Below are 98,140 nucleotides of genomic sequence, written 5' to 3' on the forward strand. Positions count from 1 at the left end.
GCTCGGCGGTGGATGAGTCGGTGGAAGCCGGCGTTGAATGCTTTTGCTATTGTTTTTGGTGATCGGTTGCCGCAGGTGGCTGGTCGCTAGATTTGTTGTGGGTTTACACCGTTAATCTGACAGACCCGGGCTGCAGGCACGACCGCACATTCTCACGCATGGTGTTTTGTGAGCATTGCGGTGGTTTGTACGGGGCGAAGACCTGGCACTCAACCAGCAAATATAAGCGGGTGGTGTGGAAATGCAATCGCCGCTACGAGGTAGACCACCCAGGCAAAACCCCGACCATCACGGATGAGATGTTGCAGGCAGCATGGGTTGAAGCGGTAACCGAGATGGTGAAGCGACGCAGCCTGATCGACTGGGAAGAACTCCACGCAGTGCTGGCCGACACTGCTGAGGTTGAAGCCGACATCCAAGTACTGCAGGGTGAGCTTGAGGTTGTCACTGAGCTGATGAACCGGGCGATTGAAGAAAACAAAACTGCAGCTCAAAACCAAGACGATTATTGGGTGCGTTTCAACCAGTTGGAAGAAAGCTACACCCACACCGCTGCCAAACTCAGTGAAGCGCAGGAGCTACTGGCTCGCAGGCAAGCCTGTGGGATTGAACTTGGTCGGATGCGCAAAGCCATCAAGGGGCTAAATCCTGACGCGCTCGAATGGGACGAAGCCTTGTTCCACCTCATTACCGAAAAGATTGTGATCACGACTCGCGGCCAGATCAAGGTTGACTTAAAGCTAGAATCCTAGGCTGGATTTCTCTCCTCAGCTAGAGCTGGATACCTCTACTCAAGAACCCCAAACTTTGGGAGGTTTAGTTTCTTGAGTACTTCTGTGAGTGCAGCATCAATCGCAACGAATGCAGAGCTAACGCGAACACTAAGCTGCTTATCTGTTGCACCGGCACGCATGATGATGCCGAAATCGCCAGTGAGTTTCAGGTCGCCTTCGCTGGTTTCCCAGATTACGAGTTTGGGCCAATATCTACCTTGGTGAACTTCAGATACATGCAGTTCAAGTTCTATACGGCGATCCTTAGGAATGGTGACGCCAAGGTCGCCACGAACCACGAAGATTCCGCTGTTTCCAGTAGTGAAGAAAACACGGTAGACGAAGCCATTAGCCATCAGTGCGATGTCGCCGTCATGGTCGAGATCAAAAACTATACCCTCTGAGTTTAGATATTCGATGACTCGTTCCTTGTTGACCGTCTGGACTACGCTTCCTTTTTGTTCGCGCACTGCTTGTAGCTTCACTGCCATCATTTCGGGTGAGCTTTGCTTGAGGGCAGCACTCAATGTGCCCGGCTGAGGCCGTTTGTTCACTACCTCTGTCAAGATTTGGTTGTGTTTTTCTAACTCTGCTTTTTCTTTTGCAAGTTTGTCTGCACGTTTACGCTCGCGTCCAACAAAAAAGGAAATAAGTACACCAATCACAAGTGAAAATGCGAGAATGCCAATCGCAATGAACCACTCAAATGCTGTCGAACCCATTGACTTCATTCGCTCCTCGTAAGCGCACCGAGAAGTTGCTGCATGAACATTCTCGTGCTGGTAACAGCAAACGCCATCTGGTCGGTGAGTTGAGCACGAGTAACACCCCTACCCAGATTAACCGCGAGTTCGGAGACGATACGGACCTCACCGTCATCGGTGATGTGGGAAATAATCTTCGGCGCAACCGTGTTTTGATGCCATGACTCGATGAACGAGCTGATTTCTTCACTGTTGTTCGCTGAAAAGTGCCGGACGGGGAAGCCGTAGATACACAGGATATGTTCGTGTTCGCCGCCGAGGATGAATTTGAAGTGGGTATCGTCAAGATAAGCTCTGACATCACCGCTGTCATCAACAAAGCAGGTAATGCCGTCAGATTGTAGTTGCTGCGCTATCAGCTCGCGGGTGATTGGCAGTAATTCTTGATCCAGATTAGAGTCTTCACTCAATGTGCAAACCTACAATCAAACAATCTTTCCAGTGGCAAAACCCAAATAGGGAGCTTCGTTGTAAGGTGAACCAACTATTACACGAAGAAGCACCCTGCGAGTAATTGTATTACTTACAGGGTGCTAATGGTGGAGGTAAGGGGATTCGAACCCCTGACCTTCTGCATGCCATGCAGACGCGCTACCAACTGCGCCATACCCCCGTGGAGCTAAGGGGATTCGAACCCCTGACCTTCTGCATGCCATGCAGACGCGCTACCAACTGCGCCATAGCCCCTTATTCATTTATTCCCCGCTCTCGCGGCGACTGTTCTATCTTATGGCACCCACATGGGCTGATGCAAATCGAGAACCCGCCAGCACCTATGAACTGCGTCACACAATATTCATGGACTGTTCAACCTCTGTCCACAAAAGGGCGCCCCACCCTACTCCCCTAACGCAGGGAAGGTGGGTGGAGCAGGCTCGCAGCGAAGCTGCTGGCTCGGATGGAGTGAGCGGGTGCGAGCGAGCGAGCACATAAGAGCGAACGGAATCCGCCGTAAGGCGGGGCGTGAGGGTCAGGCTTTCGCCTATTCCGCCCGCAGATTTATTTCCTCGCGCGCTCGGAATCTGCTGGGCTCCATCGAGCGCGAGCCTGCGCAACCCCTCTTACGCTAAGCTTCTAGTCTTCGCGCTGGTTCATCAGGTCCGCTTCGGGAGTGATGATCTCGAAGTCAGCTTCGGCGCCTTCGGTGTCGACGTCACCGGCTTCGCTGTCTAGGCCCAGGTCGATGCGGGGGGCGTCGCCCCAGAGGCGGTCGAGGGCGTAGAAGGCGCGGTCTTCTTCGTGCTGTACGTGCACTACGATGTCGCCGAAGTCCAGGAGTACCCAGCGGCCTTCTGCGCGGCCTTCGCGGCGCAGGGGCTTGAGGCCCAGTTCTTCACGGAGCTTATCTTCAACCTCGTCAACAATTGCGTTGACCAGGCGTTCGTTGTGGGCTGAGACGACCAGGAAGCCGTCGATCAAACCCATAATGTCAGAAGCGTCGACGGCCAGCAGGTTGGTTCCCTGCATGTCGTCGGCCGCGCGTGCGGCTACCTTCAACGCTTCAATAGACTCTGCAGCTGCAGTCATTTCGCCCTTTCCGAGCAAATCATTCCCCAAACCTTTTGGGGTCTCATTCAACTAAATCTTTAACTGAAGAAAAGGAACCACACGGTGGCCAGTACAAGCACGAGAAGCAGGAGGCCCACGACGGCTACGATTGCGCCGGTGGATCGCCCCTCTGATGTTTCTGGGTTGTAGGTTGCTGCTGCTTCTTGTTCCACTTCGGCAAGGTCGCCGGAGGGGGCTTCGTCCGTCTGTTTGACGGTGCCTGCGAAGTTGAAGCGCTGAGCGTCTTCTTCCTGGTCGGGGCCGGGGGCCGCCGCCGGGGTCTCAGGTGCAGACTCGGTGGTCTCTTCGTCCTCTTCTGCCTGCGGCTCGTAGGTGTACCCTTCGGGGGCCTCGGCAGTTTCTTCAGAACTATCAGAGTCTACCGCACCGGTGCTGTCACTGGCTAGGGTACTGGCGGCTGGGTCAGTCACATCGGCGCTGTCGATTTCGGTAAGGTCAAGGCCCTGGGCATCAACCGCGCGGACGGGGGCGGGCAGGTCCGGGGTATGCTGGCCGGCGGTGAAGAGTTCGGTGACGGGCCCGCCCTGGGTGTCTTCGGCTAGCTCCGCTTGGGCTTCTTCTTCGGGGTGGGTCGCCCTATATTCATCGTCCTTAGCCTGGGCGCGGGCGATGATAGCGGCAATTGCCTCAGGGTTTGTGGTGACGACGGGTTCCTCAGCCTCAGGCTCCTCTACCTGTAGCTCGCCAACGCTCACGAAGTCACTTTCACCGGTGATTTCGCCGGCGGCAGCGGCGAAGTCTACCTGCTCGGTAGCTTCAGCCTGCTCGGAGTAGTCGGCGCCGAGAACCTGCTGGTCAATGTGGGCCAGGGGGTCTTCAACCACGGTGGCGCGGGTGTTATCGAAATCTACGTCGAGCTTCTCGCCCTCGCCGGTGCTGATGCTGCCCATCTGCGACAGGTCAACCAGGGAGCGGGCGGCGTCCTGCTCTACCTCTACACCCTCGATGGCCCCCATAAACATGGGCACCTCGGGCAGCTCTTCATCCCCCCGCTGCAGGGCGCGCAGGTATTCAGCGACCTCTTCGTAGTAGCGGGTCAGACGGCGCGGACCCATGGGGCGGGTCGGGGGCGGGATTTCTAGCCCGTCCTCAGTTGTGTAGCTTTCGGTGAGGTAGGCGGGTGTCTCGTCGTTCTGGCCGTCCGCGGCCTGATCGGGTCGTGTGCTCACAGTGTTTCCTTGAGTGGGATGCCTGGTTCTTGTGGTTAATGCTACCAAGCCAGACAGGTGGTGAAGGTTCTTAGCTGAGGTGGTCTTTGGTTTTATTTCAGCCGGGGCAGGCCAGCTACATAGCCGCCGCCCGGGGTGCCAGTGTCGTCGCCGGTGTAGAGGCTGTATTTATTGATGTACTGCACTACCCCGTCGGGCACCAGGTACCAGACAGGCAGGTCGTTGCGGGCCCGGTCGCGGATATCGGTCGATGAGATGGCCATAGCCGGGATTTCGATGACGCGGACGCGCCCCTGCGCTTCTTCGGGCACGGTTAGTTCGTGGCCGGGGCGGGTGACCGCCACGAAGGTGGCGAGGTCCCACATCTTGTGGGCGTCTTTCCAGGTGGTAATTTGGCTCATGGCGTCGGCGCCGGTGATGAAGAAGAGCTCGTCGTTGGGGCGCTCGGCTCGCAGGTCGGTGAGGGTGTCGATGGTGAAGGTGGGGCCCTGGCGGTCAATATCGACCCGGCTCACGGTGAAGCGGGGGTTGGAAGCGGTGGCAATCACCGTCATCAGGTAGCGGTGCTCAGGGGCAGTGACCTGTTTGTTGGCCTTCTGCCAGGGGTTGCCGGTGGGCACGAAAATTACTTCGTCGAGGCTCAGCACGGCAGCGACTTCGCTAGCTGCAACCAGGTGCCCGTGGTGGATGGGGTCGAAGGTGCCACCCATGACCCCCACGCGGGTGGTGGCGGGGTCGGGTTCGGGGATACCGAGCTCACGTCGGATTTCATGGGCGGGACGAATCACGGGTCTCCTGCTCGCTTTTGTATGTACGGCTTCGGCGCGGGCCCGCTCCCCCGGTTACCGGGGTGGTGCGGGCACCGCGCCGAAGTGTGGTGGAGAAAAGTTTAGCGCTTGTGCTTGCTCTGGTAGTCGCGCAGGGCCTCGGTCTCTTCGTGGGAGAGGTGGTCTGCTGCGTGGTCGGGGCGTACAACGCCGCGGCCTGAGAATGAGATGGTGATCAGGAAGAGAATGCCGAAGACAATGAAGCCGATGATGGCGAACCAGTAGGTGGGCATACCGAGCAGTTCGAGCTGGTGGCTACCTTCTTCTGAGGCAAGTACGGTGGCGCCTGATGCAAGTACAGATGAAAACATGTGTGTGTACCTTTCGAGGCTGGGCGGTGTGTGGCCGCGCCAGTGCGGTCAAAGTATGGGTTTATTACCATGCTACCGGGTTTCGCGCTCTATGAGCGGGACTTTACCCGGTAGCAGGTGCGATTTTTCTGCTTTTAGTCGCGGCTGTGCCAGTCGCCGCGCACGATCCACTTGGTGGTGGTGAGCTGTTCTAGGCCCATGGGGCCGCGAGCGTGCAGTTTCTGGGTCGAGATACCAACCTCCGCACCCAGGCCGAACTGGCCGCCGTCCGTAAACCGGGTCGAGGCGTTCACGTACACTGCCGCGGAGTCAACGTCGCGAATAAACTTCTCGGCATTAGCGATATCGTTGGTCAGAATCGCCTCGGAGTGGCCGGTGGAGTATTCGCGAATATGGGCAATAGCGGCGCGCACATCGGGCACGGTCTTAACAGCCAAGTCCAGGGAGCCGTATTCGGTGGCCCAGTCCTCCTCGGTTGCCTCTACCGCATCTACGCCCTCGGGCAGGATGGCGCGGGTGGCGGCGTCCGCATGCAGGGTAACCCCGGCCTTGGCCAGAGCCGCAAGGACGCCCGGGGCAGCGTCCGCTCCCTCGGCAAGGAGGAGGGTTTCAACGGTGTTGCAGGTACCCGGCCGCTGGGTCTTGGCGTTCACCAGAATCTCGGCAGACTTTTGCGGGTCGGCGCTGGTATCGAGGAAGATATGGCAGTTACCCTCACCGGTCTCAATGACCGGCACCTTAGCGTTCTGCACCACTGACTGAATCAGGCTGTGCCCGCCACGAGGAATCAGCACATCGATGTGACCGCGAGCCAGCATCAGGGCGGCAGCGCCCTCACGGCCAAACTCGTCCACCGACTGCACCGAGTCAATGGGCAGGCCCGTAGCGTGCAGAGCATCGCGGATAATACGCACAATCACCTGGTTACTCTTGGCCGCTGCCGAGCCACCACGCAGCATCACCGCATTGCCGGCTTTAATGGCCAGACCAGCGATATCAACGGTCACATTGGGGCGGGCTTCGTAGATAGCACCCACCACACCCAGGGGCACCCGCACCTGCTGCATGCGCAGACCATTCGGCAGGGTTGAACCGCGCACCAGCTCCCCCACCGGGTCGGGCAGGGCAACCAGCTCGCGCAGAGCGTCCGCAAGTTCACCCACCCGGTGCTCGGTCAGGCGCAGACGATCCAGCATTGCCTCGCTCATACCGGCTGCCCGCTCCCGTTCAAGATCCTGGGCATTCTGCTCGATAATCACCGCCGAATGCTTTTCGAGTGAATCAGCAACAGCCAGCAAAGCCCGGTTCTTCCATCGGGTATCGGCCTTGGCCAGACGTCGGGAGGCGATACGGGCGTCCACCGCCATATCGGTGACCTGCCGCATCACATCGTCACTCACGTGTACCTGCTCGCCCATGAGCATCTCCTTATGTATAGGGGGTTGAACAACCTTGAAACTATCCTACCGGCGCACCCGCGCAAGGGCCCAGTATTACTGGGGCCGGTGATTACTACTGGGAGGGGCCCACCAGCGCAATATTATCGGCGTGCGCTACCGTACCGTCGTAGGTCTCCCCCATGGTGCGCTGAATCTGCTCGGTGTGCAGACCCACCATCTGGGCGGTCTCACCGGCAGTATAAGAACTCAGGGCATGAGCTAGCACCTCACCACCCTCATCAACAATCGCCACGGGGCTACCGCCCTCAAAGGAGCCCTGAACCCCCAGCACACCGGCTGCCAGCAGAGAACGACGACGGCGCAGGGCAGCAGCAGCGCCCGCATCCACGGTAATTGAGCCCTCTATATCGGCCAGGTGCTCCAGCCAGAGGGTCTGCACCGGGCGGCGCTCGCCGGTGGCGTAGAACCAGGTGCCGACGTCCTCACCGGCAAAGGCGGCGCGGGCGTGAGCCGCGCTGGTCACCAGGGCGGGAATTCCGGACGCCGCCGCCACCTGGGCAGCCTTCACCTTCGTCACCATGCCACCGGAGCCCACACCGGCAGACCCCACCGACCCGATCGACAGGCCCGCCAGGTCAGCTTCGTTGCGCACGCTGCTCACGCGCTCGCCGCCCTGATCGGGGTGGCGGGTGTAGAGGGCATCCACGTCCGAGAGCAGAAGCAGGGCGTCGGCTTTGACGGTGTGGGCCACAAGGGCTGCGATACGGTCGTTATCGCCGAAGCGGATTTCGCGGGTAGCTACCGCATCGTTCTCGTTGATAATGGGCATGACCCCCAGATCGAGCAGGCGCTCTAGCTGGCGGTGGGCGTTCTGGTAGCGGTCCCGGGCCATGAGGTCTTCGGCGGTCAGCAGTACCTGGGAAACGGTAACGCCGTAGCGGGTAAAAATATCGGTGTAGCGGCTCATCAGCAGGGACTGGCCGACGGACGCCGCCGCCTGCTGGGTTGCCAAATCTTTAGGACGGCGCGACAGACCCAGCGGAGCCAGGCCGGCAGCAATAGCGCCCGATGATACGAAAACCAGCTCGATAGAGGGATGCTCTTTTTTCTTCTTCGCCAGCACATCTGAGATGGTGGCGATTGCTAGCTCGTCTAAGGAGTTTTCAATGGAGGTCAGGGATGATGAACCAACCTTCACCACAATTCGCTTAGCCCGTGGCATGTCGGAGCGCTCGACGATGGGGCTGCGGCGGTGCTTGCCGCGTGACTCGGCGCTGGCCTGGAAGGCGTCCTTCAAATCCAATTGATTAGCTCCCTTAAAGTGTTAACTTTAGCTTCTATGAATATACAGCAGAGTCGCCCCGGGCACACTCCCCGGGGCGACTCCTGACACATAGTGAAATAAGAGCGGGCCGAAAAAACCGCCCTAGCCCTCTTACTCTTCTTCTGCCGCCCGCTTGGCAGCTCGCTTTTCAGCCTTAGCTGCCTTGACCTTGGCGGCGCGAGCCTCGTCGACAGACTCGGTCCAGATACCTGCCACGCGCTCAGCCTCAAGCTCAGCGCGAGCCTCAGCCTTGGCGTCCATACGCTCGTGGAACTCAGCCTTGCGCTGGGCACGGGTGGGGCGAATCAGCTCCTCCAGGCGGGCATCGGTACCGCGCGGGGACGAGAGCAGCTCGGCACCGCCGACCATGGTGGGCTCCCAGTCAAAGACCACAGCGTCGACTTCTTCACCGATCACCACGGCATCACCGGCAACAGCACCTGCCTTGAAGAGTTCATCTTCAACGCCCAGGCGGTTGAGGCGGTCAGCCAGGTAGCCCACGGCTTCGTCGTTGTTAAAGTCAGTCTGCTTAATCCAGCGCTCGGGCTTCTCACCGATCACACGGAAGAGGGGTTCCAGGTTGCGCTCTTCCTTGCGAATGATGAATTCCTGGCGCTTCTTGGAGCGGAAGCCCTTGGGCTTGACCACGGCGACATCCTCTGCCGGGGCGCTCTTGCTCTTCTTGCGGGCCTTGCGGTCTGCTTCAACGAGCTCAGCCATGGCGAAGGTCAGCTGCTTAAGGCCCTCGTGGGAGGCGGTTGAGATTTCAAAGACCCGGTAGCCGCGCTCTTCAAACATGGGGCGGACGAACTCAGCCAGCTCACGCGCTTCGGGCACGTCAATCTTGTTGAGCACGATAATCTGGGGGCGCTCATTGAGGGGCACGGTGACACCGGCGGTGGGGTCAACCTCGTAGTTTTCCAGTTCCCCACGAATCACGTCGAAGTCGCTGATGGGGTCGCGGTTGGGCTCTAGGGTTGCGCAGTCAATCACGTGTACCAGGGCACTGGAGCGCTCCACGTGGCGCAGGAAGCGGTGCCCCAGGCCCTTACCTTCGGAGGCACCTTCAATCAGGCCGGGAACATCGGCTACGGTGTAGCGGGTATCGCCCGCCTGTACCACACCCAGGTTGGGAATCAGGGTGGTGAAGGGGTAGTCAGCGATCTTGGGGCGGGCCGCAGAAATTGCTGCAATGAGGGAGGACTTACCGGCTGAGGGGTAGCCCACCAGGGCGATATCTGCGATGGACTTGAGTTCCAGCACGATATCGCGGGTTGAACCTGGAATACCGAGCAGGGCGAAGCCGGGGGCCTTGCGCTTGGTGGAGGCCAGGGCAGCGTTGCCTTTACCGCCGATGCCGCCTTCAGCTGCAATGAATTCGTCGCCGATGCGTACCAGGTCGGCCAGTACGTTGCCGTCGCGGTCTTTGACCACGGTGCCCTGGGGTACGGGCAGAATCAGGTCTTGGCCGTTGAAGCCGTGGGACATGTCGCCACGCCCGATGTCGCCGTTGGGGGCGCTCTGGTGGGGGCTGTGGTGGTATTCGAGCAGGGTGGTGGTCTGGGCGTCTACGCGCAGGATGACGTCGCCACCCTTGCCGCCGTTACCGCCGTTGGGGCCGCCGAGGGGCTTAAACTTCTCACGGCGAACCGAGACACAGCCGTGCCCACCGTGCCCACCGGTTACGTGTAGGACCACGCGATCTACAAATTCTGCCACGAGTGCAAGCTCCTTCAAAAAAGTTTGGTTTGGTTATCTAGTCTACAGGGTCGCCCCGGTGCCGGTCTGTGGCCGGACGCTCCTTGGGCGGCTTTGCGGAGGTGAGGTACGCAAAAGGGCGATTACGAGTTGCCCCGTAATCGCCCTTCTACTGAGGTGAGGTGTTTAGACCTTACTCAGCGGCTGCAAGGATGTTGACTACCTTGCGGCCCTTGCGGGTACCGAATTCGACCTTGCCTGCTGCCAGAGCGAACAGGGTGTCGTCGCCACCGCGGCCTACGTTGTTGCCGGGGTGGAAGTGGGTGCCGCGCTGACGAACGAGGATTTCGCCTGCGTTGACGGTCTCGCCGCCGTAGCGCTTAACACCGAGGTACTGGGGGTTTGAGTCACGGCCGTTACGGGTGGAGCTTGCGCCCTTCTTATGTGCCATTGATGCCTACCTTAGGTCAAAGAATGTTGGGATAAAACCAGTCTAAGCTGAACTTATGCGTTGATCGCGGTGATCTTAACGGTGGTCAGTTCGGCGCGGAAGCCCTGACGCTTCTTGTAACCGGTCTTGTTCTTGTACTTCTGAATAACGATCTTGGGACCGCGGAGGTCTTCGATCTTTTCTGCGGTGACCTTGGCTGAAGCCAGGGACTTTGCATCAACGGTGACCTTGTCGCCGTCAACCAGCATCAGCACGGGCAGCTCAATGGTGCTACCGGGCTCGCCAGCGACGCGGTCAAGGGTAACCAGGTCTCCAACTGAGACCTTTTCCTGGCGGCCGCCAGCGCGGACAATTGCGTATGCCACTTGGGAACTCACTTCTTCTTGACGTCATTTTAATGGTTCAAAACGAATCTTCCTGAAAGGAACTCGGGCTCAACAGCAAGGTGGTGACCCGGTTTGCTCAGTACGTACCGGGCGGTTTCAGGTTCTGTCGTTTTGAGATGGTGTGGCCTTATCCCTGATGGAATATGCCTAGCTGAGTCCACGCTAACGCTTGCTTGTGGAAACAGCACCGACTCACCAGTTTACGTGGTGAGTCGGTGCTGAGCAAGATATGTGGTGAACCCCTCAGGGTGTAGTAAGGGGTATGGGCGACGGTAAATCAGGCTCGCGCTCGCTGCCGACCCTCTCGCTGGTTCGCTTCGCTCACAAGCGATTCACGCCAGCCGCCGAGCCAGCAGCTTCGCTGCGAGCCTGATTTACCTTTCATTACCTTCTTACTTACCTGCCCGCTTGATATCTGCAGCTGAGACGCCGACGCCGAGCATGACGGGGGCGTCATCGCTGGATGCGACGGGCTTAGTAGCCTGGTCGATGCTAGCTACCACGGAGCTACCGGTTGCGGCCTTGACCTCTTCGGTGCGTACCTCGGTGGAGCCGACGCCTGAGCTGACGGCGCGGCGGGAGCGGCGCTTCTTGCGGGGCGCTTCGCTTGCGGCAGCTGAGGGTGCGGACGCCTCGGCCGGGGTTTCGCTGGGTGCTTCGACCTTCTTGCCGGGGGTGGCGACGCCGGTGACGGCTGGGTCTGCTGCGACCTCGATGGGGGCGACGTACTTGACGTCGGAGCTTGAGGCGCGGCGGGGCTTGCGGGTGCGGCCCTTGCCTGACTCGTCCTGGTTGCGGGTGCCGCGGCGGTCGGTGCGGTCTGCACGGCCGGTTCGGTCGTTACGGCCAGAGCGCTCACCTGAGTTTGTTGATTCTTCGCCGTCGCGGGGTTCGTAGTCGCGTCCGGCCTTCTGGGAGGCTCGGGCGCGGGCTTCGCCTGCGCGGATGGCGTCGAGTCGGGATGAGTTCTGGGTGAAGCGGGAATCAACTTCGGGGTCTACGTCCATAGACGCGTCGGAGTTGGCTGAGAAATCATCTGCTGAAATCTCTTCGCGCTTCTTACCGCCCCGGCGCTTGGACTGGCCACGACCCTTCGAGCGTTCCTCGGAAGACCCTTCGGCCTCCTTCTCAGCGTCGCCGTCGGCGTCAAAGACGGCAGCCAGGGATTCGAGGGTGAAGGAGCCCTGCTCCCCCATGCTCTCTTCGGTGTCGGCGTCCGCCCCGGTGGGCAGCTCAATAACCTCGTCGCCGATGGTGAGCACCTGCTCGCCGCGAGCGTCCTGACCCTGCTGGTTTTCCAGCTCAAGGCCGCCCTCGGCACGGCGGTTGCGCTTGCGGCGCTTGCGCTTGCGGGCTGACTTGGACTCGGTCTCGCCCTGTTCGTCCTCGTGGTGAGCGCTGGCGGCAACGATGTTGGCCAGGGCAGCCCTGCGAGCCTCGGTCTTCTGCTCGGTCTCTTCATCAACCTCGGTGAAGTCGCGGCGGTTCTGGGTCTTCTGGTTGCGGTAGCGCTTGCGGTCATCGCGTTCGGCGCGGTGGATGAAGTCGCTAGCACCACCGGAGCGGCCCTTGAGGGGCTGGTCGTGCACGAGAATGCCGCGGCCTGCGCAGGCTTCACAGGGTTCTGAGAAGACTTCGAGCAGGCCGGTGCCCATGCGCTTGCGGGTCATCTGAACCAGGCCCAGGGAGGTCACTTCGGCAACCTGGTGCTTGGTGCGGTCGCGGCCCAGGCACTCTACCAGGCGGCGGAGTACCAGGTCGCGGTTAGATTCGAGCACCATGTCGATGAAGTCGATGACCACGATGCCGCCGATGTCGCGCAGGCGCAGCTGGCGCACGATTTCTTCGGCTGCTTCGAGGTTGTTCTTGGTGACGGTTTCTTCGAGGTTGCCGCCGGAGCCGGTGAACTTGCCGGTGTTCACGTCCACCACGGTCATGGCTTCGGTGCGGTCGATGACCAAGGAGCCGCCGGAGGGCAGGTAGACCTTACGGTCCAGGGCCTTGGCCAGCTGCTCTTCGATGCGGTAGTGGTCGAAGAGGTCGTCGTCCTCTTCCCACTTCTTCAGGCGGTCCAGCAGGTCGGGGGCAACGTAGGTGACGTAGGCTTCGATGGAGTCCCAGGCGTCGGTGCCCTGCACCATCATGGAGGTGAAGTCTTCGTTGAAGACATCACGCACAGTCTTGATGGTCAGGTCGGGTTCCTGGTAGAGCAGTTCGGGGGCCAGCACCTTGCGGGATTCACTCTTGGCCTTGATTTCTTCCCACTGCACGCGCAGGCGGTTGATGTCGTTGCTCAGCTCTTCTTCGCTGGCACCTTCTGCGGCGGTGCGGACGATGACGCCGGCGTCCTCGGGCAGGCGGTCCTTGAGGATTTTCTTCAGGCGCTGACGCTCAACGTCGGGCAGCTTGCGGGAGATACCGGTCATGGAGCCGCCGGGCACGTAGACCAGGTAGCGGCCGGGCAGGGAGACCTGGCTGGTCAGGCGGGCACCCTTGTGGCCAACGGGATCCTTGGTGACCTGTACCAGGACCGAGTCGCCAGCCTTGAGGGCGTTTTCGATCTTGCGGGGGGCACCGTCTAGGCCGGTGACGTCCCAGTTAACTTCGCCAGCGTAGAGAACGGCGTTGCGGCCGCGGCCAATATCGACGAAGGCAGCTTCCATGGAGGGCAGGACATTCTGAACCTTACCCAGGTAGACGTTACCGATCAGGGAATCCTGCTGGGTCTTAGAGACAAAGTGCTCAGCCAGCACGCCGTCTTCAAGCACACCAATCTGAATACGGTCGTCCTTCTGGCGTACCAGCATCTGGCGGTCAACGGACTCGCGACGGGCCAGGAACTCAGCCTCGGTAATGATCTGGCGGCGGCGGCCGGTAGCGCGGGTTTCGCGGCGGCGGATGCGTTTGGCTTCCAGGCGGGTGGAGCCGCGGACGCCGGTGACCCGGTTGGTGCTGTGGGAGTCAGACAGGCGCGGGGCGCGTACCTTAACGATGGTGTCCTCGGGGTCGCCGTCGGTACCGCCCTCAAATTCTAGGTCAGCATCTCCCCTGCGGCGGCGACGGCGGCGGTGGGAGGTGATTTCGGGGTCAAGGTCAGCCAGGCGGCGCTCACGACGCTCAGCTTCTTCGGCCTCACGGCGGGCTTCCTTTTCGGCCCGCAGCTGCTCCATGATTTCGTCCATGTTGGGCGAGTAGAAGAGCAGATTGTTTGAGCTCACAGCGGCGTTGACCTGGGCTAGCTCTTCTTCCTTGAGCTCACGCAGGCTCTTCTGAGGAGCGGCAGGCTCTTCAGCGGTTTCGGCGGGGGCTTGGGCTTCTTCTGTTTCAGCTTCTGCAGACTCTGCCTCAGTTTCTGCTGCCTCTTCTGTGGCTTCTTCGGCAGGCTCGGTTTCTTCAGCCTGTACAACGGCCTTCGCTTCGGGGCCATTGGCCTGAGTCTCTTCCACCTCGATGCTTACTTCGGCAACCTGTTCAGCGGCTGCGGTAGCTTCTGCGGCCTGGGTTTCTTCAAGGTTTTCTACAACCTCGGACTGTTCGCTGCTCATCAGCGTTCACTCTCCTTGTGTTCGTATGCCCCTGCCGCACCAGTGGTCTTGCCTGTAGTCGGCGGTCCCTACCCTAAGGGGTGGTCCGCCGAAATCCTTGGCTACCCGGCTCAACCGTGAGCTCCTTGGCGTACTCGACAGGTCAAGGCTTCTGTGCTCCATGCCGAGGGGAACCGGGCCAGCGGCAACAACCCGAGGCAGCGCTAGGGCTGCACTTGCTGGGGCTTGACGGTAAGGACGCCTGCGGGTGGGCAGTGCGTCACCGGCCGTTTCGGGGTGCCTGCTGGGTAGTGCCACCGCGTGCGGGCGGCACACTACCACACCCATTCTCTCACACCCGGGCTCTTTTCACCCCATCTAGAACCGAACTCACCCCGCACCGGGCCGCCCTTCCCAAACCAGCTCGCCCCGGGCGTCCTTACCTGAGAACTTAGTAAAGAAAACCTGCCCCAACCCCGCAAAACCGGGCGGGCTTGGAGCCTGCCCCGTAGTATGGGGAAAGAAAGTTTTATACAGCCTAAGGATTCACTGTGTCTACCCCCGTGAACACCCCCGATACTGAGAGCGGTATCAGCCAGGCCCAGCTCGATCGCAAGCTCGGCTGGTTCACTCTCATTCCCGGCCTGCTGGCCTTCGGAGCCGCCGCCATGCTGGTTTACGAGCGCCTACAGATTTACATGGACGCCGCCCACCGGTCGGTTTGCGATATCAACGCCCTGCTCAACTGCGGCACCGTCATGCGTACCTGGCAGGCAGAAGCCTTTGGCTTCCCCAACCCCTTTATCGGTATCGCCGGTTACGCTATCGTGCTGGCTATCGCTACAGCCCTGATTGCCAGGGCGTCCTTCGCCCGCTGGTACTGGGTAGCCATGCAGGTGGGCCACACCCTGGCCATGGCCTTTGTGCTCTGGCTCTGGTACAACACCACCTTCGACATCAACGCCCTCTGCCTCTTCTGCATGATCGTGTGGATTATGCAGACCGCAATTTTCGTGAAGGTCACCACCCGCAATATTCACGCCGGGGTTATTCCAGCTTCTGAGAGCATCCGTCGGGCAGCCCCCAACTGGACCTGGTTCTCTATCATCCTGGTCTACATCTTGATCTTCGGCATTATCTTCATCCGCTTCTTCGATGTGATTATGGGGATGTTCTAACCCCCTCCCCCACAGCAAAAGGCCGGGGCCCTCAGTACGAGGGCCCCGGCCTTTTTTACTCTGCTGAGCGGCGGGTCTTTTTAGGCACCGAACCAGAGCGCGATTTCGCGGTCTGCTGACTCTGCTGAATCTGAACCGTGCACCAGGTTCTTCTGCACGCTCTCGCCCCAGTCACGGCCAAAGTCGCCGCGGATGGTGCCGGGGGCAGCGGTGGTGGGGTTAGAAGATCCCATGAGAGTACGGGCGCCCTCAAGCACGCCGTTGCCCTCAAGCACGAGAGCAACCACGGGGCCTGAGCCCATGTAAGAGACCAGGGGCTCATAGAAGGGCTTGCCCTCGTGTTCCGCATAGTGCTGCTCAAGCAGCTCACGGGAGGGAACCAGCATCTTCAGCTCAGCAATGCGGTAGCCCTTACGCTCAAAACGGGCCAGCACCTGGCCGGTGAGGTTACGCTCCACACCGTCGGGCTTGACCAGAATCAGGGTACGCTCGGTCATGACAATCTCCTTTGATAGGTCAGGGTGAGTTTTCACCCTTACCCTACCAGACACCCCGCTAGGCGGGGTTAGCCTTCTCCCATTCCTCCTGCTCTTTGGCGCGGACGGCGTTCTCGGCGTCCAGGCGGGCACCACGCGTCACCCCGTACCAGTAGGCCACAGCAAAAGCCGCTCCCACAAAGAACATGGAGGGCAGGGCAAAGCCCACCAGAATCAGAGCAACCTGCAAACCGTAGCCCAGGTGGTAGCCCCAGGGCTTCTTCAGGAAGGCCGGTGTGACCAGCAGGGCTGCTGCCAGAGCTAGACCCAGTACCCAAATGACCACCTTGACCCAGGTGGGGTCGTTGAAGTGGTGGCCAAAAATTGCCAGGGTTGCAAAGAAGGCAACCAGGGCTTCGAGCGAGAGCACCATCGAGGTAAACATGACCTTGATAGAGCGCTGCTTTTTCGGCTGGCCTGGGCGCCATTCGCGCTGGGCGCGCGTCATTCTCGCCATCATCTCTCCTTTACAGTCCGAGCAGGGTGCTAGCTTCGCCCACCACGGTGATAGAGCCGGTGACCAGTACCGCGGAGTTCAGGTTGGGCACATCGGCTGCAGCCGTCACCGCTGCGGACAGAGCATCGGGAATGTTCTCGTAGGTCTCGATGGCGTCTTCATCAAAACCAGCGTTGAGGGCCAATTCAGCTAGCTCTTCCGGGGCAGTGGCACGCGGAGAGTCTGACTTGGTCAGGTGCAGTACCGTGCGCCACTCTGCCCGATCAACGTACTCGTCAAAGAGCAGGTTCAGCATGGTCGCGGCGTCCTTTTCACCCAGGATACCCACCACCAGGTGCAGTTCTTCAAAGCTGAAGGACTCCTTAAAGGCCGCTGCCGAAGCAGTGACCCCATGGGGGTTGTGGGCGGCATCAAGCACCACGGGCGGCTCGGTGCGGGCTACCTCTAGGCGGCCCGGCGAGCGCACCTCGCCAAAGGCCAGCTTGATGAGGTCGAGGCTCAGTTCCTTCTCTCCCCCGCCCAAGAAGGCCTCAACCGCGGCCAGGGCCACGGCGGCGTTCTGGGCCTGGTGGGCACCGAAGAGGGGCAGGGCTATGTCTTCGTAGCGGCCAGCTAGCCCCTGGATGGTGAGCAGCTGCCCGCCCACACCGGCGGTGCGGTCGACAGCGCCGAACTCTACGCCTTCAAAGCGGTAGTCGGCGTTGTGGGCGCGAGCGGCTTCGAGCAGGACCTGGGCGGCGGACGGGTCCTGGGCAGCGGAGATGAGGAAGCCGCCGTCCTTAATAATCCCTGCCTTCTCACCGGCAATTTCGGCGAGGGTCTCCCCCAGCATGTCGGTGTGGTCCAGGCCAATGGGGGTAACCACCGATACGGTAGCGTCGGCGACGTTGGTGGCGTCCCAGGAGCCCCCAATACCCACCTCAAGTACCATCACGTCCACCGGCTCGTCGGCGAAAATCGCAAAAGCCAGGATAGTGAGGGCTTCAAAGTAGGTGATGCGGGGGGCACCGGCTGCCTCAAGCTCAGCGTCCACGATTTGCAGGTAGGGCTGAATCTCGCCCCAGATACGCACAAAGGTGGAATCTGCCACGGGCGCCCCGTCAATCGAGATCCGCTCGGTGACCTTGGAAATATGGGGGCTGGTGTAGCGGCCCACACGAATGTCGTGCGCCATGAGCAGGCGCTCAATCATGCGGGCGGTTGAGGTTTTGCCGTTGGTGCCGGTGATGTGGATGACCGGGGCTGCCTTGTTAGGTTCGCCCAGAATTTCCACGGCGCGGGTCATCGCGTCAAGGCGGGGGGCCATCTTGTGCTCGGGGGCACGAGCCAGCAGGTCAGCGTAGACCGAGGCTACGCCGAGGGCGTCGTCAGCGCGAGCACCCTCGGCAGCAATCTCGGCAAACACGGGGTCAAGCTCCATGTTGTCCTTGGTCATTTATGCCTTCTTCACGGTCGCTGAGAATTCAGCGCCCTCGAGGTAGGTCACGGCCACAGCCAGGGTCTCACCGGCCACCAGTTCCTCGTGCTTCTTGATAGCTTCGAGGTCAGCGGCGGGGGCGGTGATGGTCAGCTCGATGCGGTCTGAGACGTTGAGGCCGGCGTCCTTACGCTCGGACTGGATGGCGCGGACGGCGTCGCGGGCAGTACCCTCGGCGCGCAGCTCGTCGGTGAGGGTGGTGTCGAGTACCAGGAAGCCACCGCCGGGCAGAACCGAGACGGCGCGCTCTGCGGCGCCGTCGGTTTCTGCGACCACGGTTTCAAGCTCGTACTCGCCCGGCTCCAGAGCCATGTTGTCGGCACCAACCACAACGGTGCCGTCCTCGGTGACCTTCCAGTCCCCGCTCTTAGAAGCCTTGATGGCAACCTGCACCTGCTTGCCCAGACGGGGGCCAGCGGCACGGGCATTGACCTTGAGCTGCTGGGAGATGCCGAAGTCCGCAGGAGCCACCTCGGCAGCGTCCAGAAGCTCAACCGCCTTGATATTGAGCTCATCAGCGATGATCGATTCGAAGGTGCCGGCCAGGTCCTTGCCACCGGCAACCGCCACGGTCAGGGCAGCCAGGGGCTGGCGCACGCGCAGCTTGTGGGCCTTACGCAGGGCAGAACCGGCAGAAGCAACAGCGCGGGTGGTCTCCATCAGGGCCAGCAGCTCAGCCTCGTCCTTGAAATCTTCAGGTGAGGGCAGGTCGGTCAGGTGGACCGAACGCTCCCCGGTCAGACCGCGGTAGATTTCCTCGGTGGTCAGCGGCAGCAGGGGGGCCGCCATCTTCACGAAGGTCACCAGAGCGGTGTAGAGCACGTCGAAGGCCGCGGTGTCTTCATTGAAGAAGCGCTCGCGGGAGCGGCGCACATACCAGTTGGTCAGGGCATCGGTGTAGGTGCGCAGGGCCTCGCAGGCGGCAGATACATCGTAAGCGTCCATGGCCTCGGTAACCTCGGCAACCAGCTGACGGGTCTTACCCAGGATAAAGCGGTCCATCACATGCTCGGCCTCGGTGACCAGCTTGGCCTCGTAGCCTGCACCGCCGTTGGCAGCATTGGTGTAGAGAGCGAAGAAGTGGTAGACGTTCCACAGGGGCAGCATGACCTGGCGGACGCCCTCGCGGATGCCCTGCTCGGTCACGATCAGGTTGCCGCCGCGCAGAATCGGAGATGACATGAGGAACCAGCGCATGGCGTCCGAACCGTCGCGGTCCAAAACCTCGGAGACATCGGGGTAGTTGCGCAGGGACTTAGACATCTTCTGGCCGTCGGAGCCCAGTACGATGCCGTGGGCGATGACGTTCTCGAAGGCGGTGCGGTCGAAGAGGGCGGTGGCCAGAATGTGCATGGTGTAGAACCAGCCACGGGTCTGGCCGATGTACTCAACGATGAAGTCTGCCGGGTAGTGGGCCTCGAACCATTCCTTGTTTTCGAAGGGGTAGTGGAACTGGGCAAAGGGCATGGAACCGGAGTCGAACCAGACGTCCAGTACGTCCTCCACGCGGCGCATGGTGGACTTGCCGGTGGGGTCGTCCGGGTTGGGTCGGGTCAGCTCGTCGATGTAGGGGCGGTGCAGGTCGACTTCGCCGTCCTTGTTCAGGGGTAGGCGGCCGAAGTCGGCTTCCAGCTCTGCCAGGGAGCCGTAGACGTCGGTGCGGGGGTAGTTCGGGTCGTCAGAGACCCAGACCGGAATCGGGGAGCCCCAGAAGCGGTTACGCGAGATGGACCAGTCGCGGGCGTTCTCAACCCACTTGCCGAACTGGCCGTGCTTGACGTTCTCGGGGATCCAGTTGATGTCCTCGTTCAGCTCGCTCATGCGGCCCTTGAAGTCGGTCACACTCACGTACCAGGAGGTGATGGCGCGGTAGACCAGGGGGGTGCGGCAGCGCCAGCAGTGGGGGTAGGAGTGAACGTAGGACTTCTCGCGAATCAGCACACCGGCAGCCTTGAGGGTGTTGATGATGGTGCGGTTAGCCTCGAAAATCTGGACGCCGGCGATCTCAGCCAGGGGGGCACCGTCGGCCAGGGAAGAGTCGGCGAAGAGGTCCAGGAACTTGGCGCCCTCGTCGATAGACAGAATCACGGGGATACCGTAACCCTCACAGACCTTCTGGTCATCCTCACCGTAGGCGGGTGCCTGGTGGACCAGACCGGTACCGTCGGTGGTGGTCACGTAGTCGGCGACCAGAATCTGCCAGGCCTTCTCGGTGCCGAACTTTTCTGCGTCGGTGAAGTAGTCCCACAGGGGTGCGTAGCGCACGCCTTCGAGCTGGGTGCCGGTGTAGGTGGCAAGGACGGCCTCGCGGGCGGCGTCCGCGGGCTTGTCGGCATCCCCGTAGCCCAGGTCCTTGGCGTACTCGCCCAGCAGGTCGGCAGCCAGCAGGAAGCGGCGTCCTTCTAGCTCACCGGCACCGGGCACAACAACGTAGCTGATTTCGGGGCCAGCGGCCAGAGCCTGGTTGGTGGGCAGGGTCCAGGGGGTGGTAGTCCAGGCCAGGGCCTCAACACCGGCCAGTTCGGCGGCAACCTCGGGGTGCTTGGCCAGGGTGGCGTCATCGGTGACGCGGAAAGCCACGGTGACGGACGGGTCCTGACGCTCCTTGTAGACGTCATCGTCCATGCGCAGCTCGTGGTTCGAGAGCGGGGTTTCGTCCTTCCAGCAGTAGGGCAGCACGCGGAAGCCCTCGTAGGTCAGACCCTTATCGTGCAGCTGCTTGAAGGCCCAAATAACGGACTCCATGTACTCCACGTTCAGGGTCTTGTAGTCGTTCTCGAAGTCCACCCAGCGGGCCTGGCGTGTGACGTACTCTTCCCATTCCTTGGTGTACTTGAGCACCGAGGCGCGGGCAGCGTCGTTGAAGTTGTCGATGCCCATCTCGATGATCTGCTGCTTATCGGTCATGCCCAGCTGCTTCATGGCTTCAAGCTCTGCGGGCAGGCCGTGGGTGTCCCAGCCGAAACGACGCTCAACCTTGTGGCCGCGCTGGGTCTGGTAGCGGGCGACCAGGTCTTTGACGTAGCCGGTTAGGAGGTGGCCGTAGTGGGGCAGGCCGTTGGCGAAGGGAGGGCCGTCGTTGAAGACGAACTCGTTAGCGCCGTTCTCGCCGGCGTCGCGGTTATCGATGGATGCCTGGAAGGTTCCGTCATTCTTCCAGTAGTCCAGCACTGCTTCTTCGAGTGCGGGGAAAGAGGGGGAAGCGGCCACAAAACTGGCTCCGCTTGCGCTTGCCTTGGGGTAAACAGGCTTGTTGGTCATGGTTGCGCCCTTAGGTTCTTGTCTGCCTAGTACTTGGGGTGCAAGGACGCCTGCCCTCCCCCGTCCGCTCGACGGGTGAGGAACCTGCGCGGTACCACCTTGCTTACGTCAACCGGCCCGACCCCACCCCGAGCCGCACCGAAAAGTGCGGGCGGGTATGGGTCTGCGCCGGGGCAACCTACCGTCTCGTGAGATGAGGTAGGTTGCGCCCAGCGCAGGGTCGAACCGGTTATCAGTCGCTTCATGACAGCTGTTTCGGGCTTACCCGTCCGGGTCTACTGGGGCTATATCTATTCCGCGCACTCCCCTCGTCGCAACGAATTACGGGGGTGTGCAGGTATAGCCTGTTCTTCCGGATTGCTCGCCGGTGATAGCCGGGTCATTGCAACTGTTACCTATTTTAGGGGTAGGGGCGGTGGCTGTCTAACGGGTTTTTTGCTTTTCTGGCAGGCGCCCGCCGGGCCGGGGTGTGAATTACAGGCGTGTGAGCACAAGATGTAGTACAGGTGCGGACGCCCCGCCCCAAGATAGCGGATTACCGCCAGCTGGCAGGGTGAGCAGGGGAACCTAAATTACAATTCTTGCCCCCGCCCCTGTGCTCAACTTCAGGTCGCGCCTGCCGGCGGGCGGCGTCCGCTCACCTCTCCCTCTCCTATTCCGCGAGCGTCCACCAAACTCTCGAAGTGCTTATTCCCCCGGTGGACACTCCGAGAGTCTGGTGGACCCTAGAGACGGCGGGCACGGCTGAAAGCTCGCTCCATCTTGGTTTTGAGCTCGTGCGGACGCCGGGTGAGCTCGTCCCACGTTACTCGAACCACATCCCACCCCTGCCCCCGCAAGAGAGCCTCACGTTCGTTCTGCCGCCCAAAAACGTCCTCACGCTCACCAAACTGGGTGTATTTGATCTGCCCATCAAACTCAACGATGATCTTGAAATCTGGCCAGGCAAAATCTACCCTGAACTGCTGCCCATATACCCCAATCACGTGCTGCTCGACAGGCCGAGGCAAACCACACCTCATCAAGAAAAGCCGCAGCAAACTCTCCCCAGGCGACTCGCTGAGAGGGCTTACGATATCTGCAATTATGCGAGCCTGCACAGAGCCACGACCAGACAGCCCCCGTAAGGCCTGGGTCAGTTTTTGGTGCTCAATCTTCCGCAAAGAACTATCCGCAAGCACAAGTGCCTCTTCGAATTTCATCACCCTCATACAGTGAAGAACCGTATCGAGCGGTGCGGTTACGTCTACACCCAAACTTTTCCCGGTTTCGTACCGGTTGTTTCTATGCCGCACAACCCGCGGTGAAGGGGTGCCGTGCGCCTGACCCACTGTATGGATAGCAGTCGGTATATGGAGTAGCCACATACCGTGTACCGCTGCCGCTGAATGGTGGGATAACACCGAGGTTTTGAGTCTGCTTCTGCCATACCCAATGACACGGGCCAGATACTGCTGACTAGGGTAAAGCTGAGAGTGGAAACCACTTTCCATATAGCTTCCATAGCCAAGCCGCTGGTACTCGCCGCGAGCAACCGCGCGGGCAAGGGCGTCCTTGTTTATGCCTCGTGCGGATAGCTGCTGTGTGGTCTGCACAGCCAAAGCAATTTCTTCTGGAGATTTCATGGTCAGATTGTGCGCTGAGCCGGGCAAATTTCGCCAGAAAGGCGCCTCCTGTGGATAGCGCTTTGCGCACCAGTGCACGGCGAGCGCGTTTAAAACGGTGCAGCCGTGACGCAGTATGACGCAGCTGAGCTAAGTGTCCACAAGAGTCTTGCACCGCCCATTTGAGACCTAAGCGCTGCGAGAGTCTGGTGGACGCTCAAGATGAACACGCCTCTGATACGCCGCTAGACTTAGGTTCAAGCACTACCCAGGAGAACACCATGCCCCTCATTAATGTCTCGTATGCCTCTATTCAGTCTGATGAGAAGAAGGCCGAGCTGATTGCTGAACTCACCCGAACCTATGCCCGGGTGATGGGTGCCAAGGAAAGCTCGGTGTGGGTGATTCTTAACGAGGTACCGCGCACCGATTGGGGTGTGGGTGGCCAGCCTCTAGCAGCGCTTGACGCGGCAGCAGCTCACCAGCAGGACACCCGTGTAGAGATTCGCCAGGCACGGCAGGAAGACCTGCCCATCCTGGCCGCCATTGAGGCCGAGTGTTTCCCGGCGGCTGAAGCAGCGAGTGAGAGCGACCTGCGGGCCAGGTTTGAGGTTTTTGGGGAGCATTTCTGGGTACTTGAAGCTGACGGCGAAGTTGTTGCCTTTATCGACGGACTAGTGACCGACTCCCCCGTTATCTTCGATGACCTCTACGAGAGCCCCCAGGCCCACACCCGGCACGGGGCTTACCAGACGGTGTTTGGTATCAACACCCGCCCGGCCTACCGGGGCCGGGGGTACGCGTCCGCCCTGATAGAAAAGCTCATCGACCAAGCCCGAGAGCAGGGGCGAACAGGGGTGATTCTTACCTGCAAGAAGGAGCTGATTAGCTTCTATGAGAAACTCGGCTTTGAGCTTGACGGGGTTTCAGAATCAGCCCACGGCGGGGCGATCTGGCACGATATGACCCTGCACCTGGACTAGTCCCAGCCCAGCACCCCGGCGATGCGGTTGAGCAGGGCAAGCGCTCGCCGCGGGTTACCCCCGCCAGAAACAGCCACCAGTTCATCGCCCTGCCTGCGGTGGGCCAGCGACCAGACTGGGGATTCCTGCGATGCCCCGCCCACTAGGCACCAGATACCTCGCCCTTCGCAAAGCTCAGCGACCCGTGCATTGAGATCCGGCGAGTCCGTGAGCGCGTAGACCAGCCAGGCCCCGGCAAGATCTTCGGGAGCAAAAGGACGCCGGTGTGCAACAAGACCCCCTTCAGCCAGCAGGTTCTCCAGGTGGGAGTCAAAGGAAGGGGCCACCACCTCAACCTGAGCCCCAGCCTCAATGAGGGGGCCTACCTTCCGGGCAGCGACCTGCCCCGCCCCGACCACCAGAACCCGGCGTCCGCGCAAATCAAGGGCTACCGGCAGCCGCTGAATCACGCGGGGAGCTCCGCCCAAATATCACCGTCGCGCACCTCTACGGGGTAGACAGGCAGGCGGTAGTCAGCTCCAGAGAGGCAGTCGCCGCTGATGAGGGAATAGACCTCTTTATAGAGAGGGGATGTCACGGTGGGCTCGCCGCCCTTCTCTCCCAGAATGCCGCGGGCGATTACCAGGGCTCCGGAAGCAGGGTCCCTGTGGCTGGTGACGAAAATAGAATCGTCTGCGGCACGAAAGACCGCATACTGCTGCCCGTCAATCAGAGCCGCTTCGCCCCAGTTGGGCTCCAGGTCGTTCTTGGTGCAGATTCGGTGCCACTGTGCTGTCACGGTGCCCTCCATTTTCTTGCTGTACGTCGTGCGTTTGCGTGGGTTTATCTTGTTTACCCTGCCTTTAAGCTAATATTAGCATTATAAATACGCATTAAACCGGCTTGAACCCACACCAGGGAGGCTCCCATGTCCCACACCCCCGCTACCTCCAGCCAACGTTCCGTTCTGGTGATTGGAGGTGGGCCCGCAGCCTGGAGATTTGCCAAGGCCTTCCTCGACAAGGACTCCGGCGCCTCCCACCTTACCGTGCTCAACGCCGAGAAACACCTGCCCTATGACCGTGTAGCGCTAGAGAAGATTTTTCACGACACCACCCGCGACCTCACCCTCGGCGACCCCGAACTCTGGAACAACCCCCACGTCACCCTCGTCAATGGTGTGAGCGCAACCGCCATCGACCGCAAGAACCGCACGGTCAGCGCAACCGATGGCCAGACCTACCCCTACGATGAACTGATTCTTGCTACCGGTTCATCGGCGGTCAAGATTCCCATTCCTGGCTCCGACAGCGCCCACGTCTTCCGCACCATCGATGATGTGCAAACGGTGGTTGCGGAGGTTGCCCGTCTTACGGAAAAGCTAGGACGCCGCCCCCGCGCTATCGTGGTCGGTGGCGGCCTGCTGGGGCTCGAGGCCGCAGAGGGCCTGCGAGACGTTGGAGCTGACCCCACCATTCTCGATGTGGCTCCCTGGCTGCTATCGATTGAGGTAGACCAGGGTGGCGGTTTCGCGGTCAACGCCGCAATTCGCGAGGCAGGAATCGTGGTTGAAACCGGTGCTTTTATCTCAACCATTAACAAGGATTCCGCCGGTGAGGTTATCTCGGTATCGGTGGCAAACGGTATGGGTGATGAAGCCGATGTGCACCAGCTCGATGCTGACCTGGTCATGATGGCTGCCGGCATCCGCCCCAATGATCAGCTAGCCCGGGACGCCGGTTTGCAGGTGGGCGAGCGCGGCGGCCTCGTGGTCTCCCCCAGCTGTCAGTCGGAAGACCCCCACATTTGGGCTATTGGTGAAGTAGCCTGCGTGCTGGGTCGCACCTGGGGCCTGGTGGCTCCGGCGAATCAGATGGCTGAAGCTGTGGCAACTAATCTCACCGGTGGTCATGAAGAGGTAGAGAGCTTCGATATCGCCACCAAACTCAAGTTTTCGGGTCTGGAAGTAGCCGGTTTTGGTGACCGTCGCGGGGTGACCGAAAACTGCCTAGAGATCATGTTTGCTGACCCGGCTCGCGGCCTGTATCAGAAGATTGTGACAACCGCCAATGCGAAGACCCTGCTCGGTGGCGTCTTCGTGGGTGATACCGCCCCCTACGATTCGCTGAAGCCGCTGCTGGGCAGGGAGCTGCCCGCGGAGCCGTCCGCCTTTCTCACCGCTGCAGGAAGCGGGGATGGCGTGCCCGATACAGAACTGCCCGACGACGCAGTGCTGTGCTCCTGCAACAATATCTGCTTCGGTGCAGTGCGGGAAGCAGTAAAGGGCGGCGCGCACGATGTAGGTGCGGTCAAGGCTGAGACAACCGCCGGGACCCAGTGCGGCTCGTGCGTACCCATGATCCAAAAGACCCTAGAACAGACCATGAAGAAACTGGGGCTGACGGTCTCGAAAGCCCTGTGCGAGCACTTTGACCTCTCGCGTGCCGAGCTCTTCCAGGCTGTCTACGCTGTGGGCGACCTCGATGATTTCTACTCCGTGCTCAAGCGCTTTGGGCGGGGTACCGACGGCTGCGCCATCTGTAAGCCGACCGTGGCGTCCATCCTTGCATCAACCCGCAAGTCCTACGCCCTGGACGGCGGCCGCGGCGCCCTGCAGGACACCAACGACCGCAACCTGGCCAACATGCAGAAGGACGGCACCTACGGTGTGATTCCCCGTATCCCCGGTGGCGAAATTACCCCGCAGAAGCTGGCCGTTATTGCCCAGGTGGCAGCTGACTACGGGCTCTACACCAAGATTAACGGTGCCCAGCGTATCGGCATGTACGGGGCCCGTCTTGAGCAGCTGCCTGAGATTTGGCAGCGGCTGGTCGATGCGGGCTTTGAGTCGGGTCAGGCCTACGGTAAGTCCTTGCGCAATGTGAAGTCCTGTATTGGTTCTGCCTGGTGCAGGTTCGGTATGCGCGATTCGGTGGCTATGGCAATTGATACGGAAAACCGCTACAAGGGTTTGCGTTCTCCCCACAAGTTCAAGGTGGCAGTGTCTGGCTGTAACCGTGAGTGCGCAGAAGCCCAGGGCAAAGACGTGGGTCTTATTGCCACCACGAACGGCTGGAACCTCTACTTTGCCGGCAACGGCGGCGCTAACCCCGCCCACGGCCGCCTGTTTGCGCAGGATCTCGACCAGGAAACCGCCTACCGTTATATTGACCGTTACCTCATGTACTACATCCGCACTGCGGATAAGCTCCAGCGCACCGCCCGCTGGGCTGAGGACCTCGATGAAAAGTTTGGCGACGCTATCGAGCACCTGCGCGAAGTGATTATCGATGACAAGCTGGGCATCTGTGAGCAGCTCGATGCTGATATGCAATACCACATTGACCACTATGAGGACGAGTGGGCCGCGACCCTGCGCGATGAGAAGCGCCTGCGCCGCTTTAGGGCTTTTGTCAATGAACCTGAGGCTAATTCGGCGGGTGACCGCATGTACGTGCTGGAGCGTGACCAGATCCGCCCGGCCACCGAAGCGGAAATCGCTGCAGCCGAGGCCGATGGTGATCTTGAGGGTGAGGACGCCGGCGAGAAGGTTTTGATTGCCGGGGCCATTTTGCCGGTGCACGCCGGCTAGCTGCCGCCGTGTGACCTCGCGTGACAAGGTTGTGGTACTCCGGTTCATGCGAGGTCACGCAAGTGGGTGAAGCTGCCCGACCCGTGTGAGGATGAAGGGTAAAGAGTTTTCTAGGGAGAGGATACGGCGTGTTCGCTGATCTTGATGTCACCAGTGCTGCGGTGCTGCTCTGCGGAGCATCGGAGCGGGTGGGGCAGGTTGCGCCCAAGTATAAGGCGGCGGCTGAGGTCATGAGTGTCTCCTCTGCTGGCCTACTCCCCTCTGTTCTAGAAGATATCGCCCCGTCTGTGGTGGTCATCTGTGCCGAGCAGCCCGATGAGATTGGGAGCTGGCGGCAGGCGATTAAGGCGGCCCTGGGCAGCAGGGGTCTGCACACGGTTCTTCTTGTGGATAGCGAACCGGCGCCCCAGCAGGTCGGCAGGGTCTTTTTGATTGGGGCTGGCCCCGGCGATCCCGGCCTCATGACCCGCCATGCCCTTGAGGCACTGAGTCGGGCGGACGTCGTCCTGCTTGACCATCTTGCTCCCCACCAAGACCTGCCCCGCTGGGCGCCTAAGGCTGACATCATCGATGTGGGCAAGATTCCCGGCCAGCACCGGGTGCCGCAGCGGGAGATTGACCGGCTCATGGTAGAGCATGCCCTAGCCGGTCGAACCGTGGCCCGCCTCAAGGGCGGTGACCCCTATGTCTTCGGACGCGGTGCTGAGGAGCTCTATGTCTGCGAGCAGTCCGGTATACCGGTCACGGTGTATTCGGGGGTGACCTCATCGATCGCGCTGCCCGCCCTGGCCGGGGTGCCGATTACCCTGCGCGGTGTGTCCCACATGTTTACCGTGGTGTCTGGGCACGCGCCTCTAGGCAGCTCGGAGCTGGACCAGCTAGCGGGCCTGCTCAAGGACGGCGGCACGGTCTCCCTTCTCATGGGCGTCAAGTCCCTCCCCCATACCGTTGCCGGTCTGCGCGAGCGCGGGGTGCCGGCGTCCTTGCCTCTGATTGCGGTGCAGGACGGCTTCCGCCCCAACCAGCGCGAAGTTTACGCGACCTTGGGTGACTGCCTCGAAACCCTGGCCGATGTGAAGCCGCCTGCTGTGATTACCCTGGGCGAGGTGTGTGCGGTGGCCGGCCCCCGCCGCGAAGAGGTCATGGCAAGGGCTTTTGAGACCCACTAGGCAGCAGCTGCCACGGCGACTTTTCAAGCTGGGGCCGACGTCCTAGCACCAAATTCGACTCCGGGCCCGAGTCCTTATCGTGTCTTCTCTTCATTTCGACGCGTCCGCCGGTTTTCCATGCCTCAACCGTGGAAAACCGGCGGACGCGTCGAAGGTTTAGTGGGGTGCTAGAAATCCGGACGGACGCTCCCGGTGCGGTCCAGACAAGTTGTGCAGACCCCACAGCAGCTAACTTCTATGACGCGTTTATGTCCTTGTGGCGCCTGAAACGTTAGGCCTATCCCCCGCTAAAGGGCACAGTTATCCACAGATTCACCCCTGAGCCTGCGATAAAGGGCCTCAGCGGTGCAGTCTAGATGCATGAAAAGCCTGCACGATATTCACCCCCTAGTTCAGACAGCCCAAGATTTGGAGCTGCGCGGTTTTACCCGTCATGCTGTGCGTCAAAAAGTGTCCCGCGGCGAGATCGTCAGAATACGCCGCGGGGTCTACGTGCCCTCTCAAAGCTGGTCTTCACTCCTACCGAGTGAACGCTATGTGGCCCGGCTGGTTGCCCATTCAAAAAGTATGGGTGCTCGAACAGTTTTCTCGCACCAGAGCGCTGCGGCTCTCTATGGTTTTGCTCAACTGACTGTTCCTGACCGTATTCACGTTGCAGCGCCGAACTCTAGGGCTCATTCTTCACCGGGTGTCACCGTGCACGGGCTTACGAGTAAGCCCCAGGAGCTTGCGGGTATTCCCGTAACATCTGCCCTACAGACAGTGGTGGATTGTTGCCGGGTTCTCGACCTACGCCATGCTCTCGTACTGGCCGATAGTTCCTTAAGAGCTGGGGTTCTTTACCCCGATCTCTTGACGTGTTTACGCCAGGCTACGGGCCGCGGCAGTAGTCGCCTACAGAGGTTGGCTGATTTGGTCAATCCGCTTTCCGAATCTGCTGGTGAAAGTCTGGTGGTCTATTTCTTAGACGAGTTTGGCTTTCCGCCCTGCCAGCAGCAGGTATGGGTTGAGGGCGGCGGACGGCGCTACCGGCCTGATTTTATGTGGCCTGAGTGCATGATCATTTTAGAGTTTGACGGAAACATCAAATACGCGGGGTCAAACCGTGAACAGGTTTTTGGTCAGCAGAATGAGCGTGAAGCCTGGCTCCGCGGTAGAGGCTACAACGTGGTACGCACCAACTGGCACGAGGTTATCTACCGACCGCAGTTGTTGGCAGAGAAGCTGAAGCGGGCTTTTGCGTCCGCCGGGGTATACCTATAGCTTCGACGCGTCCGCCGGTTTTCCATGCCTCAACAGTGGAAAACCGGCGGACGCGTCGAAAAGCCAACCCTATACTAGCTGCTGCTCGTCCGCCTCCATCGCCCAGCGCGCAAAGGTCTGGGAGGCGTCCGCTCGCTCCGCAAGGTAGGTGCGGATTAGGCGTTTAAGGTAGTCTTCTAGCAGGTCAGCCTCTACCTTGAGACCGCGCACGGTGCGGCCGAGGGTGCCGGCGGCGTCGTTCTGGTAGTCGGCCAGCCCACCGCCGAGGTGAACCTGGAAGCCGGGTACTTGGCGTCCGTCCTCAGTGGTAATGATCTGCCCCTTGAGCCCAATATCGGCAGTTTGAATACGGGCGCAGGAGTTGGGGCAGCCGTTGATGTGCAGGGTCAGGCGCTGCGGGAGCTGGTCAGCAACATCAGCTAGGCGTTCTTCGAGGTTATCGATGACGCGCGCTGCGGTGGACTTGGTCGCCACAATCGCCAGCTTGCAGTATTCGATACCGGTACAGGCAATGGTGGAGCGGCGGAAGACGGACGGACGCGCGTAGAAGCCCAGCTTCTCGGCTTCGGTGATGAAGGGTTCAACATCATCTTTTTCGATGTCGAGCACGACCAGCTTCTGGTAGGGGGTGGTGCGCAGACGCGAAGAACCGTACTTTTCAACCAGGTTGGCCAGGTCAATGAGCTGGCTGCCGCTGATGCGCCCAACGGTGGGGGTCAGGCCGATGTAGAACTTACCGTCCTTCTGCGCGTGTACTCCCACGTGGTCGCCGGTGACGGCGGGGGTCTCGGGGGCGGGGCCGTCGGGCAGGGCATAGCCCAGGTATTCTTCTTCCAGTACCTGCCGGAATTTCTCTACCCCCCAGTCAGCAACCAGGAACTTGAGGCGGGCCTTGTTGCGCAGGCGGCGGTAGCCGTAGTCGCGGAAGATGGAGATGACGCCCTTCCAGACCTCCACGGCCTGGTCCTGGGTGACGAAGACCCCCAGGCGCTCTGCAAGCTTGGGGTTGGTGGAGAGTCCGCCACCGACCCACAGGTCATAGCCGACACCCAGTTCCGGGTGGGTAACGCCGACGAATGCTACGTCGTTGATTTCGTGGACGACGTCCTGGCTGGGGTGGCCGGTGAAGCAGGTCTTGAACTTACGCGGCAGGTTGGAGAAGGCCGGATCGCCGATGTACTTTTCTTTAATCTCTCGAATGACCGGGGTGGGGTCGATGAGTTCGTCAGCGGCAATTCCTGCCAGGGGTGAGCCCAGAATGACGCGGCTTACGTCGCCACAGGCCTCGGTGGTGTCGAGCCCCACCTCTGCCAGGCGGCGCCAGATTTCGGGTACGTCTTCTACCTGGACCCAGTGCAGCTGCACGTTCTGGCGGTCGGTCACATCGGCGGTGTCGCGGGCAAATTCTCGGGAGATTTCACCGATTACGCGGGTCTGCTCGGTGGTGAGCTGGCCGGAGTCGATACGCACGCGCAGCATGAAGTACTTGTCTTCGAGTTCTTCGGGGCTCAGGGTTGCGGTACGGCCGCCGTCAATGCCCTGCTTGCGCTGGGTGTAAAGACCCCACCAGCGGAAGCGGCCGTGTAGGTCGTCCGAGTCGATGGAGTCGAACCCTTCCTTGGAGTAGGTGTCGATAATCCGTTCGCGTACGTGCAGGCCATCATCTGCCAGCTTGAATTCTTCGTTGGCGTTGAGCGGGCTTTTGCCGTCGATTTTCCACTGGCCGTTGGGCTTCTTTGAGACGGGTTTACGGCGGGCCGGTGCGGCTGCCTGGTCGGGGCGGGCGGTGAGGGTCTTAGCCATAGGTTTAGTCTTTCGTGCGTGTGGTGCTGGTGGCGAGAGTGTGATGTGAAGATGCGACAGTTTCACTGTAGCCGGTGGGGCGGCTGAGGGTGAGGTTTCGGCTCCGCAGCACTCCTCGGGTGCTCAGGGCCAGCCCGGTCAGGGCTGCTCCCAGGGTGAGCGGCAGGCTGTAGGGGGCCAGGGCCGGTACGAGGCCGGTGAGGTAGGGCAGGTGGGTGACGACCAGGCAGGTGCCCACGAACCCGCCGAGGGCGGTGGGGTTGATGCGGGTGACCAGCCAGGCGGCAACGGGGGCGGCGAGGACGCCACCGGCCAGTAGGGCAAGGACGGCGAGCAGATGCTCGGTGAGGTCCTGCCACATTCCCAGGATAAAGCCCAGGCTGGCGGCTAGGGTGACCAGGAATTCGGCGGTGTTGACCGTGCCCACGATGCGGCGGGGCTCGGTTTTGCCGATGGTCATGAGGGTGGAGCTGGTGACCGGACCCCAGCCTCCCCCACCGGCGGCGTCCACGAATCCGCCGAAGAGCCCGAGGAAGCCGAGGGTGCGGGGGGTGGCGGGAGCGCCGGTGCCGCGGGCGGTGCGGCGGCCGGTGGAGAAGCGGAGTACCAGGTTGATGCCAATGAGGGTCAAGATAGTTGCCATGACCGGCTTAGCGGTAGCCAGGGAGAGGTTGGAGAGCAGGGTGGCTCCGGCAAAGGCCCCTACCGCACCCGGCAGGCCCAGTCGCAGCACGACCTTCCAGTCGATGTTGTTGAACCGCCAGTGGCTGATGCCCGAGGCGAGGGTGGTGCCGAGTTCTGCCACATGAACAACTGCCGAGGCACTGGCCGGGTTCATCGCGGCGAGGGTGAGGAGCAGGGTGGTTGAGGTGACTCCGAAGCCCATGCCGAGGCTGCCGTCAACGAGTTGTGCGAGCAGACCGCCCAGGGCGATGAGTAGTAGTTTGTTCATGGTGGTGTTCGTTCTGTGAGGGCTGCTAGCGGACGAGACCCGCGGCTAGGGTGTTGCCGTCTGCCTGGTTGATCAGTAGCAGGGAGCCCACCAGTCCGCGCCCGGTGTAGGGTTCGACGGGTAGGTCTTCTGCCAGTTGCAGGGTGACGGTGGCGATGTCGTTGAGTTCAACTGCTTCGCCGGGGTGTTCTTGGTTGGTGTCGATATCGAGAATGGAGTCGATGGAGGTGAGGCGGGCCCGCACCAGGGAGGTGCCGTAGCGCAGCTTGACCTTGGCACCCGGACGCAGCGGGGTATCGGCTAGACCTACCAGGGTGGCGGTCAGTTCCCGGCTGCCTGCGGGGCGGTCGGCACCTGCAATGAGGTCACCGCGGGAGAGGTCGATATCGTCTGCCAGGCGCACCACGATGGAGTCTCCTATGGTGGCAGTGGTTGCCGCCCCATCTGCGGTATCGATGTGGGTGACGGTGCTGGTTCGCCCCTGCCCCAGGTGCACGGTGTCGCCCACAGCCAGGTGACCGGCAGTGATACGCCCGGCGTAGCCCCGGTAGTCGGTACCCTGGGGGCGAATCACACACTGGATGGGCAGGCGCAGGCCAAGGTCTGACTCCTGCTCAGCAACGTCGACGGTTTCGAGGTAGCGCAACACGGTCGGGCCGGTGTACCAGGGGGTGTTGGCAGAAGGTTCCACCACGTTATCCCCCTTCAGGGCGCTAATAGGGATCACGGTTACCTCAGCGACGCCCTTGGCCTGCGCCAAAGCCGTGAACTCTTCGCGGATCTGCTCAAAGACGTCCTGGGAGTAATCCACCAGGTCAATCTTGTTGACCGCCAGCACCGCCTGGCGAATACCGAGCAGGGAGGCGACCGTCAGGTGGCGGCGGGTCTGGGTGACCACGCCGTGGCGGGCGTCCACCAGCAGCACGACGACCTGGGAGGTTGAAACACCGGTGACGGTATTGCGGGTGTACTGCACGTGCCCCGGGGTATCAGCCAGAATGAAGGTGCGCTCGGCGGTGGAGAAGTATCGGTAGGCCACATCGATGGTGATCCCCTGTTCGCGTTCAGCACGCAGGCCATCGACCAGCAGGGAGAGGTCAAGGCCCTCGTGGCCGCGCTCGCGGCTGGTGCGTTCTACGGCTGAGAGCTGGTCAGCGAGGACGCTCTTGGTGTCGTGAAGCAGGCGGCCCACGAAGGTTGATTTGCCGTCGTCGACGCTTCCGGCGGTGCACAGGCGCAGGGTCTGGCGGGTTGCGAGCTGGGCGGACGCCGGTGCCCCGCTTGCTGTCTCGATTTCGGTGGGGTGGGTGAGCAGGGTCATTTTAGAAATAACCTTCCTTCTTACGGTCTTCCATGGCGGATTCGCTCAGGCGGTCGTCCGCGCGGGTTGCGCCGCGTTCGGTCAGGGTGGAGGTGGAGATTTCGGTGATAATGTCCTGTACCGTGCTGGCTTCAGATAGGACGGCGCCGGTGCAACTCATATCGCCGACGGTACGGTAACGTACCCGGCGGGTTTCAAGGGGTTCGCCCTTGGTGGGGCCACCCCACTCCCCTGCGGTCAGCCACATGCCGTCGCGGTTGAAGACTTCGCGCTCGTGGGAGAAATAGATGGGGGGAAGCTCGATTGCGCGGGCTCCGATGTATTCCCAGATGTCGGCTTCGGTCCAGTTGGAGATGGGGAAAACGCGGATGTTCTCGCCGGGCAGGTGGCCGCCGTTGTAAAGGTTCCACAGCTCGGGGCGCTGGCGGCGGGGGTCCCAGCCGCCGAAGGCGTCGCGCACCGAGAAGATGCGCTCTTTGGCGCGGGCGCGTTCCTCATCGCGGCGAGCGCCACCGAGCACCGCGTCGTAGCCCTGTTCTTCGATGGTTTCGACCAGGGGGACGGTCTGCAGGGGGTTGCGGGTGCCGTCGGGGCGCTCCTGGAGTTCTCCCCGGTCGATCCAGTCCTGGACTTTGGCCACGCGCAGGCGGGCGCCGGTGCGCTCCACCAGGCGGTCGCGGAAGTCGATAACTTCAGGGAAGTTGTGGCCGGTATCTACGTGGAGCAGTTCAAAGGGCACGGGTGCTGGTGCGAAGGCGCGGCGGGCTAGTTCGTAGACGGCAACGGAGTCTTTACCGCCTGAGAAGAGTAGGGCGACCTTGTCGAATTGCCCGGCTACTTCGCGCAGGATGTGGATTGACTCGTTTTCTAGGTCTTTGAGGTGGGGTGAAAGGGTTTCTGTTGTTGTGGTGCTCATGTGTGTAGTCCGCATTCTGTCTTGGTGAACCCTGCCCAGCGTCCGCTGCGGGGGTCCTGGCCGGCTTCAACCTTGGCGGTGCAGGGGGCGCAGCCGATTGAGGGGTAGCCTGCCTTGGTCAGGGGGTGAACTATGAGGTTCTTTTCGTCGATGTACCGGTCGGTATCTTCGAGAGTCCAGGTGACCAGGGGTGATATTTTCAGCCGGCCGTTGGCGTCAAGGTCTAGGGCCGGGGTGGTAGCGCGCAGCGGTGAGTCGGCCCGGCGCAGGCCCGTGATCCAGCCGGTGTAGGGAGCCATGGACGCTGCCAGCGGCTCGACCTTGCGCATACGGCAGCAGGCGGCGGGGTCGCTGCCGTAGAGGTTGATGCCGTAGCGGGCGTCCTGCTGCCCCACGGTCAGCAGGGGCTCAGCCCTGACCAGGGTCTGCGGGTAGCGGTCCTCAACCTGCTGGGCAACGTCCAGGGTTTCAGGAAAGTGATAGCCGGTATCAAGGAAAAGGAAATCCGAGTCGGGGAGGTAGCGGCTTGCCAGCTCCGCCAGCACGGTGTTTTCCATCGAGAGGGTGACGACCAGACGGCCACTCACGTGCTCATGGGCCCAGGTCAGGATTTCTTCGGCGCTCGCATCGTAGAGCTCGGCCGCATACCGGTCAACGAGTTCTCGGTTAGCCTCTTGCTCAGCAGCAGAGAGCTGAGCCGGTTCAGCAGTGCCTTCCGGGCTAATCGCGGGGTCTTGCAGCGGTGCGGCCGGCGAGCCAACACCAAAGTTTTTAAAGCTCACGGGTGAGGGTGTCATGGCGCTCCTTTCACAACAGTTCTTCGGGTGAATTGTTTGAAAGTCTAGGCTTATGGGGGCAGGGTGGTCGAGTTATTTCATGGGTCAGGTCACGGGGAGACATCTTTACGTCACAGGTCTTCACCGGGGGTAATTTTTACGCAATCTAGTTTGCACGGGTCGCAGGTCGCGCACTAGGGTGCGCTATTAGGTCACGCCCCTCTGTCATCTAATGAAACGCGCGTTCCGCGGGGCAGCTGGAGCGTGCCACAATGGTGTTTATGCGTATTTTGTCTATTCAGTCCGCTGTTGCCTACGGCCACGTAGGTAATTCAGCCGCCGTCTTCCCCCTGCAGCGCCTTGGCCACGAGGTCATGCCCGTCAACACCGTCCTCTTTTCAAACCACACCGGCTACGGTGCCTGGCGCGGCCCGCTGATCTCGGGCGACGACGTCCGCGAAATCGTCACCGGCATTGAAGAGCGCGGCGGGCTGACCGACACCGCCCTGGTCATTTCTGGCTACCAGGGTGGCTCTTCCATCGGCGACGCCATCCTCGATGCCGTTGCCAAGGCCCGCGCAGCCAACCCGGGCGTCCTGTACTCCTGCGACCCCGTCCTGGGTAATGCCACCAGCGGCTGCTTTGTCTCCCCCGAGGTGCAGGAGCTGATTCGCGACCGCGTCATTCAGCACGCCGACATCATCACCCCCAACCAGTTTGAGCTGGGCTTTGTAACCGGTACCGACCCCAAGACCCTGGATGAGGTTCTTGAGTCCGTGGCTGCAGCCCAGAAGATTGGCCCCCAGACCGTGCTGGTGACCAGCGTGAACACCCCCGAAACCCCCGAGGATTCAATCCAGATGCTGGCTGTTTCGGGCGATGAGGCCTGGCTGATTACTACCCCGCGTCTGCCTATGAAGGCCAACGGTTCAGGCGACGTTACCCAGGCCCTGTTTGCCTCCCACTTCGCGTCGGGTAAGAGTCTGAAAGAGGCCCTGGAACTCACCACTGCCAGCGTCTACGAACTGCTGAAGAACACCCTGGTCTCGGGCCAGCGTGAACTGCAGCTGATTGAGTCCCAGCAGGCCTACGTTGAACCTGCTGAGACCTTTGAGGCTGTAGCGGTTAAGCGCTAAGAGCGGCTAAAGCTTCGGTGGCCCTCTCTAGGGCAACTGAAGCGACTACCGCAGCAGAGGCGGCGTCTCCGGGCAGCACCAGCGGCTCGGCGACGACCGCCTTTTCTGTGCCCTGGTAAGCCTTGGTGAGTTTGCTGTGGAAGTAACCGCGGGCTAGCAGGTAGGTTGAGATGTATTCGGCCTGGTTGTTCTCCCAGGCCTGTTCGATAGTGGGTTCAATGTCGGCAACAAAACCGTAGGGCACCTGCCGGCTGAGCAGGGTGCTGAAAACTTCTGCCTGATAGAGCACGGCTTCACGGCCGTCCGCTCTGGAGGAACCGGCTGCTGCCAGCGCGATATCGTCGTAGCCGTCCCAGCCCGCTTCTTCGAGGCGCTGGCGTTGCAGCTTAGCCAGGGCTGCGGAAGGGCCGAGGGCGCAGGCTACTGCGGTGGTCAGGTGGCTAGCGTCTGCTGCTGCCTGCCTCATGTCGTGTTCGGTGTGGTAACCCGGTGAGAGTAGCAGGGGCAGAAGGACGGCGGTAGCCCCGGACGGCAGCTCCTGCAGCACCTGCGGCAGGGAGGGCTCTTGCACATCAACGTAGGCTTCGTGCACGCTGTAGGTTCCCGGTGACTGGGTCTCAACCAGGGCGGTGAGCTGCTCTCGGATGAGGTTAACGGCTTCGCGGCCCTGGGGATTATCGGTTCCGTGGGAGGTGGCGACCAGGTGAATCATGGGGCTCCAGTCTGCTGCCTGCACAGCACAGTGGGTGGGGCTGACCCCACCCACTGTACAGCACAATCAATCGACTGGCAGATGCGCTTCTCCCGCTTTTATCGTGCTGATTCCTCCGCAAGGGGTTGGCTGACCAGTTTCTCCGCTTCCTCCTTGCTGAGAATCCGTCCGCCAAGTCCACCGCGGTCGTGCCAGGCACCACCGACCTCAATTCTGGAAGCAATGTCCAAGCCGCCAGCCTTGACGGGCTCCCAGCCACCCAGACGCAATAGGTGGGTAATGCGCTCTTGCGCTACAGGGTCATCCGTTGCAAAAAGTTGAGCCACCTTTTCGCCGCTACCGGTAGTTTCTTTGCCCAGATTAGCCGCGCTCATGGTTCCCAGCGCTTTGACGAAATGAACCCCCTGAGGCAGCAAGGCAGCGTTTTGCTGGCCAGCTGAGGACCCTTCTGGGTTGGCGGAAACCGCCCGGCCATCGTCAGCAACCCGGAAGTTGTTGGATGGATCAACAACAACCTTGTCCACCAACTGTGAAGAATGTTCCTTCAGGAGCTGCTGAGTAACGGGGAACATCGTAGCGAAGACAACTGTGTCTGCCTCGTCAATGACCTGCTCGACGGTACCAGCCCGAATACCTAGCCCCAGTTCCTGGGCTGATTTCTGAGCCGATTCGAGATCTGATGCTGCAACCAGTATCTCTTCTCCCCCGCGGGCCAGGCGAAGGGCGACCTGTGAACCGATACGGCCTGTTCCGACGATTGCTGTGGTCATGACAAGCTCCTTATTTAGTTCATATATTGACTATTCCCACTTTACTCTCACGCTCTTAATTTTCAACAAAAGGGGTTGGGTCGCGTCTTATTTCGACACAAGACGAGCCCCAGCCCTAACGAAGGGAACAATTTAGCCAACAGCCTCACAATCACAACCTAGCGGTCAAAAATGAAACCGCAGTGGGGCTCAGTGCTGGCGCAACTGGTGTAAACGGTCGATCCCTCTTCCCCTAGCGGCCCCGTAATGCTGACCTGCCGTACTTCTCCGCTGTCGTCCTTCCCCAGAACAAGGTAGGCCTGCCCGTCCGCATCGAGGTGCAGACCAGCAGCGGGCTCACCGGCATCATCGAAGAAGGGGTGAATCTCGAACCGCGGTTTCTCTACCGGCGCGGAGGGTAGAGTACCCTCCTGGCTATACCCGGTATCGGTGGGTGCTAGCACCACCACGGACCTATCCGTTGCCAGATAGATGTTGCCGTAGCGGTCAACGTTGGAGTCCCGCGCAAGATTCCAGGTCATATTGCCCATGACGGTGCGCGCAGAGATGAAGGCGTAGGTATTACCCAGCCCCTCATAGAAGCCGATGGGTTCACCGTCCCGATAAACGGCGTAGGCCAGTTGCATCTGGGAAGGGGCTGTCCCCGGATTCATATCCCAACCATAGGTGCGAATCTCTACCGGCCCGAGGGTGGGGTGGGTGACAGCAATGGTTTCGTAGTTGGTACAGCGGTCTGAGCAGGCATCCTCAACGACCTGAAGTGCAGCTATCGCTGAAGAGCTTGAGGGCGCAGGGGTGCTTGCTGGTGCGGTCGCAGAGGTAGAAACGGAGGAAGAGGTCTGAGCCGGTGCCTGCGATGGGGTTTCACCGCCACCGGCACAGGCGGTCAGAAGTGGTAACAGGGCCAGCATCCCGAGGTGAGGACGCCAGCTACCGGGGCGGTTGGTGAGGGCGGAGCGGGTGCGGGGGTTGCGCTTCACGGTCATCATCTCCTTTGATTGATGGCTGGTTACCGTCATAGGCTCCCTCCTCCTATGCTAAGTAGGCTGGCTAGTTGCTGTCAAGAAGATGATGCCGGTTCGCCCCAGTCCCCTGCCCGCTCCGGCTATGAGGCTGCGGCCCGCCGAATCACCTTGTACTGGGCTGCCTGGGCAACCGGTCGCATGGTGATGTGGTCCAGGTTGATATGGTGGGGGACGTTCACGGCGAAGGTGACGGTCTGGGCAACGTCCTCAGCCAGCAGGGGCTTGTCCACGCCAGCGTAGACCTTAGCGGCAGCCTCATCCGAACCCAGGCGGTTTCGGGAGAACTCTTCGGTGTGCACCATGCCGGGGCGCACCTCAATCACGCGCACGTTGTGCTCAGCTTCTTCTAGGCGCAGGGTTTCGGTCAGGGCTCGTTCACCAAACTTGGCGGCGTTGTAACCTGCTCCCCCTTCGTAGCCGGCTTCGGCTGCGGTTGAGGTCAGATTCAAAACGGTGCCCTGCCCGTTTTCGCGCAGGGCGGGCAGGAAGGCCTTGACCATATTGAGGGTGCCAATCACGTTGAGCTCGAACATGGCCGACCAGCCAGCGGGGTCGGCGTTCGCCACAGAATCAGCCCCAATAGCACCGCCGGAGATATTAACCAGGGCGTCGAGACGGCCGCCGGTTTCGCCCAAAATTTCCTGGGCGCGGGCGGCAACCGCGTCGGCGTCCGTAATATCGAGGACGACCGGGCGCACTCCGGTTGCCTGAGCCAGGCTTTCAAGGCGGTCGGCTCGGCGGGCCACGGCGTAGACCGTCCAGCCTGTCTCGGCCATCAGTTCGGCGGTGGCACGGCCGATACCGGAGGAGGCACCGGTCACCACGGCGACCTTACCGGCCTGGGCGTCGGGGGTGAAGGGATTAGCGGGAAGTGATGTAGTAGTCATAGCACTAGCCTAACCTGCAACATATTTTTATTCGTGAGAGAATAGGCCACATGGCTGAAATCAACCAGGGCACAGACACGCCCGCAGAAAACACCGTAGAAATTACCGTCCCCGCGAAGCCCGGCCTTGAAGGCCTCGAAAAGAAGTTCACCGAGAACTGGGCCGCCAACAAGACCTACGCATTCGACCCCAACACCACCCGCGAGCAGGTCTACTCCATCGATACCCCGCCGCCCACCGCGTCCGGCTCCCTGCACGTCGGTCACATGTTCTCCTACACCCAGACCGACGTCATCGCCCGCTACCAGCGCATGAAGGGCAAGAACGTCTTCTACCCCCTGGGTTGGGACGACAACGGCCTGCCCACCGAACGCCGCGTGCAGAACTACTACGGCGTACTCTGCGACCCGGCTATCCCCTACGACCCCGATTTCAAGGCTCCCGAAAAGCCCGCTAAGAACCAGCGCGACTGGCCCCGTATCTCCCGTCAGAACTTCATCGAGCTGTGCGAGATCCTGGCGGTAGAAGACGAAAAGGTCTTCGAAGAGCTCTTCACCACCCTGGGTCTGTCCGTCGACTGGTCACACACCTACCGCACCATCGACGCCCACTCCCGCAAGGTCTCCCAGCTGGCCTTCCTCAACGACCTGGCCAGCGGCGACGCCTACATGGCAGAGGCCCCCACCATGTGGGACGTCACCTTCCGCACCGCGGTAGCCCAGGCAGAACTTGAAGACAAGGAACGACCCGGCGCCTACCACCGCATCTCCTTCCACCGCGAGAACGGCGAGAAGGTCTGGATCGAGACCACCCGTCCCGAGCTCCTGCCCTCCTGTGTCGCCCTGGTCGCCCACCCCGACGACGAACGCTACAAGCCCCTCTTCGGCACCAAGGTCACCTCTCCCCTCTTCGGTGTAGAGGTCGAAATCAAGGCCCACCCCCTGGCTCAGCCCGATAAGGGTGCCGGCATTGCCATGATTTGTACCTTCGGCGACACCACCGACGTCACCTGGTGGCGCGAACTGCAGCTTCCTACCCGCGCTCTCATCGGCCGTGACGGCCGCTTCGCCACCGACACCCCCGAGTGGATTACCTCCGCCGAGGGCCGCGAACGCTACGAGCGCATGGCAGGTGCTACCGTCTTCACCGCCCAGAAGACCGTCGTTGAGATGCTGGTCGAAGCCGATGAAATGGATGGCGACCCCAAGCCCATCACCCACCCGGTCAAGTTCTACGAAAAGGGCGACAAGCCCCTTGAAATCGTGGCCTCCCGCCAGTGGTACATCCGCAACGGTGGCCGTGACGCCGACCGTCGCAACGCCCTGGTTGAGCGCGGACGCGAAATTACCTGGCACCCCGCCTTCATGCGCTCCCGCTACGAAAACTGGGTTGAAGGCCTCAACGGTGACTGGCTCATTTCCCGCCAGCGCTTCTTCGGCGTGCCCTTCCCCATCTGGTACAAGCTCGATGCCGACGGCGAACCTAACTACGACGAGCCCATCATCCCCAGTGAAGAGATGCTCCCGGTCGACCCCGCTTCGGACGCCGCCCCCGGCTACACCGAAGACCAGCGCGGCGTGCCCGGCGGCTTCATCGCCGACCCCGACGTCCTTGACACTTGGGCCACCTCATCCCTGACCCCGCAGATTGCCACCGGCTGGGCCGTGGACGAAAACCTGCACAAGGTCACCTTCCCCATGGACCTGCGCCCCCAGGGCCACGACATCATCCGCACCTGGCTCTTCTCCACCGTGGTACGCTCCAACTCCCTGGAGAACTCCGTGCCCTGGACCGACACCGCCCTTTCCGGCTGGATTCTGGACCCGGACCGCAAGAAGATGTCCAAGTCCAAGGGCAATGTGGTGGTCCCCAACGAGGTGCTCGAAAAGTACGGTTCGGACGCCGTGCGCTACTGGGCAGCCAGCGCTAAGCTGGGTGCCGATACCGCCTACGACGAGGCCCAGATGAAGATTGGTCGCCGTCTGGCCATCAAGCTACTGAACGCCTCCAAGTTCGTGCTCGGCCTGGGTGCCACCGCCAACTCGGTCATCACCGACCAGGCCGCGGCAGGCGTCCTCACCAACGAGCTCGACCGCTCCCTGCTAGCCCGCCTCGCCGCCCTGGTTGAAGAAGCCACCGCTGCTTTTGAGAACTACGAGTACGCCCGTGCCCTGCAGATCTCAGAGACCTTCTTCTGGCACTTCACCGACGACTTCGTTGAACTCATCAAGGACCGTGCCTACGGCAACGTCGGTGAAGCCGAACAGGCCTCCGTCCTGGCAGCCCTGGCCACCACCCTCGACGCCATGCTGCGCCTCTTCGCCCCCTTCCTGCCCTTCGTCACCGACGAAATCTGGTCCTGGTGGCGAGCAGGCTCCGTGCACCGCGCACCCTGGCCCACCACCGACGGCTTTGCCGCCGCGGTTGCGGACGCCGACCCCGCAGTCCTGCCCACCGTAGCAGCTGCCCTGGGTGGTCTGCGCAAGGCCAAGTCAGAGGCCCAGGTCAAGCAGCGCACCGAGGTCGAAACCGCAACCATCACCGGTTCGGCTGAAGACATCACCCGCATTCGCGGCGGTCTCGGCGACCTCAAGGCAGCAGGTAACGCCCGCGACCTCACCCTCACCGAAGCAGAGGGCGAGCTGGCCGTCACTGACGTTGTGCTGATTACTGAGGAAGAAAACTAATGTTAGTGGGCCTGCATACCCCCTAGGCGGCTAACCTTCTTGAGCTCGCGCTGGGGCGCTCGCTCAATTCATGCCAGCCCCAGCCAGCCGCCTTCGGGGGTATGCCGGCCCGGTACAGCTGCATCAGAAGATTAGGCCCGGTTCCAGAGCTTCTGGAACCGGGCCTTTCGTGTATTCGGTAACAGGGGTATTAAGCGCCCGCTACTACTTTTCGGTGTTGAAGATCGGGCCGACGTTGCGGGGGCGCTTGATTTCAAAGAAGCCGGGGTAAGAGGCTAGGGCTACCGCGCCGTCGAAGACCTTGGCGGCTTCTTCACCGGTGGGAGCCGGTGACATCACGGGGCCAAAGAAAGTCACACCGTTGATGCTCATCAGGGGCACGCCAATATCGTCGCCACCGGCTGAGTCCAGGCCAGCACGGGTGGACGCGCGCATCTGCTCATCGTACTCTTCGGTAAAGGCAACCTGGGCAAGCTCAGCAGGTAGGCCCACCTCAGCCAGGGCAGCCTCAATAGCCTTCTCGAAGTAGGTGCCCTCTTTATTCTTCTGGTGGTGAATCTGCTCACCCAGGGCGGTGTAGAGATCATCGAGTTTCTCCTGGCCGTACTGTTCTGCCACGGCGGTAGCCACGCGGGCAGGGCCCCAGGTGTTGTCGATGTGCTTGCGGTAGCCCGGGTCAAGGTCACGGCCCTCGTTCAGGACAGCGAGTGAGAAGGGGTGCCAGGTAACGGCAACATCGCGCTGGGTCTCAACCTCTTTAATCCAGCGGGAGGTCATCCAGCACCAGGGGCAGGTAGGGTCAAACCAAAAATCAACGGTATTTTCAGCCACGGGTTGTCCTTTCAATCAGGGGTGGGATACAAGAGCCCGCTGCCAGCGCGCAGAGGCACCGACAGCGGGAAAGACTATTAGGCAGATTTTTTCTCGGGGGCTTCGAGCACCAGAATCGGGTCCTTCTCCCCCGCCACAACAGCCTCATCAATAATGACCGAGGTGACGTCTGAGCGGCTGGGTACATCGAACATGACCGGCTGCAGAATCGACTCCATGATGGAGCGCAAACCGCGGGCGCCGGTATCTCGCTCAACAGCCTGGCGGGCAATAGCTGCCACGGCGGCGTCCTCAAAAATCAGCTCGACCCCGTCGAGGGCAAACATGCGCTTGTACTGCTTGACCAGGGCATTCTTAGGCTCGGTCAGAATCCGCTTGAGGTCAGACTCGGTGAGCTTACCCAGGGTTGCCAGCACGGGCAGGCGGCCAATAAATTCAGGAATCAGACCAAACTTAAGCAGGTCCTCGGGCATGAGCTTGGTGAGAATATCGCTCTCTTTAGCAGCCTGGTCAATAGATGCGCCAAAGCCGATACCCTTGCGGCCCACTCGCCCGCCCACAATCTCTTCGATACCGGCAAAAGCACCGGCCACAATGAAAAGAATGTTGGAGGTATTAATCTTAAGAAAGTCCTGTTGGGGGTGCTTCCGCCCGCCCTGCGGGGGAACAGCTGCCTCGGTGCCCTCAAGAATCTTGAGCAGGGCCTGCTGCACACCCTCACCCGATACATCTCGGGTGATGGAGGGGTTGTCGGCCTTGCGGGAAATCTTATCGATTTCGTCGATATAGATAATGCCACGCTGGGCCTTTTCAATATCACCGTCAGCAGCCTGGATGAGCTTGAGCAGAATGTTTTCAACGTCCTCGCCCACGTAGCCGGCCTCGGTTAGGCTGGTGGCGTCGGCAACGGCAAAAGGTACGTTGAGTTTCTTGGCCAGGGTCTGGGCCAGGTAGGTCTTACCCGAGCCGGTGGGGCCAACCAAGAGAATATTAGACTTGGCAATCTCTACGTCTTCGCCCTCGGTAGCCAAAAGCTCCTTGGCCTCAAAGGCAGGGCTCTGCTGGGCCCGAATACGCTTGTAGTGGTTGTAAACGGCAACAGATAGAGCACGCTTGGCGGCCTCCTGGCCAATCACGTACTCCTGCATGTGGTCAAAGATTTCACGCGGGGTGGGGAGCTCTTCAACGGCACCCAAATCTTTCACATCGGCGAGCTCTTCTTCGAGAATCTCGTTGCACAGTTCAATGCATTCATCGCAGATGTAAATGTTGGGGCCGGCGATCAGTTTACGAACCTGTCGCTGGTTCTTCCCACAAAATGAGCATTTGGGAAGAGTGGTGCTATCGCCTAGGCGAGCCATAGACCCTACCTTTCCTTGGGTTCCTCTACCTAATCTACCGTGAAAACCTGCCTAGCCCAACATGTGACGGTTCAAGCAAGGTTACGTCTTTATGACTTAACAGTTGAACCGGGCGGGCTATTCCTTCTCTACCGCTTGGCAGACAGAAGGACGCCGCCCCTGCCCTTCCCTGCCCTTAGGCAGGTGGGGCGGGAGGCGGCGTCCGCACCGAGTCTGAAGGTGAGCAGTGTTTAGTCGTGCTTCTCGGCGGTGTTGAAGGAGGGCTTGACGGCCTTGCGGGATTCAAGCACCTGGTCAACGATGCCGTACTCGAGGGCACCCTTGGCGGTGAGGATGTTATCGCGCTCGATGGACTTATCGACCTCTTCAAAGGTCTTGCCGGAGTGCAAAGCCAGGGTCTGGGCGGTCCACTCGCGCATACGCATCACCTCGTTGGCGTGGATCTCGATATCAGAAGCCTGGCCACCCTGCTGACCCGAGAGGGCGGGCTGGTGGATCAGCACGCGGGCGTTGGGCAGGGCAAGGCGCTTACCGGGGGTACCTGCTGCCAGAAGGACGGCGGCAGCTGAGGCAGCCTGGCCCAGGCAGACGGTCTGGATTTCGGGACGGATGTACTGCATGGTGTCGTAGATAGCAGTCATCGCGGTGAAGGAGCCGCCGGGTGAGTTGATGTAGAGGGTGATGTCGCGGTCGGGGTCCTGGGACTCAAGCACCAGCAGCTGGGCCATGATGTCGTCGGCTGAGGCGTCGTCGACCTGCACGCCCAGGAAGATGATGCGGTCTTCAAAGAGCTTGGCGTAGGGGTCCTGGCGCTTGTAGCCGTAGGGGGTGCGCTCTTCGAAGTTGGGGAGCACGTAGCGGTCGGTGGGCATACCGGCAGGTGCGGTTGATGAAGGAAGGTGAATCATTCGTTTCTCCTGTAAAAAGTTCTGTGCCGGTTTACTTGTCGGTGGCGCTGGTGGCCGGGCCGATCTTGTCGAGAATCTTGTCGAAGAAGCCGTAGGCCAGGCCTTCTTCGGCGGTGAACCAGTTGTCGCGGTCGTTATCGCGCAGGATGGTTTCAACGGTCTGGCCGGTGCGCTCTGCGGTGATTTCGCTCAGGCGCTTCTTCATGTCGAGAATCAGCTGGGCCTGGGTGCGGATGTCGGAGGCGGTGCCGCCGATGCCACCGGAGGGCTGGTGCATGAGGATGCGGGCATTGGGGGTGGCGTAGCGCTTGCCGGGGGCACCTGCGGTGAGCAGGAACTGGCCCATGGAAGCTGCCATACCGGTGACAACGGTGACAACGTCGTTGGGGATCAGCTGCATGGTGTCGTAGATTGCCATGCCCGCGGTGACGGAGCCGCCGGGTGAGTTGATGTAGAGGTAGATGTCTGCCTCGGGGTCTTCAGCTGAGAGCAGCAGGAGCTGGGAGCAGATGCGGTTGGCGTTGGAGTCGCGCACCTCGGAGCCCAGCCAGATGATGCGTTCCTTGAGCAGGCGGTTGTAGACGTAGTCGTCCTGGCCGCCCATGGGGGTTTCCATGGCGGGGGCCTGGTGTGCTTCAGGGGTGAAGGACATGTGTTCCGCTCCTTGTGTCGGTTGCAGCACCAGCGCGGACGCCGGTGCCAAAGATTTGCTTGACACTTAGGTTATCGCTTTTGGGGTTCCAAAAATTGCCTTTTGCTCTTCAGTTCGCTGTTGGCATGTGCCCGCTACGCTGTGAGCAAGAGCGAGCGGGCACGGGGTCTAGTGGTAGCAGGCAATGGGGCCGTTGGGGCCCTGGATCACCTGGATGGGGGTGTTGAAGATATCGGTGAGCAGGTCATCTTGCATAATCTCTGCAACGGTTCCAAAGCGGGCTAGTTTGCCGTCCTTGATAGCGCAGATGTAGTCGGCGTAGCGGGCGGCGAAATTGATGTCGTGCAGCACCACAATGATGGTGCGGCCCAGGGTGCGGGCGGCGTTGTGCAGGTGCTGCATCATCTGCACGGAGTGGGAGATATCGAGGTTATTGAGAGGCTCATCAAGAAGCACATAGTCGGTTTCCTGGCAGAGCACCATGGCTACGTAGGCCCGCTGCCGCTGGCCGCCCGAGAGTTCATCGAGGTAGCGGTTTTCGAGGGTGGTGAGGTTAAGGAAGTCGATGTAGCGGGAGATGATCTCTTCGTCTTCAGCGGTGAGTCGGCCCCCGGTGTAGGGGAAGCGCCCGAAGCCCACCAGCTGGCGCACGGTGAGTTTGGTGACGAAGTGGTTTTCCTGCCGCAGAATCGAGACGACTTTGGCCAGGTCTTTGGACTTGGTGGTGGCCACATTCAGGCCACCGATTTCGATGGTGCCTGCGTCAATATCGAGTAGACGGCCCACCATGGTGAGCAGGGTGGACTTGCCGGCACCGTTAGGGCCGACCAGGGCGGTGATTCCGCCTGCGGGCAGCTGAACGTCGACCGGGCCGATGTTGGTTTCACCGGAGTAGCTTTTAGCGACCTGGTGGAGGGTGATCATAGTTTGCCCTTTCGAAGAATCACGATCAGGAAGGTGAGGCCACCGATGAGCTCGATGATGATGCCAACTACTCCCTGGGCTGAGAAGATGTGGTTCATGATGAAGTAGGAGACCGCCAGAATGGCAAAGGAGAGCACGGTTGCCATGGGGAAGAGGTAGCGGTGGTCGTAGGTGTCGGCGAACTGGTAGGTGAGGGTCGCTACCAAGAAGCCGAGGAAGGTCAGCGGGCCGACCAGGGCGGTGGAGACCGCCATCATGATAGCGACGATCACCAGCACGATAATGGATTCGCGGCGGTGGTTGATTCCCAGGTTGGTAGCCGCGGGTGCGCCCAGGGAGAGGGCGTTGAGGGTGCGGGACTTTGCGTAGAGCACCGCGACGCTCAGGACGACTAGTGGCAGGGCTACCGGGTAGTAGGCGGGGTCGGCGTTGTTGACCGAGGCAAAGAGGCGGGCGGTCAGAATATCGAACTCGCTGGGGGTCAGCATACGCTGCATGAAGGTTGAGACTGACCCCAGTCCCCCACCCAGTACCACACCGACCAGGAGCATGACGTGCATGTTGGCCCGTTTGCCGGTCAGCAGCCAGGAGTAGAGCAAGAGACTCAGGGCCACCATCATGACCAGCTGGAAAATAAAGGTGTCGAGGGTGCGGGCAGCAATCAGCCCGGCGGCCCCGGCGAAATAGATGGTTGCTGTATGAATCGCGGCGTAGAGGGCCTGAAAGCCCAGGATACCGGGGGTGATGATGCGGTTGTTGGTCACCGTCTGAAAAGCCACCGTTGCTACAGCCTGGCAGACAGCGGCTACAGCCATCGCGATCAGGGCGTTGGAGCGGCGCTCAGCAATGAGCCACCACTTGGGGGTGCCGGTCTCAAAGGGGTTGGCGTAGGCCAAGAGCCCAAAGGCTGCCAGCGCAGCTGCAGCGGTGAGCGCTGCCAGGAGCACCCAGTAGGTGCGGGCAGCAGCCGGGGTCTTGAAGGCCCCAGCGCTACGGGAGGTGCCTGCCCTGCGGGAGGCGGGGCGGGCGTCCGCACCGGCGCTCATCACGGGCAGGGCGGACGCACCAACCCGGCTTTCTTTACTTGCCTGCTGATACACGGGGCCGCCCCTTCACAATCAGACCAATAAAAACAAGAGCACCCACGATACCCAGAATCACCGACACCGGGATTTCGAAGGGGGCGATAATAGTGCGCCCAATCAGGTCGCAGATAGTCACGACCCCGATACCGGTCAGGGCAACCCAGGGTAGGTTGGAGCGCAAATCATCACCGCGGAACATACTGACGATGTTGGGAACAATCAGCCCCAAGAAGGGCAGGGACCCGACCACCACGGTCACTACACCGGTGGCGATAGCAATCAGGGCGGTGCCTACCAGCATAATCTGGGCGTAGTTGAGCCCTACGTTCGTGGCGAATTCCTGGCCCAGACCGGCGACGGTCAGGCGGTCGGCGTACCAGAAAATGACGGCGACCACCAGGAGCACCAGCCAGAGCACCTCGTACTGCCCCTTAATCACAGACGTAAAGCTGCCCGCGAACCACACACCAAGGTTCTGTAGCAGGTTGGTCTGGAGGGCAAAGAAGGTGGTGAAGGCCGAAACAACGGCACCCAGCATCATGCCCACGATGGGAACAATCAAGGATGATCTGAGTGAAACCCTGCGCAGGAAGAGGAAGAAGACCATCGACCCGATAAAAGCAAAGACGATTGCCGCCGTCATCTGCTGCAAGAGGTTTGCTGCCGGGAAGAAATAGAGCATAAAGAGCAGGCCCAAGCTTGCCCATTCGGTGGTACCGGTGGTGGTGGGTTCCACAAACTTGTTCTGGGTCAGCATCTGCATCACCAGCCCGCACATGGCCATGGCTGCCCCGGCCAGCACCAGGGCAACGGTTCGAGGTATTCGGGTGATGGCGAACATGGCAGCGCCGTCAGCCTTGTTCAAGATGTCGTACTCCCCCGTGAACAAGGAGAGCACGAGCAGGGCAACAATTCCCAGGCTGGCTAGCAGGAATTTGCCGCTGACCAGGGAGTTCCTGGTGCGGCTAACTCGGGTGGTTTCGGTGGTCGTCATAAAAGCCCTCAAGGAGTCACCCCGCCGCGAGGGCAGGATGACTCCTTTTTCATCGGTTATAGGGTCTCAGCCGGTGCCTTACTTGGCGGCTTCGAACTTATCGGCAAGATCGTTAAGGATCTCGGTGTAGGTGATAATGGATTCATTGGTGTAGGTATCAGCCGGAGCGTAAGCAATCTGGTTCTTGGTGATTGCGGTGACGTTGGCCAGGGCTGAGCTACCGGCGATGACGTCTGCGGCAGCGGGTGAACCTTCATCGGTGCTGGTGCCAGCATCGCGGTCAAGAACCAGCAGCCAGTCGGGGTTGGCTTCTGCGATAGCTTCAACCGAGATATCGTCACCCTGGTGGTTGTCAGAGGAGCCTTCAACTTCGAGGGCGGGCTTGAGACCCAGCATGTCGAAGACGGGGCCGTAGGTGCGGCCGATGGAGGGGGCAATGTAGCCGATTTCGCCGCCGGAGACGTTGACGGCCATAACGGTGGATTCGCCGTCGTAGGCGGCCTTAGCGCGGGCTAGAGCGGCGTCGAAGTCTGCGATGAGCTGGTCGGCTTCAGCCTGCTTGCCGAAGACCTCGCCCAGTACGGTGACCTGGCGCTTGAGCTCTTCGTCAAGGGGCTGGCCGTCGCGGGGTTCAAGCTCGAGAATGGCGGCCTGGGGGTTCAGTTCCTTGATGGCGTCGTAGTGCTGGGAGAAGCGCTGACCGTTGACGATCAGGTCGGGCTCTTCAGCAGCGAGCAGTTCAAGGTTAGGCTCGCGGTGGGTTCCGATATCGGTAATGGAGGAGTCGTTCTTGTAGGTCTCGACGGTTGCAGGAATCAGGGTGATGGGGGCTGCCACCAGGTCGACACCCCAGGACTCGAGAACCTCAAAGGTGCGGTTATCGGTTGCGGCGACCTTCTGAGGGGGAACGGTCACGGTGACCTCACCGTAGTTATCGGTGACGGTAACGGTGCCAGCTGACTGGCTGGCAGAAGCTGAGGTGGACGCGCTGGATTCGGAGGATGCGTCGGTGGTGCCCGCGCCACAGGCGGTGAGCGCCAGTGCTACAACGGAGGTGGCTGCGAGCAGGGAGATACGGTTGGCCTTCACGGGTTTTCCTATATCTGTTCGTGGTGTGTACTTGGTCAGCCTCAACATCTTGTAAGGCTTGACTTACCTAAGATTAGTTAGCCCCACCTTACTTATCAACCCAGAAACCCCTATTACGAAATATTTTTTTAACTTATTTGCTGTATTTGACTTCTAGCCACCCAGGTCGTCCTCTTTTAGGCAGCGGACGCCGGCGCCCACGTCCGCCTTTTCCCACGAGTTTTCCCAGCAGGCAGCACAAAGCCCCCACAAGAACCCATTCAGGGCCTTGCGGGGGCTTGAGCTAGAAAAGTTTTAGAGCCTCAAGAGGCAAAAACTTATTCGGCGTCTGCGGTCTCACCCAGGAAGGAGGAGAGGTCAACGGCCTTGCCGTCGGCATCCTTAACCTCAGCCTGAGCCAGAACAGCTGCCAGAGCCTTTGAGCGGCGAACCTCGCCAACAATCATGCCGGACTGGCCTGAGCCGTCGAGCATCTGAGCGAACTGGTTGGGGTCCATGCCGTACTGCTGGCTCATGGTGATGATGTAGTCGATGAGCTCAGCCTGCTCGACAGAAACTTCTTCCTTCTCAGCAATAGCGTCGAGGATGATTTCGTTCTTGAAAGCACGCTCGGTGTTCTCGCGAACCTCTGCGCGGTGCTCTTCGGTGTCGTGGTCATCGTCCTGGCCGGGGGTGTTGAAGTGCTGAGCCAGCTGGTCTTCAATAACCTTCTCGGGAACGGGGATTTCAACCAGTTCAACCAGAGCGTCAAGAACCTTGTCGCGGGCTTCTGCACCCTGCTCGGCAACCTTGGAATCAGCAGCCTGCTTCTTCAGGTCTTCCTTCAGTTCAGCGATGGTGTCGAACTCTGAAGCCAGCTGAGCGAAGTCGTCGTCAGCCTCGGGCAGCTCGCGCTCCTTCACAGCGGTGACCTCAACCTTAACGGTTGCTTCTTCACCTGCGTGCTCGCCACCGGCAAGCTTGGTGACGAAGGTGGCGTCCTCGCCAGCGGAGAGACCGAGAACAGCCTCGTCCAGACCGTCCAGCATGGTGCCGGAGCCAACCTGGTAGGACAGGTCGTTAGCGGCGTCAACCTCTTCGCCGTCAATCTCAGCGGCGATGTTGATGGTCAGGAAGTCCTCGTCAGCTGCGGGGCGGTCAACAGCCTTCAGGGTGCCGAAGCGGCCGCGCAGGGCATCGAGAGCCTTCTGCTCGTCTTCTTCGGTAACCTCTACGCTTGCAACCTCAACCTTGATACCTGAGTAGTCAGGCAGTTCAATCTCGGGGCGGACGGTGACCTCGATGGTCAGCTTCACGTCAGCTTCGCGGTTGCCCTCTTCAGGCTTAGAAACGATGTCAAGCTCGGGCTGAGCCAGGGGGGTCAGCTCGTTCTCAACCAGGGCCTGCTGGTAGAAGTTGTTCAGAGCATCGTTCAGAGCGTTCTCAACAACAAAGTCAAAGCCTGCACGCTGATCGATGAGAGCCTTAGGGGTCTTACCCTTACGGAAACCGGGAACCGAAATCTGGTTAGCCAGTGACTTGTAGGTACGGTCAAGGTAGGTCTTGAACTCAGCGAAGGGAACCTCGACCTCAATCTTTGCGAGGGTCGGGTTGATCTTCTCGACGGCAGTCTTCACGTCCGTTGATCTCCTGATAACTTGATTGGAACCGCCACCCGGAAAAGAGTGGGGCTAGATATAACGTTCTATAGAAAAACCCGCCGTTTCCGGCGGGTCGTTCTATTTCACGTCGGGGTGACAGGATTCGAACCTGCGATCTCCTGCTCCCAAAGCAGGCGCGTTAGCCAAGCTACGCCACACCCCGATTTGCACGGAAGGCACCACCCAGTTTAGCGGTTCAACCGCCCAAAACCTAACTCGCACCCCGATTACGCCCAGGGCGTGTTGAGAAACGCCAGCGCCACCCTGATTTGACAAGGCCCCGTTCGACCAGGTTTACTGGAACACGTCCACAACGCTGGGCACCCCATTCGGGGATGTAGCTTAATGGTAAAGCCTCAGTCTTCCAAACTGATTACGCGGGTTCGATTCCCGTCATCCCCTCTCACGCGGCTGTAGCTCAATGGTAGAGCGCACGCTTCCCAAGCCTGATACGCGGGTTCGATTCCCGTCAGCCGCTCGCTATCGCTCGGCACTGGCGGAAGTCATCTGCAGCGCATACTCGCTTCACGGCCACTCTTCGGAGCGGCCGTTTTTGCTTCCCTAGAAAAACCGGCGAGAAACAGGAGCAGGCGCATCCAACAGCTCCACTAGGTCGCGCACCTTCACGCTCCCCCTCGCCACCTTCTGACCGCGGCGATGCCGGTTCACCCAGGCAGCCTGCAAACCCGCCCGAGCCGGGGCGGCGACGTCCGCAATATAGTTATCGCCCACATGCACGGCAAAAGCCGGGTCCACCTCTAACTGGGCACAAACAAACCGGAAAATATAGGGGTCGGGCTTGCTCATACCCACCCGCTCCGAAGAAAACAGGGGCATATCGTGCAAGCCGATAGCATCGAGCTTCTTCTGCTCAGTCAGCTGAGAACCGTTAGAGATCACCGCCACCTGCAGGTGCCCAAACCGGTGGCCGAGCTCCTCAAAAAACCGATCAACCTCAGCAAAAGGAGCCCAAGCCTTACGGGTTTCCTCCTGTAGGGTCGCCAAAAACTTCTGAGCCCGGTCAGCACTCTGTTGCTCCCCCGTCATCAGGTGCAAGAGACTCGACGTGCGGAACAGGCGATTTTCGTCAAAAACCTGCTCACCGGCTAAATAGCGCTGAAAATCCTCGCGCTGAATATCGGCCCAGGCCTGGAAGTAGCTCTGGGTGTCGTCGATTTCTCCCTCAAAACCGAACTCCCGAACAGCCCGATTAAAACCCACCGCGGTTGCTGTATCACTATCGAGCAGGGTGCCATCTAGGTCGAAGAGCACCAGGTTGGCCTGCCCCAGCAAGTATCCGGTATCGCGCATAGTAGCCCTTCGATGTCATGATGGCGTTTAACTCTTCACCAGCATATACGTTGGCCCCTATCATTAGAGGGACACCCCACCGTCAAAGGAGACAGTATGCGCCCCCGCCCCCTTCAAGCGGCCCTTCCCCTCGCTGCAGCGCTTGCCCTGGTTGCCTGTAGCTCTTCCTCAACCGAACAGACCCAGGCCGACGCCATGGCGTCCGCCCCCGTCACAAGCCACAGTGCCACCGCCAGCGCTACCCCCTCCCCCACAGCATCCAGCCCCGCGGCTTCTGCCAGCGCTGAGGTTTCAGAGACAGCAGCCGCAGCATCTTCAAGCTCACCCGAAACAGTCACCCAGACCACCGCTGCACCGGTATCTTCAGCCGCTGAGGCACCTGCTTCCCAGCCTGCAGCCCCTGCGCCCACCGAAACCCCGGTACAGGCCATCAACCCGCCGGTTAACAGCGGGGCGACCACCCTCATCACCGACCTCGCCCCCTACCAGACCAGCATCGACGGGGTAACCCCCGCCGGCGACGGCAAGGTCTACTTCCAAACAGCGGACGGCGCGGGTTGCGTCATGAGCACAGAGCAGGTGAGCTGCTACCGAGCAGGCTCCCAGGGGCGCATCGGCTACGGCGTGATGTGGCTTAACCCCGGCACGGTACCCCACCAGGACTTCCTCCAGGGCAGCACCCCCGGCTTCGCCCCCTTCTCCTTCGGCACCCAACTACCTGCCAACCACACGATTACGGTCGGTGAGTTTAGCTGTACCGCAACGCCAGACGGCGCCGCCCGCTGCGATAACGGTGTGCACTGGTTTGCGCTGAGCAACTCCATCAAGGACTTCAGCGGGTAAATAACTCACAGATCGGCTACTTCCCTAACCTTTGAATCGGCTGCTCTTCCCCTAGGATTGGAATAGACACCCGCACCTTTCAACCACGAGATTGACTCCCCATGGCTTTAGCACCCCTATCTGCTCGATTCATTCCGGTGAGCGCCCTGCTTGCTACCGGCGTCCTAGCTCTTGCAGGCTGCGGGAGCAGCCAGACCACCGCTACCCCCGCTGAAACTGACGCTAGCACCGCAAGCAGTGCGACCACTGCCCCGTCCGAAAGTAGCACCCCCAGCCCCACCGCTGAGCCAACAACAGAAACTGCCAGCGCAGAACCTTCTGCGGTTGAGACCGCTGCGCAGTCCCCTAGCGCCACGGCCCTGACTCCCCCGGTCAACGACGGTTTTACCATCGACCCGGTTTCTCTAGTGACCACCGATCTCGTCACGGGAACCCCGGTGGCTGACGTAGCAGCTTATAGTTTTGCAGCTGCCGACCAGCCCTCTGTCGTCTTCCAGACCCCAGACCCCCAGGTAGCCTGCCTGATGCAGACCTACGGTGTATTTTGCATGACCGATGACTCAAAGAACTGGGTCTTGCAATCGGTATCAATGGGGCCCGGTGATACCCAGCCCCGCACGGTGCAGGCCCGCGGGCGGGCTGCCACACACGACTGGTTCAAGACCAACACGGTACTGCCCGAGGGGCAGTCCATCAGCTGGATGGGCATGACCTGCACGACCACTGGCCCAGCGAGTGTACAGTGCAACGACGGTACTACCGGTTTTAACCTCTCTGACCTGACAGACCGCTAAAACATAGGAACAAAGTAGGGCCCCGGCGATACACCCGGGGCCCTACTTTTCTCATCTGAGCCTACAGCTAGGCTGGTTACCTAGTGCTGGCAGCCCGGGCACCAGTAGAGCTTACGACCGGCAACTTCTTCCATCGCAATAGTTGCCCCGCAGCGGGGGCATGCCTGGCCCTGGCGGTGGTACACGTAGTTAGCGTAATCCGGCCAGGCCTCGGTTTCCGGGATGCCGGGCCTGTCGGCGGGCTCAGTGGTGATGATGCGACCTACGCGCACGCCGATTTCCAGTAGGTGCTTGTTATCGTTCCAGAGGGCTTCAAGCTGCTGGCGGCTGCATTCTTTAGCCGGGGTAAAGGGGTCCGTGCCGGTGCGGTAGAGGGATTCTGCGCGGAAAATATTTCCTACCCCCGAGATGGCCTTCTGGTCCATAAGAACCACACCGATTGGCCGACTGCTCTTGGCCGCCGCAGCGTAGAAGGCAGCCGGGTCGGCGTCCTGGTTGAGGGGGTCGGGGCCCAGTTTTGCGCGTACTTCCTCCACTTCCTCGGGAGTGAGGGTTCGGCAGATGGTGGGGCCCACCAGGTCTGCCCAGCCGTGCTCTGAAACCAGGCGGACGCGGGTGGTCGGCCGGGGTGCAGGAGGTTCAGCTGAGAGTTCGGCACGGTGGTCCTCTTGCTCACCAATTTTACGGGGAGCACCAATCGAGGAGGCCCCCGTAAAGTGCTCATCTCCACCGAAGGTGAAGGCACCGTAGATTCCCAGGTGGACGTTGAGATAGAGCTCGTTGGAGAAACGGGCGAAGAGATGCTTACCGTGGGCGAAAGCCGAGTCGAAGGTATGGCCGTCGAGCAGGGCGGCGCCGTCCGCAAATCTTCCCTGGGGGCTGGTGACCGCCAGCTGGGCACCGGCAAAAACGTCGGTGAGCTGGCGGGCCAGGCGGTGGATTGAGTGCCCTTCTGGCATTAGTTCTCGTAGCTGTCGATCTGCTTACCGGAGATGGCGCCGGTCTGCTCGTATTCGGCCATCTGACCGATGCGGCGGGCGTGGCGCTCTTCGTTGGTCCACTCGGTGGTGAGGAAGACCTTGATGATCTCCAGGGCTTCTTCCTTGGTGTGCTGGCGTCCGCCCACTGCAACGACCTGGGCGTTGTTGTGTTCGCGGGCCAGGGCTGCGGTGTCGTGGTTCCAGGCCAGAGCTGCCCGGATGCCTTCAACCTTGTTAGCGGCCATCTGCTCACCGTTGCCGGAGCCACCCAGCACAATGCCCAGGGAGTCTAGGCCCGCTGCGCGGTCTGCGCGGACGGCGAGCGCCGCGTTGATGCAGAAGCTGGGGTAGTCGTCGAGGGCGTCGTATTCAGCGGGTCCGTGGTCGACCATTTCGTAGCCGGCCTCGGTGAGTGCTTCGATGAGGTAGTGGCTAAGTTCTAGGCCTGCGTGGTCGGTTGCGATGTGTACACGCACGGTGTCTCCTTTGGTCGTGGTGGGTGGGGGCCGGTTGACCGCACTGAAATTTAGTTATGTGAATCACTGGCAAGCACATAGAATTGGGAAGGTATGTGCTGTGTATTGCCCTATATACGATTGTAGGTCACGTGCAGCTCCCCTGTGGCTTGTTTTCTGTGGTTTGCAGATGGGCTGGCCTCTAACTTCAGATTTGATTGACAAGGATTCCTCATGCCTGGAATGAATTTGACCCGTGCCGAAGCTGAGAAGAGAGCGTCAGTTATTCAGCGTGTACATTCGTACACGGTTGAGCTTGATCTAACGCGCGGTGAGCGGGTCTTTGGTTCTCGTACCGTGGTGCGCTTTGATGCTGTTGCGGGGAGTGAAACCTTTATCGACGCTATTACCGATACGGTGCACAGTATTGAGCTCAATGGTGAGCTGGTTCCTGTTGAGAATGCCGATGGTGTGCGCATTGCCCTGCCGGCGTTGGCTGAGAGCAATGAGCTGGTAATTGATGCCGATATGCTCTACACCAATACCGGTGAGGGTTTGCACCGCTTTGTGGACCCGGTGGACGGCGAGGTTTACCTCTACTCGCAGTTTGAGGTTCCTGATTCCCGCCGTGTGTACCCGGTTTTTGAGCAGCCCGATTTGAAGGCTGAATTTGAGTTTATTGTGACGGCCCCTGCCCACTGGGTTGTGGTGTCGAACCAGCCTGAAACGTCGGTCGAGGACGTCGAGGACGTCGAGGGCGGCAAGGTCTGGCATTTCAAGCCGACCCCGCGTATCTCGTCCTACATCACCGCGATTATTGCTGGCCCCTACGCCAGCGTCCATTCTTCCCTCACCAACAGCGAGGGCCGCGAGGTGAAGCTGGGTTGCTACGCCCGTCGGTCCTTGATGGAATATCTGGATGCCGATGAGGTCTTCCATATCACCCGCCAGGGCTTTGAGTTCTTTGAAGAGCAGTTCTCAACCCCCTACCCCTTTGAGAAGTACGACCAGCTCTTTGTGCCCGAGTTCAATGCCGGTGCTATGGAGAACGCCGGTGCGGTGACCTTCTTGGAGAACTACATCTTCCGTTCTAAGGTAACCGAGGCAATTGTTGAGCGCCGTGCTATCACCATTTTGCACGAGTTGGCTCACATGTGGTTCGGCGATTTGGTCACCATGAAGTGGTGGAACGACCTGTGGCTGAACGAGTCTTTTGCTGAGTTCATGTCGACCCTGGCCGCTGCCGAGAACACCCGGTTTGCCCCCGAGGCCTGGGCTACCTTCTCTGCCTCAGAAAAGACCTGGGCCTATAACCAGGACCAGCTCTCATCCACCCACCCCATCGTTGCCCCGATTCGCGACCTTCAGGATGTTCAGGTCAACTTTGACGGCATCACCTACGCTAAGGGCGCTTCCGTGCTGCGCCAGCTGGTGGCCTGGGTGGGCCAGGAGAACTTCATGGCAGCTCTCAAGGTCTACTTCGACAAGCACGCCTACGGCAACACCGTGCTCGATGACCTACTCGATGAGCTTGAGGCAACCAGCGGACGCGACGTGCGCGCCTGGTCTAAGCTCTGGCTGGAGACCGCCGGGGTCAACACCCTCACTACCGAGGTCGAAGAGGCAGAGGATGGCACCATTACCCGCCTGGCCCTACGCCAGACCTATGCTGAGGGCTTTGAGACCCTGCGCCCCCACCGTCTGGTCATTGGTTTCTACAATCTCGACGGTGAGGTGCTCACCCGCACCGACCGCCTAGAAATCGATGTGGATGGCGAGGTTACCGAGGTTCCCCTGGCCGTTGGCGCCAAGCGCCCCGATTTGATTCTGGTGAACGACGAAGATTTGGCTTACGCCAAGATTCGCCTCGATGAGCGCTCCCGCGCCACCGCCGTTGCCCACCTGGGTGCCATTGACTCATCTGTTGCCCGTGGCGTGGTCTGGGGTTCGCTCTGGGATACCGTGCGCGATGCCGAAATGCCCGCCCGCCAGTTTGTTGAACTGGTTCTGGGTAATATCGGGGCAGAGACTAACTCCACCGCCGTCCGCACCCAGCTTCTCAACCTCGAGAACACCCTGCGCGCCTACCTGAACCCCGACCACGCCAAGACTGTGCGAGCTGAGGCAGCGGACCGTATCTGGGCCCTTGCCCAGGCAGCAGAAGCTGGCTCTGATAACCAGTTCCAGCTGGTAGGCACCTTCGCCCGTCTGGCCCATACCTCAGACCAGCTGGATGCTGTGGCAGCCCTACTTGATGGCTCTACCGTTCTGGAAGGTTTGGAGATCGATACCGACCTGCGCTGGAACCTGCTAGGCTCCCTGGCTGCGGGCGGACGCATCACCGCAGCTGAGATCGATGCAGCCCTGGCTGAGGACAACACCTCCAACGGCCAGCAGGCAGCTGCTACCGCCAAGGCTGCTATCCCCACCGCTGAAGCAAAGGCAGAGACCTGGCGCGCTGTGGTTGAAACCGGCGAGCTGTCTAACATTGTGCAGCGCTCCGCCATTCTCGGTTTCTACCGCGGTGCCCCGGAGTTCTCCGAGCCCTACATTGACCGCTACTTTGAGGCCATTGAGGGGGTCTGGCGCGAGCGCTCCCACGAAATCTCAAGCCAGATTATCGGCGGGCTCTTCCCCCGTTTTTACACTCAGGAGGTCCTGGACAAGGCCGAGGCCTACCTGGCTGACCTGCCCGAGGATGCCGCGGCTCTCAAGCGTCAGGTAGCAGAAGGACGCGACTCCCTGGCTCGCGCGCTGAAGGTTCAGGCCGCAGACCGCTAGGTTCTAGGCCATGAGGTAACTGCAGACGATAAGGGGCGGGAGTAGACTGGTGGGTATGAACTTACCCAACCCAGCCTTCCGCCCCTTATCTGCGCCCGGCGAGGCCAGCGTCCAGACCTCACCCGCGACCGAAGCGGTCGATGAGCGTTCTTTCTACTACCAGGTAGGCGGGCGACCGGTTTTTGAGAAGCTCTGCCGCGAGTTCTACTCCCGTGTAGCAGCTGACCCAGAATTTCGTGCCATGTACCCCGAGGAAGACCTGGGGCCGGCAGAGCGTCGGCTCTTTATGTTCTTGGAGCAGTACTGGGGCGGGCCCAAGACCTACCAGGCAGAGCGCGGCCACCCGCGTCTGCGCATGCGCCACAACCCCTTCTATATCGGCCCCAAAGAACGCGATACCTGGCTGAAGTACATGCGGGAGGCCATGGACACCCTAGAGCTAGCTCCCCTGCACGACGCCGAAATGTGGGCCTACTTTGACCGTGCAGCCCACGCCATGCAGAACCGGGCCCAGTAGCTAAGTTTTAGACTGAGGCAGCCGAGTAAACCAGTACATGCCCTGCCCGGGCCGAGATACGGGCCCAGCGTCCGCTGGCAAAAACGGGCATAGGTTCGGTAGCCCGCGGAGGCAGGAACCCGAGTACCTCAAGGCCAAAAGCAGCCCCGGTGGGTAGGCTCACCGCCGTATCGGGGGCCTGCAGGGGTGAAGACCAGATACGGGAGCGGACGGTTGCCACCACCGCGTGCCCCGGGTTAGCGGGCAAGGCCCCGTCTACCGCGGCAATACCTTCCTGGGCCGCTGCCCGGGCATGGTCAGAGAGATAAAACCCTTTCTTCTCCCAGCCGCTGCGCGGAGCGGTACGCCCGGCCCAGGGGGCGGTCACGGTAACCGGCGGAAGGGCCAGGGCCAGCCCGGCCTCTTCAATACGGGCAAGCCGATCAAGAAGAGCCGACGCTTCAACCGTGAGATCAACCTCGGCAGGCTGGGCCAGCTTGATAGCGCGCAGACCGATGATAGTTGGGGTTGAATCAAGTAAGGTCTCAGGCGCAAGCACACACACCGAAATCCCCAACACATCGCCGTTAGCCTGCAAACGAACGGCAGCCTGAGGATCCACTGAACGGGCCCGAGTCAGATAGGTCGCCATATCACGGGCGGTCCTTGCATCGGGTAGGTAAATATAATCGGTGTAGTCAGATAGCTTTGGCTCGGTCATCTCACAGGCTTCCGGAAATCAAAGGGACGGGGTCTATTCTCATACCACCCTATCGCAGATGATGAGCTGCATTCCCGGTGAGATGAGAAATAGGGGCTACCTGTGAGAGAGTGGAACTATGAGTCACGAAACCCTAGAAAGCCTCTCCCCCACCCAAAAATTACTGGCCATGCTCAACCTAGCCCCAGGTGGCGCGTCCGCCCACGAGCATGTCTTTAGTGCCCTGACCCTCACCAAAGAATCCCCGCGTATCTTCGGCGGGCAGGTACTTGCCCAGGCGATTATGGCAGCTGCCCACACAGTAGAGGGAAAAACCCTGCATTCCCTGCACGGCTACTTCCTGAGGCCCGGTGATGTAGAGGACGATCTTTCCTACGGGGCAGAAGCGCTCAACGATGCTAGATCGTTTTCGACGCGCAGGGTTCAGGCCTACCAGGGTGGGCAACCTATCTTTTCGTGTATCACCTCGTTTCAGGTACCTGCACAGGGCCCCGACCATAGTTCTGCCATGCCGGAGAATATTCCTGATCCGGAGAGCCTTCCCACAGCTGCTGACCTCCTGGGCCACCTGCAGGTCCCCATCGCGCAGAAGGTCGCCTACTCCCGCCCCTTCGATGTTCGACACGTTACCGCTCCACTCTATGTGACTCCCGGCGAAGAGAAGCAGCCGACCAATATGGTCTGGTTCAAAACCTTTGAAGCCTTACCCGATGACCCTGTGCTGCACCAGGCAGCGCTAGCCTATGCCTCGGACTACACCCAGCTTGAGCCGGTACTACGGCAGCACGGTAAAACCTGGCTTGAACCCGGTATGAAGGTAGCCTCACTTGACCACGCGATGTGGTTCCACCGCCCCGCCCGTGCCGATAACTGGCTGCTGCTGGTACAGGAAGCCCCCAGCGCCCAGGACGCCCGAGGTCTCTCTGTAGGCAAGATTTTCACCCGTGACGGTGTGCATGTAGCTACCGTGACCCAAGAAGCCATGATCAGGCTCCCCGAGTACCGCGACCAGTAATTCAAGAGATACAGCAAAAATCCCTCCCACCGGTGAAGGTGGGAGGGATTTTTAGCTCAATTACCTTGTGAGCTTGCGGTGATGGAGCATGATTTTCCGAGCGCGCGAGGAACCAAAAATCATGCGGAATCGTTCACCGCTTCCGCACTGATTGAGTTGGGTTTATCGCGTCAGCTTGCGGTGAACGACGCGGTGCGGCTTCGCAGCTTCGGGGCCGAGACGCTCAATCTTGTTCTTCTCGTAGGACTCGAAGTTACCCTCGAACCAGTACCAGTTGTCGGGCTGTTCGTCGGTGCCTTCCCAGGCCAGGATGTGGGTGGCTACTCTGTCGAGGAACCAGCGGTCGTGGGAGACCACGACGGCACAGCCGGGGAATTCCAGCAGGGCATTTTCGAGGGAGGTGAGGGTTTCGACGTCCAGGTCGTTGGTAGGTTCGTCGAGCAGCAGCAGGTTGCCGCCCTGCTTGAGGGTCAGGGCCAGGTTGAGGCGGTTGCGCTCACCACCGGAGAGCACACCTGCCTTCTTCTGCTGGTCGGGTCCCTTGAAGCCGAAGGCTGAGACGTAGGCGCGTGAGGGCATTTCTACCTGGCCTACCTGGATGTAATCCAGGCCGTCTGAGACAACCTCCCACAGCGACTTTTCGGGGTCGATGTTGGCGCGGTTCTGGTCAACGTATGAAATTTTGACGGTTTCACCGATCTTCAGGTTGCCGCCGTCGAGGGGTTCAAGGCCGACGATGGTCTTGAAGAGGGTTGACTTACCTACACCGTTGGGGCCGATGACGCCGACGATGCCGTTACGGGGCAGGGAGAAGGAGAGACCGTTGATGAGGGAGCGGCCGTCGAAGCCCTTCTGCAGGTTTTCTGCTTCGATGACGACGTTACCCAGGCGGGGCCCCGGGGGAATCTGGATTTCTTCGAAGTCTAGCTTGCGGGTCTTTTCAGCCTCTGCAGCCATCTCTTCGTAGCGGGCCAGACGTGCCTTTGACTTAGCCTGACGGCCCTTGGTGTTGGAGCGAACCCACTCGAGTTCTTCTTCCAGGCGCTTAGCGAGCTTGGCGTCCTTCTTACCCTGAACTTCAAGGCGGGCGCGCTTCTTGTCCAGGTAAGTGGAGTAGTTGCCCTCGTAGGGGTAGAGGTTACCGCGGTCTACTTCTGCGATCCATTCTGCAACGTGATCGAGGAAGTAACGGTCGTGGGTAATGGCGATTACTGCGCCCTCGTAGGACTGCAGGTGCTGTTCCAGCCAGAGGACGGATTCTGCGTCCAGGTGGTTGGTGGGCTCGTCGAGTAGAAGCAGGTCGGGCTTCTGGAGCAGGAGCTTGCAGAGCGCTACGCGGCGGCGTTCACCACCGGAGAGGTGGGTAACGGGTGAGTCGCCGGGAGGGCAGCGCAGGGCGTCCATAGCCTGTTCCAGCTGGGAGTCAATGTCCCAAGCGTTAGCGGCGTCGATAGCTTCCTGCAGCTTGCCCATTTCTTCCATGAGCGCGTCGAAGTCAGCATCGGGGTTGGCCATCTCTTCTGAGATTTCGTTGTAGCGAACAATCTTTTCGTAGATTTCGCCGACGCCTTCCTGGACGTTACCCAGGACGGTTTTTTCTTCGTTCAGCGGGGGCTCCTGCATGAGGATGCCCACGGTGTAGCCTTCTGAGAGTCGTGCTTCGCCGTTGGAGGGGGTATCGAGACCCGCCATGATTTTCAGAATGGTTGACTTACCGGCACCGTTGGGGCCGACCATACCGATTTTTGCACCGGGGAAGAACGACATGGATACGTCGTTAAGGATGACTTTGTCGCCTACAGTTTTGCGGGCTTTGGTCATGGTGTAGATAAATTCTGCCATGCATTTAAGCCTACCGGTTGATGTCAAGCTGTTGGGGGTTTAGGGCAGGGCATCTGCCAAGAATCTTGGTGTGAGTTTGCCCTGCCCCGCCCTCTAGCTGGTCAGAGCCTCAACAGCCTCATCGTCTGCTGCCTTATCGGTGAGCCCCTGGTCAGAAACTTGATGGCCATTTTCGGAAGAATGGCTGTACTGGGGTTCTTCTTCCACAGCCGGTAGAGAGCTATAGCCGTGGTTGAGTTTTTGTTCCCCGGCTACTTGTTCGTTGAACTTACGGTCGGTCTCATCGACATCCGGTTTCCGATCGGTGACACGGGCAAAATTTGCAAGACCGTAGTTGAGGTCGTGGCCAATGCTGGTGGCGTCTACTTCGATGCTGGTGCCGGGTGAGCCGTCTGCCCGTTCAAACTGTTTGACGCGCAGGCGTCCGGTAACCAGCACCGGGTGCCCTACTTGCAAGCTCCGGGCGCTGTTATACGCCAGGGCTCTAAAGGAGTTGACGGTGTACCAGTTGGTTGTGCCTTCTTTCCAGGTGCCGCTGGTGGCATCGAACCAGCGGGGTGTGGAGGCAATACGGAAATTTGTTACCGGGATATTGCTGTTGGGTAGGAACTTTTGGGTGGGCGCCGTTGCGATAAAGCCTCGGATGGTGACGGTGTCGGTCATGACTCCTCCTTGAGTTGTGGGTGAACCGGGTGTCTCAAGGGTTACACCAGCAAAGGTCTAAGAGCCAGAAAAATGATGCCTGTGGATAACGAATATGCTGCTACCGCACGGTAAAGGGCAGAAAATTGGTGAAGCTGTGACGCGGGCAAGAGCTTTCATGACAGATTTTGTTCACACCCCTGGTGCACGGCTGCCCTACCCCTCTAGGCTCATACCACCTGCCCCGCTAGGGCACCGGGGCGGGCGTCCGCATCTACCAGCGAGAAGGAGACAGCACAGTGACCAATACACGTGTTCCCGATGAGCCTGCCTGGGTACGGGATGACCGTACCCGCACCTACTTTGAACGGGAATGGCAGAACGTGCCGCGCACCAACGAGGCCCTGTTCGAGCACCTCTGCCTGCTGGTGTTTCAAAGCGGCCTGTGGTGGTCTACGGTTCTAGCAAAACGGGAGGAGCTGAACCGGGCCTTACACAATTTTCAACCCGACCGTTTGGCTGCCATGGCTGAAGACGATATCAGCGTCTACCTTGAGGGCGATATCGGAATTAGGAACGAATCTAAACTTCGGGCCTGCATCAATAATGCGAGAGTATTGAAAGAGTCTCGGGTAAATCTAGCAGATCTCTTTGCTGAGGCATTTCCAGAGGAATTACTGTGCCCGGGTGCCGAATCGCTCCCCCGCACCACCACTGAAACTGATACCCTGGCCTGTGAGTTACGGGCACTCGGGTTTCAACGCTTAGGGCCGGTGGTGGTATGCGCGGTGGCTCAGGCCGCTGGCTATATCAGGTTAGAAACCCACACGCTTAGCCGGCGTGGTCAAAGTAGGCTTGCACTGCCTGGCTAGCCACCTCGTACCCTGCCTGCTGGTCTTCGAACCCCTTGCTCAACAGGGCAATGGAATAGGTGGTACTTTCGGTTCTAACAACACCGACGGAGTTGATGTGCCATTCGCCAGTATCTTCCTGGATCCAGCCATTTTTAACCGATACGTCGGTGACAGCTTCCCCCAGCACGGTCTGCCCGTATTGGGAGCCCACGCCCCAGGTTTGTGACCAGTCGAGCGGAACCATTTTTTCGAGAAGGAACTGGGCGTCGGTAGCATTGACCCATTCAACGGTATCGATGATGGCACGCATAATGCGTACCTGGTCCTCGGCCCAGGTTTGGTTATCGCCCCAGGTTCCGGCAGATCGGGTCTCTGTGACACCCAGCAGCTCATAGGTCTTATTGAGGGACTGGGCGCTGGCCGTAGATTCCCCGTCGTCAGACCCAAATCTGCGGTAAATCTCAATCGTTGCGTTGTTATCGGAGTAGGTAATGGACGCTTCGACGAGGGCTTTTTCGTCGTCGGTCAGTTCGCGCTCTTCAAAGGCTGCAAGCCTGAGCAGGGTGAGAGAAATGGGGACTTTGACGATAGATGCTTCATACGTCCATTGGTCACCCTTGTGCAAAAAGAGACTGTCGGTAGCGTGGTTATAGACCGCCAGGCTAAGGGTAATGCCGTAGTCTGCTTCAAGCTGGTCTAGTGCCTGGTTGATGTCTACGTCGTGGGCCTCGTTGGTGTGTTCATCACCGGTGGCGGTGGGCTGAATTTGTTCTTCAGCAGGGCCACAGGCAACAAGTAGAGTGCTCAGGGCTAGGGTACCGGTTCCTGCCAGCACTGTTCGGCGGGGCAGGACAGGGGCGGACGCGGGTGCGCCGCTGAGCGTTTCAGGCAGGTTGGCTGTAGACATGCCCTCTAGTGTATTCCGAAAGTATTTGATTTTCCTGTGCGAAAACCACATTTGATAATAAAAAATACCCCCCACTTGTTTTACCAAGTGAGGGATATGTTGCGCGCCCCAGGAGGGAGTCGAACCCCCGACCAAGAGATTAGAAGGCTCCTGCTCTATCCACTGAGCTACTGAGGCTAGCCGCTGTTTATACTATCGATTCCTCGACTAAAAGTCATATCAGACCCGGGAGGGAGTCGAACCCCCGACCAAGAGATTTGAAAACATTTGCGCTCGCAAGTCCACGCTACTCCACATTACACCACGTCAGAATTTGGTTATTCTCGCTATGTGAGAGTTCCACCAGGTCAGAAAGCGATAGTTTTTTGCAAACACTAGATGACCATTAGATGACTTGAAGCCCTAGGCCAGCACGTCGAGCACGTTGGTGACATTCGGAGCTACCTTCTGCTGCACGATGTAGTTTTTGATGGTGACTTCCTCTGATGAGTGGCCGAGCACGGCCGCTGCAACGCTCGCACCAAGGCCGTCTGCCACGATGGTAGCCACGGTGGTACGGGCTGTGTGAGGGGTGACCCACTCGTACTCGGTGCCCTTGAGCTGTTTTCTAAGCATCGCGCGGAAGTTGTGGCCGCCGCGCACAGTGCCGGCGGTTGAGGGGAAGACCCACTCGCACCACTGGCGGCGCTTTAGGAGCATATGAAGGGTGAAGGTGGGTAGGTAGATGGTTTGGGCTGACCCGGCCGACTTCGGCGCTGGGTCCCACACGGTCTTGTTGCCTACCTGCTTGACGGCCCCGTTGATGGTGGCTGTACCTGCTATGAAGTCGAGGTCTTGCCAGCGTAGGCCGAGGGCTTCTGAGATTCTGCAGCCGGTTCCGAGCATGAATTCGAATACCTCTAGTACATCGCCGTGGAGAATGCCGCGCAGGTCTTTGACTTGCTCGGCGGTGAGGGCCTTGGTTACCTTTTCGCGCTTGACGGTGACGGTGGGGACGCCGTCGACTGGGTTTCGCAATAGGGCGTCGTGGAGGACGGCCAGGGCGAAGATGTTTTTGAGGATCATGCGGAGGTGTTTGGCGTTGGTGGCGCCGTGGTCTTTGTGGACGGTGGAGATGAAGGCGGCCAGGTTGCCGGTGGTGGCTTCAATCAGCAGGACATCCCCGATGGCCGGTTGTAGGTAGGAATCGATGAGGTAGCGGTATCGGGTGATGGTACCGGCGGTTTTATCGCCCTTGGCTATGAAGTCTTCCCACCATCGTTCGGTGGCTTCGGCGATGGTGCTTTCGTCGGTGAGGTCGTTGGAGCCGGTGGTGAAGTCTTTGAGCTTGGCGAGGACGGCGCGGGAAGCGTCGGAGCGTGTGGAGGCAGTGGCCTGGAGAAGGCGTATCTTTCCGTCGATATGGCGATAGCGGACGCGGGCTCGGTACTTCTTTTGGGCTAGGCGGGTTATGGTGACTTCTCCATGCTCCCCTAGTTTGAGTCTGCTGGTCATGGGGTCCTCCTGCTCTTGGTCTAGAACATTTGTTCGATTGGGTTTAACTGTAGCTCAGGGTCTGGGCTGGGTGCATTTGTATTTTTAAGTTGGTGCCTGGCCAGGTGAGCCGGGGGGCTGCGCCCCCAATCGGCTAGAGGTTGCGCTAGCGCGAGAGGCTTTGTATTCCCATCCCCCAAAGAGCTCCCGAGGTTTGACGCTGGCTTTCCTCTCCCAGATACGAGAAATAGACCCCCGGTTTCTTCCTTGCAGGAAGTCCAGGCAGTCTGGTCGTATGCATCAAGCCAAGGGAGCTACCCTCGTACATGATTCCTTTGTGGGCCATTCCCGGTACTGGCTCTATCTCAAGTGCTGCAGCTCTAACGCAGCTATCCAGGCGGTTGCTTGTGTTCACCTGAGGTTGCAAGCCTCAAGGCCAGGAATCAAGAACCGTAAAGTAAGAACGTCTTCCTGAATATGTAGCAAATGCTACATATCAAGAACCACAATACACATACACCTGTAGATATTGCAACACAAAAGCACCAAAGCTATGGTGAAAAATCAACAATCCGATACAATAAACCCATGACCATCCCCAACTGGACACTCCAAGACCGCATCAGAAAAGCCCGCGAACACGCCGGGCTCAAACAAGCTGCGCTCGCTGAGATGATTCCAGTGGCCCGCAATACGCTTAGCCGGTGGGAGTCTGGAGCATTCAAACCGTCTGGTGACGACCTAGACCGCCTGGCAGAAATAACGGCCGTTGACCGCACCTGGCTAGAGACTGGAATCGAACCAGCTACCACAGGCGACCTGCCCGCCTCGCTCACGGTTCGATGGACGCCCGGCGGTATCGAGGTAGACCAGTAGATTTCTAGCCCCTCAGAGGGCAGCAGAAAGCCCCGGCCCACTCGCGTGGGCCGGGGCTTCGTATTTATCTTCTATGCCTTGGCGTCAGCTTCAGCGATTTGGAGGCTAGCGTAATACTGCTCAGCTTCGGCGTCCTCATTGAATTCGAGGACGTCACCAGCAATGCTGTCCAGCGCTGCATGAACTTCGGCCGGGGTGGCGTAGAAGAACTCTCGGCGCAGGTTCACGCGGTTTACGCGCTGCTGGGCGAAAGCCTCGTGGAGCTGGCGCTCTACGTCAATGGCGTCTTCGGTGAAGAAGAGGGCGTGGACGTCAAACCCGAAGGGTACAGAGGCGTCCCCTAGCTCTCGCACGCGGTCCATTGGATCTAGGCGGCGGGTCATGCCAATCTTGACCATGCGCTGACCGAATGAGCCAATGTTGGAGATGACGTAGACATAACCGGCACGGGTGTTGGCCTTGCGATAGTCGACATCCGCAATGCCAGCGTCAATCTGGTCAAGCTCAGCCTGGATCTCGGCGATACGTTCAGAATCACCGGTAGCCTGAATGCGGGCTAGAACATTCTCGAAGTGCTTGCGCTCCTTGAGCAGGGCTTTCTTCTTTGCTTCCATCTCGGCTTCAGCCTGAGCTTGCTCACGCATAGCCTCACGGGCCGCCCGCTGCTCTTCCTTCTCAATCTCCCTGGCTTGCTCAATCTGGCCAGCAATCTCAAGCTCCTGCCCCTTGAGGCGCTGGTACTCGTAGCTGATTGAGATATCCAGGGGTTTGGTTAGCCGTGAGATGGCGTCGGCTGCCTTGCCGATTTTGTCAGCGCTAGTCTGTACGTTTTTCGCGGTCACTGACTTGATGATGTTTTCAGCCTCAGCGTTGAAGCAGCGCAGAGCCAGGCGGGCGATGTTCTTCTTGAGCTGTTTAGCCTTACCCGCTGCTGAGGGCAGGGGCTCATCTTCATCAGCAGATACGGCCATACCGCTGGAAGCAAGAGATTTCATCTCATCTCGAAGCTGTCGCAGATCAGTCTTGAGCTCAGTGTAAGACGTTGCGGGGTGCGCGAAATCTTCTAGGGATAGAGCCAGCCGGACGTACCGGTTCTCAACTTCGGGAGTCTCGGCAATCAGGCTCTGATGGTAGGCATTGAGCTTGTCGACACTCTGCTGGGTCTGTTCTACAGCCTTATCAAGCTCCCAGACCTCGGCACCGCCGTGGGAATCAAGAAAATGCTGAAGGTGCTGGTTGTGCCCCCGGAGCCGGTCTAGCTCCTGATTGAGAGAGACAATCTCCTCGGCCATCTTGAGGATAACGTCGTTTTTCTTGCGGGTGAGGCTGGTGAAATGCTCCGCGACCATTGCCGGCGATACGGAATCTGAAGGGTAAGGCTGTTGTGTCATGAGGTGCTCCGAGGTGAGTAAGGAATCAAGTCTTTTGCTTTTTTATAAGAAGCATGGCGGCTGTAGTAGTGCCACAGCAAGATCGCAGCAAAGGGGGCGCAGAGTAGAACACCACCCGTAGGTATAGTCACTACCGAACAGAAAACCAAGAAGTAGCCCCAAATGAGCCAGCCTTTCCCAGGCAGATGGGCATTTCTCATCTCGACTTTTGGCGCATAGGAAAGATAAACATCCGGCGTAATAGGTGGCCTCTCACCAGGCTTAAGCTGGAATCTTTCTGGCTCGTATTTCATACAGTCCTCGCGTAGGTGTAATGATGAATCGCCCCCAGGCATCGGGGGCAACGTGATTAAACTTTACGATTAACCGCGCTTGCATGCGGCACGTTACACGCAAAAGAAGCCCGCCACCTTTCCCGGTGGCGGGCTTCCCCATCGCTCTCCAGTCCCCTAGGCCACTTCATCTAGTTCGATGAGTTCGACTCCGTGCGCTCGTACCCAGGCGTTGAGGAGCCGGTTGGTGATGCCTAGCTCGCGGGCTACTTTGGCGCCGTCGTCGGGGTACATGGTGGCTGCTTGGCGGAAGGCTGCCGGGTCGATGAGCAGTTCAGCTGCTTGAAGGTCTCGCTTGGCTTCGATGGACGGTGAGCTGAGCACGTGCAGGTAGGGTTCGTCCCCTGCTATGACGTGCATGAGGTCGTGGGTGATTGCGCAGCGCTCTTGTGTTTGGGATAGGCGGGTGTCGACGATGATTTTCGCTCCGTCCCAGTAGGCGTGGAGTCCGCCGGCTAGTTTGCGGTAGACGATGGGGACGCCGAGTTCTTCGGCGAGGGTGTAGGGGTCTTTAGTCGTCGATGTAATCAACACCCTTCTCCTCGTCTGTTTCGTAGGCGGCTAGGGTGTAGCCGTCGCGGGTGGCGGGGACCCATTCGCCGGCGGAGTTGTAGCGACCGGACGGACGCTGGGGTTCGGCTTGTTCTTGCTGGGCCAGGACGGCACGCTCAGCACGGTCAATCACACCGGTTGGAGATACTTCAAGAGCACTACAAATTGCTTCGAGCTGATCTAAAGTCAGGGATCCTTGATTGTTCCTGATAGTCTTCGAGATTTTTGCCTGACTCATGCCGGTCAGTTCTGCCAATCGGGTCTGGCTAATCCCTCGTCTGCCCATAAGAGCACGGATTTCTGAGTTCACAGCGTTGCTAAATTCTGTCGCTTGACTACTTTTGCTTGTTCCCATAGGTGAAAATTTACCACAGACGAAAATTATTATGAAAGATGTTGCAAAGTCTTTCCATTTGGAATAATCTTGTTTCCTGAAAGGAGGTCACCATGACCGAGAATGCCAAGGTTGCCGAGAGCATTGACCAACTCATGTACTTCCAAGGGAAGTCAACCAAAGACCTTGCCGAACTTCTAGAAGTGAGCGAGTCGCGAGCCAGCCTATTGCGCAATGGCAAATCGGAACTGAAGCTCAACCAGTTCTTTATCATTGCCGATTGGCTACAGGTGTCCATGAATGAGCTTCGTGCAGGGTTCCAACTGGTACCTAGAGTGGCTTAGATTTTTTACCCCACACTTTCCAATTGGAATAATTACGCTCGCCGACCACCGTCGTCCGCCCCGTCCCCCGAAAGGAAAACCTATGGCATGGCTAAAAATTGACATCCCGCCCTCAGTCGTATTCCCAGACACACCAAAGACAGAACCCTTACAAGCTATTGACGCTCTTGCCTCAGTCATCACGCAGACCACTACAGAGCTCCAAATAGTTGGCTCCTGGCCAGAACCCATGAAGTCAAAACAGGGTGAAGTCCTAGCTAACAACCTCTGCCACGTAGCTCAGCAACTTCTCGCTCTAGCTTCTGAATTCGCTGGTTCTGCGCAGCAAGCACCTGAAGAACCCGCTCCAAAGCAGTAGCAGCTGACTGGGCAGACCCGGAGCTACGCACGGCCGCAATATCCGCCTGCAAAGAAATCATCGGGTCGAAACCAGGAACCTGAAACATAAAAATCCAATCGCCAAAGAGCCCCAGCCTTTGGGACTCGCCTCAAGTATCTCGTTAACCCGCCCGGCACGGAAAGACCTACCGCCGGCGTCCGCCCCACTCGAAAGGAAAACCAATGGCAACCGCGTCTTTCCCCGCCGAATTGCGCCTGTACTCGCGCAGTGAGGTCTGTGGAATCTTCGGCATCAGCGGTGAAACACTGCGCCGCTGGGTCAAATCAAAAACCTTCCCGCAACCAGTGATGATTGGCCGGGCTCCCAAGTGGACATACGCAGATATCCAAAAGGGCATCGAGGACCGTAGGGCGGGCGCGTAATGAGCGAGCCACTGAAGCAGTACATCTGGGAAGCCGTACCCGGCGCGACATCGCCCGAGACGGCGTCCTCCCTGGTTATGCGGCGCGTTCGCCCCGTCACCGGCAAGGACGTTCTCGAAGCCTTCCGCCCGCTGGGAGTGGCAGCCGTAGGCGCGCTGGACGCCCTAGCCGGGTTCATCACAGACGTTGCCGCCGCGCTCCGCGAAGCCCTCGACGGCGCTAAAACCACCACGCAGAAAGACTTCGCCCTCGCATGACCCGCATTTACAAGGTCGAAGTTCACTGCCCCATCTGCGACTGGTACGCAGGCGACTGGGCCCCGAACCAGCTAGGGCTAATACCTGTAGAGGAAGCCCTCGAAGAGCTGGCAGCAGAGCACGTAAAGACTGTTCACCCCCTAGATTTTGAGAAGAAAGGCCAGGCCAATGGCTAAGACCGGCACCGTCCACGAGCGTGTGGGCATTGTGATTACCCGCGAGGACACCCCCCGCACCCTCGATTCACGCGAAGTTCAGTACCCCGATTACAAGGACGCTAAGCGCCGCTCTGAGGCGCGCCGCGCAGCCGTCGACTACGCGCTGACCCGTGCATTGGAGCCCCGTTCCCCCATCACTATTGACTGGGCCACCAACGAGGTTTTTGCCGCTGAGGGTGGCTGGACTCGCCAGATTGCTACATTCACCACCGAGCAGTATCAGATTGACCGTCCAGTGATGGAGGCGGCGTGAAACTGAAAATCTGGCTCGCTCTCTTTGCCGTTTTCGCTGTGCTGGCGCTGGCAAACCCTGGCCAGAATAACGGGGGCACTTTCGCGGTAATCCTATTGGTTGGCGTGCTGGTCTACTCCATGCCCACCCTGGCTAAGGAAGAGGACATGCAATGAGCCTGCCTGCCCCGCGTATCACCGAGCAGCGGTTCTGGATGGGCCTACGCGCCGACCACCGTATCCGCGGGCTCAAGGCCCAGCGCGAGATCAGCTTTGACCGGCTGTTTCGGGAGCTGGCAGAAGTCGCGGTCGGCATGCGGGCAGAGGCTCACCAGGTCGACCAGGTGCTAGCCGCCTACCGCCGGGAGCACGGCCTGACCGCTGAGCAGGTCCGCGCTGAGCGCCGCAACCGCCCGGCCTGGCCCCGCTGGTAGCCCCCCCGTCGCTCCCGACTGTTACCGAAATCCCGAGTTTTTTGTCGAAAAATTTCCCGCAAAGTGTCCACCACCGAAAGACCACCCCAATGACCACCATGAAAATCACCGAGTACGACGTCAGCTCAGTATTCGCCAACCCCCACAACGTCCGCGACAATCTGGGCGCACCAGAGGGTGTTGACGAGCTTGCTGACTCCATCCGACGCTACGGCCTCATGCAGCCGATTGTGGTGACCGCGCACCCCACCCGTGAGGGTGATTTCATGCTGATTGCTGGGCACCGCCGCCTAGCTGCGGCTAAGAAGGCCGGGCTTCTGACTATCCCCGGCATCTTCACTGACCAGTTCGAGGGTGACGGCGAACAGATTGCTGCCATGCTCACCGAGAACCTGCACCGCGAGCAGATTACGGCCGTTGAAGAGGCACGCGCTGTGCAGGCCATGCTTGATTTGCCCGGCTTCACCGTGGAGAAGGTGGCGACCGCTATCGCGAAATCACCCTCGACCGTGCGCCGCCGCGCCCAGCTTCTGGGAGCCGGTGAGCGCGTCCTTGATGCGGTCAAGGAGAAGAAGATTGACCTCTTCCAAGCCGAAGAAATCGCCAAGTACGCCGCTGAGCCCGAACTGGCTGAGAAGCTAACCGAAGCCGCGGAATCCGGTAGCGATTGGAATTGGCAGAGCGCCCAGAAGCAGGCTGAGAGCGTGCTGGAGTGGCGGACGCTTGGCCCCAAGGTTTACGACCACCTGGTGAAGCTGGGCTATGACTTCCTTGAAGCGGAAGAGGCCAAAGGCTCTGCTTTCAATCGTCGCTACCCCTCCTATGAGCTGCCCGGGTTATCTGCCATCCCGGACGAGCTGCTACAGCTAACTTCCCGTGTGATTCCCCAGGATGTGCTGGACGAGCACGGCAAAGACGGTCTGCGCCCTTACCTGAATAATTCACACCGCACCGTTGAGTGGTACACCCCGGCCCCGGTCAAGGAAGAAGCCAAGAAGCCTGAACTGACCCCCGAAGAAATCGCAGAGCAGGAAGCTCGCGAGAAGGTCAAGCTCGCCCTGCGCGTCGAACACCCAAAGTTCAAGGAGCACCTTGAGAATCTGGCTGGTCAGCCGGGCAAGCTCAAGGGCACCGCGCACGGCGCTCTAGTGGAGGTTATCTGCAACTTCGGGTACGAGCTGCCTGACATGCTGACCGTGCTGGGTATCGATTTCGACCCCAACGAGCCCAACAAGGGCGATGTGTACCGGGACGCCGTAGCCGCTAAGAGCCTAGACCAGTTGGCTTACGCGCTCTTCATGACCCAAGTAATCCACATCGGTGATAAGGGCACCAACGACCTTTACACCCTAAACCGCCACAACCCCAGCGGGCATGGCAAGCACACCAACCGCAAACTTAACGCCCTCGAAGCCGTCTACGGTATTGAGCCCTCCGAGGCTATCAAGCAGGCCCGGGCCTACTGGGAGCCCGCTCTGCCCGGCACCGAGACTGAAACCGCGTCCGCCGTCGTCGTAAATGATGAGGTGGAATTCTAATGGGGTACGTTTACCGCGATCCTCGCCGTGCTGAGAATCAGCCCACGGTGGCCCCTGAGCCCGCGCCTGCGCCGTCCGCGCCCACAGTGCCCGTTCACCCAAAAGTGAAAGCTCTACTGGATGACCAAAAGGCCAAAATCCTTGAGCTCGAAGCTGAGAACGCCGTTTTTGGGAAGAAGCTGAGGCTTCAGACCGTAGCTGAAGCTAAAGCCCAGGAAAAAGCTAAGGCTCTGCAAGGTGAGCTGGATTCGGCCCGCGCTGAGCTCACCGCGGCGTCCGAAAGCTATGACACCCTAGCCTCGGTCAATCAGAACCTGCAAGAAGCCGTAACCCAAGCCACCGAGCGGGCAGAAAAAGCGGAGCAGGAAGCCCGGCTCGCTCGCGCAGAGGCCGACTCTCCCAGCGCAGTCAAAGCCATTGAAGAGCTCCTTGAAGCAGAAAAGCAGAATACCGCCAAGCTCACCAAGCACATCACCGGCCTCAAAAGCCAGCTAGGGCGAGCCAAGCAGCGCATCGGCGCCGTCCACCAAGAATACGAAGCTCTGCTGGAAGGCCAGGACGACGGCACAGTCGCGGTCATCAGCGCCGAGGGCATCGAACTGCGTGGCCCCTACACCGAAGCCACGGTCGAAGATATAGCCCACACACTGGACCTCGCTTTCAAGCTCTTCGTGCAGGAAGGAAGCAATGCCAACATTCGCACAGCTCTTAGCTGAAGGCTTCACCGTCGTCTTAGTAGCAGCTCTGCTCACCGGCCTGCTCTCCATAGCCTGCGCTGTCGCCCTTGACCCAGTCCGTCCTTTCGGGGAAGCCGGTACAGACGCCGCAACACGATTCTTCACGCCACCCAACGAAAGAAAAACCAATGAATCATCAGAACGCAATCATCTCGATAACTCTGACCGTAGGCGAGAAAGAAGCCGAAATTACGGTGGACCGTTCAAACCCCGACCAGACTACGTGGACTGTGATTTGCAAGGAATGTTCCCAGGAGCTCGGGACCTATGACCGCGCTGACCTCGCAGTAAAAGATGCAGACAGCCACCTACAGCATGCCGACTGCTCATGATGACCCGCTACTGCCGTCACTGTAAAACAACCTCCGGCCACTACAGCGCCGACCACGACTATAAGGAGACCCCTATGACCGAGAAAACCATCACTCTCTACACCAAATCCACCGGCTGCCAGCCCTGCAACCTGACCAAAAGGAAGTTCGTAGACGCCGGCATCGCCACCAAAGGAGACGACGGGCAGCTCACCTCAGCAATCGAGGGCGTCGATCTCAAGGTCTACGACGTAGACAAACCAGAGAACCGCGAAATCGCAGAAGAGCTCGCTCACGAAGGCATTACGTCGGTGCCCTTAGTCCGTCTCAACTTCGAGCTCACCCCCGAAGACGACAGACCCCGCGACTACTGGCGCGACTTCCGACCAGACCTCATCAGCGCCCTAGCCGACCAACTCACCGAGGAATAACCCCATGACCCAAGAAATCCAACTCTTCAACTTCAACGGCCTCCAACTCCGCGCCCTCTACAAAAACGGCGAACCCTGGTTCGTAGCAGCAGACGTCGCCCGCGTCCTCGAATACCGAACCGCAAACGACATGTTCCGCGGAATCGACGACGAAGACAAAGGGTACGAAAAAGTGCGCACCCCCGGCGGACTACAAACCATGACCATCGTCAACGAATCAGGCCTCTACACCGCCATCGTCCGAGCCAACGCACCACGAGCCAAACCATTCCGCCAATGGGTCACACAAGAAGTCCTCCCCACCATCCGCAAAACCGGCCAATACCAAGCACCCCAAGGCCAAACCCTCGAACAGCGCTCGCTGGCGGTTCTGCAGGAACTGATGGCCAAGGTCGATGAGCAGCAGGCTCAGATTGAAGCGGCAAAGCCCAAGGTTGAAGCCTTTGAGGATTTCTTGAGCGCTGAGGGTTCGTGCTCAGTGGGTGACGCGGCCAAGATTCTGCAAAGAGCGGGTATCGATACCGGCCCCAAGCGCCTATTTGACTACCTAAACGATGAATTGGGCTGGACTTACCGTCGCGCTGGTGAACGCCATATCAAGCAGACCGCTATCGAGCGGGGCTACCTCACCGCCAAAGCCCAGAGCTACTACGACCAGAATGAGGGCGTCCGGAAGGTCGCCACGCCTCAGATTCGAGTAACCGCCAAGGGCCTGACTCGACTACGGGAGCTCATGCTCCCGCCCATTGAAGATTTTGCCCAGCTAGAGAGCTAAGAGGAGAAAGAGATGAAGAGACCGGACATCGTGTGGAAGAAGATTGCCCAGGCTACCGAGGGGCTGGCCGTCACTGAAGAGTCTGACCCTACCCTGACTGCTGAGGAACGCGAGGACTGCAACCTGCAGATCAAGCGGCTGCAGCGTCAGTGGGCGGCCGCTGCTGAGGCTCAGGGCAAGCTGCTGGCTGGTGGTAGCCGATGACCCAAACATCTGAGGAAGACATGACCGGCTTGCTGCACCGCAGGTACTCAGGCCGCAACCAGGCAGGTCTACCACGCTACATCGCCGCCTCACAAGTCCTTATGGCCAGCCCAGGCAAGGGCATACGACGCGCTGACTTTATCGCCCTTGACTCGCAGACAGAGGAAGTCTGGAACGAAAACAAGGACATGTTCGATCGCCACCGCCCGCCTGTTCATGGCTTTGAAATCAAAGTTTCCCGCACAGATTGGCTTAGTGAGCACAGAACTGCCGGGAAGAAATCAGAGCTATGGCGCTCCTACTGCAACTACTGGTGGCTAGTGGTTCCGAACCCAAATATGGTCAAGCCCGAAGAGCTGCCGGAAGGCTGGGGGCTACTTGCCGGTGTTAAGAGACTCCGGGCGGTTATAAAACCTGCGCGGGTAGACGCCAGGCCGCTGGACGCTGAACTTGTTCTGATGATTGCCCGCTATTCACAAAGGAGAAAGAAATGACCCGCCGTGCCCCTGCCGTCGGGTGGGTAATCTTGCCTGCTCTGCTCTTACTGGGTGGGTGCGTGGGTACTGCCCCGGCGTCCGCACCCGCTGTTACCGAGTCCGCCCCTGCCCCTGTGGCGGGGGCAACCCCCAAACCCAAACCGTCCATGAAGTTCCACTACACCTCCCGTGAGCCTGTCATTGGTGCTTACATCACCACGGACGGGACACCCCGGGCTGAGCGTGACGGGTGGTCGACCGGGTCCACCGGTACCGAGCACATCTGGTACGCAAGCGGCGAGGAAACTGATGCCTTGCTGATTAGCTCCACCAAGACCGTCACCCGCATCGTCTGGGTGCTGCCCGATAGCTCCCAGCGCGTCCAAGAAGGCGATTTGACCTATTACGACCCAGAGACAGGGATCTACGAGTGACAAAGATTTACACAGCAAAAGAGCTAGCTGATATCTCGGAGGACCCGGCCACTATCGAAGCAGCGCTAGGGGAAATCACCGCTGAAGCTCACGCCGCCGCGATTACAGGAGAACGCTGCTTCTCCTTCCCCATTGGAAGGCTTGATCATTCAAACGCCCCAATCATCAAGCGCCTTGGGGAACTCGGCTACAAGGTAGATATTTTCCCAACCGGCCAGCTCGGAAGAAGCAACGTGCGTATCAGCTGGTAGCCATACCTAACCCCTAAATCGGAGACCCCTAATGAAAATCCTTCTCGCAATCCTCGCCTACATCATCGCCTTCGCCATCCTCGCGCTCACAGGGATAACTATTGAAGCCCTTGGGGCTTGGCTCTTCGCCTGGCAAACGAGGGGGGCTGTTTTTACTCCTTTCGCTATCACCGGCGCAATGGCAGGAGTTCTCGCTTTCCTTGCGGTTATGGGCACCAAAACCCGATAAGCCACCGCGGCTAAATCAACCATCTGACCTGAGAAAGGACCCCACCAATGACCCCTATCGACATCATCCAGCTGATTCTTGCGCTCCTTACCTTTGCGGCAATTTCAGCAATGTTCCTAGCCCTAGTGGCAGCCAGCAGGCGACTTCGCCGCAGGGTAAGCCAATACCGCGAAAAGCTGACACAAAACCTCCAGGAAGCAGAAGCCCAAGCCTGGGAAGAAGGCTTCACCCAAGGAGCCGCCTACTACTACGAAGGCAACAAAACCCCAGCTGACTTCACCGAAACAGCCACCAGCCTCAACCCCTACAAGGACCAAGCAAGAAAGGACAACGCATGACAACCCTCACCGTCAACACCAGAGACTTCCAAGACGCACTCACCGCGCTCGCCCCCTTCCTCTCCAAAAACGGCAAAGACAAGGACAGAGTAGAACGCGGCGAATTCGTCCTCTGCACTATCGCGTCCACAGGCCGACTGCTCCTAACGGCTTACCAAAACTCAATCTACTGGGCCATCGCCACGGTAGCCCTAGAGAACTTCGACGGAGAAGTCACCGATTTCGCCATCCACTACTCCGACATCGGAGTAATCACCGGCGCATTCCCCAAAGCCCGCCTCGACGATTCCGTAAGCCTCACCATCGAGCACTACAACTACGAATCCAAGAAGCTACAAGGCGACAAACTTGTCACGGAATACAAACGAGACACCCGAATCCGCCTAGACGAAGTCGGCCAACTATTCGGATCCCGCTCAGCCCAATTCGCCGGAGTCGACGCCCGCTCCCACTCAGCAGCAGAGATGTGGGCCCAAGCCGAAGGAGTCCTCAACAAGGTAAGCGGAACACCCCCGCACCTCTTCGAACCACAAACCCTCAAATACTTCGCCAAAGCCGCAAACATCTATGGGCCAATGATCGCCGCATACACCAACGTCATAATCGTCGCCCGTGCCAAGAACTTTGTAGGCTGCGCCCCACTCCCCGTGAAGCCAGACGGCTACACGCCCCCACCACACACCAAAGAATGGGCACAATTCATCGCCCACGAAATACCCCTAGCGCCGGACCACACCGTCTACGCAGCCTAACAGCCAAACCCCACCAGCCAACAAAAGGAGCCCAACCATGCACAACCACAAAACCAACCACCGCGCTCGCGGGGGTAAGTAAGTGGCTTGGATGAAATGGTCTGACACCTCGTCAGACCACCCCTCTTTTGCGAGGCTCTACAATCTGCCCTACTGGACTCCTGCCCTGCGCCGGGAACTCACCGGCTTTCTCTTTCACTGTGCAAGCCACAGCGCGCAGCACTTCACCGACTACTTCATCGAAGAAGGTGTGGTAAAGCGCGAGGGCGGTCTCGAACCTGACTCCGAGAAGGTCTTTGAACAGAACTGGGAGAGGCTGGCCGACGCTGCCCTCAAGGTCGGTTTCTTCACCGGAGTCTATAAAAACGAGGAAGGACAAACTGCCTATAAGCTCATTGAAGATTCAAACGATTTTGTCCACATCATCCGTAAGGACGAAGCCGAGTGGAACAAGGGCCGCGACCGCGATCTAAACGACCCTATCTTGAGAGGCAAGGTCCGTTTGCGCGATGGCGACCAGTGCCGCTGGTGTGGGCTTGTCGTAAATTTTGACGCCCGAAACACTGGCAGAGCTGGCACCTATGACCACGTCAACAGCATGGTTGTAGCTAATGGCGACCCCAGCAAGATGGTGGTCTCATGCCGCGGCTGCAACCAAACGAGAGGTAACGGCAAGCACTGGGATAAACCCCTGCGCCCCGCTCCGGTTAACCCTTACTACAGTGAATCCACCGTCGAGACTCTCAAGAAGTGGGGCTTCCACGTGAACCCCACAACCCCGCCCATCTTTGATGAAGAAGTTGAACCGGCCCCCTCGTCGACTCCTAGCGTCGAGCCTGAAACCGAGGCTCCACTAGTTGAATCCGAGGACGCAACGGCTCCTTCTTCCAGCTCCGGCTGGTCCCCGGTTGAGCCGGGCGCGGTCGAGCGAACCGTCGAGCCTGAAACTCTGGCTCCGGTGACCGCTCCCGCGCCTACGGCTCCCGATGTTGACCCCGTCGAGCAAATGATGAGCGAGTGGGACATCATGCTGGCCGTTGGAGAACAGGAAGAGGAGCTAGCCACCTCTCAGGGCTCCCCGGCCGACTCGCCCCGTCAAGACGCCCACGAGCGTCCGCCCGCCCCGCAAAACCGCGCCACAGGGCGTATCAGCCGCTCCTCTGGCAGAGTTCAGCCAGACTTCTACAGAAAACGACAGAAACGAAGTGGCGAGAGTCTGGACGTTCCGGGACGGGACGGGTCGGGACGGGCAACCAACCTTACCCAAGTACAAGCTGAAAAAACCTCAAAAACTGAAGAACCCGCTAAACCCAAGAGGAAAAGGCGAGGAAGAAGAAAGAAGAAGACCAATGAAAAGTAAGCAGGTATGGGATATGGGAAGGGTGAATAAACCTCCGAAGCCCTTGCCCAAAGACACTGTGCCACCGTCCTTTGCCATGACCGCCGCTGAGCTTCGAGCCCGGGAAATCAACGCCTGGTCTGAAAAAGATTTCCAGCAGCGCGTCATCAACCTTGCCGAATCTCTGGGCTACTCGCTGATCTACCACACCCACGACTCGCGCCGTTCTCAGCCTGGCTTCCCCGACCTGGTGCTGGTGAACGCCCGCGCCAAGCGTGTGCTCTTCCGTGAGCTCAAGTCAGCAAAGGGGCGCATCTCCCCTGACCAAAAGCGCTGGGGTGAGGGCCTGCTGCAGGCCGGGGCTGACTTCAATTTCTGGTACCCCAAAGACTGGGCCAGCGGAAAAATTATGGACGACCTGAAAGGCGGCAAGCGTGCCTGAACACAAGATTGATGACCCCACTTGCGGGTGCTATGGCTGCATTGCGGAATGGGAAGTGAAGTCAATCGCCAGAGACTCCCTCGCGCTGCTTGCCCAGGAACGCGTCCGCGTTGATCTCGTCGCACCCGACGAAATCGGCAAGCGAACCCCGCCCGTTGAACTTCCCCTGTTGCTCCAGCTCAAGATGGCAGCCGAGGACAAAGGAAGCGAGCGCGGGTCGTCTGGTGCTCGGCGGTCTGGTTTGCCGGTGGATTTGGTGGCTATGGAGTTGCTGGAGGGTGTTGGCCGGGGTTTGCATGTTGATGCTGTGGAGCTGGGTGCGCGTGATGAGCTGAGCTCTGAGGATTTGTTCGTTGATGCTTTGGCTTTGCTGGGTGTGGTGGGGTCTGTTGATCCTGGCGTGTTGGCGTCGCGTGCTGTGGTGTGGCGTGGCTGGGTTGCTCAGATCCAGGCGTATCTTGCGCCGGAGCGTCGGACGCCGGTGCCTGGTGTGTGCCCGGCTGAGGGGTGCGGGCAGGCTGAGTGGTTCTCCTACGATGAGGACGGTGACGCGGTGAGCTCCCCGGCCTTGATGGCTTTGTGGGAGGGTGACCGGGTGGACGCGGTCATGTGCTCGTGCTGCTTCGCCGTGTGGCCGCGTGCTCAGCTGTGGGAGCTAGGTCAGACGTTGGGTCAGGGCTTGGACTGGAGGACGCTTGCGCGGCCTGAGTAATTGGTGTTATCCTGGTCTTGCTGTGGTGAAGTGTATCTAAAAGCACTTCACGTAAATGATGGAAGCCCCTCGCTTGTGCGTGGGGCTTCTGTCGTTTAAGCAGTCTGGCTCAAGTGGTCTGAGCTTGCGGATTTCCCTTTTGGTGTTTTGGTTGACACGAGCGAGGCTTCCGGCGTCGTTGCCTGTGACGAGGTGGCGGCGCCGGTGGCTTGATAGGTGCTGTGGTAATTGGCAACCGGCCGGGCTCTGAACCCGGAGTTGCAGGTTCGAATCCTGCGCGCCTAGCTGGGCATGCCCTCTAGTTTGATTCACACAAATTCTTGAACAGTTTCTACGGATTCAAAGCATGCGGGGGCGTGCCTATCTTTTAGTGAAAGGCAGTCAGTGGCATGAAGTTAGTGCTTGATAATGGGCAGGAAATCGAGCTGGAATCAGACCTTCCAGAGACCGCGAAGGCCACTGATGTAATCGTGGGTATGAGCGTGGTGGACTTCGAAGAAGATGAGGAGTACATGCACCTTGGCTCAAGCCCTGGTTCTTCCTCAGCGGCAAGGCTGGGGCTCGGCGCTTTCCTGTATGCGGTACTTGCCCCGGAGCGTATCGATGACGTGGAAGAGTAAGAGCTCGCGCACCACGCCGTTGCCGCCTGATTGGTGGCGGCGTCGGGCGATTGTTCTCAAGCGCGACGGTTATCGCTGCGTTCATATACGTGAGGACACCGGGCAGCGTTGCATTGAGAAGGCTACCGATGTGGATCATATCGGTGAACCTGATGACCACCGTATTCACATGCTGCAGAGCCTTTGCTCGTGGCATCACAATCAGAAGACCGGTTCACAAGGTGGTCGGCGGGTGCGTCAGAAGAAATCTTCGCCGGTTCATCCGGGGTTGATTTCTGGCTGACCCCCCCCTTGGGGGGTCCCCCCGCCCCTGCGCGAGCCCCTCCCCGCTCCGTTCTGGGTCTCGCGCTGTGTACGGGTCTGGGGGAATTGAGTTTTTGCTAGTGAGATAGTGTTTTCGTGGTTTGGTGAGGGGGTGTTTTCCCTATGGCTGGTGTTGGTCCGGCTCCTAAAAAGGATGCGATTCGGCGTAATAAGAGGCCGGAATTTACTCAGCTGCAGCAGGACGGTGAGATTCGCGGAACTGATCTGCCTGAAGGTGTACTCGGTGAAGATTCTGAGGGTAAGCCCATTGAGTGGCACCCGATGACCCGGCGCTGGTGGGAGAACTGGCGCACTTCACCTCAGGCTTCGCGCATGCTCTCCGACCCCGACTGGGATTACCTGCTTGACACTGCACTGATTCACCACAATATGTGGCGCAACGGCCGCTGGGATTTTGCCTCTGAAGTGCGCCTGCGCGTGGCCAAGTTCGGGGCTACCCCTGATGACCGTAACCGCCTGCGCGCTGAGATCGTGACTATCCCTGAGGTCGGGGACGTCCGTCCTGAGGATATTCCAAATCTTTCGGCTGTGCGTAGTCGTAGGAAGGCGTTTCTGGAAGAAGAGGAGTAAGGCGTGGCTCGCACTCTCATTAAGCCTGCTGGGGCCAGTCCTCGGCGCTCGCTGGGCTTTCTTGCCTGGTGGTGGATTGAGACTTTCGTGGTCAACGGCCCGGGCGATGTGCGCGGCACGCCGGTGCGTCGAGGGGATGAATTCGGTGGCTTTATTGTCGATTGCTATGCGCTTGATGAGCACGGTGACCGCCTGGTCGATTCGGCCTTCTTCTCCCGCCCTAAGGGCTGCGATAAATCCGGCCTTGGCGCGCACCTGGCGCTCTTCGAGGCATTTGGCCCCTGTCGCTTCGCGGGCTGGGCTTCCGGCGGTGAATGCTACGAATTCCTAGGCCAGCGGTACTACTACGAGCCGGGCGAACCGATGGGCCGCCGCGTGGTTGACCCCATGATTCGTATCATGGCCACCGAAGAAGGTCAGACCGGCAATACCTACGACAACATTTACGTGAACCTGACCGAGGGCCCGCTCTCCGCGCTCGCCGCTGAGGGCATGGACGTCGGGCTGACCCGCGTGAAACTGCCTGATGGTGGCGATATCGTCCCCACCTCATCCGGTGCTGCATCAAAGGACGGCGGTAAGGAAACCTTCGTGGTCTTTGACGAGACCCACCTCTATAACCTGCCCCGCCTGCGTGATATGTATGCCACGGTCAAGCGAAATCTCAAGAAACGCGCTAAGGGCGCTGGCACCTGGTACCTGGAAACAACCACCATGTACGCCCCGGGTGAGGATTCAATCGCTGAGCAGACCTACAACCTGGCCCGTAATATCCAGGACGGCAAGTTTCGTGGCCGTCAGCGCCTGCTCTATGACCACCGCGGCTCTCAGCTCTCTGACCTGAGCGACATCAACGCTCTGAAGGAAGCGATTATCGAATCCTACGGCGAGGCCATGGAATGGAATTCGGTTGAAGCAATCATCGATGATATTTACGATCCGCGCTCGACCGTCAATGACTCCCGCCGCTACTTCCTCAATGCCCTGGTAGAAGGCTCGAACGCCTGGCTCCGCCTGGACACCCTGGAGAAAGCCACCAAGGACCTACCCGAGAAATGGGGCGACCTAGTCAAAGATGGGGAAGAAATCACCCTGGGCTTTGACGGCTCGCTCACTAATGACGCCACCGCCTTAGTGGCCTGCCGCGTCTCAGACGGCTTGCTCTTCCCACTTCGCATTGAGGAACGCCCCGACGGACCCGAAGCCCGAGACTGGCGCGTGGACGAGAAAAAGTTTGACGCAGCAGTCCGCCTGGCCTTCCAGAGATTCACCGTCGTCGGCTTCTTCGCTGACCCGCCCTACTGGATGGACTGGCTCGATAAGTGGGAGCGAGACTTCGGCGAAGAGCTTCGCGTCGCAGCAGGTGCCGGCTCAAAAATCGCTTTCTATACCTCGCACGATACAAAGATGCACTTCGCTCTCCAGCGCCTCAAGACCGCCCTTGATACCGGGCGCGCAAAAATCCTTCCGAACCGCCGACTAGTCAGGCACTTTCAGAACGCTCAGAAGTGGACGCGCTCGCGCAATATGGAGGTCATTGGTAAGGAGTCGCAGAAGTCCCCGCGCAAGATTGACGCGGCGGTCGCTGCCACTTTGGCTTTTGAAGCCAGAGCAACTTTCGTCAAGAAGGGCGACGTTGAGAAGCCCAAGCAAACTTTCGTACCCCGCCGAATCTACTAAAGGAGGTCCCACGTGGCTTTTGATAAGACTCTGCTCAAGACCCCCGATAGTGATGAATGGTGGGTGGCTCGGCTTTCTAAATCGCTCAGCTCTCGGCGTCCGCGGATTGAAGAGCTGCAGGCCTGGCTTGACGGTAAGCCGCCGGCGCCTTGGCAAATCGATACTAAGTCAAAGGACGGCTACGAACGCCTGCTGGGTGTCGCATCCCTAAATTTAGCCGAGCTGATCGTATCTTCGACCCTCTACCGTACTCAGGTGGAGACCGTCCGGGCGGGCAATAGTCCCACGGACGAGCAGACGGACGCCATGAACGCGGCCCTGCTGGAAACCGACGCTAACGCTCACTTCAGGCAAGCTATCGAATGGATGTTGTCCTTATCGGTGGCTTACCTGCTGGTGCGTGAAGATATCGATGAGGCGGGGAATGTGGTTGGCCGGCTAAGTGCTGAGCACCCGGCTGAGATGGTCGCTGAGGCTGACCCCACCGACCCGGCTAAGAATGTCGCTGCCCTCAAGGTCTACCGCGATGATACCGCCGACCGTGATGTGCTGGTCCTTTACCGCGATGGCTACATGCGCGTGGCCTATAAGCCCGGTCGGTCTGTTATCTTCAAGCAAACTATCAGCCTCTCTGGCTTCGAATGGAGCGCCGAGAGCGAATCAGCTGAAACGCCAGGGAAGGTGAAGCTCTCCGTCCCAGGTGTACCGGTCTACACTCTGCAGAACCGCTTCGGTAAGGGTGAATTCGAGAAGCATATCCCGCATATGCAGCGAATCAATCACATCATCTTGCAGCAGATGATTATCACCGCTATGCAGGCCTTCAAGCAGCGAGCAATTAAGGGTGTGCCAAATGCTGACCCTGAGACCGGTGAGCTGATTGATTACAGCAATATCTTCACCTCTGACCCTGGCAGCCTATGGATCCTGCCTGCGGCTGCTGACGTCTGGGAGTCAGGCACCGGCGATATCAACCAGCTGATCACCTCCATTACGAAGGACGTCGAGAGGCTGGCTATCGCCGCCCAGGCTCCGCTGTATGCGCTCTCATCGGACGCCGCCCAGCAATCCGCGGCGTCCTCCGAGCTCATGCGCGAGGGCCAGATTTTCAAGGCCGAGGATTTGCAGAAACGACTCACCCCGCGCTTTGCCGCCGCCGTGAGCCACATGTTGCGCTTCTCAGGTCAGGAAGAGCTTGCTGACCGCCGGCAAATGCGGGTGGTCTGGGCGCCTGCCCGCCGGTCGTCCCTGCTGGAGCGTGCCCAAGCTGGGCAGCTGGCTATCAAATCTGGCCTTCCGGTGCAGACGGTGGCCGAGATCTTCTTCGAATTCTCCCCGGCTCAGATTCAGCAGATGGAAGCCTATCGCGCTTCCAATGCCCTGCTCGATGCCGGTAGCGGTCAGAGCCTGCTCGCTGGTCTGAACATCGATACCGAAAACACCGAATAGTGAGAGGGGGCGGTTCCCATGGCTAAGGTCAGTCAGAAGCTGATGCAAGCCGTCATGGGGGCTGACTCCCTGCACTCGCGTATGGTAGCCATGCTCATGGAAGCCCTGGGAGCTATCTGGGGGTCTTTCGATGGCTGGTATGACGATGACGCGGTGGAGCGGGCCGCCGAGCTCGCTGCTGAGGCTGAGACCCGGGCCCTGAAGCAGATTTACGAGATCGCGGCTGCAGGTGCCCGGGAGCTGATGAATCAGGTGGGTGCCCCGCCTGCCTCTGAGGCCCCGGAGGTTTTCGAGTACCCCCGCCCGGTTGACCCTGTGCAGGTCTGGCAGCGCCCGGCCGAGCAGTACCGGTACGCGCTATCGGAGGGTAAGAGCGAGGTCGAGGCCCTGGACGCGGCCTTTCAGCGGGCCAGCCACATCGGCAAAGATAATGCCCAGCTGACCAAGCGAAACGCCAGCATCGCCCAATTTCGCCGCTCTGAGAAAGTCATCGGCTACCGGCGCATTATCCACCCTGAGCTTTCCAAAAGCGGGGTATGCGGCCTGTGCATTGTGGCCGCTGACCGCATTTACGGCATGGAAGACCTGCTGCCCATTCACGGTGGCTGTAATTGCTCGGTCGCTCCCGTCACCAAATCCAATGACCCCGGGCTCTCCCTCAACCGGCAAGACCTCGACGCCCTCTATGAGGCAGCGCAGGGCAATGATTACAAGAACCTGAAAAACATCCGGGTCACCAGCTACGAGCACGGCGAGCTAGGGCCCGTCCTGGCTCGCGTCGGTGATACCTACCTGACGCCGGAGGAAGCCCAGAAGCGACGGCGCAAGAAGAAACCGCCCTACGTGGTGCCAGGATCCCGTGCCAAGGAGCTCACCCCGGCTGAGGCGCAAAAGCGTCTCTCACGCGCCCAAGCCCAAAGGGAGGCATACGCCAAAAAATGGGAAGAGCTTAAGGCCGAGGGAATCAGCCCCGACGACGTTAGCGCAAGTGGCTACGTCTATGGGCTGCGCCGATTAGACAAAGAAATTGCCAAGTACACCAAGCTAGCCACTAAGGAGGCAGCATGAATAAAGTCCACCTTATCGTGGGTCCCCCCGGCGCGGGTAAGAGCACCTACGCCACTGAGCAGGCCGCCAAGACAGGCGGCACCGTCATCGACTACGACAGCTTCCGGGCGCTCGCCCCTGACGCTGATACCGCTGAGCGGTGGCGTCTTGAGGCTGAGTCTCGCGCCCATGACCTGGGCAAGGATGTTTTCGTGGTGCGAACCCTGGCTAAGGCCGATGAACGAGCCGAAGCGGCCGAGCGTATCAAGGCTGATGAAACCATTGTGTTGCTAACCTCAGCCGAGGTTTCTAAGGCCCGCGTGAGTGAGCGCGACGGCGATGACTCGAAGCATGAGGCCATCGATGCTTGGTGGCAGGATTACACCGGTATCGAGGGTGAAACCACGATCACCTTTGATGATGAGCCAGAAGAGCTGGCTGATCCTGCTGAGCCTGAGCCCTCTGACCCTGATGCGGCAGAGCAGGGCGACGCGGAGGGCTCCGAAGACTCGGACGCCGAGGGCGAGCCTACCAGCGATGAAGACCCCTCCCCCGGCCAGGACGTCCAGGCTCTCATTGAGGCTGCCCGAGCTGAAGAGCGCGCCAAGGTCAACGAAGAATTCGCACTTGAGCGCTTCAATACGCACCTGAGTGCCGAGGCTACGGCCCGCAAGCTCAACGCTGACGCCCTGCATCTACTCAAAACCTCCCTGGCCCCAACGGCCTTCCTCAAACCCGATAACTCAGTCAATACCGAAGCCCTAACCACCTTCCTTGACGCTTTCACCCGCGCTAAGGGCTCCCACGAGAACCATTCTGGTCACCGTGGGACCCAGGCAGTCGGCGGCAAGGAGCTGGGTAAGGCTAAGGCTGAAGAATTTCTCAATAAAAAAGGACGGTAAAACATGTCTATCATCGGCAACCCCGTAACCACCATCATCGACGGCGATCAGTCCTGGCTTGCCTCAGCGCACGGTCAGTGGAACGCCCGCACCGTGACCCTCGACCTTTCGAAGTTCACCCCGGGCACCCACTTCAAGAATGGCCACCTGCCCCAGGGCTTCCCCCTGGCAATCGGCTCAGATGGCTTCGCAGGCCCCTACACCGGCACTGATTTCGCCGGTCACCTTATGCATGATTTGGCCGTCGCGACCGGTGAAAACGGCCGAGTGGCAGCGCCCATGCTCGACCATGGCCGCGTCGTCGCCTCCCGCGTCCCCCTGGAAGGCTTCACCAAGCCCACCACCCAGGCCAACTCGACTATCACCTACCTCTAAGAAAGGCGGTACATCAGCATGACTACTCTGAATACTGATATCTTCGACCCCGCTGCGCTGACTGAATTCATGCGCGAGCTCTACATCGCCAAGGAAGAAAAGGACGGCGTCCTCTCCTCCTTCCTGCCTAACTACAACGTCGATGGCGCCACTGTCGACGTCACCGTGGAGGGCAACACCCCCGCTGAGCCCGCCAAGCGCCGCGCTTTCGACGCTGAGCCCCGCTTCGGCACCGGTGCCAGCAAGGTCACCCGCACCATCAAGCTCATGCCCCTCTCCGAGCAGGGCCGCTTCGGTGAGCAGGAAGCCGTCCTCACCGGCCGCAACTCCGCTACCGCCAAGGAATCCTGGATCAAGCGCCGCGCAGCCCGCATGGTCGACGCCTACTTCGAACGCCTGGAGCTTGAGCGCGCCAACCTGCTGGTCACCGGCCGTCTGACCATCGAGCAGGACGACCTGAAGATTGCCGAGAGCTTCGGTCGCTCCGGCACCCACGACGTCACCGCTGGCACCCTCTGGAACGCAGGCGGCGATCCCCTCGAAGATATCGCCCTCTACGCCGAAACCTACGCCAACAGCAACTTCGGCGCAGAACCTGGCACCGTCCTCACCTCCCGCCGAATCCTGCGCCAGCTGGCTAAGCACTCTGCTTTCGCCACTGCGCTCGCTAATGGCGGTTCTCGCCCTGCTGGCCTGGCTGACATTAACGACGTCCTACTGGGCCAGGGGCTACCCGTCATTCAGGTCTTTGATAAGGCCACCGCTGCAGGGCGTCTGATCCCTGATGACCGACTGATCTTCCTGCCCGCCGCTGGTGATAAGTTCTCTGCCACTGGCTCTGAGCTCGGCGGCACCCCCTGGGGCACCACCGCTTCTGCATTCACCCCCTCATGGGGTATCGATGAGGCGGACGCTGCTGGCCTGGTGGCAGCAGTTTTCGAGAACTCCAAGCCCCCTGTGGGCCTGGAAATCGCCGCTGACGCGATTGCCCTGCCCGTGCTCGCCAACGCTGACCGTTCCCTGGTCGCTAAGGTGCTCTAATCATGGCGGCTGCTAAGCGTAAGCTCGCGGTCAATGTGCTGGTGCGAGACCCCAAGACTGACCAGCCTGTATTTTTGCAGGCTGGTCAGGAGCTGCCAGCAGGTTTTAAGGACCTGGTGGCTGAGGTGAATCTCGTACCCAAGCAGACCGCTGGGAGCAAGAAGAAGACCGTGGCCGCTGCTGAGGAAGTGGCGGCTGTAGAAGAGGCTGTCGAGCCTACCCCCGTGGAAGAAGCCGCGCCTGAGCCTGAACCTGTTACCGCTGATCTGGTTGATGATTCAGAGCTGGACGCCGGTGATTACTTCGATACCGAGTAAGGCGGTGAAAGCCCATGGCCTGCAATAACCTGCTGCCTATCTCACCTGATGAGGTGAATGATGAGCTGAGGGGCACCCTTGATGTGAATGACCCGTCGGCCATGGCTTGGCTCGACCTCCAGCTAGCTAAGGCAGAGCGCAAGCTCTTTGCGCTCTGCCCAGCTACCGAGACCCGTATCCGCCAGGGGGACACCCGCACTATCGCTATCGCTAAGGATTTGGTAATTGATGCGGTAGCGCGAGTAGCGCGTGTAGCCCCGGAGGCCGTGGGCTTCCGCTCTGAGAGCGAGCACGGCTACTCCTACACAGTCGACCCGCTGACCCGTGCAGGAAATATCTGGTTTCCTGACACTGACCTAGCACAGCTAGGGTGCGGGGCTAAAGCCTCTGGCTTCACCCCGCGCTCAGCTACCCTGACCCGCGGAACTACCTGGCACGGGGGGCTACGATGAGCCTCATACGAGCCCCCCGCCACACGGTCACCGTCATCCCGCTAGGTGAGGCCCTCGATGAATACGGGGCGCCCACCTATCAGGAAGGCGACCCCGTCACCGTCCGCTGCAACGTCCATCCCGTCTCGGCCTCAGATGTAGAAGCCTACGGTCTCAAGCCGCTTGATACCTACGCTGTGACCACCGCGCCGGGTGCATGGCCAGACACAGCCGCCTCCCGCATTGAATGGGACGGGGACACCTACACCCAGCGCGGACGCCCGCTCAAAGCCCGCCTGGGCTTTAGCACCCAGCACGACCGCATCTTCATGGAAAGGGGAAGCAATGGCTGAGCTCTACAAAAACGCTGGCATTGAGGTCGCCCGTATGGTCGGCATATCCGACGCTATGGATGACCTCGCCGACCATACCGCGGCGAAAATCCGGGCCATCGCCTCAGCCCACGCAGACACCGGCGCTTTCGCCGAATCCATCAGGGTCGAGAAAGAAATGGGTGAGGACGGCGTCCTCGACCGCCTCGTCTCATCCGAAGTCGAGGGCATAATGGCCATCGAATTCGGCCACCATGAGGGCGACACCTTCGTCCCCGGCAAATTCGCCTTCACGCAGGTGGCCCACAGTGGATAGCCCAATCCCCTACCTACTGGACCTCTGCAAAGCACTAGGCCTACCTGCCTACAGCGCAGCCACCACTTCACTACCTGAGAAGTACATCTTCATCCAGCTAGCAAGCTCAATCCCCCTACCCAACGGCCCAGCCCTCCTGGCCTCCGATAACAGCATCTCAATCTCCGCAATAGCCCCCACCCGGGCAGAGGCAGAAAAAACCTCACGCGACCTGATTGAAGCGATCATCGAAGCCCACGAAAACGCCACTGTCTATGCTGACACCTCAACGGCGCTCGCTGAGGTGATTTCTTTCCCTGTGGCTCTGCCCTCGGTTGAGGCTGGTCGCCAGAAAACCTCGTATCAGTGCGCTTTCACCATGCGCCTGGTTCTTGCAAGCTAGCCCATATCTAACCCAGTTTGGCCTCTCTGCATGAGGGGCCTTCTTCATTTAAGGAGAGACTCATGGCTAACAAGTCATCTGATGTTGTCGTACCTGGTCACGGCGCAATCTTCGTATCTGTCGCAGAATCGGCAGAACCTTTCAATCCCGAGGGCGTCATCATTGGCGACCCTAAGACCTGGCCCAAGGAGTGGCAGGCTCTGGGCCATACTTCCCGCGAGAATCTTTGGAAGTTCACCCGCGAAGGTGGTGAGCCCAAGGCTATTGGCTCGTTTGAAGAGGACGCTGTCGAGTCAATCGTTGAAGACCCTGAAATCAATGGCTTTGAGTGTGCCCTGCTGGAAATCTCCCAGGAAAAGATGAAGCTGGCATACGGCGAAGGCGAGTGGAACGACGACCTCAAAATGTTTGAGTACGACGAAGCTCAGCCCACCACTAAGTCCGTCCAGATTGTCTTCGTGCAGGGCGCGAAGAAGCGTGCCGGCTGGTACGGCCGACGCTGTGAAATCAAGGCTGGCTCCGCCCCTGAGCTGAATACATCTTATTTCTTTGAGACCCCGCTCAAGGGCACTGTTATGTCTCCCGGCGATGGAAAGCGCAAGCAGGGATGGCTTGCTACCCGACCTTATAAGGCAGCTCAGCTCAACCCTGACGCCGTCGCCTAGCCCACCCCAAGATTTGGTGGCCCTGGCTCCATCGAGTCCTGAGCCAGGGCAACCTTACTACCCCCTAGGACTCGAATCTTCTGAAAGGACTCACCCCAATGACTAAGACCCCCCAAGACCACAAGGCCCCTGCTGCAGAAATCGCAGAAGCCCGCCAGACTCGCTTCGACGAGCTCGACAATGCTCATCTGCTCAAGCCCTTCTCCAAGCTGAAGGCCTCTGACGGCGTCCGCCTCATTAACCGGCTGAAAGGCGCGCTCGACATCGGCGCATTTGCCAGCATCATCGATGGGGAAGATGAGAAGCCTCTGACTTTCTCCGAAGAGCTGGAAAAGATTGATTTCGACGGCGTCGGCGATCTCATCGAATTCATCGATGAGCACTACGTAGAAGACCGCGAAGGCTGGGAGGCATTCAACACCGTTGAAAACTTCCAGGACGTTATGCAGCTGTGCATGGCATACGTCGGTGAGATGGGAAAAGGCAAGGACTCCTAGAGTTCTTCACCGCCAACCACGAGCTGGTCAGTGACTTCCTCACGATTTACCAGCAAGACCCTTTCCAGCTCATCAAGAATTGCCCTAGCTCCCGTGTCATCGACGCCCTGCTAGACCGCATTCCCTACGAAGAGCGATCCCTCTACCGGGCCAAGGTTCAGAACGAGATGGGCTACTACGGGTACTCACCGGAATCAGAGCGCCTGGACTACGCCTTGGACGCCCTGCTTATGCTCAATCACACGTTGATGCAGGTCAACAGCACCAAGGAAATCCAGCCGCCTGACCCCGTCCCCAAGCCCGGCGATAAGAAAAAAGCCGAAAAGCCCGTCGATTTCGAAGACCTCGACGCTATCTTCGGCTCAATCTCCCTCTAGAAAGGCGGTGCCAGCATGGCAGGCGCAGAAATCGGCAAGGTATGGATTCGAGTCGTACCCCTCGCCAAAAGCTTCCGCGCTGATTTGAAGAAGACCCTTGAGCAGGTCGAAAGCACCCTCAAGGTAAATCTTCAGGCGGATGTTGATGTCGAATCCCTCGTCACTTCTGCCCGCCGTGCTGTCACCGCCGCTGAGGCAGCCCTCTCAGGTATCGATATCAAGGCCATGGTCGAAGCCCAAACTGAGGCCGCCAAAGCTAAAATTGCCGCCCTACGCGGAGCCGACGTCGAAGTCAACGCGGTATCCGAAACTGCTAGAGCTGCTGCCCGAATTGCCGTCCTCTCCCGCGACCGGCGCGTCAGCATCACCCCCACCCTCAACAAGGCAGCACTAGCGGCCGTCACCGCCGCCCTCGGCGCACTCAAAGCAACCGCCGCAGCAGGTGGCATAGCCTCCCTTGGAGCCACCGCGCTCGCCGCTTCGGCTTCTCTCATCACTCTTGCTGGCTCACTGGTGTCGGTTGCCCCTGCTGCCTTAGCTCTCCCCGGCCTGCTGGCTGGCGCTGGTCTAGGCGTGGGCGTCCTTATCGCCTCGCTCAAGGACGCTGGCACGGTTCTGGCTGATCTTGGCCCCCAATTCTCCGCGCTGCAGGATTCCATCAGTGCCAGCTTCTGGGAGCGAGCTGCTGGGCCAATCCGCGATATGGTCGGCACCCTGCTGCCTGCTGTATCAGATAGCTTGGCCGCCCTCTCAGGCCAGATGGCAGGCTGGGCAGTCGCAATTTCAAGCGCTGTCTCATCCTCCACCGGCATCGAGAATATCCAGGGGCTCATCCGCCGCACCAGTGAAGCAGTGGATATCGCAGGTGAAGGCGTCGGTGCCTTCACCGCTGGCCTGCTGGAGCTTGCTAATGTCGGCTCGGTCTACTTAGCCCCGCTAGCCAGTGCTTTCAATGATCTGGCCTTCCGCTTCGAAGCCTGGGTATCAGCTTCCTACGAATCAGGCGCAATTTTCCAATGGATTGACGGCGCACTGACCGGCCTGCAGCAGCTTGGTTCTATTATCGGGTCAGTCTCAGGCATCTTCGTGGGCCTCTTCACCGCCGCTTCAGCAGGTGGCGGGGCGACCCTTGGCGCATTCGCCACCGGCCTAGAAGCAATCAACCAGGCAGTCAATGGCCCTGCTTTCCAGGGCGCCCTGACCACAGTTTTTCAGGGTGCACATGACGCCATGGCGAACCTCGGCCCGGTGCTTGGCGCAGTGGGCCAAGCCTTCCTATCGCTTGCTCCGCTGATTGCTCAGACCATGACGACCCTGACCAGCGCATTGGGGCCGGTGGTCGCTACTTTGATTTCTGGGCTTGTGCCGGTCGTGCAGTCCCTGCTGACTGCGCTTCTGCCACTGGTCCGGGTGATTGGTAATTCCCTGCTGACAGCTTTTCAGGCGATTCTGCCTGTGATTCAGCAGCTGGTGCCGATTCTGGCCCCACTGGTGACCCTGCTGGGCGCTGCTTTCGCGGGCGCAATCGCTGTGCTAATCCCACCGCTGATGCAGCTGGTCAGTGCGCTTCTGCCTCCGCTGGCGGCGCTATTTGCCGCGATTACTCCTGTGCTAATTGAGATCATCTCGGCCGTCATTCCGCTGGCCGGCGCCCTGCTTAGCCAGCTGGTGCCGGTCCTGATGCAGCTGATCTCGGCCATCCTGCCCCCACTGCTTTCTGTCTTTCAGCAGGTAGCGCCGGTCATCTCGGCCCTGATGCCTCTGCTGGCACAGATTGCCCAAGTCGTGATGGGCGTACTCATCGTAGCCTTTAACGCCCTGCTGCCAGTGGTCACCACTGTCTTTTCGGCGGCACAGCAGATCATTAGCGCAGCCCTGACCATAATCCAGGGCATCATCGACGTTTTCTCAGGAATCCTCACCGGAAACTGGTCTCAGGTCTGGTCTGGACTAGGCCAAATCGTCTCCGGTGCCTTTGAGCTCATCAAGAGCGTGATTTCTGGTGCCTTCGCGATTATCGGCTCGCTGATATCCGCCGGGTGGGAGCTAGCGAAAAGCATCTTTAGCGCTGCGCTCTCTTTCCTGAGCTCGCTAATTTCTTCAGGCTTCCAGGGCTTCCTCAGCCTGATTACCTCAGTAATGAGCTCAATCGCTTCCTTCCTCTCCGGGGCATGGGAAACCATCAAGGCACTGCTGATTACCGCGGTCACCTCCATGGTCTCATCCATGCAGGACGGCTGGGAAAACATGAAGAGCGCCGTCTCCAACGGCATCCAGGCCGTCATCGGATTCGTGCGTGATCTGCCCGGGAAGATTACCTCTGCCCTCGGCGACCTGGGCTCCCTGCTGGTGAATTCCGGTAAAGCCCTTATTGACGGCTTCACCCAAGGCATCAAGAACGCCGTCGGTGGAGCAATCGACGCGGCCAAGGGCGTCGTAGACGCAGTCCGAGATTTCTTCCCCTTCTCCCCCGCGAAAAAGGGACCCTTCTCCGGCCGAGGCTACACCCCCTACTCCGGTCAGGCTCTCGTCACCGACTTCGCCAAGGGAATGGAAGCAAATATCGCGGCGGTCTCCGCTGCCTCAACCCGTGTCACCACCGCGGCAACCGTCAGCGGCCAAATCGAGATGGCAAAAACCACCCTCACCCAAACCGCCGGCCCCAGCGCACAGGCCGTCCAACCCAACACCGAAGCAAGCACCATCACCCCAGAAATGCTCCGCGAAGCCCTCACCGGTATGAGCCTAAACCTCACCACCGACGCCGGCGTCGTCATAGCAAAGCTTGCTCGCCAAGGAGAAAGGAAGCTACAGCGTGGCTGAGATGAAAAAGGGAATCGGATACCTTGCAACCGACAGCGGCCTCTGGATACCAGCGGCCCACACCGGCCAAATATCCAAAAAAATGCCCACCCACGGCACCGAATTCATCTCAGCCCTCGGCCGCCGAACCTACTTCTCACGAGGAACCGGCCCCAAAAGCTGGCAAATCAGCGGAGAAATGCCCATCGCATGGGCACAAAACCTCCAAACCCTAGCAGAAGCCCCCCAACGCCTCTACTGGGCATCCCCCCTAGCCCAACGCTCAAACCTCCTCATCACCACAACCCCCACCTACGGCATCAGCGTAGGCCTCCGCCAAATGGGAGACACCTTCGCCACCGCCTACACCCTAGAACCCAACCGAACCTTCCTCTTGATCGCAGGCACCCCCGTCATGCCCGGCACCACCATCGAAGCAACCGCCTACCAAGCAGGAGGCACCATTCGGCTGGAATTCTACAACCAACTTGGAACGCGTATCAGCTTCACCCGAGACACCCCAGCCACTACTACCCTCACACCCATCAAGGTCACGGCCACCGTGCCAGCGCTCGCTACTGAGGTGAGGGTGGTAGCGGGGTCTCCGTTGCTCTTCGGTGGTGCCCGGCTTACTACAGGTGGTGGGGATGGGCTGGGCTCAGTGGGTGACGCTGCTTTTGTGACGCTGCATGATTTGCAGGTTGGGCACGGCAAGATTGCCGGAAAGAGAACGAAAATTTCTGTTTCGTACGAGCTCTTGGAGGTGAACTGATGCCGGTGATTGAAACGCAGGAAACCCTGGAATGGGGAGGGAAAACTTTCCGTATTTCAGGTATGAAGTGGAAGCAGGAAGCGTCATCTTCACTCCCTGAAGCCGTTGGTATTGCTGAGGGTAACGCTGTATGGTCTGGTAGCTGTCAGATATCGCCTGATGATGATTTCATCGATGGTGGTAATTCACTTTTTACAGCAGGTTACCCTCATCCCGGGAGTCGGGTGACCATAAAAATTTACGTTGATTCGAAACTGGTGCAGGTCTTTTCACCCATCGTCGATGACGTTAAATCTGATCTTGAATCAGCTTCAATCAGCTTTATTCAGCCAGTGGATTCTTTCTCTCGTAAGGTGCGCCTGCCCCCGGTTATGCGCGTCATGCCGAAAAACGCCTTTGATATCTCTTGGGCTTCGGACGTGGACGGCTACCGGCACTGCTACCCGACGCCTCTGTGGGCTGTAACCGAAGCCTTCCGAACGGCGGGGTATCACCTGACACCCCCACCCCCACCTGGCTTGTGGGCTGAGGTCACCATGCAGGGGGCATTCTTCTCCAATGAGTGGAAGAAAAACGGCTATTTGATTCGCTCGGTTGCGAATGACAACCCTGCTGGTGGGGCTTTCTCTCCGCGCCTGCGTCATGAAGAAGGCATGCTCTGGATGGACGCCGGTAAAGTCGCCGTCCACAATAACACCGGTCGCCCCATCCCCGCTGGTCGTATCCGCCTTTCTGCCATGATTGGGCTATCCCACGCAGGGGAAACCCAAGTGTACGCGGTAGCTTCCGACAACTGGCTGGTGGGCTTCAACATCACGGCCACCCGCCAGCTTCAAGTAGTACGCGGGTACCTGGGAGGCTCCACGGAAGTGGTGCACACTATCGAGGCCAGCGCCTGGGCCAGCGAGCGTATCATCTCTTTACGCACAGTCGGTGAGAACACCGAGGTCGCTGTCGGGGATTACAGGGCTTCTTTTGCCACTAGCTTCAAGGCCCCTTTCCAGTATGTCAGTGTCACTGCTAATTCGCTGGCTAGGGTGGCAGGTGTGCAGGTTTCTGACCCTAATGTGGGTGGTGCTCACCCTGCCCTGGCCCATGTGCAGACCGCGCAGATCCAGCCCGGCAGGTGGGCTGTAGGCCTGACCGCCTCGCCATCTATCCGCGACCAGACGGCGGCTTCGGTGCTAGATGAAATCGCGGCGGCGACCTGCGCTGCCTGGTGGGTAGACGGTGAGGGTATCGCGCATTTTGAATCTGCCGAGT

104 protein-coding genes and 7 tRNA genes are annotated in these 98,140 nt (G+C 59.7%); 59 read left to right on the forward strand and 52 right to left on the reverse strand.

What is annotated here, in order from left to right; all coding sequences use genetic code 11:
- Nucleotides 1-92: 92 nt before the first annotated feature.
- Nucleotides 93-752, forward strand: a complete 660-nt coding sequence (locus L7A20_RS10500) for a zinc ribbon domain-containing protein (RefSeq protein ID WP_237223489.1) — start codon at nt 93-95, stop codon at nt 750-752.
- A 35-nt stretch (nt 753-787) separates the two neighbouring features.
- Here L7A20_RS10500 and L7A20_RS10505 read toward each other — a convergent pair whose 3' ends face one another.
- From L7A20_RS10505 to L7A20_RS10570, 14 genes are all read right to left on the reverse strand, one after another.
- Entirely contained in the window at nt 788-1,495 is a 708-nt protein-coding gene (locus tag L7A20_RS10505) for a YbjN domain-containing protein (protein WP_159081064.1), read from the reverse strand.
- Between the two features lie 5 nt (nt 1,496-1,500).
- The gene (locus L7A20_RS10510) at nt 1,501-1,947 is read right to left on the reverse strand and encodes a YbjN domain-containing protein (protein ID WP_237223490.1); all 447 of its coding nucleotides are present in this window, start codon (nt 1,945-1,947) and stop codon (nt 1,501-1,503) included.
- A 127-nt stretch (nt 1,948-2,074) separates the two neighbouring features.
- Nucleotides 2,075-2,150: transfer RNA gene (locus tag L7A20_RS10515), tRNA-Ala, on the reverse strand.
- Nucleotide 2,151: 1 nt separating this feature from the next.
- A tRNA-Ala gene (locus tag L7A20_RS10520) sits at nt 2,152-2,224 on the reverse strand.
- Nucleotides 2,225-2,611: 387 nt separating this feature from the next.
- Nucleotides 2,612-3,064 (reverse strand): ribosome silencing factor, encoded by a 453-nt coding sequence (gene rsfS, locus L7A20_RS10525; RefSeq protein ID WP_185174617.1) that lies wholly within the window; start codon nt 3,062-3,064, stop codon nt 2,612-2,614.
- Between the two features lie 59 nt (nt 3,065-3,123).
- Nucleotides 3,124-4,275 (reverse strand): hypothetical protein, encoded by a 1,152-nt coding sequence (locus tag L7A20_RS10530; protein ID WP_237223492.1) that lies wholly within the window; start codon nt 4,273-4,275, stop codon nt 3,124-3,126.
- A gap of 92 nt (nt 4,276-4,367) precedes the next feature.
- Entirely contained in the window at nt 4,368-5,063 is a 696-nt protein-coding gene (gene nadD / locus L7A20_RS10535) for a nicotinate-nucleotide adenylyltransferase (RefSeq protein ID WP_409348800.1), read from the reverse strand.
- 101 nt (nt 5,064-5,164) lie between these two features.
- The gene (locus tag L7A20_RS10540; RefSeq protein ID WP_185174615.1) at nt 5,165-5,413 is read right to left on the reverse strand and encodes a hypothetical protein; all 249 of its coding nucleotides are present in this window, start codon (nt 5,411-5,413) and stop codon (nt 5,165-5,167) included.
- 134 nt (nt 5,414-5,547) lie between these two features.
- Complete coding sequence (locus tag L7A20_RS10545; protein WP_237223494.1) at nt 5,548-6,831, reverse strand: glutamate-5-semialdehyde dehydrogenase; 1,284 nt, start codon at nt 6,829-6,831, stop codon at nt 5,548-5,550.
- A 94-nt stretch (nt 6,832-6,925) separates the two neighbouring features.
- Nucleotides 6,926-8,035 carry a glutamate 5-kinase gene (gene proB / locus L7A20_RS10550; RefSeq protein ID WP_237205360.1) on the reverse strand — a complete coding sequence of 370 codons (1,110 nt, stop codon included), beginning with the start codon at nt 8,033-8,035 and terminating at the stop codon, nt 6,926-6,928.
- Between the two features lie 213 nt (nt 8,036-8,248).
- Nucleotides 8,249-9,856, reverse strand: a complete 1,608-nt coding sequence (obgE, locus tag L7A20_RS10555; RefSeq protein WP_237223496.1) for a GTPase ObgE — start codon at nt 9,854-9,856, stop codon at nt 8,249-8,251.
- A 172-nt stretch (nt 9,857-10,028) separates the two neighbouring features.
- Nucleotides 10,029-10,286, reverse strand: coding sequence for a 50S ribosomal protein L27 (rpmA, locus tag L7A20_RS10560; protein WP_135013898.1), 258 nt, complete (start codon nt 10,284-10,286; stop codon nt 10,029-10,031).
- Between the two features lie 53 nt (nt 10,287-10,339).
- The gene (gene rplU, locus L7A20_RS10565) at nt 10,340-10,651 is read right to left on the reverse strand and encodes a 50S ribosomal protein L21 (protein WP_135013897.1); all 312 of its coding nucleotides are present in this window, start codon (nt 10,649-10,651) and stop codon (nt 10,340-10,342) included.
- A gap of 413 nt (nt 10,652-11,064) precedes the next feature.
- Nucleotides 11,065-14,217, reverse strand: coding sequence for an Rne/Rng family ribonuclease (locus L7A20_RS10570; protein ID WP_237223497.1), 3,153 nt, complete (start codon nt 14,215-14,217; stop codon nt 11,065-11,067).
- Nucleotides 14,218-14,747: 530 nt separating this feature from the next.
- On the opposite strand from L7A20_RS10570, the gene L7A20_RS10575 reads away from it, so the two are divergent.
- Nucleotides 14,748-15,374 carry a vitamin K epoxide reductase family protein gene (locus L7A20_RS10575; protein ID WP_237223498.1) on the forward strand — a complete coding sequence of 209 codons (627 nt, stop codon included), beginning with the start codon at nt 14,748-14,750 and terminating at the stop codon, nt 15,372-15,374.
- An 80-nt stretch (nt 15,375-15,454) separates the two neighbouring features.
- On the opposite strand, the gene ndk is transcribed toward L7A20_RS10575, so the two are convergent.
- From ndk to L7A20_RS10600, 5 genes are all read right to left on the reverse strand, one after another.
- The gene (ndk, locus tag L7A20_RS10580) at nt 15,455-15,871 is read right to left on the reverse strand and encodes a nucleoside-diphosphate kinase (protein WP_237186160.1); all 417 of its coding nucleotides are present in this window, start codon (nt 15,869-15,871) and stop codon (nt 15,455-15,457) included.
- 58 nt (nt 15,872-15,929) lie between these two features.
- Nucleotides 15,930-16,367 carry a DUF4233 domain-containing protein gene (locus L7A20_RS10585; protein WP_237186205.1) on the reverse strand — a complete coding sequence of 146 codons (438 nt, stop codon included), beginning with the start codon at nt 16,365-16,367 and terminating at the stop codon, nt 15,930-15,932.
- 10 nt (nt 16,368-16,377) lie between these two features.
- Nucleotides 16,378-17,802, reverse strand: coding sequence for a bifunctional folylpolyglutamate synthase/dihydrofolate synthase (locus L7A20_RS10590; RefSeq protein ID WP_237223499.1), 1,425 nt, complete (start codon nt 17,800-17,802; stop codon nt 16,378-16,380).
- Complete coding sequence (gene ileS / locus L7A20_RS10595) at nt 17,803-21,105, reverse strand: isoleucine--tRNA ligase (protein ID WP_237223500.1); 3,303 nt, start codon at nt 21,103-21,105, stop codon at nt 17,803-17,805.
- A gap of 725 nt (nt 21,106-21,830) precedes the next feature.
- Nucleotides 21,831-22,115, reverse strand: a complete 285-nt coding sequence (locus tag L7A20_RS10600) for a DUF559 domain-containing protein (RefSeq protein ID WP_237223501.1) — start codon at nt 22,113-22,115, stop codon at nt 21,831-21,833.
- A gap of 875 nt (nt 22,116-22,990) precedes the next feature.
- Between L7A20_RS10600 and L7A20_RS10605 the strand changes: the two genes are divergently transcribed.
- Nucleotides 22,991-23,692 (forward strand): GNAT family N-acetyltransferase, encoded by a 702-nt coding sequence (locus tag L7A20_RS10605; RefSeq protein ID WP_237223502.1) that lies wholly within the window; start codon nt 22,991-22,993, stop codon nt 23,690-23,692.
- Here L7A20_RS10605 and L7A20_RS10610 read toward each other — a convergent pair.
- Nucleotides 23,689-24,141 carry a precorrin-2 dehydrogenase/sirohydrochlorin ferrochelatase family protein gene (locus L7A20_RS10610; RefSeq protein WP_237223503.1) on the reverse strand — a complete coding sequence of 151 codons (453 nt, stop codon included), beginning with the start codon at nt 24,139-24,141 and terminating at the stop codon, nt 23,689-23,691. The genes L7A20_RS10605 and L7A20_RS10610 overlap by 4 nt on opposite strands.
- Nucleotides 24,138-24,470, reverse strand: coding sequence for a nitrite reductase small subunit NirD (gene nirD / locus L7A20_RS10615; RefSeq protein WP_237223504.1), 333 nt, complete (start codon nt 24,468-24,470; stop codon nt 24,138-24,140). Before nirD ends, L7A20_RS10610 begins: the two co-directional genes overlap by 4 nt.
- A 129-nt stretch (nt 24,471-24,599) precedes the next feature.
- Between nirD and nirB the strand changes: the two genes are divergently transcribed.
- From nirB to L7A20_RS10630, 3 genes are all read left to right on the forward strand, one after another.
- Nucleotides 24,600-27,263: a nitrite reductase large subunit NirB gene (gene nirB, locus L7A20_RS10620; RefSeq protein ID WP_237223505.1), complete on the forward strand. Its 2,664-nt coding sequence runs from the start codon at nt 24,600-24,602 to the stop codon at nt 27,261-27,263.
- Between the two features lie 128 nt (nt 27,264-27,391).
- Nucleotides 27,392-28,432: a uroporphyrinogen-III C-methyltransferase gene (cobA, locus tag L7A20_RS10625; protein ID WP_237223506.1), complete on the forward strand. Its 1,041-nt coding sequence runs from the start codon at nt 27,392-27,394 to the stop codon at nt 28,430-28,432.
- A 903-nt stretch (nt 28,433-29,335) separates the two neighbouring features.
- Nucleotides 29,336-29,695: a DUF559 domain-containing protein gene (locus L7A20_RS10630; RefSeq protein WP_237223507.1), complete on the forward strand. Its 360-nt coding sequence runs from the start codon at nt 29,336-29,338 to the stop codon at nt 29,693-29,695.
- Between the two features lie 69 nt (nt 29,696-29,764).
- Here L7A20_RS10630 and L7A20_RS10635 read toward each other — a convergent pair whose 3' ends face one another.
- Genes L7A20_RS10635 through L7A20_RS10655 form a run of 5 tightly spaced genes read right to left on the reverse strand, consistent with a single transcriptional unit; the run spans nt 29,765 to nt 35,484 of the window.
- On the reverse strand, nt 29,765-31,498 hold the full coding sequence (locus L7A20_RS10635; protein WP_237223508.1) for a nitrite/sulfite reductase: 1,734 nt from the start codon (nt 31,496-31,498) through the stop codon (nt 29,765-29,767).
- A gap of 4 nt (nt 31,499-31,502) precedes the next feature.
- Nucleotides 31,503-32,450 (reverse strand): sulfite exporter TauE/SafE family protein, encoded by a 948-nt coding sequence (locus L7A20_RS10640; protein ID WP_237223509.1) that lies wholly within the window; start codon nt 32,448-32,450, stop codon nt 31,503-31,505.
- 25 nt (nt 32,451-32,475) lie between these two features.
- Nucleotides 32,476-33,771: a sulfate adenylyltransferase subunit 1 gene (locus L7A20_RS10645; RefSeq protein ID WP_237223510.1), complete on the reverse strand. Its 1,296-nt coding sequence runs from the start codon at nt 33,769-33,771 to the stop codon at nt 32,476-32,478.
- A gap of 1 nt (nt 33,772) precedes the next feature.
- Nucleotides 33,773-34,702, reverse strand: coding sequence for a sulfate adenylyltransferase subunit CysD (cysD, locus tag L7A20_RS10650; RefSeq protein ID WP_237223511.1), 930 nt, complete (start codon nt 34,700-34,702; stop codon nt 33,773-33,775).
- Nucleotides 34,684-35,484 carry a phosphoadenylyl-sulfate reductase gene (locus L7A20_RS10655; RefSeq protein ID WP_237223512.1) on the reverse strand — a complete coding sequence of 267 codons (801 nt, stop codon included), beginning with the start codon at nt 35,482-35,484 and terminating at the stop codon, nt 34,684-34,686. Before L7A20_RS10655 ends, cysD begins: the two co-directional genes overlap by 19 nt.
- Before the next feature lie 260 nt (nt 35,485-35,744).
- Here L7A20_RS10655 and pdxY point away from each other — a divergent pair, with 260 nt between their 5' ends.
- Entirely contained in the window at nt 35,745-36,599 is an 855-nt protein-coding gene (gene pdxY, locus L7A20_RS10660; RefSeq protein WP_237223513.1) for a pyridoxal kinase PdxY, read from the forward strand.
- Here pdxY and L7A20_RS10665 read toward each other — a convergent pair.
- The 4 genes from L7A20_RS10665 to L7A20_RS10680 all read right to left on the reverse strand — a co-directional run bounded on the left by L7A20_RS10665 (nt 36,589) and on the right by L7A20_RS10680 (nt 39,993).
- Nucleotides 36,589-37,311, reverse strand: a complete 723-nt coding sequence (locus L7A20_RS10665) for a sirohydrochlorin chelatase (protein WP_237223514.1) — start codon at nt 37,309-37,311, stop codon at nt 36,589-36,591. The two genes, pdxY and L7A20_RS10665, sit on opposite strands and share 11 nt — an antisense overlap.
- 98 nt (nt 37,312-37,409) lie before the next feature.
- A complete protein-coding gene (locus tag L7A20_RS10670) occupies nt 37,410-38,081 on the reverse strand; it encodes an NADPH-dependent F420 reductase (RefSeq protein WP_237223515.1) in 672 nt (223 codons plus the stop codon).
- Nucleotides 38,082-38,239: 158 nt separating this feature from the next.
- Nucleotides 38,240-39,100 (reverse strand): hypothetical protein, encoded by an 861-nt coding sequence (locus tag L7A20_RS10675; RefSeq protein ID WP_237223516.1) that lies wholly within the window; start codon nt 39,098-39,100, stop codon nt 38,240-38,242.
- A gap of 86 nt (nt 39,101-39,186) precedes the next feature.
- A complete protein-coding gene (locus L7A20_RS10680) occupies nt 39,187-39,993 on the reverse strand; it encodes an SDR family oxidoreductase (protein ID WP_237223517.1) in 807 nt (268 codons plus the stop codon).
- Nucleotides 39,994-40,043: 50 nt separating this feature from the next.
- Here L7A20_RS10680 and valS point away from each other — a divergent pair, with 50 nt between their 5' ends.
- Entirely contained in the window at nt 40,044-42,680 is a 2,637-nt protein-coding gene (gene valS / locus L7A20_RS10685) for a valine--tRNA ligase (protein WP_237223518.1), read from the forward strand.
- 204 nt (nt 42,681-42,884) lie between these two features.
- On the opposite strand, the gene L7A20_RS10690 is transcribed toward valS, so the two are convergent.
- The 10 genes from L7A20_RS10690 to L7A20_RS10735 all read right to left on the reverse strand — a co-directional run bounded on the left by L7A20_RS10690 (nt 42,885) and on the right by L7A20_RS10735 (nt 52,327).
- Nucleotides 42,885-43,511, reverse strand: coding sequence for a DsbA family protein (locus L7A20_RS10690; RefSeq protein ID WP_272879227.1), 627 nt, complete (start codon nt 43,509-43,511; stop codon nt 42,885-42,887).
- A gap of 77 nt (nt 43,512-43,588) precedes the next feature.
- Nucleotides 43,589-44,872: an ATP-dependent Clp protease ATP-binding subunit ClpX gene (clpX, locus tag L7A20_RS10695; RefSeq protein WP_237223519.1), complete on the reverse strand. Its 1,284-nt coding sequence runs from the start codon at nt 44,870-44,872 to the stop codon at nt 43,589-43,591.
- A 230-nt stretch (nt 44,873-45,102) separates the two neighbouring features.
- Complete coding sequence (locus L7A20_RS10700; RefSeq protein WP_185174588.1) at nt 45,103-45,780, reverse strand: ATP-dependent Clp protease proteolytic subunit; 678 nt, start codon at nt 45,778-45,780, stop codon at nt 45,103-45,105.
- Nucleotides 45,781-45,811: 31 nt separating this feature from the next.
- Nucleotides 45,812-46,432: an ATP-dependent Clp protease proteolytic subunit gene (locus L7A20_RS10705; protein WP_272878352.1), complete on the reverse strand. Its 621-nt coding sequence runs from the start codon at nt 46,430-46,432 to the stop codon at nt 45,812-45,814.
- 168 nt (nt 46,433-46,600) lie between these two features.
- Nucleotides 46,601-47,356 carry an ABC transporter ATP-binding protein gene (locus tag L7A20_RS10710; RefSeq protein ID WP_237186140.1) on the reverse strand — a complete coding sequence of 252 codons (756 nt, stop codon included), beginning with the start codon at nt 47,354-47,356 and terminating at the stop codon, nt 46,601-46,603.
- Entirely contained in the window at nt 47,353-48,456 is a 1,104-nt protein-coding gene (locus L7A20_RS10715; RefSeq protein ID WP_237194023.1) for an iron chelate uptake ABC transporter family permease subunit, read from the reverse strand. The genes L7A20_RS10710 and L7A20_RS10715 overlap by 4 nt, the downstream gene beginning before the upstream one ends.
- Complete coding sequence (locus L7A20_RS10720) at nt 48,437-49,435, reverse strand: ABC transporter permease (RefSeq protein ID WP_237186138.1); 999 nt, start codon at nt 49,433-49,435, stop codon at nt 48,437-48,439. The genes L7A20_RS10715 and L7A20_RS10720 overlap by 20 nt, the downstream gene beginning before the upstream one ends.
- Before the next feature lie 78 nt (nt 49,436-49,513).
- Entirely contained in the window at nt 49,514-50,524 is a 1,011-nt protein-coding gene (locus L7A20_RS10725; RefSeq protein WP_237223520.1) for a siderophore ABC transporter substrate-binding protein, read from the reverse strand.
- A 317-nt stretch (nt 50,525-50,841) separates the two neighbouring features.
- The gene (tig, locus tag L7A20_RS10730; RefSeq protein WP_237211796.1) at nt 50,842-52,140 is read right to left on the reverse strand and encodes a trigger factor; all 1,299 of its coding nucleotides are present in this window, start codon (nt 52,138-52,140) and stop codon (nt 50,842-50,844) included.
- A gap of 112 nt (nt 52,141-52,252) precedes the next feature.
- Nucleotides 52,253-52,327: transfer RNA gene (locus L7A20_RS10735), tRNA-Pro, on the reverse strand.
- Between the two features lie 168 nt (nt 52,328-52,495).
- Here L7A20_RS10735 and L7A20_RS10740 point away from each other — a divergent pair.
- Both L7A20_RS10740 and L7A20_RS10745 read left to right on the forward strand, forming a co-directional pair.
- Nucleotides 52,496-52,566: transfer RNA gene (locus L7A20_RS10740), tRNA-Gly, on the forward strand.
- 5 nt (nt 52,567-52,571) lie between these two features.
- Nucleotides 52,572-52,642, forward strand: a tRNA-Gly gene (locus tag L7A20_RS10745).
- 83 nt (nt 52,643-52,725) lie between these two features.
- On the opposite strand, the gene L7A20_RS10750 is transcribed toward L7A20_RS10745, so the two are convergent.
- On the reverse strand, nt 52,726-53,475 hold the full coding sequence (locus L7A20_RS10750) for an HAD family hydrolase (protein WP_237223521.1): 750 nt from the start codon (nt 53,473-53,475) through the stop codon (nt 52,726-52,728).
- A 96-nt stretch (nt 53,476-53,571) separates the two neighbouring features.
- On the opposite strand from L7A20_RS10750, the gene L7A20_RS10755 reads away from it, so the two are divergent.
- Both L7A20_RS10755 and L7A20_RS10760 read left to right on the forward strand, forming a co-directional pair.
- Nucleotides 53,572-54,318, forward strand: coding sequence for a hypothetical protein (locus L7A20_RS10755; RefSeq protein ID WP_237223522.1), 747 nt, complete (start codon nt 53,572-53,574; stop codon nt 54,316-54,318).
- A 101-nt stretch (nt 54,319-54,419) separates the two neighbouring features.
- Nucleotides 54,420-55,112, forward strand: coding sequence for a hypothetical protein (locus tag L7A20_RS10760; RefSeq protein WP_237223523.1), 693 nt, complete (start codon nt 54,420-54,422; stop codon nt 55,110-55,112).
- Nucleotides 55,113-55,192: 80 nt separating this feature from the next.
- Here the strand turns inward: L7A20_RS10760 and L7A20_RS10765 are convergent, their stop codons facing one another.
- Together L7A20_RS10765 and L7A20_RS10770 are read right to left on the reverse strand one after the other, a co-directional pair.
- Entirely contained in the window at nt 55,193-56,071 is an 879-nt protein-coding gene (locus L7A20_RS10765; protein ID WP_237223524.1) for an Fpg/Nei family DNA glycosylase, read from the reverse strand.
- Nucleotides 56,071-56,568: a ribose-5-phosphate isomerase gene (locus L7A20_RS10770; RefSeq protein WP_237223525.1), complete on the reverse strand. Its 498-nt coding sequence runs from the start codon at nt 56,566-56,568 to the stop codon at nt 56,071-56,073. The genes L7A20_RS10765 and L7A20_RS10770 overlap by 1 nt, the downstream gene beginning before the upstream one ends.
- Nucleotides 56,569-56,781: 213 nt before the next feature.
- Here L7A20_RS10770 and pepN point away from each other — a divergent pair, with 213 nt between their 5' ends.
- Together pepN and L7A20_RS10780 are read left to right on the forward strand one after the other, a co-directional pair.
- Nucleotides 56,782-59,328, forward strand: coding sequence for an aminopeptidase N (gene pepN / locus L7A20_RS10775; RefSeq protein WP_237223526.1), 2,547 nt, complete (start codon nt 56,782-56,784; stop codon nt 59,326-59,328).
- 55 nt (nt 59,329-59,383) lie between these two features.
- Nucleotides 59,384-59,845: a globin gene (locus L7A20_RS10780; RefSeq protein WP_237194046.1), complete on the forward strand. Its 462-nt coding sequence runs from the start codon at nt 59,384-59,386 to the stop codon at nt 59,843-59,845.
- A gap of 7 nt (nt 59,846-59,852) precedes the next feature.
- Here L7A20_RS10780 and L7A20_RS10785 read toward each other — a convergent pair whose 3' ends face one another.
- Complete coding sequence (locus L7A20_RS10785; RefSeq protein WP_237223527.1) at nt 59,853-60,545, reverse strand: transcriptional regulator; 693 nt, start codon at nt 60,543-60,545, stop codon at nt 59,853-59,855.
- A 118-nt stretch (nt 60,546-60,663) separates the two neighbouring features.
- On the opposite strand from L7A20_RS10785, the gene L7A20_RS10790 reads away from it, so the two are divergent.
- On the forward strand, nt 60,664-61,560 hold the full coding sequence (locus tag L7A20_RS10790) for an acyl-CoA thioesterase (RefSeq protein WP_237223528.1): 897 nt from the start codon (nt 60,664-60,666) through the stop codon (nt 61,558-61,560).
- Between the two features lie 162 nt (nt 61,561-61,722).
- Here the strand turns inward: L7A20_RS10790 and ettA are convergent, their stop codons facing one another.
- Nucleotides 61,723-63,402 carry an energy-dependent translational throttle protein EttA gene (gene ettA, locus L7A20_RS10795; RefSeq protein ID WP_185174575.1) on the reverse strand — a complete coding sequence of 560 codons (1,680 nt, stop codon included), beginning with the start codon at nt 63,400-63,402 and terminating at the stop codon, nt 61,723-61,725.
- A 93-nt stretch (nt 63,403-63,495) separates the two neighbouring features.
- A complete protein-coding gene (locus L7A20_RS10800; protein ID WP_237223529.1) occupies nt 63,496-64,065 on the reverse strand; it encodes a single-stranded DNA-binding protein in 570 nt (189 codons plus the stop codon).
- Nucleotides 64,066-64,343: 278 nt separating this feature from the next.
- Here L7A20_RS10800 and L7A20_RS10805 point away from each other — a divergent pair, with 278 nt between their 5' ends.
- Nucleotides 64,344-64,916 carry a DNA-3-methyladenine glycosylase I gene (locus tag L7A20_RS10805; protein ID WP_237186124.1) on the forward strand — a complete coding sequence of 191 codons (573 nt, stop codon included), beginning with the start codon at nt 64,344-64,346 and terminating at the stop codon, nt 64,914-64,916.
- On the opposite strand, the gene L7A20_RS10810 is transcribed toward L7A20_RS10805, so the two are convergent.
- The 3 genes from L7A20_RS10810 to L7A20_RS10820 all read right to left on the reverse strand — a co-directional run bounded on the left by L7A20_RS10810 (nt 64,876) and on the right by L7A20_RS10820 (nt 67,299).
- Entirely contained in the window at nt 64,876-65,805 is a 930-nt protein-coding gene (locus tag L7A20_RS10810) for a serine hydrolase (RefSeq protein ID WP_237206510.1), read from the reverse strand. The two genes, L7A20_RS10805 and L7A20_RS10810, sit on opposite strands and share 41 nt — an antisense overlap.
- Nucleotides 65,806-65,909: 104 nt before the next feature.
- Nucleotides 65,910-65,982, reverse strand: a tRNA-Arg gene (locus tag L7A20_RS10815).
- Between the two features lie 225 nt (nt 65,983-66,207).
- A complete protein-coding gene (locus L7A20_RS10820) occupies nt 66,208-67,299 on the reverse strand; it encodes a tyrosine-type recombinase/integrase (RefSeq protein ID WP_237223530.1) in 1,092 nt (363 codons plus the stop codon).
- 567 nt (nt 67,300-67,866) lie between these two features.
- Between L7A20_RS10820 and L7A20_RS10825 the strand changes: the two genes are divergently transcribed.
- Nucleotides 67,867-68,154 carry a helix-turn-helix domain-containing protein gene (locus L7A20_RS10825; RefSeq protein ID WP_237223531.1) on the forward strand — a complete coding sequence of 96 codons (288 nt, stop codon included), beginning with the start codon at nt 67,867-67,869 and terminating at the stop codon, nt 68,152-68,154.
- A 71-nt stretch (nt 68,155-68,225) separates the two neighbouring features.
- Here the strand turns inward: L7A20_RS10825 and L7A20_RS10830 are convergent, their stop codons facing one another.
- The 3 genes from L7A20_RS10830 to L7A20_RS10840 all read right to left on the reverse strand — a co-directional run bounded on the left by L7A20_RS10830 (nt 68,226) and on the right by L7A20_RS10840 (nt 70,739).
- Entirely contained in the window at nt 68,226-69,545 is a 1,320-nt protein-coding gene (locus L7A20_RS10830; protein ID WP_237223532.1) for a DUF4041 domain-containing protein, read from the reverse strand.
- Nucleotides 69,546-69,994: 449 nt separating this feature from the next.
- On the reverse strand, nt 69,995-70,408 hold the full coding sequence (locus L7A20_RS10835; protein WP_237206503.1) for an ImmA/IrrE family metallo-endopeptidase: 414 nt from the start codon (nt 70,406-70,408) through the stop codon (nt 69,995-69,997).
- On the reverse strand, nt 70,389-70,739 hold the full coding sequence (locus L7A20_RS10840) for a helix-turn-helix domain-containing protein (RefSeq protein WP_237223533.1): 351 nt from the start codon (nt 70,737-70,739) through the stop codon (nt 70,389-70,391). Before L7A20_RS10840 ends, L7A20_RS10835 begins: the two co-directional genes overlap by 20 nt.
- Before the next feature lie 137 nt (nt 70,740-70,876).
- Between L7A20_RS10840 and L7A20_RS10845 the strand changes: the two genes are divergently transcribed.
- The 42 genes from L7A20_RS10845 to L7A20_RS11050 form a co-directional block, all read left to right on the forward strand.
- Nucleotides 70,877-71,107: a helix-turn-helix domain-containing protein gene (locus L7A20_RS10845; protein ID WP_237223534.1), complete on the forward strand. Its 231-nt coding sequence runs from the start codon at nt 70,877-70,879 to the stop codon at nt 71,105-71,107.
- Nucleotides 71,108-71,668: 561 nt separating this feature from the next.
- Nucleotides 71,669-71,869 (forward strand): helix-turn-helix transcriptional regulator, encoded by a 201-nt coding sequence (locus L7A20_RS10850; RefSeq protein ID WP_237205738.1) that lies wholly within the window; start codon nt 71,669-71,671, stop codon nt 71,867-71,869.
- On the forward strand, nt 71,869-72,126 hold the full coding sequence (locus L7A20_RS10855) for a hypothetical protein (protein WP_237223535.1): 258 nt from the start codon (nt 71,869-71,871) through the stop codon (nt 72,124-72,126). Before L7A20_RS10850 ends, L7A20_RS10855 begins: the two co-directional genes overlap by 1 nt.
- On the forward strand, nt 72,123-72,302 hold the full coding sequence (locus L7A20_RS10860) for a hypothetical protein (RefSeq protein ID WP_237223536.1): 180 nt from the start codon (nt 72,123-72,125) through the stop codon (nt 72,300-72,302). Before L7A20_RS10855 ends, L7A20_RS10860 begins: the two co-directional genes overlap by 4 nt.
- Nucleotides 72,295-72,597: a hypothetical protein gene (locus tag L7A20_RS10865; protein WP_237206494.1), complete on the forward strand. Its 303-nt coding sequence runs from the start codon at nt 72,295-72,297 to the stop codon at nt 72,595-72,597. The genes L7A20_RS10860 and L7A20_RS10865 overlap by 8 nt, the downstream gene beginning before the upstream one ends.
- Nucleotides 72,594-72,752: a hypothetical protein gene (locus tag L7A20_RS10870; protein ID WP_237223537.1), complete on the forward strand. Its 159-nt coding sequence runs from the start codon at nt 72,594-72,596 to the stop codon at nt 72,750-72,752. The genes L7A20_RS10865 and L7A20_RS10870 overlap by 4 nt, the downstream gene beginning before the upstream one ends.
- Entirely contained in the window at nt 72,749-73,009 is a 261-nt protein-coding gene (locus L7A20_RS10875) for a hypothetical protein (RefSeq protein ID WP_237223538.1), read from the forward strand. Before L7A20_RS10870 ends, L7A20_RS10875 begins: the two co-directional genes overlap by 4 nt.
- Before the next feature lie 89 nt (nt 73,010-73,098).
- Nucleotides 73,099-74,547: a ParB/RepB/Spo0J family partition protein gene (locus L7A20_RS10880; protein WP_237223539.1), complete on the forward strand. Its 1,449-nt coding sequence runs from the start codon at nt 73,099-73,101 to the stop codon at nt 74,545-74,547.
- Nucleotides 74,547-75,263 (forward strand): hypothetical protein, encoded by a 717-nt coding sequence (locus L7A20_RS10885; RefSeq protein WP_237223540.1) that lies wholly within the window; start codon nt 74,547-74,549, stop codon nt 75,261-75,263. The genes L7A20_RS10880 and L7A20_RS10885 overlap by 1 nt, the downstream gene beginning before the upstream one ends.
- Nucleotides 75,264-75,412: 149 nt before the next feature.
- On the forward strand, nt 75,413-75,616 hold the full coding sequence (locus L7A20_RS10890) for a hypothetical protein (RefSeq protein ID WP_237223541.1): 204 nt from the start codon (nt 75,413-75,415) through the stop codon (nt 75,614-75,616).
- Nucleotides 75,617-75,690: 74 nt separating this feature from the next.
- Complete coding sequence (locus tag L7A20_RS10895) at nt 75,691-76,026, forward strand: hypothetical protein (RefSeq protein WP_237205746.1); 336 nt, start codon at nt 75,691-75,693, stop codon at nt 76,024-76,026.
- 4 nt (nt 76,027-76,030) lie between these two features.
- On the forward strand, nt 76,031-76,801 hold the full coding sequence (locus L7A20_RS10900; RefSeq protein WP_237205747.1) for a phage antirepressor KilAC domain-containing protein: 771 nt from the start codon (nt 76,031-76,033) through the stop codon (nt 76,799-76,801).
- Between the two features lie 12 nt (nt 76,802-76,813).
- A complete protein-coding gene (locus tag L7A20_RS10905; RefSeq protein ID WP_237205748.1) occupies nt 76,814-77,005 on the forward strand; it encodes a hypothetical protein in 192 nt (63 codons plus the stop codon).
- Complete coding sequence (locus L7A20_RS10910) at nt 77,002-77,499, forward strand: hypothetical protein (protein ID WP_237223542.1); 498 nt, start codon at nt 77,002-77,004, stop codon at nt 77,497-77,499. The genes L7A20_RS10905 and L7A20_RS10910 overlap by 4 nt, the downstream gene beginning before the upstream one ends.
- The gene (locus L7A20_RS10915) at nt 77,496-77,915 is read left to right on the forward strand and encodes a hypothetical protein (RefSeq protein ID WP_237223543.1); all 420 of its coding nucleotides are present in this window, start codon (nt 77,496-77,498) and stop codon (nt 77,913-77,915) included. The genes L7A20_RS10910 and L7A20_RS10915 overlap by 4 nt, the downstream gene beginning before the upstream one ends.
- The gene (locus tag L7A20_RS10920; RefSeq protein ID WP_237223544.1) at nt 77,912-78,166 is read left to right on the forward strand and encodes a hypothetical protein; all 255 of its coding nucleotides are present in this window, start codon (nt 77,912-77,914) and stop codon (nt 78,164-78,166) included. Before L7A20_RS10915 ends, L7A20_RS10920 begins: the two co-directional genes overlap by 4 nt.
- Nucleotides 78,167-78,197: 31 nt before the next feature.
- On the forward strand, nt 78,198-78,395 hold the full coding sequence (locus L7A20_RS10925) for a hypothetical protein (RefSeq protein ID WP_237223545.1): 198 nt from the start codon (nt 78,198-78,200) through the stop codon (nt 78,393-78,395).
- 47 nt (nt 78,396-78,442) lie between these two features.
- Entirely contained in the window at nt 78,443-78,733 is a 291-nt protein-coding gene (locus tag L7A20_RS10930) for a hypothetical protein (protein WP_237223546.1), read from the forward strand.
- Nucleotides 78,730-79,485 (forward strand): hypothetical protein, encoded by a 756-nt coding sequence (locus tag L7A20_RS10935; RefSeq protein WP_237223547.1) that lies wholly within the window; start codon nt 78,730-78,732, stop codon nt 79,483-79,485. Before L7A20_RS10930 ends, L7A20_RS10935 begins: the two co-directional genes overlap by 4 nt.
- Nucleotides 79,486-79,576: 91 nt before the next feature.
- Complete coding sequence (locus L7A20_RS10940; RefSeq protein WP_237223548.1) at nt 79,577-80,845, forward strand: HNH endonuclease; 1,269 nt, start codon at nt 79,577-79,579, stop codon at nt 80,843-80,845.
- Between the two features lie 43 nt (nt 80,846-80,888).
- The gene (locus L7A20_RS10945; RefSeq protein WP_237223549.1) at nt 80,889-81,266 is read left to right on the forward strand and encodes a VRR-NUC domain-containing protein; all 378 of its coding nucleotides are present in this window, start codon (nt 80,889-80,891) and stop codon (nt 81,264-81,266) included.
- Nucleotides 81,259-81,978, forward strand: coding sequence for a hypothetical protein (locus L7A20_RS10950; protein ID WP_237223550.1), 720 nt, complete (start codon nt 81,259-81,261; stop codon nt 81,976-81,978). The genes L7A20_RS10945 and L7A20_RS10950 overlap by 8 nt, the downstream gene beginning before the upstream one ends.
- Nucleotides 81,979-82,191: 213 nt before the next feature.
- Nucleotides 82,192-82,263, forward strand: a tRNA-Gln gene (locus tag L7A20_RS10955).
- Nucleotides 82,264-82,367: 104 nt separating this feature from the next.
- Nucleotides 82,368-82,598 carry a hypothetical protein gene (locus tag L7A20_RS10960; RefSeq protein ID WP_237223551.1) on the forward strand — a complete coding sequence of 77 codons (231 nt, stop codon included), beginning with the start codon at nt 82,368-82,370 and terminating at the stop codon, nt 82,596-82,598.
- A gap of 426 nt (nt 82,599-83,024) precedes the next feature.
- Nucleotides 83,025-83,492 carry a hypothetical protein gene (locus tag L7A20_RS10965; RefSeq protein ID WP_237223552.1) on the forward strand — a complete coding sequence of 156 codons (468 nt, stop codon included), beginning with the start codon at nt 83,025-83,027 and terminating at the stop codon, nt 83,490-83,492.
- A 3-nt stretch (nt 83,493-83,495) separates the two neighbouring features.
- A complete protein-coding gene (locus tag L7A20_RS10970) occupies nt 83,496-85,172 on the forward strand; it encodes a terminase large subunit (protein WP_237223553.1) in 1,677 nt (558 codons plus the stop codon).
- A gap of 12 nt (nt 85,173-85,184) precedes the next feature.
- The gene (locus tag L7A20_RS10975; RefSeq protein WP_237223554.1) at nt 85,185-86,621 is read left to right on the forward strand and encodes a phage portal protein; all 1,437 of its coding nucleotides are present in this window, start codon (nt 85,185-85,187) and stop codon (nt 86,619-86,621) included.
- A gap of 18 nt (nt 86,622-86,639) precedes the next feature.
- Entirely contained in the window at nt 86,640-87,689 is a 1,050-nt protein-coding gene (locus tag L7A20_RS10980; RefSeq protein ID WP_237223555.1) for a hypothetical protein, read from the forward strand.
- Nucleotides 87,686-88,570, forward strand: coding sequence for an AAA family ATPase (locus L7A20_RS10985; protein WP_237223556.1), 885 nt, complete (start codon nt 87,686-87,688; stop codon nt 88,568-88,570). The genes L7A20_RS10980 and L7A20_RS10985 overlap by 4 nt, the downstream gene beginning before the upstream one ends.
- A 3-nt stretch (nt 88,571-88,573) precedes the next feature.
- On the forward strand, nt 88,574-88,945 hold the full coding sequence (locus tag L7A20_RS10990) for a hypothetical protein (RefSeq protein WP_237223557.1): 372 nt from the start codon (nt 88,574-88,576) through the stop codon (nt 88,943-88,945).
- Nucleotides 88,946-88,963: 18 nt separating this feature from the next.
- Nucleotides 88,964-89,986, forward strand: coding sequence for a major capsid protein (locus L7A20_RS10995; protein WP_237223558.1), 1,023 nt, complete (start codon nt 88,964-88,966; stop codon nt 89,984-89,986).
- Nucleotides 89,987-89,988: 2 nt separating this feature from the next.
- On the forward strand, nt 89,989-90,303 hold the full coding sequence (locus L7A20_RS11000) for a hypothetical protein (RefSeq protein WP_237223559.1): 315 nt from the start codon (nt 89,989-89,991) through the stop codon (nt 90,301-90,303).
- 14 nt (nt 90,304-90,317) lie between these two features.
- A complete protein-coding gene (locus tag L7A20_RS11005; protein WP_237223560.1) occupies nt 90,318-90,755 on the forward strand; it encodes a Gp19/Gp15/Gp42 family protein in 438 nt (145 codons plus the stop codon).
- Nucleotides 90,752-91,087, forward strand: coding sequence for a hypothetical protein (locus L7A20_RS11010; protein WP_237223561.1), 336 nt, complete (start codon nt 90,752-90,754; stop codon nt 91,085-91,087). The genes L7A20_RS11005 and L7A20_RS11010 overlap by 4 nt, the downstream gene beginning before the upstream one ends.
- Nucleotides 91,080-91,382, forward strand: a complete 303-nt coding sequence (locus L7A20_RS11015) for a DUF5403 family protein (protein WP_237223562.1) — start codon at nt 91,080-91,082, stop codon at nt 91,380-91,382. The genes L7A20_RS11010 and L7A20_RS11015 overlap by 8 nt, the downstream gene beginning before the upstream one ends.
- Nucleotides 91,375-91,764, forward strand: coding sequence for a hypothetical protein (locus L7A20_RS11020; protein WP_237223563.1), 390 nt, complete (start codon nt 91,375-91,377; stop codon nt 91,762-91,764). Before L7A20_RS11015 ends, L7A20_RS11020 begins: the two co-directional genes overlap by 8 nt.
- Nucleotides 91,765-91,826: 62 nt before the next feature.
- Complete coding sequence (locus tag L7A20_RS11025; protein ID WP_237223564.1) at nt 91,827-92,429, forward strand: hypothetical protein; 603 nt, start codon at nt 91,827-91,829, stop codon at nt 92,427-92,429.
- Nucleotides 92,430-92,527: 98 nt separating this feature from the next.
- Nucleotides 92,528-92,926 (forward strand): hypothetical protein, encoded by a 399-nt coding sequence (locus tag L7A20_RS11030; protein ID WP_237223565.1) that lies wholly within the window; start codon nt 92,528-92,530, stop codon nt 92,924-92,926.
- Nucleotides 92,927-93,093: 167 nt separating this feature from the next.
- Nucleotides 93,094-93,303 (forward strand): hypothetical protein, encoded by a 210-nt coding sequence (locus tag L7A20_RS11035; RefSeq protein ID WP_237223566.1) that lies wholly within the window; start codon nt 93,094-93,096, stop codon nt 93,301-93,303.
- A 15-nt stretch (nt 93,304-93,318) separates the two neighbouring features.
- Nucleotides 93,319-96,126, forward strand: coding sequence for a phage tail protein (locus L7A20_RS11040; RefSeq protein WP_237223567.1), 2,808 nt, complete (start codon nt 93,319-93,321; stop codon nt 96,124-96,126).
- The gene (locus L7A20_RS11045; protein WP_237223568.1) at nt 96,119-96,877 is read left to right on the forward strand and encodes a hypothetical protein; all 759 of its coding nucleotides are present in this window, start codon (nt 96,119-96,121) and stop codon (nt 96,875-96,877) included. The genes L7A20_RS11040 and L7A20_RS11045 overlap by 8 nt, the downstream gene beginning before the upstream one ends.
- A 224-nt stretch (nt 96,878-97,101) precedes the next feature.
- The coding region (locus L7A20_RS11050) for a hypothetical protein (protein WP_237223569.1) at nt 97,102-98,140 on the forward strand (1,039 nt) is incomplete at its 3' end.

Origin of the sequence: Rothia nasimurium (assembly GCF_928381415.1) — a bacterium.
GTDB classification, from domain to species: domain Bacteria; phylum Actinomycetota; class Actinomycetes; order Actinomycetales; family Micrococcaceae; genus Rothia; species Rothia nasimurium_H.

Bases quoted from the DNA above. Each gene is read 5' to 3' on its own strand.
- L7A20_RS10885 (WP_237223540.1), top strand. From the start codon at position 74,547: ATGGGGTACGTTTACCGCGATCCTCGCCGTGCTGAGAATCAGCCCACG.
- pepN (WP_237223526.1), top strand. From the start codon at position 56,782: ATGCCTGGAATGAATTTGACCCGTGCCGAAGCTGAGAAGAGAGCGTCA.
- rsfS (WP_185174617.1), bottom strand. From the start codon at position 3,064: ATGACTGCAGCTGCAGAGTCTATTGAAGCGTTGAAGGTAGCCGCACGC.
- L7A20_RS10895 (WP_237205746.1), top strand. From the start codon at position 75,691: ATGACCGAGAAAACCATCACTCTCTACACCAAATCCACCGGCTGCCAG.
- L7A20_RS10830 (WP_237223532.1), bottom strand. From the start codon at position 69,545: ATGACACAACAGCCTTACCCTTCAGATTCCGTATCGCCGGCAATGGTC.
- ettA (WP_185174575.1), bottom strand. From the start codon at position 63,402: ATGGCAGAATTTATCTACACCATGACCAAAGCCCGCAAAACTGTAGGC.
- L7A20_RS10585 (WP_237186205.1), bottom strand. From the start codon at position 16,367: ATGGCGAGAATGACGCGCGCCCAGCGCGAATGGCGCCCAGGCCAGCCG.
- L7A20_RS10505 (WP_159081064.1), bottom strand. From the start codon at position 1,495: ATGGGTTCGACAGCATTTGAGTGGTTCATTGCGATTGGCATTCTCGCA.
- L7A20_RS10865 (WP_237206494.1), top strand. From the start codon at position 72,295: ATGGCTAAGACCGGCACCGTCCACGAGCGTGTGGGCATTGTGATTACC.
- L7A20_RS10790 (WP_237223528.1), top strand. From the start codon at position 60,664: ATGAGTCACGAAACCCTAGAAAGCCTCTCCCCCACCCAAAAATTACTG.
- L7A20_RS10590 (WP_237223499.1), bottom strand. From the start codon at position 17,802: ATGACCAAGGACAACATGGAGCTTGACCCCGTGTTTGCCGAGATTGCT.
- L7A20_RS10930 (WP_237223546.1), top strand. From the start codon at position 78,443: ATGACCCCTATCGACATCATCCAGCTGATTCTTGCGCTCCTTACCTTT.
- L7A20_RS10710 (WP_237186140.1), bottom strand. From the start codon at position 47,356: ATGATCACCCTCCACCAGGTCGCTAAAAGCTACTCCGGTGAAACCAAC.
- L7A20_RS10605 (WP_237223502.1), top strand. From the start codon at position 22,991: ATGCCCCTCATTAATGTCTCGTATGCCTCTATTCAGTCTGATGAGAAG.
- L7A20_RS10965 (WP_237223552.1), top strand. From the start codon at position 83,025: ATGGCTGGTGTTGGTCCGGCTCCTAAAAAGGATGCGATTCGGCGTAAT.
- L7A20_RS10860 (WP_237223536.1), top strand. From the start codon at position 72,123: ATGACCCGCATTTACAAGGTCGAAGTTCACTGCCCCATCTGCGACTGG.
- rpmA (WP_135013898.1), bottom strand. From the start codon at position 10,286: ATGGCACATAAGAAGGGCGCAAGCTCCACCCGTAACGGCCGTGACTCA.
- L7A20_RS10995 (WP_237223558.1), top strand. From the start codon at position 88,964: ATGACTACTCTGAATACTGATATCTTCGACCCCGCTGCGCTGACTGAA.
- L7A20_RS10750 (WP_237223521.1), bottom strand. From the start codon at position 53,475: ATGCGCGATACCGGATACTTGCTGGGGCAGGCCAACCTGGTGCTCTTC.
- L7A20_RS10910 (WP_237223542.1), top strand. From the start codon at position 77,002: ATGACCCAAACATCTGAGGAAGACATGACCGGCTTGCTGCACCGCAGG.
- proB (WP_237205360.1), bottom strand. From the start codon at position 8,035: ATGCCACGGGCTAAGCGAATTGTGGTGAAGGTTGGTTCATCATCCCTG.
- L7A20_RS10825 (WP_237223531.1), top strand. From the start codon at position 67,867: ATGACCATCCCCAACTGGACACTCCAAGACCGCATCAGAAAAGCCCGC.
- L7A20_RS11040 (WP_237223567.1), top strand. From the start codon at position 93,319: ATGGCAGGCGCAGAAATCGGCAAGGTATGGATTCGAGTCGTACCCCTC.
- L7A20_RS10855 (WP_237223535.1), top strand. From the start codon at position 71,869: ATGAGCGAGCCACTGAAGCAGTACATCTGGGAAGCCGTACCCGGCGCG.
- L7A20_RS10645 (WP_237223510.1), bottom strand. From the start codon at position 33,771: ATGACCCTGCTCACCCACCCCACCGAAATCGAGACAGCAAGCGGGGCA.
- L7A20_RS10960 (WP_237223551.1), top strand. From the start codon at position 82,368: ATGAAGTTAGTGCTTGATAATGGGCAGGAAATCGAGCTGGAATCAGAC.
- L7A20_RS10980 (WP_237223555.1), top strand. From the start codon at position 86,640: ATGGCTAAGGTCAGTCAGAAGCTGATGCAAGCCGTCATGGGGGCTGAC.
- L7A20_RS10570 (WP_237223497.1), bottom strand. From the start codon at position 14,217: ATGAGCAGCGAACAGTCCGAGGTTGTAGAAAACCTTGAAGAAACCCAG.
- L7A20_RS10875 (WP_237223538.1), top strand. From the start codon at position 72,749: ATGAGCCTGCCTGCCCCGCGTATCACCGAGCAGCGGTTCTGGATGGGC.
- L7A20_RS10635 (WP_237223508.1), bottom strand. From the start codon at position 31,498: ATGGCTAAGACCCTCACCGCCCGCCCCGACCAGGCAGCCGCACCGGCC.
- L7A20_RS11000 (WP_237223559.1), top strand. From the start codon at position 89,989: ATGGCGGCTGCTAAGCGTAAGCTCGCGGTCAATGTGCTGGTGCGAGAC.
- L7A20_RS10880 (WP_237223539.1), top strand. From the start codon at position 73,099: ATGACCACCATGAAAATCACCGAGTACGACGTCAGCTCAGTATTCGCC.
- L7A20_RS10935 (WP_237223547.1), top strand. From the start codon at position 78,730: ATGACAACCCTCACCGTCAACACCAGAGACTTCCAAGACGCACTCACC.
- L7A20_RS10990 (WP_237223557.1), top strand. From the start codon at position 88,574: ATGTCTATCATCGGCAACCCCGTAACCACCATCATCGACGGCGATCAG.
- L7A20_RS10780 (WP_237194046.1), top strand. From the start codon at position 59,384: ATGAACTTACCCAACCCAGCCTTCCGCCCCTTATCTGCGCCCGGCGAG.
- L7A20_RS10765 (WP_237223524.1), bottom strand. From the start codon at position 56,071: ATGCCAGAAGGGCACTCAATCCACCGCCTGGCCCGCCAGCTCACCGAC.
- L7A20_RS10540 (WP_185174615.1), bottom strand. From the start codon at position 5,413: ATGTTTTCATCTGTACTTGCATCAGGCGCCACCGTACTTGCCTCAGAA.
- L7A20_RS10755 (WP_237223522.1), top strand. From the start codon at position 53,572: ATGCGCCCCCGCCCCCTTCAAGCGGCCCTTCCCCTCGCTGCAGCGCTT.
- L7A20_RS11010 (WP_237223561.1), top strand. From the start codon at position 90,752: ATGAGCCTCATACGAGCCCCCCGCCACACGGTCACCGTCATCCCGCTA.
- L7A20_RS10785 (WP_237223527.1), bottom strand. From the start codon at position 60,545: ATGACCGAGCCAAAGCTATCTGACTACACCGATTATATTTACCTACCC.
- L7A20_RS10670 (WP_237223515.1), bottom strand. From the start codon at position 38,081: ATGACCACAGCAATCGTCGGAACAGGCCGTATCGGTTCACAGGTCGCC.
- L7A20_RS10705 (WP_272878352.1), bottom strand. From the start codon at position 46,432: ATGTCCTTCACCCCTGAAGCACACCAGGCCCCCGCCATGGAAACCCCC.
- L7A20_RS10940 (WP_237223548.1), top strand. From the start codon at position 79,577: ATGAAATGGTCTGACACCTCGTCAGACCACCCCTCTTTTGCGAGGCTC.
- L7A20_RS10915 (WP_237223543.1), top strand. From the start codon at position 77,496: ATGACCCGCCGTGCCCCTGCCGTCGGGTGGGTAATCTTGCCTGCTCTG.
- L7A20_RS10700 (WP_185174588.1), bottom strand. From the start codon at position 45,780: ATGATTCACCTTCCTTCATCAACCGCACCTGCCGGTATGCCCACCGAC.
- L7A20_RS10760 (WP_237223523.1), top strand. From the start codon at position 54,420: ATGGCTTTAGCACCCCTATCTGCTCGATTCATTCCGGTGAGCGCCCTG.
- L7A20_RS10655 (WP_237223512.1), bottom strand. From the start codon at position 35,484: ATGACACCCTCACCCGTGAGCTTTAAAAACTTTGGTGTTGGCTCGCCG.
- L7A20_RS11005 (WP_237223560.1), top strand. From the start codon at position 90,318: ATGGCCTGCAATAACCTGCTGCCTATCTCACCTGATGAGGTGAATGAT.
- L7A20_RS11030 (WP_237223565.1), top strand. From the start codon at position 92,528: ATGACTAAGACCCCCCAAGACCACAAGGCCCCTGCTGCAGAAATCGCA.
- L7A20_RS11015 (WP_237223562.1), top strand. From the start codon at position 91,080: ATGGCTGAGCTCTACAAAAACGCTGGCATTGAGGTCGCCCGTATGGTC.
- L7A20_RS10890 (WP_237223541.1), top strand. From the start codon at position 75,413: ATGAATCATCAGAACGCAATCATCTCGATAACTCTGACCGTAGGCGAG.
- clpX (WP_237223519.1), bottom strand. From the start codon at position 44,872: ATGGCTCGCCTAGGCGATAGCACCACTCTTCCCAAATGCTCATTTTGT.
- valS (WP_237223518.1), top strand. From the start codon at position 40,044: ATGGCTGAAATCAACCAGGGCACAGACACGCCCGCAGAAAACACCGTA.
- L7A20_RS10665 (WP_237223514.1), bottom strand. From the start codon at position 37,311: ATGATTCACCTGGTCGCCACCTCCCACGGAACCGATAATCCCCAGGGC.
- pdxY (WP_237223513.1), top strand. From the start codon at position 35,745: ATGCGTATTTTGTCTATTCAGTCCGCTGTTGCCTACGGCCACGTAGGT.
- L7A20_RS10545 (WP_237223494.1), bottom strand. From the start codon at position 6,831: ATGGGCGAGCAGGTACACGTGAGTGACGATGTGATGCGGCAGGTCACC.
- nirB (WP_237223505.1), top strand. From the start codon at position 24,600: ATGTCCCACACCCCCGCTACCTCCAGCCAACGTTCCGTTCTGGTGATT.
- L7A20_RS10900 (WP_237205747.1), top strand. From the start codon at position 76,031: ATGACCCAAGAAATCCAACTCTTCAACTTCAACGGCCTCCAACTCCGC.
- ileS (WP_237223500.1), bottom strand. From the start codon at position 21,105: ATGACCAACAAGCCTGTTTACCCCAAGGCAAGCGCAAGCGGAGCCAGT.
- cysD (WP_237223511.1), bottom strand. From the start codon at position 34,702: ATGCGGACTACACACATGAGCACCACAACAACAGAAACCCTTTCACCC.
- L7A20_RS10820 (WP_237223530.1), bottom strand. From the start codon at position 67,299: ATGACCAGCAGACTCAAACTAGGGGAGCATGGAGAAGTCACCATAACC.
- L7A20_RS10905 (WP_237205748.1), top strand. From the start codon at position 76,814: ATGAAGAGACCGGACATCGTGTGGAAGAAGATTGCCCAGGCTACCGAG.
- L7A20_RS11035 (WP_237223566.1), top strand. From the start codon at position 93,094: ATGGGCTACTACGGGTACTCACCGGAATCAGAGCGCCTGGACTACGCC.
- L7A20_RS10985 (WP_237223556.1), top strand. From the start codon at position 87,686: ATGAATAAAGTCCACCTTATCGTGGGTCCCCCCGGCGCGGGTAAGAGC.
- L7A20_RS10680 (WP_237223517.1), bottom strand. From the start codon at position 39,993: ATGACTACTACATCACTTCCCGCTAATCCCTTCACCCCCGACGCCCAG.
- L7A20_RS10800 (WP_237223529.1), bottom strand. From the start codon at position 64,065: ATGACCGACACCGTCACCATCCGAGGCTTTATCGCAACGGCGCCCACC.
- L7A20_RS10925 (WP_237223545.1), top strand. From the start codon at position 78,198: ATGAAAATCCTTCTCGCAATCCTCGCCTACATCATCGCCTTCGCCATC.
- ndk (WP_237186160.1), bottom strand. From the start codon at position 15,871: ATGACCGAGCGTACCCTGATTCTGGTCAAGCCCGACGGTGTGGAGCGT.
- L7A20_RS11025 (WP_237223564.1), top strand. From the start codon at position 91,827: ATGGCTAACAAGTCATCTGATGTTGTCGTACCTGGTCACGGCGCAATC.
- L7A20_RS10640 (WP_237223509.1), bottom strand. From the start codon at position 32,450: ATGAACAAACTACTACTCATCGCCCTGGGCGGTCTGCTCGCACAACTC.
- L7A20_RS10720 (WP_237186138.1), bottom strand. From the start codon at position 49,435: ATGACGACCACCGAAACCACCCGAGTTAGCCGCACCAGGAACTCCCTG.
- L7A20_RS10850 (WP_237205738.1), top strand. From the start codon at position 71,669: ATGGCAACCGCGTCTTTCCCCGCCGAATTGCGCCTGTACTCGCGCAGT.
- L7A20_RS10845 (WP_237223534.1), top strand. From the start codon at position 70,877: ATGACCGAGAATGCCAAGGTTGCCGAGAGCATTGACCAACTCATGTAC.
- L7A20_RS10810 (WP_237206510.1), bottom strand. From the start codon at position 65,805: ATGTCTACAGCCAACCTGCCTGAAACGCTCAGCGGCGCACCCGCGTCC.
- L7A20_RS10675 (WP_237223516.1), bottom strand. From the start codon at position 39,100: ATGACGGTAACCAGCCATCAATCAAAGGAGATGATGACCGTGAAGCGC.